Annotated in this window: 87 protein-coding genes (2 of these 87 cut by a window edge); 40 read left to right on the top strand and 47 right to left on the bottom strand. The window is 70.4% G+C overall.

Translation table 11 applies throughout. The features are described from left to right. The 22 genes from HNQ61_RS04595 to HNQ61_RS04490 form a co-directional block, all read left to right on the top strand. Window positions 1–598, top strand: partial view of a Pvc16 family protein gene (locus HNQ61_RS04595; RefSeq protein ID WP_170037866.1) — the end only. 647 nt of this gene lie to the left of the window's left edge; the window shows 598 of its 1245 coding nt (coding positions 648–1245); its start codon lies beyond the left edge, outside the window; its stop codon occupies window positions 596–598. Beyond that, window positions 595–2514, top strand: a complete 1920-nt coding sequence (locus tag HNQ61_RS29145) for an AAA family ATPase (RefSeq protein WP_205761934.1) — start codon at window positions 595–597, stop codon at window positions 2512–2514. Before HNQ61_RS04595 ends, HNQ61_RS29145 begins: the two co-directional genes overlap by 4 nt. Window positions 2515–2740: 226 nt before the next feature. Next, entirely contained in the window at window positions 2741–2992 is a 252-nt protein-coding gene (locus tag HNQ61_RS04585; protein ID WP_170037868.1) for a hypothetical protein, read from the top strand. Continuing rightward, on the top strand, window positions 2992–4098 hold the full coding sequence (locus tag HNQ61_RS04580) for an eCIS core domain-containing protein (RefSeq protein WP_221239651.1): 1107 nt from the start codon (window positions 2992–2994) through the stop codon (window positions 4096–4098). The genes HNQ61_RS04585 and HNQ61_RS04580 overlap by 1 nt, the downstream gene beginning before the upstream one ends. Beyond that, window positions 4092–4877, top strand: a complete 786-nt coding sequence (locus tag HNQ61_RS04575; protein WP_170037872.1) for a TolB family protein — start codon at window positions 4092–4094, stop codon at window positions 4875–4877. The genes HNQ61_RS04580 and HNQ61_RS04575 overlap by 7 nt, the downstream gene beginning before the upstream one ends. Further along, window positions 4874–5320 carry a hypothetical protein gene (locus HNQ61_RS04570; RefSeq protein WP_170037874.1) on the top strand — a complete coding sequence of 149 codons (447 nt, stop codon included), beginning with the start codon at window positions 4874–4876 and terminating at the stop codon, window positions 5318–5320. Before HNQ61_RS04575 ends, HNQ61_RS04570 begins: the two co-directional genes overlap by 4 nt. Before the next feature lie 13 nt (window positions 5321–5333). Beyond that, complete coding sequence (locus tag HNQ61_RS04565; protein WP_205761936.1) at window positions 5334–7532, top strand: eCIS core domain-containing protein; 2199 nt, start codon at window positions 5334–5336, stop codon at window positions 7530–7532. Then, window positions 7529–9184 (top strand): eCIS core domain-containing protein, encoded by a 1656-nt coding sequence (locus HNQ61_RS29140; protein ID WP_170037876.1) that lies wholly within the window; start codon window positions 7529–7531, stop codon window positions 9182–9184. The genes HNQ61_RS04565 and HNQ61_RS29140 overlap by 4 nt, the downstream gene beginning before the upstream one ends. A 189-nt stretch (window positions 9185–9373) precedes the next feature. Continuing rightward, window positions 9374–10042, top strand: a complete 669-nt coding sequence (locus HNQ61_RS04555) for a CIS tube protein (protein WP_170037878.1) — start codon at window positions 9374–9376, stop codon at window positions 10040–10042. A 528-nt stretch (window positions 10043–10570) separates the two neighbouring features. Further along, window positions 10571–10870: a LysM peptidoglycan-binding domain-containing protein gene (locus HNQ61_RS04550; RefSeq protein ID WP_170037880.1), complete on the top strand. Its 300-nt coding sequence runs from the start codon at window positions 10571–10573 to the stop codon at window positions 10868–10870. Window positions 10871–10874: 4 nt separating this feature from the next. Further along, window positions 10875–11996: a phage late control D family protein gene (locus HNQ61_RS04545; protein ID WP_205761938.1), complete on the top strand. Its 1122-nt coding sequence runs from the start codon at window positions 10875–10877 to the stop codon at window positions 11994–11996. Further along, the gene (locus HNQ61_RS04540; RefSeq protein ID WP_170037881.1) at window positions 11993–12556 is read left to right on the top strand and encodes a phage baseplate assembly protein V; all 564 of its coding nucleotides are present in this window, start codon (window positions 11993–11995) and stop codon (window positions 12554–12556) included. Before HNQ61_RS04545 ends, HNQ61_RS04540 begins: the two co-directional genes overlap by 4 nt. Next, window positions 12556–12876, top strand: coding sequence for a hypothetical protein (locus HNQ61_RS04535; protein WP_170037883.1), 321 nt, complete (start codon window positions 12556–12558; stop codon window positions 12874–12876). Before HNQ61_RS04540 ends, HNQ61_RS04535 begins: the two co-directional genes overlap by 1 nt. A 1-nt stretch (window position 12877) precedes the next feature. Continuing rightward, complete coding sequence (locus tag HNQ61_RS04530; RefSeq protein ID WP_170037885.1) at window positions 12878–13240, top strand: GPW/gp25 family protein; 363 nt, start codon at window positions 12878–12880, stop codon at window positions 13238–13240. Next, a complete protein-coding gene (locus HNQ61_RS29475) occupies window positions 13237–16032 on the top strand; it encodes a putative baseplate assembly protein (RefSeq protein ID WP_170037887.1) in 2796 nt (931 codons plus the stop codon). Before HNQ61_RS04530 ends, HNQ61_RS29475 begins: the two co-directional genes overlap by 4 nt. After that, on the top strand, window positions 16029–18851 hold the full coding sequence (locus HNQ61_RS04520) for a putative baseplate assembly protein (RefSeq protein WP_170037889.1): 2823 nt from the start codon (window positions 16029–16031) through the stop codon (window positions 18849–18851). The genes HNQ61_RS29475 and HNQ61_RS04520 overlap by 4 nt, the downstream gene beginning before the upstream one ends. Continuing rightward, window positions 18848–20905 carry a hypothetical protein gene (locus HNQ61_RS04515; protein WP_170037891.1) on the top strand — a complete coding sequence of 686 codons (2058 nt, stop codon included), beginning with the start codon at window positions 18848–18850 and terminating at the stop codon, window positions 20903–20905. The genes HNQ61_RS04520 and HNQ61_RS04515 overlap by 4 nt, the downstream gene beginning before the upstream one ends. Window positions 20906–20963: 58 nt before the next feature. Then, entirely contained in the window at window positions 20964–25493 is a 4530-nt protein-coding gene (locus HNQ61_RS04510) for a DUF6519 domain-containing protein (protein WP_170037893.1), read from the top strand. A gap of 523 nt (window positions 25494–26016) precedes the next feature. Then, window positions 26017–26355: a cupin domain-containing protein gene (locus HNQ61_RS04505; protein WP_170037895.1), complete on the top strand. Its 339-nt coding sequence runs from the start codon at window positions 26017–26019 to the stop codon at window positions 26353–26355. Between the two features lie 825 nt (window positions 26356–27180). Next, window positions 27181–28275 (top strand): HAMP domain-containing sensor histidine kinase, encoded by a 1095-nt coding sequence (locus tag HNQ61_RS04500; RefSeq protein ID WP_170037897.1) that lies wholly within the window; start codon window positions 27181–27183, stop codon window positions 28273–28275. Between the two features lie 99 nt (window positions 28276–28374). Further along, window positions 28375–30345: an ABC transporter ATP-binding protein gene (locus tag HNQ61_RS04495; RefSeq protein ID WP_183685517.1), complete on the top strand. Its 1971-nt coding sequence runs from the start codon at window positions 28375–28377 to the stop codon at window positions 30343–30345. A gap of 131 nt (window positions 30346–30476) precedes the next feature. After that, on the top strand, window positions 30477–31223 hold the full coding sequence (locus HNQ61_RS04490; protein WP_170037899.1) for a UDP-2,3-diacylglucosamine diphosphatase: 747 nt from the start codon (window positions 30477–30479) through the stop codon (window positions 31221–31223). Between the two features lie 667 nt (window positions 31224–31890). Here HNQ61_RS04490 and HNQ61_RS04485 read toward each other — a convergent pair. The 3 genes from HNQ61_RS04485 to HNQ61_RS04475 all read right to left on the bottom strand — a co-directional run bounded on the left by HNQ61_RS04485 (window position 31891) and on the right by HNQ61_RS04475 (window position 34358). Further along, complete coding sequence (locus HNQ61_RS04485; protein WP_170037901.1) at window positions 31891–32376, bottom strand: DUF983 domain-containing protein; 486 nt, start codon at window positions 32374–32376, stop codon at window positions 31891–31893. Window positions 32377–32985: 609 nt separating this feature from the next. Then, window positions 32986–33771, bottom strand: coding sequence for a glutamate racemase (gene murI / locus HNQ61_RS04480; protein ID WP_170037903.1), 786 nt, complete (start codon window positions 33769–33771; stop codon window positions 32986–32988). Beyond that, window positions 33768–34358: a DUF5683 domain-containing protein gene (locus HNQ61_RS04475; RefSeq protein WP_170037905.1), complete on the bottom strand. Its 591-nt coding sequence runs from the start codon at window positions 34356–34358 to the stop codon at window positions 33768–33770. The genes murI and HNQ61_RS04475 overlap by 4 nt, the downstream gene beginning before the upstream one ends. Before the next feature lie 198 nt (window positions 34359–34556). Between HNQ61_RS04475 and HNQ61_RS04470 the strand changes: the two genes are divergently transcribed. From HNQ61_RS04470 to add, 6 genes are all read left to right on the top strand, one after another. Continuing rightward, on the top strand, window positions 34557–35276 hold the full coding sequence (locus HNQ61_RS04470; protein ID WP_170037907.1) for a rhomboid family intramembrane serine protease: 720 nt from the start codon (window positions 34557–34559) through the stop codon (window positions 35274–35276). Window positions 35277–35441: 165 nt separating this feature from the next. Beyond that, complete coding sequence (locus HNQ61_RS04465; protein ID WP_170037909.1) at window positions 35442–36479, top strand: BMP family lipoprotein; 1038 nt, start codon at window positions 35442–35444, stop codon at window positions 36477–36479. Between the two features lie 29 nt (window positions 36480–36508). Beyond that, window positions 36509–38074 carry an ATP-binding cassette domain-containing protein gene (locus HNQ61_RS04460; protein ID WP_170037911.1) on the top strand — a complete coding sequence of 522 codons (1566 nt, stop codon included), beginning with the start codon at window positions 36509–36511 and terminating at the stop codon, window positions 38072–38074. After that, window positions 38071–39174, top strand: coding sequence for an ABC transporter permease subunit (locus HNQ61_RS04455; RefSeq protein WP_205761944.1), 1104 nt, complete (start codon window positions 38071–38073; stop codon window positions 39172–39174). Before HNQ61_RS04460 ends, HNQ61_RS04455 begins: the two co-directional genes overlap by 4 nt. After that, a complete protein-coding gene (locus HNQ61_RS04450) occupies window positions 39174–40055 on the top strand; it encodes an ABC transporter permease (RefSeq protein ID WP_170037913.1) in 882 nt (293 codons plus the stop codon). The genes HNQ61_RS04455 and HNQ61_RS04450 overlap by 1 nt, the downstream gene beginning before the upstream one ends. Before the next feature lie 423 nt (window positions 40056–40478). After that, entirely contained in the window at window positions 40479–41519 is a 1041-nt protein-coding gene (gene add, locus HNQ61_RS04445; RefSeq protein ID WP_170037915.1) for an adenosine deaminase, read from the top strand. Between the two features lie 115 nt (window positions 41520–41634). On the opposite strand, the gene HNQ61_RS04440 is transcribed toward add, so the two are convergent. From HNQ61_RS04440 to HNQ61_RS04425, 4 genes are all read right to left on the bottom strand, one after another. Continuing rightward, on the bottom strand, window positions 41635–42582 hold the full coding sequence (locus tag HNQ61_RS04440; protein ID WP_170037917.1) for an alpha/beta hydrolase family protein: 948 nt from the start codon (window positions 42580–42582) through the stop codon (window positions 41635–41637). Window positions 42583–43229: 647 nt separating this feature from the next. Further along, window positions 43230–43676 (bottom strand): hypothetical protein, encoded by a 447-nt coding sequence (locus HNQ61_RS04435; protein ID WP_170037919.1) that lies wholly within the window; start codon window positions 43674–43676, stop codon window positions 43230–43232. 94 nt (window positions 43677–43770) lie between these two features. Continuing rightward, window positions 43771–44418 carry a uridine kinase gene (gene udk, locus HNQ61_RS04430; RefSeq protein ID WP_170037921.1) on the bottom strand — a complete coding sequence of 216 codons (648 nt, stop codon included), beginning with the start codon at window positions 44416–44418 and terminating at the stop codon, window positions 43771–43773. A 95-nt stretch (window positions 44419–44513) separates the two neighbouring features. Next, window positions 44514–44972: a hypothetical protein gene (locus HNQ61_RS04425; RefSeq protein WP_170037923.1), complete on the bottom strand. Its 459-nt coding sequence runs from the start codon at window positions 44970–44972 to the stop codon at window positions 44514–44516. A gap of 133 nt (window positions 44973–45105) precedes the next feature. Here HNQ61_RS04425 and HNQ61_RS04420 point away from each other — a divergent pair, with 133 nt between their 5' ends. Beyond that, window positions 45106–47094: a M1 family metallopeptidase gene (locus HNQ61_RS04420; protein WP_170037925.1), complete on the top strand. Its 1989-nt coding sequence runs from the start codon at window positions 45106–45108 to the stop codon at window positions 47092–47094. A gap of 159 nt (window positions 47095–47253) precedes the next feature. Here HNQ61_RS04420 and HNQ61_RS04415 read toward each other — a convergent pair whose 3' ends face one another. From HNQ61_RS04415 to HNQ61_RS04390, 6 genes are all read right to left on the bottom strand, one after another. After that, window positions 47254–48132, bottom strand: a complete 879-nt coding sequence (locus tag HNQ61_RS04415) for a hypothetical protein (RefSeq protein ID WP_170037927.1) — start codon at window positions 48130–48132, stop codon at window positions 47254–47256. Between the two features lie 4 nt (window positions 48133–48136). Continuing rightward, window positions 48137–49372, bottom strand: coding sequence for a cysteine desulfurase-like protein (locus HNQ61_RS04410; protein ID WP_170037929.1), 1236 nt, complete (start codon window positions 49370–49372; stop codon window positions 48137–48139). Between the two features lie 88 nt (window positions 49373–49460). Then, complete coding sequence (locus tag HNQ61_RS04405) at window positions 49461–49805, bottom strand: helix-turn-helix domain-containing protein (protein WP_170037931.1); 345 nt, start codon at window positions 49803–49805, stop codon at window positions 49461–49463. A 14-nt stretch (window positions 49806–49819) separates the two neighbouring features. After that, a complete protein-coding gene (locus HNQ61_RS04400) occupies window positions 49820–50194 on the bottom strand; it encodes a type II toxin-antitoxin system RelE/ParE family toxin (RefSeq protein WP_170040391.1) in 375 nt (124 codons plus the stop codon). A gap of 208 nt (window positions 50195–50402) precedes the next feature. Continuing rightward, complete coding sequence (locus HNQ61_RS04395; RefSeq protein ID WP_170037933.1) at window positions 50403–51263, bottom strand: sigma-70 family RNA polymerase sigma factor; 861 nt, start codon at window positions 51261–51263, stop codon at window positions 50403–50405. A 538-nt stretch (window positions 51264–51801) separates the two neighbouring features. Next, the gene (locus tag HNQ61_RS04390) at window positions 51802–53181 is read right to left on the bottom strand and encodes an APC family permease (protein ID WP_170037935.1); all 1380 of its coding nucleotides are present in this window, start codon (window positions 53179–53181) and stop codon (window positions 51802–51804) included. A gap of 733 nt (window positions 53182–53914) precedes the next feature. Between HNQ61_RS04390 and HNQ61_RS04385 the strand changes: the two genes are divergently transcribed. Continuing rightward, window positions 53915–56134 carry a S9 family peptidase gene (locus HNQ61_RS04385; RefSeq protein WP_170037937.1) on the top strand — a complete coding sequence of 740 codons (2220 nt, stop codon included), beginning with the start codon at window positions 53915–53917 and terminating at the stop codon, window positions 56132–56134. Window positions 56135–56557: 423 nt separating this feature from the next. After that, the gene (locus HNQ61_RS04380) at window positions 56558–56992 is read left to right on the top strand and encodes a nuclear transport factor 2 family protein (RefSeq protein WP_170037939.1); all 435 of its coding nucleotides are present in this window, start codon (window positions 56558–56560) and stop codon (window positions 56990–56992) included. Between the two features lie 113 nt (window positions 56993–57105). Here the strand turns inward: HNQ61_RS04380 and HNQ61_RS04375 are convergent, their stop codons facing one another. The 3 genes from HNQ61_RS04375 to HNQ61_RS04365 form a co-directional block, all read right to left on the bottom strand. Next, window positions 57106–58647, bottom strand: a complete 1542-nt coding sequence (locus HNQ61_RS04375) for a mercuric reductase (protein ID WP_170037941.1) — start codon at window positions 58645–58647, stop codon at window positions 57106–57108. 110 nt (window positions 58648–58757) lie between these two features. Further along, the gene (locus tag HNQ61_RS04370) at window positions 58758–60650 is read right to left on the bottom strand and encodes a M1 family metallopeptidase (RefSeq protein WP_170037943.1); all 1893 of its coding nucleotides are present in this window, start codon (window positions 60648–60650) and stop codon (window positions 58758–58760) included. A 176-nt stretch (window positions 60651–60826) separates the two neighbouring features. Next, window positions 60827–61030 (bottom strand): hypothetical protein, encoded by a 204-nt coding sequence (locus HNQ61_RS04365; RefSeq protein ID WP_170037945.1) that lies wholly within the window; start codon window positions 61028–61030, stop codon window positions 60827–60829. Between the two features lie 95 nt (window positions 61031–61125). Between HNQ61_RS04365 and HNQ61_RS29135 the strand changes: the two genes are divergently transcribed. Then, complete coding sequence (locus HNQ61_RS29135; protein ID WP_170037947.1) at window positions 61126–63117, top strand: GYF domain-containing protein; 1992 nt, start codon at window positions 61126–61128, stop codon at window positions 63115–63117. 106 nt (window positions 63118–63223) lie between these two features. On the opposite strand, the gene HNQ61_RS04355 is transcribed toward HNQ61_RS29135, so the two are convergent. From HNQ61_RS04355 to HNQ61_RS04270, 18 genes are all read right to left on the bottom strand, one after another. Next, window positions 63224–64411: a PQQ-binding-like beta-propeller repeat protein gene (locus HNQ61_RS04355; RefSeq protein ID WP_205761949.1), complete on the bottom strand. Its 1188-nt coding sequence runs from the start codon at window positions 64409–64411 to the stop codon at window positions 63224–63226. Continuing rightward, window positions 64408–65580 (bottom strand): outer membrane protein assembly factor BamB family protein, encoded by a 1173-nt coding sequence (locus HNQ61_RS04350; protein WP_183685515.1) that lies wholly within the window; start codon window positions 65578–65580, stop codon window positions 64408–64410. The genes HNQ61_RS04355 and HNQ61_RS04350 overlap by 4 nt, the downstream gene beginning before the upstream one ends. Next, window positions 65577–66728, bottom strand: a complete 1152-nt coding sequence (locus tag HNQ61_RS04345) for an outer membrane protein assembly factor BamB family protein (RefSeq protein ID WP_170037953.1) — start codon at window positions 66726–66728, stop codon at window positions 65577–65579. The genes HNQ61_RS04350 and HNQ61_RS04345 overlap by 4 nt, the downstream gene beginning before the upstream one ends. Beyond that, window positions 66725–68653: a PGAP1-like alpha/beta domain-containing protein gene (locus HNQ61_RS04340; RefSeq protein WP_170037955.1), complete on the bottom strand. Its 1929-nt coding sequence runs from the start codon at window positions 68651–68653 to the stop codon at window positions 66725–66727. The genes HNQ61_RS04345 and HNQ61_RS04340 overlap by 4 nt, the downstream gene beginning before the upstream one ends. A 418-nt stretch (window positions 68654–69071) precedes the next feature. After that, window positions 69072–71018: an Ig-like domain-containing protein gene (locus tag HNQ61_RS04335; protein WP_170037957.1), complete on the bottom strand. Its 1947-nt coding sequence runs from the start codon at window positions 71016–71018 to the stop codon at window positions 69072–69074. Between the two features lie 428 nt (window positions 71019–71446). Next, window positions 71447–73258 (bottom strand): tetratricopeptide repeat protein, encoded by a 1812-nt coding sequence (locus HNQ61_RS04330; RefSeq protein ID WP_170037959.1) that lies wholly within the window; start codon window positions 73256–73258, stop codon window positions 71447–71449. Further along, window positions 73255–75909 (bottom strand): tetratricopeptide repeat protein, encoded by a 2655-nt coding sequence (locus HNQ61_RS04325; protein ID WP_170037961.1) that lies wholly within the window; start codon window positions 75907–75909, stop codon window positions 73255–73257. Before HNQ61_RS04325 ends, HNQ61_RS04330 begins: the two co-directional genes overlap by 4 nt. 324 nt (window positions 75910–76233) lie before the next feature. Then, window positions 76234–77676 (bottom strand): glycosyltransferase family 2 protein, encoded by a 1443-nt coding sequence (locus tag HNQ61_RS04320; protein ID WP_170037963.1) that lies wholly within the window; start codon window positions 77674–77676, stop codon window positions 76234–76236. After that, complete coding sequence (locus HNQ61_RS04315) at window positions 77673–78731, bottom strand: HEAT repeat domain-containing protein (protein ID WP_170037965.1); 1059 nt, start codon at window positions 78729–78731, stop codon at window positions 77673–77675. The genes HNQ61_RS04320 and HNQ61_RS04315 overlap by 4 nt, the downstream gene beginning before the upstream one ends. 3 nt (window positions 78732–78734) lie before the next feature. Next, window positions 78735–81125: a response regulator gene (locus tag HNQ61_RS04310; protein WP_170037967.1), complete on the bottom strand. Its 2391-nt coding sequence runs from the start codon at window positions 81123–81125 to the stop codon at window positions 78735–78737. Window positions 81126–81138: 13 nt separating this feature from the next. Next, on the bottom strand, window positions 81139–81510 hold the full coding sequence (locus HNQ61_RS04305; RefSeq protein ID WP_170037969.1) for a response regulator: 372 nt from the start codon (window positions 81508–81510) through the stop codon (window positions 81139–81141). Then, a complete protein-coding gene (locus HNQ61_RS04300) occupies window positions 81485–84109 on the bottom strand; it encodes an ATP-binding protein (protein ID WP_170037971.1) in 2625 nt (874 codons plus the stop codon). The genes HNQ61_RS04305 and HNQ61_RS04300 overlap by 26 nt, the downstream gene beginning before the upstream one ends. A 177-nt stretch (window positions 84110–84286) precedes the next feature. After that, on the bottom strand, window positions 84287–84877 hold the full coding sequence (locus tag HNQ61_RS04295; protein WP_170037973.1) for a hypothetical protein: 591 nt from the start codon (window positions 84875–84877) through the stop codon (window positions 84287–84289). 107 nt (window positions 84878–84984) lie between these two features. Further along, window positions 84985–85512, bottom strand: coding sequence for an O-acetyl-ADP-ribose deacetylase (locus tag HNQ61_RS04290; protein WP_170037975.1), 528 nt, complete (start codon window positions 85510–85512; stop codon window positions 84985–84987). A gap of 474 nt (window positions 85513–85986) precedes the next feature. Beyond that, the gene (locus tag HNQ61_RS04285; RefSeq protein WP_170037977.1) at window positions 85987–86727 is read right to left on the bottom strand and encodes a cysteine hydrolase family protein; all 741 of its coding nucleotides are present in this window, start codon (window positions 86725–86727) and stop codon (window positions 85987–85989) included. A gap of 508 nt (window positions 86728–87235) precedes the next feature. Then, a complete protein-coding gene (locus HNQ61_RS04280) occupies window positions 87236–88429 on the bottom strand; it encodes a nicotinate phosphoribosyltransferase (RefSeq protein WP_205761952.1) in 1194 nt (397 codons plus the stop codon). A gap of 121 nt (window positions 88430–88550) precedes the next feature. Further along, window positions 88551–89675: an NUDIX domain-containing protein gene (locus tag HNQ61_RS04275; protein ID WP_170037979.1), complete on the bottom strand. Its 1125-nt coding sequence runs from the start codon at window positions 89673–89675 to the stop codon at window positions 88551–88553. A gap of 353 nt (window positions 89676–90028) precedes the next feature. Then, window positions 90029–90883: an SDR family oxidoreductase gene (locus HNQ61_RS04270; protein ID WP_170037981.1), complete on the bottom strand. Its 855-nt coding sequence runs from the start codon at window positions 90881–90883 to the stop codon at window positions 90029–90031. A 95-nt stretch (window positions 90884–90978) separates the two neighbouring features. On the opposite strand from HNQ61_RS04270, the gene HNQ61_RS04265 reads away from it, so the two are divergent. Next, complete coding sequence (locus HNQ61_RS04265; protein ID WP_170037983.1) at window positions 90979–91377, top strand: winged helix-turn-helix transcriptional regulator; 399 nt, start codon at window positions 90979–90981, stop codon at window positions 91375–91377. Here HNQ61_RS04265 and HNQ61_RS04260 read toward each other — a convergent pair. Together HNQ61_RS04260 and HNQ61_RS04255 are read right to left on the bottom strand one after the other, a co-directional pair. After that, window positions 91368–91853 carry a hypothetical protein gene (locus tag HNQ61_RS04260; protein WP_183685513.1) on the bottom strand — a complete coding sequence of 162 codons (486 nt, stop codon included), beginning with the start codon at window positions 91851–91853 and terminating at the stop codon, window positions 91368–91370. The two genes, HNQ61_RS04265 and HNQ61_RS04260, sit on opposite strands and share 10 nt — an antisense overlap. A 34-nt stretch (window positions 91854–91887) precedes the next feature. Beyond that, entirely contained in the window at window positions 91888–92847 is a 960-nt protein-coding gene (locus HNQ61_RS04255) for a hypothetical protein (protein WP_170037987.1), read from the bottom strand. A gap of 199 nt (window positions 92848–93046) precedes the next feature. On the opposite strand from HNQ61_RS04255, the gene HNQ61_RS04250 reads away from it, so the two are divergent. After that, window positions 93047–93430 (top strand): YciI family protein, encoded by a 384-nt coding sequence (locus HNQ61_RS04250; RefSeq protein ID WP_170037989.1) that lies wholly within the window; start codon window positions 93047–93049, stop codon window positions 93428–93430. Between the two features lie 265 nt (window positions 93431–93695). After that, window positions 93696–95231 (top strand): ankyrin repeat domain-containing protein, encoded by a 1536-nt coding sequence (locus HNQ61_RS04245; protein WP_170037990.1) that lies wholly within the window; start codon window positions 93696–93698, stop codon window positions 95229–95231. A 156-nt stretch (window positions 95232–95387) separates the two neighbouring features. Here HNQ61_RS04245 and HNQ61_RS04240 read toward each other — a convergent pair whose 3' ends face one another. From HNQ61_RS04240 to HNQ61_RS04210, 7 genes are all read right to left on the bottom strand, one after another. Then, window positions 95388–97334 (bottom strand): LVIVD repeat-containing protein, encoded by a 1947-nt coding sequence (locus HNQ61_RS04240; protein WP_170037992.1) that lies wholly within the window; start codon window positions 97332–97334, stop codon window positions 95388–95390. A 61-nt stretch (window positions 97335–97395) separates the two neighbouring features. Continuing rightward, on the bottom strand, window positions 97396–98046 hold the full coding sequence (locus HNQ61_RS04235) for a DUF305 domain-containing protein (protein ID WP_170037994.1): 651 nt from the start codon (window positions 98044–98046) through the stop codon (window positions 97396–97398). A 262-nt stretch (window positions 98047–98308) separates the two neighbouring features. Beyond that, window positions 98309–98803, bottom strand: coding sequence for a GNAT family N-acetyltransferase (locus tag HNQ61_RS04230; RefSeq protein ID WP_170037996.1), 495 nt, complete (start codon window positions 98801–98803; stop codon window positions 98309–98311). Window position 98804: 1 nt separating this feature from the next. After that, window positions 98805–100691, bottom strand: coding sequence for a bifunctional homocysteine S-methyltransferase/methylenetetrahydrofolate reductase (locus HNQ61_RS04225; protein ID WP_170037998.1), 1887 nt, complete (start codon window positions 100689–100691; stop codon window positions 98805–98807). Window positions 100692–100721: 30 nt separating this feature from the next. Then, complete coding sequence (locus HNQ61_RS04220; RefSeq protein WP_170038000.1) at window positions 100722–101150, bottom strand: hypothetical protein; 429 nt, start codon at window positions 101148–101150, stop codon at window positions 100722–100724. 992 nt (window positions 101151–102142) lie between these two features. Then, entirely contained in the window at window positions 102143–105607 is a 3465-nt protein-coding gene (gene metH, locus HNQ61_RS04215) for a methionine synthase (protein WP_170038002.1), read from the bottom strand. A gap of 397 nt (window positions 105608–106004) precedes the next feature. Continuing rightward, window positions 106005–107345 (bottom strand): aminopeptidase P N-terminal domain-containing protein, encoded by a 1341-nt coding sequence (locus HNQ61_RS04210; protein WP_170038004.1) that lies wholly within the window; start codon window positions 107343–107345, stop codon window positions 106005–106007. Window positions 107346–107514: 169 nt separating this feature from the next. Between HNQ61_RS04210 and HNQ61_RS04205 the strand changes: the two genes are divergently transcribed. Both HNQ61_RS04205 and HNQ61_RS04200 read left to right on the top strand, forming a co-directional pair. Beyond that, a complete protein-coding gene (locus tag HNQ61_RS04205; protein WP_170038007.1) occupies window positions 107515–107793 on the top strand; it encodes a pinensin family lanthipeptide in 279 nt (92 codons plus the stop codon). 352 nt (window positions 107794–108145) lie between these two features. Then, window positions 108146–108319, top strand: coding sequence for a hypothetical protein (locus HNQ61_RS04200; protein WP_170038009.1), 174 nt, complete (start codon window positions 108146–108148; stop codon window positions 108317–108319). Between the two features lie 136 nt (window positions 108320–108455). On the opposite strand, the gene HNQ61_RS04195 is transcribed toward HNQ61_RS04200, so the two are convergent. After that, window positions 108456–109502 (bottom strand): hypothetical protein, encoded by a 1047-nt coding sequence (locus HNQ61_RS04195; protein ID WP_170038010.1) that lies wholly within the window; start codon window positions 109500–109502, stop codon window positions 108456–108458. Window positions 109503–110340: 838 nt separating this feature from the next. On the opposite strand from HNQ61_RS04195, the gene HNQ61_RS04190 reads away from it, so the two are divergent. Together HNQ61_RS04190 and HNQ61_RS04185 are read left to right on the top strand one after the other, a co-directional pair. After that, window positions 110341–111132, top strand: coding sequence for an SDR family oxidoreductase (locus HNQ61_RS04190; protein ID WP_170038011.1), 792 nt, complete (start codon window positions 110341–110343; stop codon window positions 111130–111132). Between the two features lie 16 nt (window positions 111133–111148). After that, window positions 111149–112114 (top strand): M15 family metallopeptidase domain-containing protein, encoded by a 966-nt coding sequence (locus HNQ61_RS04185; RefSeq protein WP_170038013.1) that lies wholly within the window; start codon window positions 111149–111151, stop codon window positions 112112–112114. Between the two features lie 500 nt (window positions 112115–112614). On the opposite strand, the gene HNQ61_RS04180 is transcribed toward HNQ61_RS04185, so the two are convergent. The 3 genes from HNQ61_RS04180 to HNQ61_RS04170 form a co-directional block, all read right to left on the bottom strand. Next, window positions 112615–113166 (bottom strand): DinB family protein, encoded by a 552-nt coding sequence (locus tag HNQ61_RS04180; RefSeq protein ID WP_170038015.1) that lies wholly within the window; start codon window positions 113164–113166, stop codon window positions 112615–112617. Between the two features lie 86 nt (window positions 113167–113252). Then, a complete protein-coding gene (locus HNQ61_RS04175) occupies window positions 113253–113498 on the bottom strand; it encodes a hypothetical protein (protein WP_170038017.1) in 246 nt (81 codons plus the stop codon). After that, window positions 113495–114574 (bottom strand): heme o synthase, encoded by a 1080-nt coding sequence (locus tag HNQ61_RS04170; RefSeq protein ID WP_205761954.1) that lies wholly within the window; start codon window positions 114572–114574, stop codon window positions 113495–113497. The genes HNQ61_RS04175 and HNQ61_RS04170 overlap by 4 nt, the downstream gene beginning before the upstream one ends. A 215-nt stretch (window positions 114575–114789) precedes the next feature. Here HNQ61_RS04170 and HNQ61_RS04165 point away from each other — a divergent pair, with 215 nt between their 5' ends. After that, window positions 114790–115343: the 5' portion of a COX15/CtaA family protein gene (locus tag HNQ61_RS04165; RefSeq protein ID WP_170038019.1), read on the top strand. The gene runs 412 nt beyond the window's last position; only the first 554 of its 966 coding nucleotides appear in the window; its start codon is at window positions 114790–114792; its stop codon lies beyond the right edge, outside the window.

The following is a 115343-nucleotide window of genomic DNA, read 5'->3' as shown; positions in this document are numbered from 1 at the left end:
CGCGCGTAATCCCATTCTGCCGGACAGCGTGCTCGTCATCACGGGGCAGCGGCTGCGCGGCGACCGCACCCGCGTCCGCATCGCCGGGCAGGAGGTGGAGGCCGCGCACGCCAGGTCGGGCGAGATCCGCGTCCCGCTGTCCAGCCTGCCGCCGGGTACCCTCCGCGCCGGCATCCAGCCGCTGCAGGTGGTGCACGAGCGGATGATGGGCACGCCGCCGCGTCCGCATCGTGGCGGGGAAAGCAACGTCGCGCCGTTCGTTCTGCGCCCCGTGATCGCGCGGACCGCGGAGGATGCGCCCGACGTGAAGGTGCTCCCCGCGGACGGGGACGGGCCGCGGCGTATCCGCGTCCGCGTGACGCCATTCGTTGGCGCGTCCCAACGGGCCGTCCTCCTGCTGAACGGCTCGGCGGACCCGGAAGGGCGCTCCTTTGCCCTTCCCCTCCCCCGCCGCGACGCGGACGGCGACACGCTGGAGTGGCCGGTGGGCGACGTGCCCGCGGGAACGTACCTCGCGCGCGTGCAGGTGGATGGCGCGGAAAGCCCGCTGGAGCGCGGCCCGGGGAACGGGTTCACCGGCCCGGAGGTGACGCTGTGAGCGACTGGACCGCCGCCAACCAGGCGCACCTGATGGCCGCCGTCGCGCGGGTGCAGACGCTGCTGGAGCGGCACCTGTCCGGCGAAGGCAATCCCGTTCCCGCCGCGCCGGAAACGGCGATGGAGCCGCCGCCCGCGCTGGAGCGGCTGTGCGCGGCGTTCGGCCTGTCCGCATTCGAGCGCGACGTGCTGGTGATGTGCGCGGGGATGGAGCTCAGCTCCGGGCTGGCCGCGGCCGTCGCTCTCTCCGGCCGCCCCGCGCCGACCCTGGGGCTGGCGCTGGCGGCCTTGCCCGACGCGTTCTGGAGCGCGCTGGCCCCCGCCGCGCCGCTGCGCTACTGGCGGCTGGTGGAGCTTTCCGCCGCGGATGCGCTGACCACCGCGCCGCTGCGGGTGGACGAGCGGGTGCTGCACTACCTGGCCGGCGTGGGCGGGGTGGATGAACGGCTGATGTCCATCGTGGAGCCAGCCGCCGCGCCCGGTGCCCTGCCCCGCTCGCACCAGGACGCGGCGGATGCCGTGACCCGCGCGTGGAGCGTTCCGGCTCCCCTCCCCGCCCTGCTGTGCCTGTGCGGCGACGAGCGCGCGGGCAAGCGGGCGGTGGCGGCAACCGCGTGCGAGCAGATGGGGCTGCGGCTGCACGTGGCGCGCGCCGCGGACCTCCCCGCCGCCGCCGCGGAGCGCGAGGCGACCGCCCGGCTGTGGGAGCGCGAAGCCGTGCTGGGCGGATGCGCGCTGCTGGTGGAGGTGGAGGACGGCGACGGGCCGGAGGTCGCGCGAGCTCTGGCGGCCTTCGCGGAGCGGGTGCGCGCGCCGCTGCTGGTGTCCGCGCGCGAGCCCGTGCGTACCGCCACACGCACCCCGGTGCGGCTGGATGTGGATCGCCCGCCGCCCGTGGAGCAGCGCGCGCTGTGGCACGACGCGCTGGGCCCCGCCGCGGCCCGCCTGAACGGCGCGCTGGACGGCCTGGTCGCCCAGTTCCACCTGGGCGCGCGGGAGATCCGGCTGGCGGGAGCGCAGGCGCTGGCGGAGGGGGGCGAGTCCGGGCTGGGCGGCCGGCTGTGGGAGGCGTGCCGCGCGCAGGCCCGCCCGCGGCTGGACGACCTGGCGGAGCGCATTCGCGGCGACGCTGGGTGGGACGACCTGGTGCTGCCGGACGACCAGGCCCGCACCCTTCGCGACGTGGTGACGCACGTTCGCCATCGCACCCGCGTGTACGAGCAATGGGGCTTCGGGCGGCCGGGCGCTCGGGGGCTGGGGATCAGCGCGCTGTTCGCCGGGCCCAGCGGCACCGGCAAGACGCTGACGGCGGAGGTGGTGGCCAACGAGCTGGGGCTGGACCTGTACCGCATCGACCTCAGCCAGGTCGTCAGCAAGTACATCGGCGAAACGGAAAAGAACCTGCGCCGCGTGTTCGACGCCGCCGAGGAAGGCGGCGCGGTGCTGCTGTTTGACGAGGCGGACGCGCTGTTCGGCAAGCGCAGCGAGGTAAAGGACTCGCACGACCGCTACGCCAATATCGAAGTCAGTTACCTGCTGCAGCGGATGGAGGCGTACCGCGGGCTGGCGGTGCTGACCACCAACCTCAAGGCATCCATCGACACGGCGTTTCTGCGCCGCATCCGCTTCGTGGTGAACTTTCCCTTTCCCGACGCCGTGCAGCGCGCGGGAATCTGGCGGCGCGCCTTTCCGCCGGCCACGCCCACGGACGGGCTGGATGCGGCGCGGCTGGCGCGGCTGAACGTGGCCGGCGGCAACATCCGCAACATCGCGCTGGGCGCCGCCTTTCTGGCCGCCGGCGCAGACCGTCCCGTGCGGATGGAAGACGTCCTCCGCGCCGCCCGCGGCGAATACGAGAAGCTGGAGCGCGCGATCAACCCGGGCGAGATCGGGGGCTGGGGGAACGGCAGTGCGTGAGTGCGGGGTGCGTGAGTGCGTTAGTGCTGGAGAAGGTGCGTGAGTGCGGGGTGCGTGAGTGCTGTTGTTTCGGGGGAAAGCGCGTCGGGTGATCGGGATGGGCGATGTGCGTCGATGCGGGACTCGGCGTGAGGCGGAGATGCCGGTCGGGCGCTCCAAATCCGCGCACTCACGCACTCACGCACCCCGCACTCACGCACTTCCCTGGCTTTCATCGGAGCGAACCATGACCATCGACCTGCGGCTGGATGAACTCGTTCTGCACGGTGTGGCGGCGCGCGACGGCCAGGCCGTGGGCGAGGCGCTGCGCGCGGAACTCGGGCGGTTGATCGCCGAGCGCGGCCTGCCCGCGTCGCTCACCGGCGACGCGGGAACGCTGCGGCTGGACGGCGCACGGTTCACCGTCACCGAGGGAACGCCGCCGTCGCAGATGGGCGCGGGGATCGCGCGGGCGCTCATGGAAGGCACCCGCCCATGATGAGCGCGATGACCGGGAGCCGTCCCTCTTCCTCCCCCATGCTGCGGCGCTCCGCCACGGGGTCGCGCTGTGCGTGCGGAGGCGCCATCGGCGCGGACGGCATGTGTGACCAGTGCCGCCAGCGCGCACTGCAGCGGCGGGCCGCCGCGGCCGGTCCCGCGACGGCGCCGCCCATCGTCCACGACGTGCTGCGCGGCGCGGGCCGCCCGCTGGACCCGGCGGTGCGCGCCCGCATGGAGCCCAGCTTCGGCCACTCGTTCGCCCGCGTGCGCGTGCACGACGACGCCCGCGCCGCGGAGTCCGCCCGCGCGGTGGACGCGCACGCCTACACGGTGGGCGACCAGATCGTGTTCGGCTCCGGGCGGTTCGCGCCGGAAACGCGACACGGCACGGGGCTGCTTGCGCACGAGCTGGCCCACGTGGTTCAGCAGCGGGGCACGGCGGGCGCGGCGCCGCAGCGGCTGGCGATGGATCACGGCCCCGCGGACGCGTGGGAGGGCGAGGCCGCCCGCGCCGCCGACCGCGTCATGGAAGGGCGCCCGGTGGGGGCGCTTTCCGCGGCGCCCGGCGCCGTGCGCCGCGCCATGATCTGCTCCAAGCGGCTGGAAGCGCCGGTCGCGGGATGGTTCGCCAACCACGCCTACATCGACGACACCGGGCGCAACGACTGCCTGGGCAGCGGCATGCCCGGCAACTACGCCGTCCAGACCCTCACCAGCGGCAACTTCTACACGGGATGCGCCGCCAAGACCAGCACGTCCACCGATCCGCAGAGCTTTACCCCCAACCGCAAGCCGTGCACGCCCAAGCCCGGGGTGACGGACGTGTCGGCCTGCCTGGCCGCGGCGTACGCGGCGTACAACAGCCCCGGCCTGTACTCCAATCCCAACGGGCCCAACAGCAACACCTTTGCGTACACCCTGGCCTCCGCCTGCTGCGCCGACGCCAGCGACAGCGGACTGGGATGGGTGCCGGGATGGGGCAAACCGCCCGCCCCGCCCTGCCCCGCGCCCCGGCCGGAGACGCCCTCGCAGTACATCGGCTACGGCGAAACCGTGGGGCCGGACGGCATCGTGCGCGTGGGGCTGGGAGGCGCCAAGTGGTGATCGCCAGCGGGTACCTGGGATGGAACCCCGCCGAGGTGCGCATCGGCCCTTCCGTGATGGACGCCGATGGCGCGGTGCGGCTGGATCCCGGGCCGGGGATGCACCCCCGCGACTGTGCTCCCGCTGCCAGTGCCGTACTCGTGGCGGCGGAAGGAACGGGGGAGGATGCGCTGCTCCTGCTGCGTGCCCGCGCGCCCGCGCGGACGGTGGCGCGCGGACGCGGCATTCTGGCCGCGGCGGCCGACGCGGCGGGGACGACCGGATGGTACACGGTGGCGCACGGGCTGGACGGGAGCGCGGAGGTGTGGACGGTGGATCTCGACGGCGGAGAGCCGCGCCGGGCGTGGGGCGGCTGCGCGGTGGACAGTCCGCTGGTGTGGATGCCGGACGGACGCGTCGCCTTTCACGGCACGGATGGGTGGATCCGGGTGGCGGGCCCTGGCGAGGGCGAGCCGGTGCGCGTGGCCGCCGGGCGCTCGCCCGCGGCGGACGGAACCGGGCGGCTGGCGTACCTGCGCGGGCGCGCCGTGGTGGTGCGCGGCGCGGACGGCGCCGAGCGCGAATGGCCGCTTCCGCGCACGCTGGGCCGGCCCACGCTGGCGCGCGTCCTCAGCTGGTCGCCCGACGGGCGCGAGGTCAGCTGGGGGCGCACCGCCGGGCTGGTGGGGAAGCGCACCGACTTCTTTCTGCTGGATGTGCAGACCGGCCGCTCGCGCCGGGTGCCGCAGCGGTACCTGGCCGGCCTGCGGCTGATCGCCCCGTCCCCGGAGTGGCGGTGACGCGCGCGCCGGGTGGAGCGCTGGGCGTGCGCTGGGGCACGGACGCGGAGCTCGCCGCGGAGACGCTGGGCCTGGCGGGGCGGCCGTGGCTTGCGTGGCGCGGCGACCCGGCGTTCGAGGTCTGCGACGATGCTGCGGTCCGCGTCGGCGCGTTCGGCGCCCCGGCGCGCCCGCGGGTGATCCGGTGGGGAAAGCGGGTAGCGGGAATGCAGCTGGAGTATCCCGCGTCCGCGTGCGACGACGTGCGGCGCACGGTGGCGGCGACGTGGGGCGTGGACGGGCCGGCGCCGTACCGCCAGTGGCTGCGCGGCCAGGTGGTGCACCTGGGGACCGACGCCACCGGGTGCACGCTCACGCTGTCCGGCGCGCGCTGGGGGCGGGCCTTTGCCGCCGACCAGCTGCGGCAGGGGCTGGGCGGGCTGGCGGCGGGACTTCAACCATGACCGGGAGCGCCAGGTGAGCGAACGCGCCGCCCTTCCCGCGCCGGTTCCGGCCGCGCCGCGCGCACCGGCCGCGGCACCGCCCGCCGTCCACCGGACGCTGCGCACGCCGGGGCAGCCGCTGGACGCCGGGGTGCGCGCGGCGATGGAGCCGCGCTTTGGCCACAGCTTCGCGGACGTGCGGGTGCACGCGGACGGCGACGCGGCCCACTCCGCCGCGCAGGTGGGGGCGCAGGCGTACGCGGTGGGCCCGCACGTGGTGTTCGGAGCGGGCCGGTACGCGCCGCACACGCCGGGCGGACAGCACCTGCTGGCCCATGAACTCGCCCACGTGGTGCAGGCAGGGCCCGGGCCGGCGCCGCTGCGTCCCCGGCTGGAGGTCGGCTCATCCACCGATCCCGCGGAGGTGGAGGCGGAGCGGGCGGCCCGGACGGTGACGGCCGGGGGAGCGGCGCGGGTGGCCGCGGGAGGCGGCGCCCCCGCCCTGCGCCGTTTTGAGGAGCACGAGCACAAGTCGCTGGGCGACACGGCGTACGGCGGCGCCCTGGTCAACGCGGGCGGCGACCAGCCCGGGACGGAGTTTCTGCTGACCTTTGGCGACATGGTGATGCTGAGCGGCGACTACTTCTCCCCCGAGGAACTGTCGGATTTCGCGTCCAGGCCGGGAACCGGGGGAAACGGGCGGGGCACCCGGGACGAGATCGTGTACGCGATGGCGTGGGTCAACGCCAAGAACCCCCATCAGCGTGACGCGCGGTTCGCCGCGGGCGGGCAGTGGGCGTCGTTTCAGGCCGGGGCGGACGTCGTCGCGGCCGTGCAGGAGCGGTACAACCGCCGCGGCGCGGCCAACGACCCCCACTTCGTGTCTCCGGTGGCGGGGGGCGCCGTTCCCCCCGGCACTCCGCCCGCGAGCGCCGGGGGGAACTACCGGGCGCTGCACGAGGCGGCGCTGGAGATGGCGTACGACTCCGGGCGGGCCGGGACGCCCCTGGCCCGGGCGCTGGCGCGGGAGGCCGCGGCGCAGCACTACCTGTCCGACGCGTTCTCGGCGGGGCACCTGCTCACGGCCATCACCTCCATCCGCGCGTACTGGGGGGGGCGGTACCCGCTGTTCTGGTACAACCTGCTGCACAAGATCGGGCTGGACACGGCGACGGCCATGAACGCGCAGAGCGCAGCCATCACCAACGTGCTGAGCGTGTCTTTTCTGTACGGGAGGATCATGGGCGACATCAACGCCATGGCCGCTTCGCTGCCGCCCATCACCCTGGGCGACATGGTCGCGCGCGTGTTCCACGACTGGGACAACGAGCACGGCGTGGACGTGGGCGGCGGGCGCACCGTATTCGGCGACAACCAGCTGGACAACCCGGCCCCGTCCAACGCCACGCGCGGGCTGGCCCAAGCGGCCATGCGGGCGGGCATCACGGACGTGCGGCAGGCGTACACGCTGGGCGCCGCGGGCGGCACGGCGGTGGACCGGCCGGCGCTGTTCGCCGCGGTGCGCTCGGGGACGGGCGCGACGGGAACGCAGTACGCGCCGGAGACCATGATCCTCACGCCGGCCTCCACGCAGCCCGCGCACAACTGGCACGCGGCGGACCTGGAGACGCTGTGGACGCTTCCCATCGTCGCGGGAAGCACCACCACGGTGGGACAGGCGATCTCCGCCGGGCTGGTGCCGGGAGGCGAGATGCGCCGCGCGCTGGACGACCTGGCCCTGCGGTTTCCCACGTCCAGCTTCGGGATGAATCCGCGTGCGGCGTATCTGGGAGGGTTCGTGGGTCCGCTGGTAGCCAACCCGCTCGCCGGCGTGCGCGGCATCATCCACTGGGTCCCCAACTACGGCCTGCACAGCACCGACACGGACGACATCTCCATGGACACGGCCGGGGAGCTGGACACCGTACCCGCGGGATCGCCGTCGCGGCTGGAGGGGATGACGATGCCTGCCCGCGCGGGCTACGTGCGCGAGCTGATCAGCGGCAGCGTGGGGGACGACGAGGAGGCGATGGTGATGCGGATCTTTGAGACCGCACCCCTGGCGGACCGGCGGCGCCTGTACGAGGCGGTGGAGGGGCACCCCTGGACGGGCGACTGGATCGAGGGATGGACGGTGACGGACGACGACCTGTGGGACGCGCTGGATTCCGCCCGGCTCGTCCGCCTGCGGGGGATGATCAACGGCACACCCACCCCGGCGACCGCGCCGTGACGTCCCGCGCTCCCGCCGCGCCCGCGCCCCTGGCACCGGCGCCCGCCTCGCGCCCCGCGGCCGTGCTGCGCCGCTGCGGCTGCGGGCGGTCGTCCGGCGGCGGGGAGTGCGAGTCGTGCCGCAGGCGAAAGGAGTTGCGGCGGAGCGCGTCCGCGATCGGGCCGGCCGTGGCGCCGCCCATCGTCAACGACGTGCTCGGGGCATCGGGGGCGCCGCTGGACGCCGGAGTGCGCGCGGCGATGGAGCCCCGCTTCGGGCACAGCTTCGCGGACGTGCGGGTGCACGCGGATGGCGCGGCGGCGGAGTCGGCGCGGGCGGTGGCGGCGCACGCGTACACGGTGGGGCCGCACATCGCGTTCGGCACGGGGCGGTACGCGCCGGGCACGGCGGCCGGCGACCGGCTGATCGCGCACGAACTGGCGCACGTCGTACAGCAGCGCGGTTCCTCGCCCGCCATCCAGCATCAACTGGAGATCGGCGCGGTGGACGATCCGGCGGAGCGCGAGGCGGAAGCCGCCGCCTACCGGGTGATGGCGGGCTCGGGCGTGGGGGCGGGAGCGCTGACGGCGGCCGGTCCCGCGGTGCGGCGGTTTGCCGGGCCGGGGCTGGACCCCGCGACCATCGCGGCCTTCCGGGCGCAGATCGCCGCGTACCAGGCGCTGGCGGCGGAGGGGGTTCTGCTGGCGGAGGAAACCGCCGTGGTGGCCGGGGCGGTGGCGGAGGCGGAGGTGGCGCTGGCGGCGACCGCGGAACTCGCGGCGGCGGGAGCGACGATGGCCACCGGGGCGAGGGCGGCCACCACCGCCGCCGTGGCGCTCGCGGCGGACGACGTAACCGTGGTGGGCGTGGCGGACGATTGGGCGATTCCGTTCGTCGTCGCGGGCGCGATCGGGATGGGGATCGCGGCGTGGTACCTGGCGCCCTCCGCCGCGGAGATGTCCGCCGCCGTGAGCCGGGCCGTGCAGGCCGTGCAGCGCGCCATGAACCTGATCCGCGAGATCGTGGCGCGGCATCGCAATCCGCCCGTTCCGGTTCCCGTGCCCGCTCCGCCGGTCCCCGTGCCCGTCCCGGCTCCCGTTCCGGTTCCGGTTCCGGTTCCGGTTCCGGTGCCCCGGCCGGCACCGGCGCCCCGCCCGGCGCCCAGACCGCCCGCGCCGCGGCCGGCTCCGCGGCCCCGCCCCGAGCCGGAGACGCAGCCCCGCCCGCGGCCGCCACTGGGTCCGGACGTGGACGTGGACATCGATGACGATGAGGACGAGCGCGGGTGCCAGGTGCGCGTCATCGGGCAGGCGGGCGGCAACAACTGCCACAACGATTTCGCGCGGCGGGTGAGCGGAATGGGACGCGAGGTGCGCGTCACCACGCCGTGGGGGCTCTCGGCGGACTTCGACGGACTGGGCACCGGCCGGCGGCTGTACGAGATCAAGACCGGCTTCGGCTTCGTGCTGAACACGGCTCCCTCCAACGAACTGATCCGCATGGCGGCGCTGAACCGGTTCATCGACCAGGCGTCGCGCCAGCAGATGGTGGCGGACGAGTGCGGATACGAGCTGGAGTGGGTGTTCAACAACCGGCACGTGGCCGAACTGGTGGACGGGCTGATTGAGCCGCGGGTGACGTGGCGCCCGTTCCGCTGCGACATCGACCAGTGACGCGCATCCACAGACCGGCATTGGCCACCGTTGAGGATGATCGTCGGCGTGCGATGACCATCGACAGGGACGCCGATCGGCTTGTGTTGATGATGACCGCTGGCGGGTGATGACCATCGACCAGAACGCTGATCGACCTGTGATCCAGATGCGCTTTTCCTTTTCGCACCCCGCGCCCGCAGCCACGAGATGAGTGCATTTCCCGGATCGCCGCGGTTGATGAAGGGCGCCATCATCGGCGTCGACAAGTTCAACCCGCTCGCGAGCGTGGTGGTGTTCCAGTACAACCCCGACACGCTGACCCGGCGGGTGCAGGCGAACACGGGGCAGCCGGAATCGCCCACGGCGCCGCGCGTGGAGCCCATGCGCTTCAACGGCCCGCCGCGCGAAACCATCTCGCTGACGATGGAGATCGACCTGGCGGACCAGCTGGAGCGGGGCGACGCCATGGCCTCGCTGCTGGGGCTGTATCCCACGCTGTCGTCGCTGGAAATGCTGCTGTATCCCAAGGCGGCGGACATGATTCTGAACTACGCGCTGTCGCAGGCGGGGGTGCTGAGCGTGGTTCCGCACGACGCGCCGCTGACGCTTTTCGTGTGGGGGCTCAAGCGGGTGGTGCCGGTGCGCATCACCAGCCTGAGCATCACGGAGCAGGCGTTCGACCCGGACCTGAACCCGATCCAGGCCAAGGTGGAGCTGAGCATGAGCGTGCTGACCTACCAGGACCTGGGCCTGGTATCCGCGGGCGGGGCGCTGTTCATGGCGCACCAGGTGGCCAAGGAGGTGATGGCCACGATCGGCGGCGTGGGCGCGATCACCGGCGGCGTGTCCGTCGGCGCCTCCTTTTCCATCGGCTGATGGATGGGCGCCCGGGAATCGAGTCACCGTACGCGAGACGGATGCGCGGCGGCGGCATTCTACCGAGCGCACCCGGGCTGTCATCCTGAGCGGAGCGCCGCGCCAGACCCTCAGCGGCACCGGATTGTGGCGCGTAGTCGAAGGATCTTGCCACGGCAGTCCGCCGGGTTACCGGCAGACAGAGCGCGGCACAGACTCGGACAGCGGTGCTCGAGGCGGGCGATGTGGCAAGATCCTTCGACTCGCTGCCGGCATCGGCGTGGCGGAGAGGGCGCCTTGGCCGCTCGCTCAGGATGACAGTCGAGGGGTGCCGTTCGCGGGCAAAACGCGCGACGCGCGTGTTCGGCGGCAACGTGCCGGCCGCGCCGCCGACGACCGGAGGCGGGCCACGCCGAACGGCGGATCATCGCCATCAATCGAAGCGAGACCCGCGACGCACCTGGGCACCTGGCCCTGCGCACTGAGCACTTCGTCTTTTCGCACTGACGCACTCACGCACCCAGCACTCACGCACTTCCCCGCCCTCCCATGTTCGATTCCACATCCCGCTACGCCGCCATCGAAACCCGCGTGCACCAGACCACCGGCCCGGGCGGGGAGCCGCGCGAGGTGCGCCACCTGCGCCGCCGCTTTCTTCCCGCGGAGGAGGGCGAAACGCTGCTGGAGCACGCCGTGACCGAGGGCGACCGGCTGGACAACGTGACCGCGCGCTACCTGGGCGATCCGCTGCAGTTCTGGCGCATCGCCGACGCCAACGCCGTGCTGCGCCCCGACGAGCTCACCGACGAGCCCGGCCGCCGCATCCGCGTAACCTTGCCCCGCCGCTGACGCCGTGCTGACCGGAGAACTGGGCATCCGCCTGATGCTGCTGGTGGGCGACACCGTTCCGCTGCCCGCCTCGGGCGAGCTGGTATCCGCGCTGGAGCAGGTGCAGGTGACCAGCGACGCCGCCGGCGGCGACGGCTTTCAGCTCACCTTCCGCCTGTCGCGCGGGCTGGTGGACTATCCGCTCCTTCTGTCCGGCGCCGTCGACCCGTTCAAGCGCGTGATCGTGGGCGTCATGCTGGGCGCCGTGCCGCAGGTGCTGATCGACGGCATCGTCACGCACCAGCAGCTCACCCCCGGCTCCGGCCCCGGCGAAAGCACCCTTACCGTCACCGGCCGCGACGTGAGCGTGATGATGGACCTGGAAGAAGCCAACGAGGAGTACCCCAACCAGCCCGACTTCGTGATCGCCACCACGGTCATCGGCCGGTACGCGCAGTACGGGCTGGTGCCCATGCCCACTCCCACCGCGGACGTGCCCATCATGCTGCAGCGCGTGCCCCGGCAGGCGGAAACGGACCTGGCCTTTCTGAAGCGGATGGCGGAGCGCAACGGCTACGTCTTTTACGTGGAGCCGGTGACGTTCGGCGTCAACACGGCGTACTGGGGGCCGCAGACGCGCGTGGCCCCGCCGCAGCCCGCGCTCACCACGGGGATGGGCTCGGCGGACAACCTGACGGGCATCCACTTCAGCCAGGACGGACTGGCGCCCGTGGCGGCGTCCGGCGCCTTCGTGGAGCCCATCTCCCGCACGGCCATCCCCATTCCCCAGCTGCCCGCGCTCAAGCTGCCGCCGCTGGCCGCCAAGCCCGTGATGCCGCGCCGCACCCGCATGTCCCGCGGAAGCGGGCAGGAAAGCCCCGCCCGCGCGGCGCTCAGCGTGCTTGCCGCCGCCACCAATGCGCCGGACCCGGTGACGGCGGAGGGCGAGGTCGATACCGCGCGCTACGGCCACGTGCTGCGTGCCCGCGGCATCGTGGGCGTGCGCGGCGTCGGCCTCTCCTACGGGGGGATGTACTACGTGCGCCGCGTGACCCACACGCTGCGCCCCGCGGCCGGCGCGTACACCCAGAGCTTTTCGCTTTCGCGCGAGGGCACGGTCTCGCTGCTTCCCGCGGTGCTGCCGTGAGCGCGCCGTTCTGGGGCAAGTACCGCGGCATCGTGAGCGACGTGAACGATCCGCTGATGATGGGCCGCATCCGCGCCAAGGTGCCCGACGTGCTGGGCGACATCCAGAGCGGATGGGCCATGCCCTGCGCCCCGTTCGGCGGCGACCAGACCGGCTTCTTTTCCATCCCCAAGAGCGGCGCGGGGGTGTGGATCGAGTTCGAGCACGGGGACCCGGACTACCCGGTGTGGGCGGGGTGCTGGTGGGGTTCGATGGCGGAAATGCCGTCCGACATCCTCGCGCCGCCGTACAAGAAGCTGATGATCGTGACGGAGGGCGGCCACAAGGTCACGCTGGACGACACGCCCGGAATCGGCCACCTGACGCTGGAAACCAAGGGCGGGCACAAGGTCAAGCTCGACGACACCCCCGGCGCGGGCGGCATCACGCTGGAGACGTCGACCGGGGCAAAGATCTCCATCACCGCGCAGGGGATTGAGATCGACAACGGACAGGGCGCCTCGCTCAAGATGCAGGGACCGCAGGTGCAGGTGAACAACGGTGCGCTGGAGGTGATCTGATGCCCGGATACCTGCTGCAGGCGGGCGCCCAGGTGATGTGCATGCACGGCGGGCAGGCGCAGGCCACGGCGCCTTTTCCCCGGGTGAAGGTGGGCGGCCAGCCGGTGACGCTGCAGAGCGCGCCGTGGACCATCGCCGCGTGCCCGTTCGTCGCCGGAACCACGCCCATGCCCTGCGTGACCGCGCAGTGGGTGATGGGCGCGATGCGGGTTAAGGCGGGCGGGCAGCCGGTGCTGCTGCAGGACAGCCAGGCGGTGTGCGTGCCCAACGGAACGGGGGTCAACGTGGTGATGGCGCAGCTTCGCGTGAAGGGGATGTGACATGAACCTGGACTATCCGCTGCGCGTGGACGGCCGCGGCCGCACCGCCGGCACCAGCGACGACGACCACGTGCGCGACCTCGTTGAACAGGTGCTGTTCACCGCGCCGGGAGAGCGCGTCAACCGGCCCACCTTCGGCAGCGGGCTGCTGGACCTGGTGTTCGCCCCCGGCGGCGACGCGCTGGCGGCCGCCACCGAGTTCACCGTGCAGGGCGCGCTGCAGCAGTGGCTGGGCGACCTGATCCAGGTGGAGGCGGTGCAGGTGCAGGCGGTTGATGCGGAGCTGCACGTGACGGTGCAGTACGTGATCCGCCGCTCGCAGCAGCGCACCGTCGAGTCCTTTCTGCGGCAGGTGTCGCGGTGAGCGCCGGGGCGTTCCACTGCGGCGACGACCGCCGCCGCGCGCTGGCCCGCAACGCCGGGCTCAACGGCATCGACTTTCTGGAGGTGGATGACCAGCCCGGCCCTGGCGGCGAGCAGCGTCTGCTGCGCGTCGTTCTGCTGGCGGCGCCGTCGCAGCCGCTGGTGGCGGAGAACGTCTCCATCCGCGGCGGCGACCGCGTGCGGGGGATCGAGGTCACCTCCGCCTCCGGGGCGCCGGGTTCCGGCAACCTGCGCGTGGAGGTGGACCAGCGGGGCGACTTCAGCACCTACACGCTGCGGCTGCACGCGCGCGACGGCGGTCCGCTGGCGGGGATGGATCCGCGGCTGTCGGAGGTGGAGTTCAGCTTCAAGGCGCTGTGCCCCACCAACGCGGACTGCGTGGCGCCGGACAGCGGCGCGCCTCCCGCCGGGCCCGAGCCGGAGATCGACTACCTGGCCCGCGACTACGGCAGCTTTCGCCAGCTCATGCTGGACCGCATGTCCCTCGTCCTTCCCGACTGGCGCGAGCGCAATCCCGCGGACCTGGGCGTGGCGCTCGTCGAACTGCTGGCGTACGTGGGCGACCGCCTGAGCTACCAGCAGGACGCCGTGGCCACGGAAGCGTACCTGGGCACCGCGCGCCGCCGCGTGAGCGTGCGCCGCCATGCGCGCCTGCTGGATTACGCGATGCACGACGGCTGCAACGCCCGCGCGTGGGTGCAGGTGGCGCTGCGCCCGGGCGCCCCCGCGGAGGGCCTGCGCCTGTCCCGCGGAACGCCGCTCCTCACCCGTCTGGCGGAGGTGGATGTGGAGGTGCGGCCGGACAGCGCGGACCACGACCAGGCGCTGGCGGGCGGACCGGAAGTGTTCGAGACGCTGCATGACGGGCTGCTCTTTCCCGCCCACAACACGCTCCCGTTCTACACTTGGGGCGCACGCGACTGCCGCCTCCCGGAAGGCGCCACCGCGGCCACCCTGCGCGGCGCCTATCCCGAGTTGAAAGCGGGCGACGTCCTCGTCTTTCAGGAGGTGCGCGGACCGCGGACGGGGGAGCCGGGCGACGCGGACCCGGCGCACCGCCACGCCGTGCGCCTGACTTCGGTGGACGCGGCCGGCTCCGATCCCGGCGTCTGGATGATGCGCATCCACCAGACGGGGCTGCGCATCACCGACCGCGACGGCGTGCCGCTGCGCCACCTGCGTCCGGGCGACGAGTTGGAACTGACGGGCCCGTACGACGGCGAGGCGGAGGGTTCAGCGCGGCGGTGGAGCGTGCGCGCGGCGGACGGGCTCGCCGGATCTCTCGTTGCCGCCGCGGACGCGGTGGAGCGGGTCAATCCGCTCGTCACCGAAGTCACCTGGCACGACGGCGACGCGCTCCCGTTCGACCTGTGCATCTCCGCCACGACGGACGCGGAGCACGGAAGCCGACACGTGCCGGACGTGTCCGTCGCCTTGGGGAACATCGTCCTCGCCGATCACGGAAGGACCGTCGGACTGCGGGTGGAGGACCGGCGTGCGCGCGGCGAGGCGCTGCCGACGGACGCGGAGGCCGCGGCCGCGGGGGTGCGCCTGCTGGACGAGCCGGAGTGGCTGGGCGCGCCGGGACAGGCGGACCGCCGGCTGGCCCCGGTGGACGCGGGCGGCTGCGACTGCGACGAGGAGCCCGCGCCCCCGCCCCGCTTTCGCCCGCGGCTGCAGGCGGGGCCGGTGACGCAGGCCGCGCGCATCCACCGCCCGGCGGGATCGTCCGAGGCGGACGAGCGGCCCTTCTTTGATCCCTCCGCCTCCGCCACCTCGGCCCTGCGGTGGGAGATGCGGCGCGTGCTCCCCGTCATCACCGTGCACGACGCCATGGGCGAGCGGTGGCTGCCGCAGCGCGACCTGCTGGGAAGCGGCCCCTTCTCCCGCGAGTTCGTGGTGGAAACGGAAAACGACGGGCGCTCGTGGCTGCGCTTCGGCGACGACCGCCACGGCCAGCGCCCCTCCCCCGGCGTCGCGCTGCGCGCCGTCTATCGCGTGGGGAACGGTGTGGCCGGCAACGTGGGTGCGGACGCGCTGGCGCACGTGGTGACGCACGATCCCGCCGTGCTGGGGCAGATCCTCCACGTCCGCAATCCGCTTCCCGCCAGCGGCGGCACGGAGCCGGAGACGATGGAGCACGTGCGGCAGACGGCGCCCGCCTCGTTCCGCGACCGCCGCCGCGCGGTGACGGCGGAGGACTACGCCCGCGCGGCGGAGGCGCACCCGGAGGTGCAGCGCGCGCAGGCCACGCTGCGGTGGACGGGAAGCTGGCGGACGGTCTTTCTGACCGTGGACCGCGTGGGCGGCCGCGACGTGGACGCGGGGTTCGAGTCCGCGATGCGCGCCCACCTGGAACCGTTCCGCATGGCCGGGCACGACCTGGAGATCGACGCGCCGCGCTACGTCCCCGTGGAGCTCGACATCCAGGTGTGCGTGGACGGCACCCACTTTCGCGGCGACGTGGAGCGCGACATCCGCGCGGTCATGGGGCGGCGCGTGCTGCCGGACGGCCGCCGCGGCCTCTTTCATCCCGACAACTTCACCTTTGGGCAGAGCGTGTTCCTGAGCCCGCTCTACGCCGCCGTGCAGGCCATTCCCGGCGTGCGCTGGGCGCGCGTGCTCCGCTTCCGGCGTCAGGACGCGCCGGAGACGGAGGCCATGGACACGGGCGAACTGCCGCTGAACCGGCTGGAGGTGGCGCGCATGGACGACGATCCCAATCACCCGGAGCGCGGGTCGCTGCGCCTGCGCATGGAGGGCGGCCGATGAGCGATCACGACGCCGGCTGCGGCTGCTGCGGCGGCACGGGCGCGCAGACCCCGCTGCGCATCCACAACCGCCCGGGGCTCCCCGCCCTGCACTACCGCGTGGGGACGCATTCCACCTTCAGCGCCAGCATGCGCGCGGGGCTTTCCAGCGCCAGCCGCCCCGCGCTCGCCGCCCTGACCGCGCGGGAAAACGACTTCGCCGCGGCGCTGGTGGATGCGTGGGCCACGGTGGGCGACGTGGTCACCTTCTACCAGGAGCGCATCGCCAACGAAAGCTACCTGCGCACGGCGACGGAGCGGCTGTCCGTCATTGAACTGGCGCGCGCGGTGGGATACGAGATGGCACCGGGGGTGGCCGCCAGCACGCACCTGGCCTTTACGCTGGAAGACGTGCCCGGCGCCCCGGCGGAAATCACGCTCACGCCGGGGACGCGCGTGCAGAGCGTGCCCGGCCCCGGCGAGCGGCCGCAGACGTTCGAGACGGTGGAGACGGTGGCCGCGCGCCCGGAGTGGAACGCGCTGCGCCCGCGCATGCGCCGCCCCGGCACGCTGTCCCCGGGCGCCGTGAGCGCGACGCTGGCCGGCGTGGCGACGCGGCTGGTGCCCGGCGACGTGCTCCTCTTCGTCGGCCCCAAGCGCGAGGTGGAGCCCACTCACGACGGGTGGGAGGTGCGGCAGGTCGTCTCGGTGGATGCGGACGCGGCGGCGGGGCGCACCGTGGTGGGATGGACGGCGCCGCTGGACAGGGTGGATGGCGAGTCCACGCGCCTGTTCGTCTTCCGCCAGCGGGCGGCGCTGTTCGGAGCCGGCGCCCCGGACTGGCGGATGATGCCCGCGGAACTGCAGGCGCGCTTTCTGGCGGATGACCGCACGCCGGAGGAAATCCGCCTGCAGACTCCCTTCCGCGGCGGCCCGGAGTGGCCGTTCTTCCATCCCCGCACCTCCGCGGACGGCGGGGTGGAGCTGGACGCCCTTTATCCCACGCTGGTGACGCCGTCGTGGGTGTGGATGCAGGGCGGCGGGCAGGAGGCGCTCTACCGGGCGGATGGGGCGGAGGCCGTCGGCCGCGCGGACTTCGGCATCAGCGCGCGGGTCACGCGGGTGCGGCTGGATCACGACGCGCACCTGGACGGCCCCGCGCCGTCGCTGATCCCCGGCGCCATCCGTCCCGTGAGCGGCGGCACATCGCCCGTCCCCATCGGCGGCGGCGTGGTGGGACCCCGGCTGGACGAGCCGAGGGTGGAGCCCGAGAAGCTGTTTCCGCTGCGCGAAACGGCCGTGCTGATGGGGAGCGAAGAGCTGGCGCTGGCGGAGGAGGAGATCACGGCCCCCATCCAGGGAGCGGAGGTGGAACTCGGCGCGCCGCTGGCCCGGCTGGACCGCACCCGCCGCGTGCTCGTCACGGGCATCGCCCTCCCGTCGCGGAGAATCCTCGGCCCGGACGGCACTAAGCGCTGCCAGGAGCTTTCGGACGGAGAGCCGGCGTGGCAGGGCGAGCGCCCCTTCGGCCGGGACGAGGGGATGACGGGCGAGTTCATGATGGAGGGCCAGCCGGTCTTCGGCGCGGGGGGACGGGCATCGGTGGCCGCCGCGGACGCGCCCGGGATCCCCGACACATCCGGCGAGGAGGCGGGGGAGATCGCGACCGTCCACGACTTCCGCGCGGAGAACGATCCCGCCCATCCCGTGGTCGTCTTTGAGCAGAGACTGCGCAACCGCTACGTCCGCGGCACGGTGCGCATCCACGCCAACGTTCTCCTGGCCACGCACGGGGAGGAGGTGCGCGAGCGCTTGGGCGGCGGCGACGCGGGGCTGGAGTACCAGCGCTTTCTGCTCAAGCAGGCGCCCGTCACCTACGTCCCCCGCCCCACCGCCGCGGGCGCGGAGACGACGCTGGAGGTGCGGGTGAACGGGCTGCTGTGGCGCGAAGTGCCCACGCTGCACGGCCAGGGTCCGCGCGACCGCGTGTACGTCACCCGTCGGCGCGAGGCGGGCGAGACTGTCGTGCAGTTCGGCGACGGACGCTCCGGCGCGCGCCTGCCGACGGGACGGGAGAACGTGGACGCCGTGTACCGCAAGGGGATCGGGCGCGACGGCAACGTGCGCGCGCGGCAGCTTTCGCAGCTGCTCACCCGTCCGCTGGGCGTGCGCGCGGTGGACAACCCGCTCCCCGCGTCCGGCGGGGTGGATCCGGAAACGATGGACGCCGCCCGGGGAAGCGCGCCGCGGACCGTGGTGACGCTGGACCGCGTGGTATCGCTGGCCGACTACCGTGAGTTCGCCCGCAACTACGGCGGCGTGGGGCGCGCGCACGCCGTGTGGAGCTGGCACGGCGGACGGCGCGGTGTGGTGCTCACCATCGCCGGGGCGTCGGGCGAGGTGCCGCCCTCGGACGGCGCCGTGGCCACGGGCCTCGCCGCCGCGCTCGCCGCCGCTGGCGATCCGCACGTTCCCGTGCGCGTGCTGCCGTACACGCCCATCCCCTTTCACCTCACCGCCCTCCTCCGCCGCGACGCGGACCGGCTGGACGACGACGTGCGCGCCGCGGTGGAGGCCGCGCTGCGCGACCGCTTCCGCTTTCAGGCGCGCGAGTTCGGGCAGTCCGTGCACCTGAGCGAGGTCGTCGCCGCGATGCAGGGCGTGCCCGGCGTGCGCGCGGTGGACCTCAACACCCTGCACGCGGCGGATGCGAAGATGCCGCTGCTGAATCACGAGATCGGCGCCTACACCCCGCCCGAGGGCGGCCAGGCCGGCGCCGCCTGCCCCGCCGAACTCCTCACGCTGGCCCTCCGCCCCGGCGACCTGACGGTGACCGCATGACGACCTACGACGCCGACCGCCTGCTCGGCCTGCTCCCGGCCGTCTACCGCATCCGCGACGCGGAGCAGGGCGGCCCCCTGCGCGCGCTGCTGGAGGTGATCGCCGACCAGAACGCGGTGCTGGAGGAAAGCCTGGAGCAGCTGTACGACGACCTGTTCGTGGAGACCGCCGCTCCGTGGGCCCTCCCCTACCTGGGCGACCTGCTGGGGGTGGAGAACGTGCCCGGCGACCCGCTGGACGCCCGCGCCGAGGTGGCCAACACGCTGGCGTGGCGGCGCGGCAAAGGGACGGCGCACGTGCTGGAGCGCATTGCCCGCGACGTGAGCGGCGTTCCGGCGCGCGCGGTGGAGTTCTTTGAGTTGATCGCGGCCACGCAGCACGTGAACCATCCCCGCCCGCGCAACCGCGCCTGGGTGGACGTGCGCGACGCGCTGCGGCTGGAGGCGCTGGGCGGCCCGTTCGAGCGGCTGGAGGGCGCGCCGGACCTGGCGCACACGGCGGACGTGCGCCGCTTCGGCCGTCGCGGGCGCTACAACCTGCACCAGGTGGGCATCTTTCTCTGGCGGATGGGCGCCTACCAGCTCACCCGCTCCCCGGCGGTCAAGTCGCTTCCCGGGCAGACCTTGGGTGAACGGCGGCGGCTGGAGCACCGCTGCTTTCACTTCCATCCGCTGGGGATCGACACGCCGCTGGTCCGCCTTCCCGCGACGGAGGAGGAGCCGGAGCAGCTGGCCGGCCCCGCCAACGTCCCCGGCCGCATCAGCCGCCGCGCGATGCACGCCCGCCCGGGCGAATTCTACGGCGCCGACGCCAGCCTGCGCGTGGAGGTGCTGATGGATGACGGGCCCCGGCTGGTGCCGCTGGACCGCGTCGACGTGTGCGACCTCACCGACTGGCGGCTGCCCCGGAGAGGACGGGTCGCGGTGGATCCGGCGCTGGGCCGGCTGGCCTTCGGGCGCAGGCCGGACGGGCCGCCGCTGGTGAGCTTCTACTACGGCGCCGCGGCGGAGGTCGGCGGCGGCGAATACGCCCGCCCCGCGCCCTCCGGCGACGTGGGCGCGCTGGTCCGCGTCACCGGCGGCGGCGCGCTGGCCGGGGCGCTGGCGGCGGCCGGGGAGGACGGCGTGGTGGAGATCGGCGACAGCGGCCGCTACGACGCGCCCGCCACGCTCGGCGCCTATGGCCGCCGCGTCACCCTCCGCGCGGTGGACGGCGCGCGCCCAACCCTGTGGATCCCCGACCGGATGACGGTCCGCGGCGGGCCGGACGGCGCGGTGACGCTGGACGGGCTGCTGCTGGCCGGCGGTGCCGTGGTGGTGGAGGCGGCGGGCGCGGGGGCGGATGGACTCGGGCGCCTGCGGCTGCGGCACTGCACCCTGGTTCCCGGCCACGCGATGGACGCCGCCGGGGTGCCGGAGCGCCCGGACCTCCCCAGCCTGGTGGTGGAATCCGGGGGGACGGAGGTCACGGTGGAGCACTGCATCCTCGGCCCCGTCCGCGTGCACGCCGGCGCCCGGGTGCAGATGCGGTCGTCCATCGTGGACGCGGGAAGCGAGGGCGCCGTCGCCTACGACGCGGTGGAGGCGGACGCGTGGGGCGCGCCCCTGACCCTGCGCGAGTGCACCGTCATGGGCCGGGTGCGGGCGGAAAGCCTTCCCCTCGTCTCCAACTCCCTGCTGCTGGCGCGGATCGGCGAGCCCGGGCCCGCGGGGTGGGACGGCCCGGTGATGTCGCGCCGCACGCAGGAGGGGTGCGTGCGCTTCAGCTACGTCCCCCCGGGCTCGCGCACGCCCCGCCGCTTTCAGTGCGTCCCCGCGCGCGACGCCGACGACGTGCGCGTCCGTCCATCCCCCATGAGCACCCGCTACGCCGACGCCGCGTACATCGTGCTTCCCCCCGACACCCCATCCGCCATCCGCCGCGGCGCGGACGACGAATCGGAGATGGGCGTGCACCACGACCTTCACCTTCCCCGCCGCGAGGCGCACCTGCGCCAGCGGCTGGGCGAGTACCTGCGCTTCGGGCTGGAGGCGGGCGTTTCGTGGATCCTGTGATCCCGCCCGTCCTCCATCTCCCTGATCCACCCCAACCGGCCACACCCCCGGAGGCACCATGAAGGGCGACTTCAGCCGCCTTACCTTTGATCCCGCGCGCCACTTCAGCGGGGTCCGCATGCAGCAGGGACGCGTTCAGCTGGACGCGGACTGGAACGAGCAGGCCGACATCGCCCGGCACCGGGTGGAGACGGAAACGCTGCACACGCTGGGCGGGTGCGGCGCCCCCCTGCACGACGCAGGCTTCGCTCTGGGCGAGGGATCGGACGGCGACTTCCGCCTTTCCGCCGGCGCGTACTACGTGCACGGCGTGCTGGCCCGTTGCGAGGTCCCCGTGGCCTACCGCGCCCAGCCGGACCGGCCGCGTCCCCCCGCGCTGCCGGCGGGCGACCACCTGGTCTATCTGGACGTGTGGGAGCGCCACCTGACCGCGTTGGAAGCCCCGTCCATCCGAGAAACCGCGCTGGGCGGGCCGGACACCGCAACGCGGACGCGCACCGTCTGGCAGGTGCGCACGGCGGCGCTCCCGGGCGACGGGGCGGACCGGGAGTGCCGATCTACCGGGGCGGAGCAGGCGTTCGCCGCGGCGACGGCCGCCGGCTCGGGGATGCTGCGGGCGCGCGCCCAGGCGGAGGAGCGCGCCTCGGACCCGTGCGTGATCCCGGCCGGCGCGGGATACCGCGGGCTGGAGAACCAGCTGTACCGCGTGGAGATCCACGATGGCGGCGCGGGCGTCCCCGCGCCGGAGGCGGAGGAAGGCATGGCCGTCACCCACGCCGAGCCGCTGCTGGGGACGGTGGCGGTGGACGGCGGGGAGTGGGCCGTGGGCGACGCGGTGGAGCTGTGGAACGCCGCCTCTATCGCCGCGGCGGACGCCCTCCCCGCACCCCCGGCGAACGCGGTGACCGCGCACGTGGCACGGGTGGTGGACAAGACGCTGCACCTGACCACCTCCTTTCCCGCCCTGGCCGGGGCCGGGGGGCTGCGGGTGCGCAGGGTGGGCGCCACGTGGAAGTGGTCGCGCGACAACGGCATCGTCGTGGCCCGCGTGCGCAAGGTGGAGGGGGTGGACGTGTCGCTGGACGCGCTGGGGCTGGACGACGTGCTGGACTTTCGCGCGGGCGACTGGGTGGAGCTGACGGACGCCGCCCGCGAGCTGGAGGGCATCCCCGGCGTGATGGCGCAGATCAAGGCGCCCAACCCCGCGTCGCGCACGCTCACCCTGCTCACCGCGCCGGACTTCACCGTCAACCTGGCCAACGCGCCGCGGCTGCGCCGGTGGGACGGCTTTGCGGCGGTGCGCACCGGGGGCGAGACGGCGGCGTGGATGGGGGTGGAACAGGGGATCCAGGTCGCCTGGGATGGCGGCGGCCTGCACACCGGCGAGTTCTGGCAGATCCCCGCGCGCACCGCCACCGGAGAGCAGCAGTCCGGCACGGTGGAATGGCCGCGGGATGGAAATCTTCCCGCCGCGCGCCGGCCCGCGGGCCCCGTGCACCGCTACGCGCGCCTGGGCATCGTGCGGGTGGGCGAGGACGCGGCCGTCACCCCGCTGACGGACTGCCGCTGCCTGTTCACCCCGCTGACGGAGGTGAACGCGCTGGCGTACGTGAGCGGCACCGGGCAGGAGGCGCTCCCCGACCTCACGGCGGACAAGGAACTCGTGCGCGTCCCCCTTCCGCTCGTGGTGGGGATGGCGAACGGCCAGTGCCGCGCGGGAACGCGCGTCCGCTTCCGCGTCACGGGCGGCGGCGGCACGCTGTCGCCGACGGGTAAGGAGAGCGAAAAAGACGCGATCGAGGTGGAGATGGACGCCGCGGGCCGCGCTTCGGCCTGGTGGTGGCTGCTGTGGAACCGCGGCGAGCCCGCGCTGGACCAGACGGTGGAAGCGGTGCTGCTGGAGGACGATGTGGAAGTGCAGCTCCCCATCGGCTTCACCGCCAGCCTGAGCGTGGCGGCGCGCGTGGCGTACGATCCCGGCACGTGCGAGGGGATGCACGGCCAGATCACGGTGCAGCGGGCGCTCGACCATCTGTCATCCCTCCCCCGCCTCTTTCCGGTCTCCGGGGATGGGCAGGAGTGGATGCCGGCGCAGATCGAGAAGTGGATGCAGCCGCTGCGGGTGCGCGTGGCCAGCAGCTGCGGGCCGCTGGCGGGACGCCTGGTCCGCTTCGCGGTGGTGGACGGCGAGGGGACGTTTGCGGAGGGCGAAGGCAAGGTTCAGGAGGGCGAGGGGGAGATGGAAGCCGCCCCGTCGCACACGGACGTGGTGACGGACGAGGACGGGATCGCGGAGGCGCGGTGGATTCCGGATGGCGCCACGCACCGCCAGCAGGTGAGCGCCACCCTCATCCCCCAGGACAAGACGGAGGTGCGGGAGCATCCGTACGCAACGCGCTTCACCTTCACGCTCGCCACGGCGGACCACGTGGCGTACGTCCCCGGACAGTGCGGCGCGCTGGACGGGTACACCACGGTGCAGGCCGCGCTGGACCGCGTGGTCGCGCTCACCCGGCTGAGCCGGCTTTCGGGGGATGGGCAGGAGGCGGCGGCGGGGCGCACGCCGGAGCCCCTGCGCGTGCTGGTGAGCAGCGACTGCGGCCCCGCGGCCAAGCGCGACAAGGCGGTGCGCTTCACCGTCGTGAGCGGCGCGGGGACGCTGGAGGGCGGCGCCACCGAGGTGACGGTAGGGACGGACGGGGACGGCGTGGCGGAGGTGCTGTGGCAGCCGGACCTGGCCACCCCGTTCCAGGAAGTGGAAGTGGTGCTGGTGGATGACGGGCTCCCCGCCGGAACGCCGGACCGCGTGCGCTTCGGGGCGACGGTGGCACCGGTGCTGGCCGGGGAGGGCGGCCCGTACTCGCTGATCCTGTCCGCGGACGATCCCGGATGGCGCCAGCGGCTGGACACGTACGTGGGCACCTTTCAGAACCTGGACATCTGCTTTCGCGCGGGGCGGTTCGAGTTCGACAAGCCGCTGTACATCGAGGAGAAGGGGCACGTCACCCTGGCCGGCATCGGGCCGCAGTCGGAGCTGGTGTGCGCGGGCGCGGAGACGGTCGTCCTGTTTGCGCAGTGCGATTCCGTGCGCGTCAGTTCGCTTTCCGTGCACGCGGGCCGCGGCGTGCGGGACGAAAGCGGATTGAACGGCGCGCTGCAGTTTCAGGACTGCACGGAGGTGGATGTCACGTCGTGCACGCTGCGGTGCGCGGGGCGGCGCAGAAAGCGGGCGAGCTGCCTGGCTGTCATCGGCGACGTGCGGCCCTACCGCATCGCACGGCCGGTGGTGCGCATCCGCGACTGCCAGGCGTGGATCGGGCACCGGCAGATCGGCTTTCTGCTGCGCGACGTGGACGTGGCGATGGTGCACGACAACGTGCTGCAGGTGGATGAGTATCCCGGCCAGTACCCCGTGACGGACGAGCTGCAGAGGCTGCGCGACGAGTGGCCGGACCGGCTCAAGAGCATGTTGAATCTGGTCGAGCCGCAGCCGTACGACCCGGAGAGCGAGTGGTTCTATCCCGCGGCGCTTCCGCCGGGCTTGGTGCCGAGCCCCCCCAGGCCACGGCTGCCGGACGGCCCGCTCGTCACGCGCGGCGGGCGCATCGGCGGGCTGGCCGGGCGGCTGGCTGACGGGGTCAGGAGCGTGCGCCGCACCCTGACGGGCGGCGCGGAAGGGGGTGCGTACGAAAGCGCGGACGCCGGGCTCGCGCCCAAGGAACTCGCGGCCGGGGAGATCGCGTCCAAAGAGAGCGCGTCCAAGGAAAGCGGTTCCAAGGAGATCGCGTCCAAGGAGATCGCATCCAAGGAGATCGCGTCCAAGGAGATCGCGTCCAAGGAAAGCGTGTCCAAGGAGCGCGTGGCGAGAGAGATCGCGGCAAAGGCGGCCGCGGGGAGGGTGCCCACGCGGGGAGCCACCGGGGAGACCGGGGGCGCGGTGCGGGCGGCGGCGGACCCGGACGAGGTGCAGGAGCGGCCGCTGCCAGTGGAGACCGTGGATCCGGGGGAAGATTACCCGTACCGGTTCGTGGAGTGGTACCGCTGGCTCCACAACGTGGCGGACCAGGGGATCGTGGTCGCCGGCTCCTCGGCGCGGGACGTTCGCGTGACGGGAAACGTGGTGGATGGGGCCCTGCGCGGCATCCACGTCGCGGTGAGCGACGATCGTACGCGGGAGCGCGAGATGGCGGGTTCCGTGCTGATCGCGGACAACGAGATCAGCCTGCGGATGACGCACAGCGTGCGGCACGCGCGCCACGGCATCTTCGTGGGCAACGCGCGCCATGTGCGCGTGCACGACAACCGGGTGATCGTGTACCGGGCGTTCGTGGACATCGAAAATCAGGAAAACGTCGAGGGGATCAAGCTGTTCGGCTACTACGGGCCGCACGTGGTGGTGCGCGACAACACGACGTTCGGCACGGACGTCGGCATCAGCGTGGGCAGCCTGAACAACGCGTCCCAGTACCGCATGTCGCGCCGCTGGGTGGTGTCGGGAAATATGGCGCGCGGCCGCACCGACGTAGAGGTGCGGGGCGACGAACCGTGGACGGTGGTGGACAACGGGAACTGGCTCGAAGAACCTTGACGGCGGCCCGGCACCGGATTACACTTTTCGGTGCTGGAGACAATGGTAAGGGGTGCGGGCGACAAAAATCCTCGCGCTCAGGGTTCGAGACCCCCTTCGGCAACGTAGAAAGCGGCGCGGCACCCTTCGGGGTCCGCGCCGCCTTCTTTTTGCCCCCAGCAGGACTCCCGCGAAGCGAGACAGAAAACAGCAACGGAAATCGGTCGCGGGAACGGCAGAGTATCGGCGGACGAGCAATCCATCCCCCAGTCCTCTTGATCTTTCTCTGCGTCTCCGCGGCTCTGTGTGAGGCCTTTCCTGCTTTTCCGCCGCACCGACGCGCGGCGGTCAGGCGCTCGGCAGGTTCCGGCGGCCTCCTCCGGCTCCACTCGCCTCGAAGGACGTGACCCGGTTCCGTCCGCCTGTCCTTCTTCAAACCCTGCACACGGCACACTCCCTGCGACTCCGCCGCGCCGCATCCATCCGGGGCGGCGCGTTTCGGCCTCCCGGATCAGCCCGAACACGAAACACGGGACGGAAGACGATGGCGGATACGAGCGTGCACAAGGTGAGTTCCTCCTCCGCGCCCAGCGGCGCGAGCGGGCAGAAGTACCTGGCCACCGGCGTGAGCATGGGCATGCGGCTGTGGGAAAACGAGCAGCCCAGCGACGCCAAGCCCACGAGCCGCCGTCCGTACGAGGTTGTGGGATACGTGCTTTCCGGCCGCGCGGAGCTTCATCTGGAAGGCCAGAAGGTCATTCTGGAGCCCGGAGATTCGTGGACGGTGCCCAAGGATGCCGAGCACACCTACCGCATCCTGGAATCGTTCACCGCCGTGGAGGCCACGCATCCGCCCGCGAGCGTGCACGGGCGCGACGAGTAAGGCCAGCGGCCCTTTCGCGGGGAACGCAGCGATGGCGGAGGTGCGCGGACGACGGCGTACCTCCGCCATCTCCGTTTGTCATCCCGGGATGATGTTGGGGCTATGATGATCCCGCCGAGCTGTGGATGGATGTGAATGCCTGGTCCCAAAGCGCGTGCCCGGCGCGGCGAGAGCGAATAAATCCGCCGCTCCAGAAGCGGTAAGCCCCGACTCGTGGCCGCTGACGCGTCCACGATCGGGGCTTCAACAGCATGCGGGTCAACGTCGGTGTGCGTTGCGTAGTTGGCTCGGCGGAAGGTAGATCCTTCGTCGGCGCCACGGTTCGGCGTGGATGCCGGTTCCGGCCGGCGCCTCCTCAGGATGGGATGGGGGCTGGACATGGTGTTGGTGGCCGGACCAGGCCACGCTCGCGGCCCCTCGCGCACCGTTCCACGCCGCGCCAACAATGCACGGCGATGCACACCAGAGCCGTGGAACCAGTCCGCGGAGGCGGACTTCGTGTGCTTCGAGGCGCGGTTTCAACCGCCGGACGAATGCCCGCCGGATCGATGCTTCCGGGCGACGCCGCCGGACGGAGGCGCGCATCCCGCACCGAACTATGCGCGTGCACCAGACTGGGGTGTGCTCCCTCTCCCACATCTGTTCGTGGGAGAGGGTCGTCGTGCGCAGCACGCGGGGTGAGGGCCACTGCCCGCCGCCGCGCACCGAATCCATCGCCCGAGTTGAACGGCTCCCCACGATCCCGAAACACCCGCACCCGTGCCGCCCCGCGCGGACGGATGTAGCTTGTCCGCGGTTCCCAGATCCCCGCCGCCCGCCGCCCGCATGACCCCTGACCGCGATCCCGATCCGCCGCCCGAGCCCGAAACCCGCGTTCCGCGCGTGGTGCGGGCCCTGCTGCGCGTTCCGCTCTTCTACAAGATCCTCATCGCCAACGCCGCGCTGGTGCTGGTGGGAACGATCTTCGGCAGCATGGTCACGTCCCGCTACGTACGCGCCCACCCCGCCGCTAGCACGCAGGAACTGGTCAGCTCGCTCGCGGTGGCCGGCATCTGCGCCACCGTGCTGGTGAACGCGCTGATCCTCAAGCTGGCGCTGGAGCCGCTGGACGCACTGGAGCGCACCGCCGCCCGCGTGCAGGGCGGCAGCCTGGACGCCCGCGTCCCCTACTCCGCCGTCGCCGACCGCGAGCTGGACCGGCTGACCCACACCTTCAACGGCATGCTCGACGCGGCCGAAACGTCGCGCGAGCGGCTGCGCGAGGTGGCCTCACGCGCGCTCACGGCGGCCGAAGAGGAGCGCAAGCGCATCGCCCGCGAACTGCACGACGAGACGGCGCAGCTGCTGGCCGCGCTCCTCATCCGCATCCGCGTGGTGCGCAACGCTGGCGATCCCCACGCCGTCGCCACGCTGCTGGAAGACATGCGGCGCGAGATCGGCCAGGCGCTGGAGGGCGTGCGCCGCTTTGCCCGCGGCCTTCGCCCCCCCGCGCTGGACGAACTGGGGCTGGTACCCGCCATCGAATCGCACCTGCGCTCCCTGCGTGAAATCAGCCCCGTCCACATCACGCTGGACGCGGAGCTGGCGCGCGACGAGCGGCTGGCGCCCGAGGCGGAACTCGCCGTGTACCGCATCGTTCAGGAAGCGCTCAGCAACATGCTGCGCCACTCCGCCGCCACCCACGCCGCCGTGGCCGTGCGCCGCGAAGCCGGCCGGCTGGTGGTGACGGTGGATGACGACGGGCGCGGATTCTCCGTGGCTGACACCATGGCCGCCGGAACCGGGCTGGGGCTGTTCGGGATGTCGGAGCGCGCGGCGTACCTGGGCGGCCGCGTGGAGGTGCGCAGCGAGCCCGGCGCCGGCACCCGCGTGCGCGCGGAGATTCCGGCGCCGGATGCCCCGCCGCGCGTCCCCGGTTGACCAATTCATGCGGGTTCTGTCCGGAACCGGCGTCCACCTTCTTCAACCGGACACTCAGGCGGTTCCTGATCCGGGAGCAGATGATTAGATTTGCCGGTCATGAGCAACAATGCCCCCCCCGCGACTACGTCGCCAGACACGGCGCAAAATGAGCGGAGCCGCATTCAGGCCCCTCCGGCGCCCACCATCACCCCGCCCGAGCGGCTGAGCTTCTGGCAGAAGCTGCAGGGCGGCGACCTGCGCTACCTGGTGCCGCGGCTCAAGCCGCACAGCGGAAAGCTGTCCATCGCCGCCGCCATGCTGCTGGCCAGCACGGCCATGAGCCTGGTGTTTCCCACCGTGGTGGGGCGCATCATGGACACGGCGTTCGGCGCGGGCGGGCGGCAGCAGCTGGACCGCACCGTCCTGTTCCTGCTCGCCCTGTTCAGCGTGCAGGCGGTGATGACGTTCTGCCAGGCGTACCTGCTCAGCGCCAGCGGCGAGCGCATCATCGCGCGGCTGCGCGAAGACCTGTTCGCGCACCTGCTGCGGCTGCCTCCCGCCTTTTTCGCGGACCGCCGCACCGGCGAGCTCACCAGCCGCCTGGGCACGGACGTGAGCATGCTGCAGGGCGTGCTGACCATGAACGCGCTGGAGCTGCTCAAGCAGACGCTGCTGCTGATCGGCGCGCTGGTGATGCTTACCGTCACCCACGTCTACCTCACCGGCATCACGCTGCTTCTGGTTCCCATCGTGGTGGGAACGGCCATCTTCTTTGGCGAGCGGCTCAAGAAGGCGTCGCAGGGGGTGATGGACGAGGTGGCCGAGGCCAGCGCCATCGCCGAAGAGTCGTTTTCGCAGATCCGCGTGGTGCAGAGCTTCGTGGGCGAGCCGCACGAGCAGGCGCGCTACGGCGCACGCATCACCGCGGCGGTGTCCGTGGCGCTGCGGCGGGCGGTGACGCGCGGCTTCTTCTACAGCGTCATCGGCTTCGTGAGCATGAGCGCGTCGGTGCTGGTGCTGTGGGTGGGCGGGCGGATGGTGCTGGCCGGCACGCTCACGGTGGGCACGCTCTTCTCGTTCCTGCTCTACTCGGCGATGGCGGCCAACTCCGTGGGCGCGCTGGGCGCGCTGTGGAGCGCGTACCAGGAATCCATGGGCGCCGCCGCGCGCGTGTTTCAGCTGCTGCGCTCGGTTCCCCGGCTGCGCGACGCCGACAACGCGGTGACGCTGGCGGAGCCGATTACCGGCGCGGTGGAGTTCAGCGACGTGTGGTTCCGCTACGAGCCGGCGGACGACCTTCCCAAGCTGGACGGGCCTCCCCTTCCCGGCCAGGGACGCGCCCGCTCGCCGGCCGCGACGCCGGCGGCGGTGCCGGACTGGACGCTGCGCGGCATCTCGTTCCGCATCAACCCGGGCGAAACCGTCGCGCTCGTCGGCCCCTCCGGCGCGGGCAAGACGACCATCGCCGCGCTCATCCCGCGCTTCTGGGACGTGCAGAAGGGCGCCGTTTCCATCGAAGGAACCGACGTGCGGGAGCTGCGCCTGGCGCAGATCCGCGACGCCATCGGGCTGGTGCCGCAGGAAACGCTGCTGTTCAGCGGCTCGGTGCGCGACAACATCAGCTACGCGCGGCCGGACGCCACGGAAGAGCAGATCCTGGCCGCCGCCCGCGCCGCGCACGCGCACGAGTTCGTGCGGCTGCTGCCGGAGGGCTACGACACGCGCGTGGGCGAGCGCGGCGTAAAGCTCAGCGGCGGGCAGCGGCAGCGCATCGCCCTGGCGCGCGCCATCCTCAAGGACCCCGCGGTGCTGATTCTGGACGAGGCGACGAGCAGCCTGGACACGGAAAGCGAAGCGCTGATCGAGGATGCGCTCAACACGCTGCTGCAGAACCGCACCACGCTCATCATCGCCCACCGCCTCTCCACCGTGCGCCGCGCCAACCGCATTCTGGTGCTGGAGAACGGCGGCATCGCCGAAACGGGAACGCACAACGAGCTGATCGCGGCGGGCGGGCTGTATGCGCGGCTGTACGCGCACCAGTTCCGCGACCGCGAAGAAGCCGCGGAATCGCTGATGACCGTCTGACCGGTCGAGGTTCATCGATCCAGAGCCCGCCTCCATTCCCGATCCCGGGATGGAGGCGGGCTTTGGCTTTCGGGGGATGACGGGCGGCGCGTTCCTTGTCTGCCCCGCGGCGGCCGGATAGCTTGGCGGCCATGGAAACCAAGCCTGTCTACGTCGTCTCCGACATCCACCTGGGCGCGGTGCCGCCGGCCACGGAACGGGCGTTCCGCGGCTTTCTGGACCACGCCGCGGTTCACGCGTCGTCGCTGCTCATCAACGGAGACCTGTTCGACTTCTGGTTCGAGTACCGCCACGTGATTCTGGCGGAGCACTACCGCGTGGTCGCCAAGCTCAAGGACGTGGTGGAGGCGGGGGTGCCGGTGTCGTTCGTGGGCGGCAACCACGACGCGTGGGCCGGGCCGTTTCTGCGGGACGAGGTGGGGATTACGCTGTACGACGGGCCGGTGGAGATGGACCTGGGCGGCCGCCGCACGCTGGTGGCGCACGGGGACGGCGTGGGGCGGGGCGACCTCAAGTATCGCGCGCTCAAGCGCATGATCCGCAACCCGGTCACCGTAGGCGCGTTCCGGGCGCTGCACCCGGACTGGGGGCGGCGCATCGCCGGGCTGGCGTCCACCACGGAGCACAAGGCGGACACGGGCGATCAGGCGGCGCGGGGGCGGGCGGCATTCATCGAGTCGTGGGCGATGGAGCAGCTTCGCGCGCGGCCGGAGATCGACCTGGTGCTGGCGGGGCATGCGCACGTGGCGCAGCGGACGGAGGTGGCGCCGGGGCGGTGGTACGTGAACTCGGGGGATTGGCTGCGGACGTTCGACTACGTCGTGCTGCCCCCCGGCGGCGGCGCCCCGGAGCCGCGCGCCTGGCCCCCCGCTGCCTGAAATCGAACGCGCCGTCGACCTGATCGACGGCGCGTTTTTCTGTTGATGACCATCACCGGCCATCCCCTCCAGAAAAGCCCCCCACCTGTCATTCTGAAGGATGCGCGCCACACTGTCCGCCGCCGCATACTCCGGCGCCGACTGAGGAATCCCGCGCCACACCTCGCCGCGAACGCCAGACCGTGCCTGACCCGAACTCGGCCAGCGGCGCGAGCATGTGCGATGTGCTCCCAACCACTTGCAGTACCTCAACCTGTCATCCTGAGCGAAGCGCCGCGCCGGTGTGTCCGCCGCTCCGCACTCTGGCGCGAAGTCGAAGGATCTTGCCACGGCAGACTCGGAGCGCGCGGCAGGCAGGAAACGGATCAGACTCGAACCACGGTGCTCGACGCCGGCGATGTGGCAAGATCCTTCGACTCGCTGCAGTCAACGGTGCCGCGAAAGGTACGGCATCGCCGCTCGCTCAGGATGACAAATGAGAAGCGTCTCCTCATCGCGAGCAGCCGCGGAGGACGCCAACGCCGTCCAATCAAATGAGGAGTGGAGTGCGGACGTACTCCGCCGCGCGTCCTCATCTTCGCGGACCACGCCAGAACGACAGAAAAGCGCCGCCGATCCGGACCCGGATCGGCGGCGCTTTCGACGCAGGCAGACGGCGGTGCGACCGTCAGCGGTCGCGGAAGTTGCGATGGGTGTTGTGCGGCTGCGTGCGGTGCCACGCCATTTCATCCGCCGTCACCGGCCGGATCCAGATGTCCGCCGCGAGCCAGATGCTGTTGGAGAACGGAAAGAACGCGAACGGCGCGATCGCCATCAGCACCAGCGCGGCGGTGGCCAGCACCGTCCACGGAATCGCGCCCCAGAACACGACCATCGTCCCCACGATCGCGATCGCCAGAAGCCCTTCGCTGAGCGCGATGTTGAACATCATGGCGCCCAGAAAGAAGTCTTCCTCGCCGCGTTCTGTGCGCAGCCCGCACGACGGGCAGACGCGCGCCAGCTTCATCCACGACGGGCCGCGCAGCGAGCCCTGTCCGCAGTGCGGGCACCGGAGCCGCAGCGCGCGCGTGACGAGCTTCATCCCCCGCCCCGGCTCGACGGGATCCGTTCCCGGCGTCGTCTGAGGCGCCGCTGGTTCGATCGTGCTCGTCATCATCGTCTCCGTCCAGACCGTTTACTCCGCATGTAACCCGCCCTCGTGCAACAATATACCGCGCTCCATCCCCGTGCGGAGTCCGGAAAACCCCTACCTGCGCGGCAGGCGAACTCCACGATGATCCCAGCGCGCGGTGCCATCCGCCCACGCTCTTTCCAATGAAGATCAACAAAGGTTCGGGGGATTGATGGGGCGAAGCGTCCGTCGCGAGATCAAGAGTATAGTGCCGCGCGAAGTCTGGTGAGCGAATAAATCCGCCGCTCAAACAGCGGTAAGCCCCGACTCATGGCCGCTGTCGCGTCCACGATCGAGGCTTCAACCGCATTGCAGTCCGCGAAGGCGGACTTCGTGCCTTTCGAGGCGCGGTTTCAACCGCCGGACGAGAGCGCGCCACGCACTCAGAACATCCGCCACACCGATCTGGGGTGTGCGCCCTCTCCCACGTCTGTTTGTGGGAGAGGGTCGTCGTGCGCAGCACGCGCGGTGAGGGCCCCCCCGGCAGCGTGCCGCCCACCATCCATCATCAACCATCCATCATCCCAAAACAAAAACCCCGGACGGCACGCGCGCCGTCCGGGGTTCCCCTCCATCTACCGAAGACGCGCGTCAGATGTCCGCGCGCTCCACCCGCACCGGCTCGCCCCACAGCCGCTCCACCACCGGCGCGGCCTCCGCCGGGTCGCCCGTAGTGACGATGCGAACGGGGCCGGGGCCGCCCTCCGCCAGCGCGCCCGCCTCGCGCAGAATCTGCCCCGTGCGCCGCGCGATGGCCTCGCCGCTGTCCACCAGCAGCACGTCCGGCCCCAGCGCCGCCTGGATCGCGTCGCGCACGAACACGTAGTGCGTGCACCCGAGCACGACGGTGTCCACCCCCGCCGCGCGCAGCGGCGCGACCAGTTCCGCCATCCGCTCGTCCAGCCGCGGCCCGTGCACCACGCCACCCTCGATCAGGTCCACCAGCCCAGGGCACGGCTGGCGCAGAATCTCCACGCCGTGGCCGTGCGCATCCACCAGGCGCTGCAGGCGCGCCGAGCCGCAGGTGCGCGTGGTGGCCATCACCCCCACGCGGCCGTTGCGTGACTGGCGCACGGCGGGCTTCAGCGCCGGCTCCAGCCCGATCACCGGAATGCGCAGCTCCTCGCGCAGCTGCTCCAGCGCCGCGCCGGACGCCGTGTTGCACGCCACCACGAACACCTTGGCCCCCTGCGCCTGCATCCACCGCCCGATGGCCAGCGAACGCGCGCGCACCTCCTCCTCGGAGCGGTCGCCGTAGGGCACGTACGCGGTGTCCGCCACGTACAGCAGCGGCTCGGCCGGGAGCGCCGCGCGGATCTCGCGGGCCACGCTCAGCCCGCCGATCCCGGAATCAAAGACGCCGACCGGCGCGTTCATCGCGGCAGCGGCACCGTGGCCCGCAGTTCGGTGGCGCCGCCGGGACGCGGAATCGCGTTCACGTGCACGTCAAAGTCCTGCAGGTGCGCGGCCACAAAGGCGTCCGCGCCGGAAAAGAAGAGCCAGAAGATGGAAAGCGTGATCCAGTCCTCGCGCTGGTTCTCGCGGCTGCGCACCAGCCCCGTCTTGGCGTCGGGGGCAATCTGCCCCGTGCGCCGCAGCAGGCTCTGCTGCTCGCGCGCCTCGCGCAGCTTCTGATGCGCGGTCAGCCACATCCACAGGCTTCCCGCCTCAAGCGTGAAGTACACCCCGCCCCGCCCCGGCGCGCCCAGCTCCGACTGCCCCCACCCCGGCAGCACCAGCGAGTGCAGAAACGCGCGCCCCGGCGCGACACGGAAGTTCTCGGTGGTGTCGGGTGCCGCGCGGCGCACGGAGCCGCTGTCGCGCACGGTCAGCGGGCGCACGGAATCCGGCGTCTGCGCGGCGGCGGGCGCGGCAAGGGCGCCCAGCGCGGCGAGCACCGGGATGAGCAGAACAAAGCGGCGCAGCGCGCCGGCGGCGGAGTCCGGAAGCGGACGGATCGGCATGGATGATGTCAGTCGGATTCGTGCGCCGCGCCACGTGCAAGCGGCGGTCCCGGCGGCGCGGCGGGCAAAGTAGCGCCCGCCCCGCGCCGCAGTCCAGCGTACACGCGGCCCGGCACGGGGTTCGCCCGCGGCGCCCGCGCGGGTTACAATCGTTCCGCGCCGCGAGCGCGGTTCATCCACCAGCCGTACGAGAACAACGTGTTTCCCATCAACGACGAGAACCCCACCGAGCTGCGGCCCTGGATGACGGTGCTCATCCTGCTGGCCAACGTGGCCGCCTGGCTCGTTCTTCAGGGCGGCGGAGAGATGGCGCGGCTGGAGGCCTCGGTGGCGGTGTTCGGGGCGCAGCCCTGCGAAATCACGGCCACCTGCCGCGTGGTGGGGCTGGGCTGGGAGGCGATCTTCACCTCCATCTTCATGCACGGCAGCTGGATGCACCTGATCGGCAACATGCTGTTCCTGTGGGTGTTCGGAAACAACATCGAAGACAGCATGGGGCACTTCCGCTTTCTGGTCTTCTACCTGGTGTGCGGCGTGGCGGCGGCGCTGGCGCAGATCTTCTTCGCTCCGGCCAGCCAGATCCCCATGGTGGGCGCGAGCGGCGCCATCAGCGGCATCATGGGGGCATACATCCTCCTGTACCCGCGCGCCCGGGTGCGCACGTACCTGCCCCCCATCTTCGTCTTTCACCTGCGGGCCTTCTGGTTTCTGCTGTACTGGTTCGTCATGCAGCTGCTTTCCGGCTTTCTTTCGCTGGGGATGACGGAGGACGAGGGCGGCGTGGCGGTGTGGGCGCACGTGGGCGGATTCGTGGCGGGGCTGCTGCTGATCCGCGTGTTCGACCGGCCGCGGCTGGTGCAGGCCAAGCGCGACGGCGTGCACCTGTCACACGACGAGGTGGCGGACCTGCGCTGGTAGGCGATAGAATGCGCGCCCGCCGCCGCCCCGGAACATCCTGGCGGAACAAGTGTCTGCTCCCGGCCCTCCGCGCCCCGCGCGGGCAGCCGAAACTCCCGCAAACCCTGAGGCGGGCGGGGCCGCGCGTTCTTGACGCGCGCTCCCCGTTCCCCGATTCTTACCGCCATGCGTAAGCTTCTGATTGCCATCGGCGTGCTCCTGGCGGCGCACGCCGCCCTGCTTTTCGTCCGTCCGTCCGGCGCCGACACCGGAACCGTGGGCGAAGGCCTGCGCGTGGGCGTCGTGTTTGACGTGGGCGGGCGGGGCGACAAGTCGTTCAACGACGGCGCCTACCTGGGCGCCGAGCGCGCCGCGCGCGAGCTGGGCGCGCAGATCCGCTTCGTGGAGCCGGGCGAGGGCTCGGACCGCGAGGCCGGGCTGCGCCTGCTGGCCGCACAGGGAATGGACCTGGTCATCGGGGTGGGCTTCATCTTCACGGATGACCTGAACGGGCTGGCCACCGAGTATCCCAACACCCGCTTCGCCGGCGTCGACTTCTCCCTCAAGACGGACGAGGCGGGGAACGTGGTGCCGCCCCCCGCCAACCTGGCCGCCCTCAAGTTCCGCGAGGAGCAGGGCTCCTTTCTGGTCGGCGCGCTGGCCGCGCTGACGAGCAAGACGAAGCGCGTCGGTTTCGTGGGGGGGATGGACATCCCGCTGATTCACAAGTTCGAGGTCGGCTTCCGCACCGGCGTGCTGCACGTGTGCCCGGACTGCCGGGTGACCGCGCAGTACGCGGGCGTCACCCCCGAGGCATTCCGCAACCCCGGCCGCGGCAAGGAGCTGGCGCTCAGCCAGTACAACAGCGGCGTAGACGTGATCTTTCACGCCAGCGGCAGCACGGGGCTGGGTGTGTTCGAGGCGGCGCGCGCGACGGGCAAGCTGGCCATCGGCGTGGACGCCGACCAGTATCCGGAAGCGCCGGGCTACGTGCTCACCAGCATGGTCAAGGGCGTCGACAACGCGGTGTTCGACATCATCAAGCGCGCGCGGGACAACACCTTTCACGGCGGCGTGTTCGAGTTCGGCCTCAAGGAAGGCGGCGTACGCTACGTGTATGACGAAAACAACCGCCGGCTGATTCCCGACCCTGTCCGCGCGCGCCTGGAGCAGCTGCGCGACGAGGTGATCGCCGGCCGCATCAGCGTGCCCTCCACGCGCTGACACGCTCTTCCCTCTTTTCCGAGAACTCCGTGGCATCCAACACCCCTGCCGTCTCCGCCGCGGCGGTGCGCATTACCGGGATCGACAAGGCGTTCGGTCCGGTGCGCGCCAACCGCGGCGCGAGCCTGGAGGTGGGCGCCGGCGAGATCCACGCCCTGGTGGGCGAAAACGGCGCCGGCAAATCCACCCTCATGCGCATCCTGAGCGGGATGTTCACCCCCGACGCGGGCACCGTGGAGGTGAACGGCCGCGACGTGACGGGCTGGTCCACCGCGCAGGCCATCGACGCCGGCGTGGGGATGGTGCACCAGCACTTCATGCTGGTTCCCACGCTCACCGTGGCGGAGAACGTGGTGCTGGGCACCGAGCCCAAGCGTGGCCTGCAGCTGGACCGCGAGCGCGCCCGCCGCGAAGTGCGCGAGCTGAGCGAGCGCACCGGGCTGCGCGTGGACGTGGACCGGCTCGTGAGCGCGCTCTCCGTGGGCGAGGCGCAGCGGGTGGAGATCCTGAAGGCGCTGTTCCGCGGCGCGCGGGTGCTGATCCTGGACGAGCCGACGGCCGTCCTGTCCCCGCCGGAGGTGGTGGAGCTGTGGACGGTGCTGCGCGGCCTGCGCGCGGAGGGCGCCACGCTCATTCTCATCACCCACCGGCTGAACGAGGTGATGGAGGTGAGCGACGCCATCACCGTGATGCGCGCGGGGACGACCGTCGGCTGGCTGAAGACGTCGGAAACCACGCCGGAGGGGATCGCCCGGGCGATGGTGGGCCGCGACGTGGCGCTGGCGCTCGCGCTGACGGGGGAAAGCACGCCCCCGCCCCGCAACGTGTCCACGACGGGCGCGCCGGCGCTCGCCGTGCGCGACCTGGTGGTGGCCGCGCCGGGCCGCCCGCGCGCGGTGGACGGCGTCTCCTTTCAGTTGATGCCGGGAGAGATCCTGGGGATCGCCGGCGTGGAGGGGAACGGGCAGACGGAGCTGATCGAGGCGATCGCCGGGCTGGAGCCGGTGGTGTCCGGCGCCATCGTCCTCGGATCGACGGACATCACGCGCAGCACCGTGCGCGAGCGCGGCGACGCGGGCCTGTCGCACGTGCCCGAGGACCGGCACCGCCGCGGACTGCTGCTGGACTACTCGGTGGCCGAAAACCTGGTCCTGGGCCAGCAGCACCGCTTTTCGCGCGGGATGGCGCTGGACCGCGCGCGCATCGAGCAGAACGCGGTGGAGCAGGTGCGCACGTACGACATCCGCCCCACGGACGCGTCGCTCCCCGCCCGCGCGCTCTCCGGCGGCAACCAGCAGAAGGTGGTGATCGCGCGGGAGATGATGCGCGACTTTACCGTGCTGCTGGCGTCGCAGCCCACGCGCGGCGTGGACGTGGGCGCGGTGGAGCAGATCCATGACCGCATCCGCGAGGCGCGCGACGCGGGGAAGGCCGTGCTGCTGGTGAGCGCCGAGCTGGAGGAGGTGCTGGCGCTGGCGGACCGCGTAGCGGTGATGTTTGCGGGACGGTTCGCGGCGGTGCTGCCGCGCGCCGAAGCGACGGAAGAGGTACTTGGGCCCTACATGACGGGCGCCAACCGCGAGGAGGCCGCGTGACGACGAGCACCGAAGCGCCCCCGCGCGCCGCGCCGCCGGGGCCGCCCGCCGGCCCGCCGCGCTGGCGCACCCAGCTTGAGGAAGCCCTGTTGCCGCCGCTGGTGGCCATTCTGGCCGCCATGGTGGTGGGCGACCTGCTGATTCTGTCCATGGGCCAGTCCCCGGCGTCCGTATACGGAATGCTGCTGGAAGGGACGTGGGGCAACGCCTACGGCTTCGGCCAGGTGCTGTTCAAGGCCACCACGCTGACCTTTACGGGCCTGGCGGTGGCGCTCGCGCTGCGTGCGGGGATGTTCAACGTGGGCGCCGAGGGACAGCTGGCGGCCGGCGGCTTCGTGGCCGCGCTGACGGGATGGCTGCTGCCCGCGGGGACGCCGTGGGTAATCGCGGTGCCGCTCTGCATCATCGGGGCGGCGGTGGGCGGCGGCGTGGTGGGCGCGGTGCCCGGCACGCTCAAGGCCCGCTTCGGCGCGCACGAGGTCATCGTCACCATCATGACCAACTTCATCGTGCTGGCGCTGCTGAACTACGTGGTGGCCGCGCACCTGAACGTGCCGGAGACGCTGCACACGCCGGAGATCAACGGCGGCGCCATTCCCCGCTTCCGTGGGCCGTTCACCGGCTCGGCGGCCAACGCGTCGCTGTTCCTTGGACTGGCGGCGGCGGGCGCGGTGTGGTGGTACCTGTTCCGCACCCGCCGCGGGTACGAGCTGCGCGCCGTGGGATTGCAGCCGGACGCGGCGGAGTACGCCGGCATCCGCGTGGGCGGCGTGTGGGTGCGCGCCATGACGGTAAGCGGAATGCTGGCCGGGCTGGGCGGCGTGAACTACGTGCTGGGCTACAAGCACTACTACGAGGACGGCTTCGCGGGCGGCGCCGGCTTCCTGGGGATCGCGGTGGCGCTCGTCGGGCGGAATGATCCGCTGGGCGTGGTGCTGGCCGCGCTCTTCTTCGCCACGCTGTCGCAGGGTGGCTTGGCCATCAACGCCGTGGTTCCCAAGCAGATGGTGGAGGTCATGCAGGGCGTGGTGATTCTGGCCGTGGCCGTCTCGGTCCCCGAGGTGCGGCGCCTTCTTCGCCAGCAGCGGAGGGCCGGCTGATGGTGGTTCTCGCCTTCATTCTGCAGACGATCCGCATCGCCATTCCCTATCTGTTCGCCGCCAGCGGCGGGATGATCGCGGAGCGCGCGGGCGTCGTTTCGCTCACGCTGGAGGGCTTCATGCTTTCCGGCGCGTTCACGGCCACGCTGGGCGCCTACTACAGCGGAAACCCGTGGATCGGCCTGCTGTGCGGCATCCTGGGCGGGCTGCTGATGGGGCTGGTGCACGCCGTGGCCTGCATCCGCTACAAGGCGGACCAGATCGTGGTGGGAATGGCCATCAACCTGCTGGTGGTGGGACTGACGCGCTTCTTCCTCCACATGGCGTTCGACAGCAGCAGCAACTCGCCGCGCGTGCCGGGGTTCGGCGGCGAGGGGGCCAGTACGGGGCTGGCCGCGCTGGCCAGCAACCCGCTGGTGTGGATCGGGCTGCTGCTGGTGCCGGCCATGGCGTGGCTGATGTTCCGCACGGCGTTCGGCCTGCGGGTGCGCGCGGTGGGCGAGCATCCGCTGGCGGCGGCTTCGGTGGGCGTGCCGGTGTCGCGGGTGCGCTACACGGCGGTGGCGATTTCGGGGATGCTGGCGGCGCTGGGCGGGGTGTACCTGGCGCTGGACCAGCACCAGTTCACGGACCAGATGACGGCGGGCCGCGGCTTCATCGCGCTGGCGGCGGTCATCTTCGGCCGCTGGCACCCGGTGCGCGCGGCCATCGCCTGCCTGCTGTTCGCCGCGGCGGAAACGCTGCAGATCCAGCTGCAGGCCTTTGAGATCGTCCCCAGCCAGTTCGTGGCGATCATCCCGTACGTTCTGACAATCGTGGCGCTGGCCGGCGTCATCGGCCGCTCCGTCTCCCCCGCGGCGCTGGGCAAGGCTGAGGACTGAGGACGGACGATCATCATCGAAGGAAAGCCGCGGCTCCCCATCGGGAGCCGCGGCTTTTCTCATTGGCGTGGCGGACCCGACGAAGTTCGTGCCTGCGCGAACCTTCCTGGATTCGCGTGAGGAGTACCATCAGCGCCGATGGACCCCCATCCGCCGCGGCGGCTGGGAGCCGTCCCCCGCCCCGCTGTTCCGCGACCTCCGCGAACCCCCGCGGCCTCCGCGTGAGATGCAGTTTCCCGCGTAACGGACCCGCGAAAACCGTCGCCCCGGGTAGCGCGAGAGCCAGGGACGGCCTAGAATGCTCCACCGGGACCCGCGGCGTTCGCACGCCGTCGTGGACACGGGTGGCGCGCCAGCGGGCGCGTCACCCGTTCGCGTACCCGGACCGGACTTTCCTGCCCCGATCCAACGACGAGAGCACCCATGCAAGTGACCCGCGAACTCCTGCATCGCCTGCCCAAGGCGGAGCTGCACGTGCACCTGGACGGCTCGCTGCGGCCGGAAACCATGCTGGAACTGGCGGCGGAATACGGCAAGCCCATGCCGGCCTCCGACGCCGAGACGCTGCGCGACTACATGCACGTCAAGGACGCGCGCAATCTGGTGGAATACCTGGAGCGCTTCGACATCACGCTCAGCATCATGCAGCAGGACGCGGCGCTGGAGCGGATTGCGTACGAACTGGCGGCGGACCTGGCGGCGGAAAACGTGCGCTACGCCGAAATCCGCTACTCGCCCATCCTCAACAGCCGCGAGGGCCTTCCGCTCACGGCGGTGGTAGATGCGCCGCTGCGGGGCTTGGCGCGCGCGGAGGCGGAGTTCGGCATTCAGACGCGGGTCATCATCTGCGGCATCCGCAACATGGAACCCGCCACCTCGCGCGACCTGGCGGACCTTACGGTGGCGTACAAGGACCACGGTGTGGTGGCGTTCGACCTTGCCGGCGCGGAGTACAACTATCCCGCCAAGAAGCACAAGGACGCGTTTTACACCGTCATCAACAAGAACATGGCGGCCACCATCCACGCCGGCGAGGCGTACGGGCCGGAGAGCATCCACCAGGCGCTGCACTTCTGCAAGGCCAACCGCATCGGCCACGGCACGCGCCTGTACGAGGATCCGGACCTGATGCGGTACGTGAACGACTTCCGCATCCCCATCGAGATCTGCCTGACCAGCAACGTGCAGACGCGCGCGGTACCCAGCTTTGAGGAGCACCCGCTGCGGCAGTACTACGACGCGGGCCTGGTGCTGAGCCTGAACACCGACAACCGGCTCATGAGCGCCACCACGGTCACGGAGGAATACTGGCGCGCGCACCAGTACCTGGGCTTTACCTGGGATGAACTGGTGGACATCGCGCTGATGGGCTTCGAGAGCTCGTTCCTGCACCGCCCGGCCAAGCTGGAGATGATCCGCAAGGTCAAGGAAGAGATCGCCGCGATCGAGGCCTCCGCCGCCTGATCCACGGTGTACGGTTGATGACGGAAAAGGCCGGCTCCCGCGCGGGAGCCGGCCTTTTTTCATCTCGCGGAATGCCTCCGTTACCCTCGTGCGGTGCGAGGTCGCGCTCCGATGCTCATCCGCCTGCGGGTGGAACGGGCGTTTCCGCGGCGGCCTCGGCGCGCTCCTCGGGTGTGGGCGCGGCGGTGCCGATGCGCTCGTGCAGCCACTGGTAGCGATCCACCCGCGCCTGCCTGGGGAGCGCGTGGCCGCTGTCGTACCACCGCACGGTGTGCGAAGGGCCCGCCGCGCGGTGCAGCGCCCGGGCGAGGAACGGCTTCACGGCCTGGTCGTTCCGCCCGTTCTGGAACAGGATGGTGCCCGGCCGCACCCGGCTAATGTAGCGGAGTCCCTCCACGGGCCGCACCGCCGCCGCCCACCGGTTCCAGACATCGTCCGGAATCTGCATCTGCGGATCGCGCTCGCCGTTCTCCGCCGTAAAGTGATGCGCCATCCCGCCATCGGGCACCAAGAGCACGTACGTGGCGGGACGGGGATCCACCGCCGCGTACATCGTCCCCACGGCGCCGCCGTAGCTGCCGCCCACGAACGCGATGCGCGCGGGGTCCACGTCCGCCCGCGCCAGCAGCACGTCCACCGCGCGCTGAAGATCGACGACAAGCTGCACCTGGTCCGCGCTGTCCGCGGGGGTGAAGGTGAGCGGCGGGTCGCCGCGGCGGGCGAACGGCGCGTCGATGGCCAGCACCACCGCGTCGTGCCGCGCCAGCCCGCGCGAGTGCGCGTCGATTGACCGCGCGCTTCCCGGGGCGCCGTGCAGGTTCACGATCGCCGCCCGCCGCCCCGCGCCGGCCGGAACGTACAGCAGCCCGGTCACGCGTCCGCCGCGCGGGCTGTCGAAGCTGACGGCGTGCACCTCCATCTCGCCCTCCCTCGTCTCCAGCGAATCGCGCAGGTTCAGCGGCGCGTTCCAGTCGTACGCGAACGTGCCCGCGGCGATCGCGTCGGGAACAGGCGCCTGTGCGCATGCCGGGCTCCCCGCGGCGCATGCGGCCGTGAAGGTCATCAGAGAAGCACGAGCGAGCCTGCTGTTCATCATCATGGGCCGTGAGTTTGATCAGGTTGGATGGACGGGGGATTGTCGACAACCGCAAACTTCGACGCACGAGGGAGGAAAACGGTTGGACGCGAATGGATGAAGGAACGATTAGCGGAAGCGGATGATCCCTTTCTCCGCGAGACCGAGCGTGCGTGTCGCGAAGTTGGCTGGCGGACAGTAGATCCTTCGGTCGCGCAGGAATCGGCCTGACGGAGAGCCGGCGCACGCTCCCTCAGGATGGCGCCTCACGGCGCGAAGCCGTGCTAATGCCTGCATTTACGCCCACGGGCGTCATCCTGAGGAGGCGCCGGCAGATGCGTCTGCCGCGCCAAGTCCTGGCGCCGACGAAGGATCTACTCTCCCCGCGAGAACGGGCGTGCGTGTCGCGACGTTGGCTCGGCGGATGGTAGATCCTTCGGTCGCGCTTGACTCGGCGTGATGGAAAGTCCGGCACACGCTCCCTCAGGATGACAAGATATTGCACTTCATCAGGTTAGCGCCCCGAACACGGCATCCTTAACAAGAACGATCAACGTCGATGGCGGAAACAGCGAGGGCCGGCTCCCGTGAGAGAGCCGGCCCTGATGTCGTCCGCGGATCGCGGCGGAGATGGACTACTGGATTTCCTCGGTCGGGTGCCGCGGGATGACGATCTCCTGTTCGTTGGACAGGATGTCGTCCCGGGTGCCGCGGCGCTGGTCCGGGCCGGCGGAGCCCACCTGGAACTTCTGCATCCGCCGGCGCAGGTAGTAGCGCTGGCCCCACGGATCCAGCGCCTGCTCCTTGCGCTTGGGAAACATGCGGTGCAGCACCGCGCGCAGCTCCCGGTCCTGCGGCGCGTGGCCGGTAACGCGCACCTCGACGGCCAGGTAGCGCGCCAGGCTGTTCACGCGGTCGCGCGTCATCACCCGGTGCACCGGCGTGGTCAGCGGCCGCACGAACGGCTCGGCGCGCGCCCGCAGCGGCGGCGCGATCAGCACCAGCAGCGCCACGGCGATCACCACCTTGGCAATGAGACCCGCCAGACCGACGGGCGAAAAGATGACGCGCGGAGCTTTCATGACGGCGGGAAGACGGCGGGTGCAGCGGTGGCGGGAAACAGACGCCGGAAATCTGATCACGATCCCCGGATCGCGCAATCCCGCCGCGCGCCGTTCACGCCGGGGGCTGCACCTCCATGCGAGCCTTTTCCGCCAGCCGCTCGCGGATGCGCGCCGCCACCACGTCGATCCCCGCGCGGTTCTGCCCGCCGCGGGGAATGATGACGTCCGCGTAGCGCTTGGTGGGCTCCACGAACTCGAAGTGCATGGGCCGCACCGTGGTAAGGTACTGCTCGATCACCGAATCCAGCGTGCGCCCGCGGTCCTCGATGTCGCGCCGCATGCGCCGGATGAAGCGCACGTCCGCATCCGTATCCACAAAGATGCGCAGGTCGAACATCTCGCGCAGGCGGGGCTCGGCAAAGAGCAGAATGCCATCCACCAGGATCACGTCGCGCGGCACGGTGCGGATCTTTTCCGGAGCGCGCGTGTGGCGCGAAAAGTCGTAGACGGGCTTCTCGATCTCCCGCCCGTCCATCAGCTCCGTCAGGTGATGGATCAGCAGTTCGTTGTCCAGCGAGTCGGGATGGTCGAAGTTGACCCCGGCGCGCTCTTCCAGCGACAGGTGAAGCAGGTCCTTGTAGTACGAGTCGTGGTCCAGGAACACGGCCGCGTCCAGGTGCAGCGAATCGTAGATGCGGCGCGCCACCGTGGTCTTGCCCGACCCGGTTCCGCCCGCAATGCCGATGAGGAACGGCTTCATCTTTTCTGTCCGGTTGAGTCCATCCCGCCCGCCTGCGCCGCGGCCCTCCCCACGCAGGTGGAAGAGGGCCGTTGATTCCAAACATCCCCAGAACGCTACTGCGCCAGCACCTTGACCGCGAACCGGCACAGCTCCGCGCGGCAGTCCGACATGATGACGGACAGCGGATGCGCGCCGTTTTCCGTGGCGGTAAAGCGCAGCACGGGAACGTCGTCGTCGCTTACGTCCTCGTCCAGCACCTCGGCGCCGTCCGGCGCGTTCACCCGCAGGTCCAGGTCCTGGCACTCGCCGTCGCACACGCCCACCACCATGTAGCGGGCCCCGGCGCGCAGCGTGGCGTCCACCACCACCGACCCGCCGCTGGGGAGCATCCCCGTCATGGAGCGCACGTCAAAGACGCGCGGTTCCGCGCGGTAGCCGGCCTGCGACGCCCCGCGCGACGCAGTGCCCAGAAGCCGGGCGATCTCGTCGCGCGGCGAAGCCTGCGCGCGTGCGTCGCGGGGCGTGATCAGCGCCGCCGCGAGCGCGGCGGCGGCAACGACGGAACTGCGCATGGCCTGAGGCTGCGGGTGTGGCGTTGGGAGCCCCCAACCTAACCCGCCCCGCGGCGGCCCGGCAAGCGAGCGGTTGCGGCGCGTGCGGGGCGGGCTCTAGCTTGCCGCCACACTCAAACCGGAGGAATTGCCGATGTCGCGTTGGACCCCGGCGCTCATGGCGGCGATCGCGCTCGCGGGGTGCGCCTCGCAGCCGCCCGCGAGCGGCCCCGCGCCCAGGATGGCCGACAGCCTGGAGCGGCCCATTCCCTACCCCGTCACGCCGCCGGCCGGGTACCAGCGCGCCGTCCGCACCGGCACGCGCACCGCCACGGGCGCTCCCGGCGCGCGCTACTGGAGCAACCGCGCCGACTACGTCATCCGCGCCCGCGTCATCCCCGCGGACAAGCGGCTGGAAGGCTCGCAGACCATCACCTACACCAACAACTCGCCAGACACGCTGCGCTCGCTGCAGGTGGAGCTGACGATGAACCACCACGCCCCCGGCGTGGTTCGCAACGAGCCGGCGGAAGTCACCGGCGGCGTCAACATCACGCGGGTGACCGTGGGCGGGCAGCCGGTGGCCGCGGCGGGCGGACAGGGCGGCGCGCAGGGCGCGCGCTACGCCGTGACGGGTACGCGGATGGTCATCGTCCCCGCCGCGCCGGTGCTTCCGGGCGCCACCACGCGGCTGGAGATGGAGTGGAATTTCCGCATTCCCAAGGAGGGCGGCGGCGGCCGCATGGGGTGGGACGAGGACAACCTCCTCTTTCTGGCCTACTTCTATCCCACCATGGTGGTGTACGACGACGTGGTGGGATGGCAGCCGGACCCGTTCCGCGGCACGGCGGAGTTCTACCAGGACTTCGGCAGCTACGACCTGACGGTGGAAGCGCCGCCGCAGTGGGTGGTGATGGGCACCGGCGCGCTGCAGAACCCGCAGGAAGCGCTGGCCCCCGCCGTGCTGGCCCGCTACCGCGCGGGAATCGAGAGCGACAGCGTGGTGCACGTCCTGACGGGCGCGGACTTCGGGCGCGCCACGACGGCCGGGCGCGGCGGCATGGTCACCTGGCGCTTTCGCGCGGACAGCGTGCGCGACGCGGCGTTCAGCGTCACCCGCCAGTCCAACTGGGACGCCACCCGCACCCCGGTGGGCGACCGCAACGGCGACGGGCGGCCGGAGTACACCGCCATCCACGCCTTCTGGCGGCAGAGCGCCCCGCGCTGGGCCGGCGCCGCGCGCGACGCCGCGCAGTCCATCCGCTTCCTCAGCGGCTACACGGGCGTGTCGTATCCCTGGCCGCACATGACGTCGGTGGAGGGCGAGGGCATCATCGGCGGCGGGATGGAGTATCCCATGATGACGCTGATCAGCGGATACAACCAGGCCAGCGACACGGCGCTGTACAGCGTGATCGCGCACGAGCTCGCCCACATGTGGGTGCCCATGATCGTGAGCGTGGACGAGCGGCGGTACGGGTGGATGGATGAGGGGATGACCACCTTTCACGAAGCCCAGGCGCGCCGCGACACCTTTCCCGGCAGCAACCCGGAGCTGGAAGACCGCGCCGGATACCTGAGCCTGGCCCGCGCGGGCGGCGAGGGCGAAGTGATGCGGCGCACCGACTTCCAGTACACGGGGGCCGCTGGCGGTGTGGCGTCGTACAGCAAGCCCGCCACCAACTTCGCCACGCTGCGCGGGCTGCTGGGCGAGCAGACCTTCAACCGCGCGTGGACGACGTTCCTCGACCGGTGGAAGTGGAAGCACCCGTATCCGTGGGACTTCTTCAACACCTTCAACGAGGTGTCGGGCGAGAACCTGGACTGGTTCTGGCGCAGCTGGTTCTACGAAACGTGGACGCTGGACCAGGCCGTCCAGAGCGTGACGCAGGGCCCTGGCGGCACCACCATCGTCATCGCGGACCGCGGCGATGCCCCCCTGCCCGCCCGCGTTACGCTGACGTTCGAGAACGGGCAGACGCAGACGCTGGAGGTGCCGGTGGAGGAGTGGCTGTCCGGCCGCCGCACCGCCACCCTGACGCTGCCCACGACGTCCACCTCCCCGGTGATCCGCGTGGAGATCGACGCCGAGAACGTGTTTCCCGACATCGACCGCACCAACAACGTCTGGACCCGCGGCTGATCGTCCTTTGGGTAGATGAAAAAAGGCGCCGCTCCGAGCTTCGGAGCGGCGCCTTTCTGTTTCCGTGATGATGATGATCGCCCCAGCGGATTCCGCGCACCCCGCAGCGAATCCCCCCGCGACCTCCGCGAACCCCCGCGACCTCCGCGTGATGGCCGTTCAGCGGAGTTGCAGCACGAGCGACCTCAGCCACCCCTCACGCATCTCCGGCCGCGCGGCCAGCCCCGCGGCGAACCGCTTCCGCTCTTCAGGCGTGCGCGCCGTCTCATAGATGCGCACGGCGCGGCGCAGTGCATACAGCGCTTCCGTGTCGTGGCTGGGCCGCAGAGCGTCCTGAGCCCCCCAGCGAAACACCATGTGCGACGCCGTAGTCTTGGCCTGCGAATCACCCAGATGCGTCCACATCCAGAACGGAACCGACACGCCCCGCAACGCGCTCCGCGGATACTCCGCCGCCCATGGCACCCGCTGAAACCAGCGCCACGCGTTGGGGCTGTTCCGCCCCGCGGCGGTGATGCCCACCCACCGCAGCCGGCGGCGCACCGCGGCGGGATCCACGCGGACCTCACGCGCCCACGCCACCAGCAGATCGGAAAGCGCGCCGAACGTGCGCCCGGACGCGACCAGGTCCACAAAGGCGATGGGCCGCGGAGCCCGCGCGATCTCCTCCGGATGCAGCGACAGCGCCGTGAAATGCTCCCGCAGCGCCTCCTTTGCCGCCGCGGAGGCGTAATCCATCGATGTACGATCCAGCGACAGGCTGAGCAGGTCGATGCGCTCCGCCCACGCCGTTTCCGCCAGCGCGCCGCTCAGGTAATCGAACAGATCCTCGGGAGAACGGCCGACGAACAGCAGCCGCGCATCTCCCGCCCGCGCCACCGTCCGCACGACCAGGCTCCGCAACTCGGGAAAGTGCGATTCGAACGGCTCGTCCGCCATGTAGGCCGGCGTGGCGGGCTCCCGGTCCAGCAGGCGCCCCAGCTGCTCGCGCCGCGCCACGTTCCACCGGAACGGCACCACGCCCTGCGGAGCGCCCATCGGGTCAGCTCGCGGCCAGGGCGCGGACGCCTTCCACCAGCCGGTCCACGTCCTCGTCCGTCGTGTACGGCGCCACGCCCGCGCGGATCAGCCCGCCGCAGTCGGAAAGGCCCAGCACGTCGCACACGGTGGTCGCGTAGAAGTCGCCGTTCCACACGAACACGCCCTGCTGCCCCAGCGTGCGCGCCGCCTGGTCCGGCGACACGCCGTCGATCACGAAGCCGGCGGTCGGCGTGCGCATGCCGTCCGCGGCCGGCCCGTGGATGTGCACCCCCGGAATGGCGCTCAGCCCCGCGTACAGCCGGGCGAACCGCGCCGTCTCGTGCTCTTCGATGGCGGCATACGCGGCTTCGAGCGACGCGCGCAGGTCCGCGCCGGCGGACGGGGCCAGGCTGGCGATCCACTCCACCGCTGCGGCCGTCCCGGCCATGCCCTCGTGGTTGGACGTCCCTGTCTCCCACCGATCCGGGGCGGCGTTGCTGGCGGGCGGCACCTTGTACGGCGTAAGCCCTTCCAGGTGCTCGCCGCGTCCCCACAGGATGCCCATGTGCGGACCGAAGAACTTGTAGGCGGAGCAGGCCAGGAAGTCGCACCCGATCGCCTGCACGTCGGGCAGGCGGTGCGGCGCGTAGTGCACCGCGTCCACGAACGACAGCGCGCCGGCGTCCCGCGCCGCCGCGCACACCCGCGCCACGTCGTTCACCGTGCCGATCGCGTTGGACGCCGCGCCGACCGCCACCAGCCGCGTGCGCGGGGACAGCAGCCCGGCGAGCGCGTCGTAGTCCAGCGTGTACGTGCGCTCGCTGAAAGGCAGGACGTGCACCGTCATCCCGCGGTCCTCCGCCAGCAGCCGCCACGGCGCCACGTTGGCCTGGTGGTCCAGCTGGCTTACGATGATCTCGTCGCCCTCGCCCCACCCACGGCCCAGCGCGCGCGACAGGGCAAAGGTGAGCGTGGTCATGTTCTGCCCGAACACGATCTCCCGCGGCGAACCCGCGTTGACGAACGCGGCCATCGCCTCGCGCGCGCGGGTGATGACCGCGTCGGTTTCCTCGCTGGTGGCAAAGAAGCCGTGCGTGTTGGCGTTGTGCATCAGCAGGTAGTCGCGCACGGCGTCGCCCACCTGCCGGGGCACCTGGCTGCCGCCCGGCCCGTCAAAGAAGGCGATGGGGCGGCCGCCCACCCGCCGCTCAAAGACGGGAAAGTCGGCGCGGACGCGGGCGGCGAACGAATCGGACATCGGAATCACGCGGGCTGCGGGTGATGGACGGCGGCGTGGCGCCGCGCTCGGCGAGCAAGCTACGCCGCCGCCGCCGCGCCCGAAACCGTCATCCCGCCGCGGACTCCGCCTCTTCCGCGCCCGCGTCCAGGTCGGCGAACTGGTTCAGCCGCACGTCGCCGTCGCGAAAGCGCGCCAGCAGCACGAGTTCGCCGCCCATCGCCTCGATGTAGCGGCGCAGAGTGCTCAGGTAAAGATCGGTGCGGCGCTCCATCTTGCTCACGCTGGCCTGCGAGGTCCCCAGCGAAATCGCCAGCTCTTCCTGCGTCATGCGGCGCGCCTGACGCATCTCGTGCAGCGGCAGTTCCGCCAGCATCCGCGCCGTCAGAGCGGCGGAGCGCGCGCGGCTCTCGGGACTCATTGCTTCTTCAAGAATGCGGAACGGCTTGGCCATGATCGACACTCCGGTCAGGGTTGCCGGGCGGCATCGGCCGCACGGATCGAGAAGAGGTGCTGGTCGTAGAGCGCGTCAGCGACGGGAAGAAAGCGGTCGTACCAGCGCCCGTCGCCCGTCTTGTCACCGCCGATGAGCAGGATGGCGATGCGCCGCGGATCAAAGGCGTACAGAACCCGGTACGGCCGCCCGCGGTGCTGCACCCGCAGTTCGCGCATGTGGCTGTATCGCGAGCCGTACACGCCGCTGCTGTGCGGAAACGGCAGGTGCGGACCGCGCTGCATCAACAGCCCAACCGAACCGCTCACCGCCTCCCTCTCGCTTTTGGACAGGCCGTCCCACCACGCGTCGTAAACATCGGTGTACTCCACCTCGAACTCCGCCATCATAACCTCCACTGCATATTCCGTCAAGGGCATGCACCCGCACCCGGCCGGAGTGCCGGGAGGGGCGAATGCGGGGGCGAAAGACGCGTTGGAGGCCAGGGCGGGTGTGATCTGCTCGGCTGAGGCGAAAAAAGAGAGGGGGAGCGACGCTGTGCGTCGCTCCCCCTCTCTTTCGGGAGATGTTCGGACCGGCGTGGCCGGTCCGGCGGTCTCATGTCAGGGCCCAGAAGCCTTCCAGGGCCGCGCCGTCCGGGCTTTCGCGAAGCTTTTCGAAAGCGCGGTTGCGGATCTGGCGGATGCGTTCGCGGGTCACGCCCAGCATGGAGCCGATCTCCTCCAGCGTGCGCTCTTCGCCCTCGTCCAGGCCGTAGTACAGGTACAGAATCTTGCGCTCGCGCTCGGTCAGGTACTTCTCGAACATCTTTTCCAGGAACTCGCGGCGGGCCTGCGATTCCACCTCTTCCTCGATCTGCTCGCTCTCGCTGCCGGCGAAACGCTCGCCAAAGCTGGCGGAGTCGCGGTCGCCGCGGTCAAGCGGGGCGTCGAGCGAGAGTTCACTGGCAGCCACGCGGCGCAGGGCCCGGATGGTGTCCACCGGCTCGCCCATGTCGGCCGCGATCTCTTCGTCGGTCGGCGAGCGGCCCATCTGCTGGGTCAGCGCCGTTTCCACGCGCGAGAGGCGGACCAGATTGGAGTTCTGGTTGAGCGGAATGCGCACGGAGCGCGTCTGCTCGGCCAGCGCCTGCAGCACCGTCTGGCGGATCCACCACACGGCGTAGGAGATGAACTTTACGCCCTTGTCCGGATCGAACTTCTTGACCGCCTTGAGCAGTCCCTCGTTGCCGATGCACACCAGTTCGGCGAGGCCAAGGCCGCGGCCCTGGTACTTCTTCACGTACGAGATCACGAAACGAAGGTTGGCCGTCACCAGACGCTCGGCGGCCTGCTTGTCTCCGGCGCGCGCCCGATGGGCCAGGGCGCGTTCCACGGCGGGATCGTCGATCAGCGGATACTTCTCAACGTCCTGCAGGTACTGGTCGAACGAATCCAGGGCCCGTGAGCTCAAGAACATGTCGGCTCGTCCTATGGTAAAATGACGAGAGCAGCAAGCCTCGGTGGTGTGCGAGGCCCGCCGCTCTCAATTCACGCGCGGAGCGTTTTTGGATTGGTCCGGGAAAGCTGTCATAACCGGCTAATGTAGACGGCTTGGCGTACAAAGTCAAACCTTTCCCGCGAAACCGGAGTACCGCGCGGATGCTTGGCTCTGATAGCCGTCAACGGCGAATAAGTTCCCCGGATGTGGCCCGGAAAGGCGCGTCCGAGCGGCCGCAAGATGCGCGCCGTGTGTTCAGTTCTCGGACGCGAACACTGGACAAACCTTGGCGTTCATCCGGCTCATACAGGACCCCGATTCACCGGCCGCGCCGTAAGCTTCGCCCAGCACAGAGCTTGTACTTACCTCCCGTCCCGGCGAGCAGTTATCATCCCCTGCCGGCCGGCCCGCCTCCGCGGCGCCTCGTTTCCGAATGACGGTGATCGGCGGATGACGAAGAAGCCCGGACCGGCGCTCCGGTCCGGGCTTCTGACGCTAGGCTGCGGCAGAGTGTCCGTCAGGCCGCGGCAGAGCGTCCCTTTACCGCGCGCCACAGGTAGTAGGCGGGAATGCCCAGCAGGATGATGCCGAAGCTGAAGAAGTTGCTGCGCGCACCGCTGTTCCACGCCGCGTTGCCCAGCATGCCCACCGCGGCGGCCAGAAAGATGAAGGGGACCACGGGGTAGCCCCAAGTGCGGTACGGCCGCTCGGCGTTGGGCAGGCGGCGGCGCAGCACGTACACGCCCGCCACGGCCAGCGCGTAAAAGGGCCAGATGCCGAGCACGAAGGCGTCCGCCAGATCCTGAAAGCTGCGCAGCAGGACGTACGACACGCCCAGTCCCGCGGCCAGCAGGATGGCCGCGTACGGCGTGCGCCACGTGGGATGCACCGCCGCGATCGGGCGAAAGAAGTTTCCGTCTTCCGCCATCGCGTAAAAGATGCGCGGGCCCGTCATCATCGCGCCGTTGAGGGCGCCGAAGGTGGAGAGCATCACCATGACCGCCACCACGCCCGCGCCCCCGCCGCCGAACACCTTCTGCGCCGCGTCGGACGCCACCAGCTTGGAGGCGGCCATCTCATCCATCGACAGCAGAAAGAGATAGGCGGCGTTGATGGCCAGGTAGATGGCCGCCACGGCCAGCACCCCGCCGATGATGGCGCGCGGCATGGTGCGGGACGGATCCTTGACCTCGCCGGCGATGAAGGTGAGGTCCGCCCATCCGTCGTACGCCCACATCACGGACACGAGCGCCAGCCCGAAGCCCACCCACGACGCGGGCTGAAAGCTCAGCGGCCCCGCCAGAGCGCCCGTCGATCCGCTTCCCATCACGAAAGCGAACAGGGCCAGGCCCAGGATGGCGCCCACCTTGGCGACCGTGCTCAGGTTCTGCACGATGCCGCCCCAGTTCACGGATCGGACGTTTGCCGCCGCGAGCAGCACGATGGCGCCCGCCGCCACCCACTTCACGTATCCCTCGGAAAATCCGAAGAGGCGGGCCGAGTATTCGGCGAAGATGACCGCGATGGCACCCAGCGCGGAGGGGCGGATGACCATCAGTTCCGTCCATCCGAACAGAAAGGCGGGGAGCGGCCCGTACGCCTCGCGCAGGAAGACGTAGATGCCGCCGGAGCGCGGGTACATGGCCGCGAGTTCGGCGATGGTCAGCGCGCCGACGAGGGCGATCAGCGCGCCGACGATCCACACGAGCGAGAAGGCGCCCAGCGTCTGCACCCGTTCCGCGGTGCCGCTGGGGACGCGAAAGATGCCGCTGCCGATGGTGGAGCCCACCAGGACGGCGGCGGCGGTCCACACGCCCAGCCGGCGCGGCAGGCGGTCGGGCGCGGCGTCCGGCCGGTGGTTGGCGGCGACGGCGTCAGGAGATTCGGTGGGTCGCATGAACCGGGATGTGGCGCGGGAGGCGGCTCTGGGAGCGCTGATTCGGGTTGGCTGGCAACATACGACGGGCGGGGAGAGACAGGAAGTGCGAAGGGAAGTGCGTGAGTGCGGGGTGCTGGGTGCGTTAGTGCGAAAGACGGGGAGTACGAAAGTACGAAAGTACGAGAGTGCCAGGTGCGGTGCGTGATTCGCGGCGAAGACGCGCTTGGCGGAGCTCGGCGCGGCGGCGGGCAGCCCTCACCCCCCAGCCCCCTCTCCCGCAAGCGGGCGAGGGGGAGCCGTTCGGCGCGGGCGCCCATCTCGGCTCACATCCGCAGTTCCTCTGCAGTTGAAGCCCCGAACGTGGACGCGACCGCGGCCATGTGTCGGGGGTTCCCGCTGTCCGAGCTGCGGATTCATTCGCTCAACACCGCGAGGCCCCGCAACGAAATCCGCTTCCCGCACCGAGGCTGCCGCCCCGACAACCCTCCCCCAGTCCGTTTTGGGGGAGGGTGGGCCGGTGGTGCCGGCCCGGGTGGGGGCCGCCCTGGACTCCGCCACCCGCCTCCGGTCCCGTCCCCCCCGGTTCTTCTCGCACTCACGCACCCAGCACCCCGCACTCACGCACTTCCCCATCCCCTCCCTCCCCGGAACCCCGCTGGCGAAATCCCGTATCAATCCCCACTTTGCCGATGCCCGTCGCGGGCGCGTGAATGCCGCGGCCCGGCGTGAATCCGTCATCCGATCCCGATCCATGACCAACACGTTCGCACCCCGCCGCGCGGTGCTCGGACTGGCGCTGGCGCTCGCCGCCGCGCCGCACGCCGGCGCCGCGCAGCAGACCACGGCGGCGCAGGACCCGTCGCGGCTTTCCATCGAGCGCATCTTTGCCTCCAGCGACTTCCGCCTGCAGTCCCTGCCCGCCGTGCAGTGGATGAAGGACGGCCAGCGCTTCACCTTCGTCGGCCCCGACGGCGACCTGATGGTGGAAAACGCCGCCACCGGCCAGCGCTCTGTGCTGATCGCCAAGTCGCTGCTCGTCCCCGCCGGCGGGCAGGCCATCGACATCGAAGACTACAGCTGGTCCGGCAACGAGCGCCGGCTGCTCATCTACACCAACTCGCAGCCGGTCTGGCGCTCCAACACCAAGGGCCAGTACTACGTCTGGGATCTGGACGCCCAGCGCCTGACGCCCGCCTCGCGCGCGCCGGGGTGGCAGCAGTTCGCCAAGCTGTCGCCCGACGGCACCCGCGTGGGCTTCGTGCGCGACAACGACATCTACGTCACCGACCTCGCCAGCGGCGCCGAAACGCGGCTTACGCGCGACGGCAGCGAAACCATCATCAACGGCACCTTTGACTGGGTGTACGAAGAAGAGCTGGGGCTGCAGGACGGCTGGCGGTGGAGCCCGGACGGGCGGCGCATCGCCTACTGGCGCATCAACCAGGAGCCGGTGCGCACCTTCTACATGGTGCAGGAAACGGACAGCCTGTACTCGCAGCCGGTGGGCCTGCGCTATCCCAAGGCCGGCGCGGCCAACCCCATCGCGCGCATCGGCGTGGCGGACGTGGCCACGGGGCAGACGCGGTGGATGGAAACCGGCGCCGACAGCAGCGTGTACCTGGCCCGGATGGAGTGGGCCGCCTCGTCCGACGAGGTGATGATCCAGCGGCTGAACCGCCACCAGAACCGGCTGGACGTGATGCTGGCCAGCGCCGGCACCGGCGCGGTCCGCACGCTGTTCACGGAGACGGACAGCGCCTGGGTGGACGTGGGCGAGGACTTCCGCTGGCTCAACAACGGCCGGCAGTTTCTGTGGAGCAGCGAGCGCGACGGGTACAACCACCTGTACGTGTACAACCGCGACGGCTCGCTCGCCCGGCGCCTTACGCGCGGCGACTGGGAAGCCACCGGCGTGCTGGGCGTGGACGAGCGCAACGGCTTTGTCTACTTCGGTGGCACGGAGGAAGGGCCCGAGGAGCGGCAGGTGTACCGCACGCGCCTGGACGGCCGCGGAACCGTGCAGCAGGTGAGCCGCGACGAGGGAACGCACGTGGCCGCGCTCAGCCCGGCCGGCACCTACTGGCTGGACTTCTACTCGAGGGCCGGCGTGCCGCCCGTCATCTCGCTGCGCCGCCCGGACGGCGCCATGGTCCGCACGCTGGCGGACAACGCGCAGGCGCGGCAGGCGCTGGAGCGGCTGGCGGTGCGCAAGCCGGAGTTCTTTCAGTTCCGCACGGATGACGGCGTGCAGCTGAACGGGTGGATGATCAAGCCGGCGGACTTTGATCCGTCCAGGAAGTATCCCGTGCTGATGTACGTATACGGCGGCCCGGGCTCGCAGACGGTGACGGACGCGTGGGGGGGCGGGCGCTACCTGTGGCACCAGATGCTGGCGCAGCAGGGCTACATCGTGGTGAGCGTGGACAACCGCGGCACCGGCGCGCGCGGCCGCGACTTCAAGAAGGTGACGTACGAGAACCTGGGCACCAACGAGGCGCAGGACCAGATTTCCGCCGCGCGCTGGCTGGCGTCGCAGTCGTACGTGGATCCGGCGCGCATCGGACTGTGGGGGTGGAGCTACGGCGGATACATGACGTCGTTCACGCTCATGCAGCCGGGCTCGCCCTTCCGCGCGGGCGTGGCGGTGGCGCCGGTGGCGGACTGGGGACTGTACGACAGCATCTACACCGAGCGCTTCATGCGCACGCCGCAGGAAAATCCGGAAGGGTACCGCCGCAGTTCGCCGGTGGCCAACGCGGCAAACCTGCGCGGCCGCTTTCTGCTGATTCACGGCACGGGCGACGACAACGTGCACTTTCAGAACAGCGTGCGGCTGGCGAACGCGCTGCAGGGGGCGGGCAAGCAGTTCCAGTTCATGGCGTACCCCAACCGTACGCACAGCATCTCCGGCGGGCGCACCAGCGTGCACCTGTACACGATGATGACCGACTGGATTCTGCAGAACCTGTAGTCTCCCGCCTCGGCTTTTGCCCCGATGGATCGAAAGAGCCCCGCGCCATCACCGATGGCGCGGGGCTCTTTTCATTGGGCGGAGCTCACCCCGGCGGAGACCGGGGCGACTGAAGTCGCGGCAACCACGGCGCAAAGTCCGCCTTCGCGGACTGCGGCGGCAAGTCCGGTGCGCAGTCGCCAGCCGCGGCGGGCCGGATCGTCCGGAGTGTGGTTCGAGCCCTGTACCCGGTTGCAGCCCTGACCGCCCGCGCCAGCCCGTCCGCGGGCGAACGGCACTGGTGTGTGCCCCCTCTCCCACATCTGTTCGTGGGAGAGTGTCGTCGCGCGCAGCGCGCGGGTGAGGGCTCCTTGCGACGGCATTCATCCTGCCGCATCCTGACTGCAGATCGTCTTCCCCCTGCCTCTTTCAGACCAAATCCTCATGCTCCGCATCATCCCCGCCCTGCTCACGCTCGCGCTCGTGATGGCCGCCTGTGCCGCGCCGGGCCCGGCCGTCTCCCCCGCCCCGACGGGCCCGGTCTCGGAAGCCGAGCGCGTCGTGCAGGCGCAGGTGGACGCGTACAACCGTCACGACATCGACGCCTTTGTCGCCACGTACGCGCCCGATGTCGTCCTCTACCGCCACCCGGACCAGGTGATGATGCGCGGGACGGACGCGATGCGCACGCTGTACGGCCAGATGTTCACGAATGCACCGGCGCTCAACGTCCGCATCGCCAACCGCATCGTGCAGGGCGACTTCGTGATCGACCACGAGGTGGTGACCGGCGCGCCCGGCGCGGAGGGCGAGATGCTCGCGACTGCCGTCTATGAGGTAAAGGCGGGGCGGATTCAGAACGTCTGGTTCATCCACTGACGCAGCGACGCGGATCACCCCTGGCCGGAAAGGGTGATCCGCGTCGACTCGATCTGGATCTCGCGTGGATAAAAGGCGGCCCGGCGATCGATGCACCGGGCCGCCTTTTCACGTCAGCGCAGCAGGCGCAGGGCCAGACCAAGCGCGGTCTTGGCCGTAGGCGTCAGCTTGGCGCGGCGCCACTGGTCAGCGGCCTTGCGAATGGCCTCCGCCGTCGTGGGATACGGGTAGATGACGTCGCCCAGCTTGCCCAGCCCGATCTCCGCCGTCATCGCCTGCGTGATCTGGCTGATGAGGTCGCCCGCGCGCTCCGCTACGATCGTGGCGCCCAGGATCGTATCGGATCCCGCCTTCAGGTGCACGCGGACGAATCCTTCCGTCCTGCCATCCAGCCGGGCGCGGTCCACGTCCGCCATCTCCACCGTGATGGTCTGCACCTCGTCGCCAGCCTCCTCCACCTCCGCCGCGGTGATGCCCACGTGCGCCACCTCCGGCGAGGTGTACGTGGCCCACGGAATCACCAGGCTGCTCGCCCTGCCGCGCCCGCGAAAGAGCGCGTTGCGCACCACCATCCGCGCGGACGCATCGGCCATGTGCGTGAACTTGTACTTCGACGCGACGTCGCCGATGGCGTAGATGCGCGGGTTGGACGTACGCATCCGGTCATCGACCGTAATGCCGTGTTCGTCCGCTTCCACCGCGGCCTGCTCCAGCCCCAGCCCTTCCACGTTCGGCGCGCGGCCGGTGGCGACGAGCACGTGCGTGGCGTCAATCGTCCGCCCCGCCCCGCCGTGCGTAACGCGCAGCGAGGCCGATCCCGCGCGGCCGGACACGGAATCGACGCGCGCCCCGGTCAGCACCTCGACCCCGTCCCGCTTCAGGGCTTCCGCGACGATGCGGGCCGCGTCGGGATCGTCGTTCTTGAGCAGGCGGTCGCCGGTTTCGATGATCGTCACGCGGCCGCCCAGCCGCGCCACCGCCTGCGCCATCTCGCACCCGATGGGCCCGCCGCCCAGGATGGCCAGGTGCCCGGGCCGCTCCGTCAGCGAGTAGAAGGTCTGGTTCGTCAAATACCCGGAATCCGCCAGCCCCGGGACTTCCGGAACCGCCGCACGCCCTCCGGTGGCGATGACCGCGCGCAGGAACTTGAGCCGCGCACCGCCGACCTCCACCGCGTCGTCCGCCACGAATCGCGCGTCGCCCAGGTAGACGTCCACGCCGAGGTCGTCCTGGAACCGCTTGGCGCCATCCACCGGACTGAGATCCGCGCGGATGCGGCGCATGCGCTCCATCGCCGCGCGGAACGCCTCGCCCTCGTCGGACAATGACGCATCTCCATCGACCGGGGCGTCTTGCGTCCAGGCGGCGTGCGATGCGCGGGCCGCGGCGATCATCGCCTTGGACGGGACGCAGCCCACGTTCAGGCAGTCGCCTCCCATCAGTTCCCGCTCGACCAGGGCCACGCGCGCCCCCACCCCCGCGGCGATGGCGGCCGTGACGAGCCCCGCCGTCCCCGCGCCGATCACGACAAGCTGGTAGCCGTCCCGCGGCGGCACCGGGTCCTTCCAGGCCGGGGGATGGACGGTCTCCAGGAGCCGCCGGTTGTGCGCATCCAGCGGCTGCACCGCGGCAAAGGTCGTGGGATCGTGCGCCATGCGTGTCCTCAAAGGCGAAAACGGAAACGGGGGAAGAGCGCCGCGGCTCCTCCCCCGTTGTGTTGTACCGAACCGGAACGCGCCCGGCAAGCGGGCGCGTCCGCCGGGACTTACCGGCCCCAGACGTTGTTGGTGCGGTTGGTGTCGGGAAGGCGGTTGTCGGGGTCGATCTCCGCGCGCGTCACCTGCGCGGGAACGCCCACCGTGTACGTATACGCCGGCCCGTTGAACCACACCTGCTCCGGGATGCGCACGTCGCGCGTTTCGCCGTTGGACAGCGTAAGCCGCAGCCGCACCGGCATCACCACGCCGCCGCGGTTGCCCAGCCGCACCGCCGCGGTGAATCCGCCGTTGCCCGCCGTGCTCGTCACGCCATCCACCGACTGGTCCAGCGTGCCGCTGGTGAAGAACCATCCGCGCCAGAACCAGTCCAGCTTGCGGCCGGAAACGTCTTCCATCGTCCGGAAGAAGTCCGTGGGCTGCGGATGCCGGAAGGCCCAGCGGCGCGCGTACTCCTTGAACGCGCGGTCGAACGTTTCCTCGCCCAGCACCTCGTCGCGCAGCATGTGCAGCGCCAGCGCGGGCTTGCGGTACGCGGCGATGCCCAGCTGCGTGCGCGGAATGCGGTCCGGCGGCAGCATGAGGATGGGATCGTTGCCGGCGCGCTGAAACGTCTCGTACTGCTGGCGGTACGCGGCCTTGCTGTCCATGCCCGGATAGCGCAGGTCGTTTGCCCAGGTGTCGATGAAGGTGTTGAAGCCCTCATCCATCCAGGCGTACATGCGCTCGTTGTTCTGCACGATCATGGGAAACCAGTTGTGCCCGTGCTCGTGCGCGATGGTGCTGAACACGCTCTGCTCGCTGCCGCCCGCGTGCACCATGACGAACATGGGGTACTCCATGCCGCCTACCGGCCCCGCCACGCTGGTGGCCTGCGGATACGGATACGGGTACCAGCGCGAGAACTCGCGGATGCTGAAGCACGTCATGTCGGCCGCGGTGGTCCACGCGGTGGCGTCCGGCTGGTACAGCGAGTGGCACTGCACGCCGTTCCACGATTCCGAATCCCACCGGAAGCGCGGCGACGCGGCCCAGGCGAAGTCGATGACGTTGCGCGCCCGGAAGCGCCAGGTGCTGGTTCCCGTGCGGCGCGGGCTAGCGGCCGCCGTGCCCGCCTCTTCCGCGGTGATGATGGCCACCTGCGCCGTATCGCGCGCGGCGCGGGCCAGGCGCGACACCTGCGCGGAGGTCAGCACCTCGCCCGGGTTCTGCAGCGTGCCCGTGGCGCCCACGGTGAAGCCCGCGGGAACGGTGATGGACACGTCGTAGTCGCCGATTTCGCGGTAGAACTCGCCCTGGCCGATGTACGGCAGCGTGTTCCATCCGCTCACGTCGTCGTACACGGCCATGCGCGGGTGCCACTGGGCGATCTGGTACAGGTCGCCCTGGCGCGCCATGCGGTCGCTGCCATACTCGGGGATGATGAACGACCACGCCATCGACATCTCCACCGACTCGCCGGGCGCCAGCGGGCGCGGCAGGTCCAGCCGCATCATGGTTCCGTCGATGTGCGGCGTCACCGGCCGCCCGCTCACGCTCACCTCGCGCATGTTCATCCCGCCGCCGAAGCTGCGGGCGCCCCACCGGCTGTCGGCGGGGTTGATGAACGAGCCGACGCTGTTTTCGGCGTACAGGTTCTGGTCCACCTGCATCCACACGAAGCGCAGCGTATCCGGCGAGTTGTTGCGGTAGCGCACCGTCTGGCTGCCGCTGATGGTTTCGGCGGCGGTGTCCAGTTGCGCGGTGATGCGGTAGTCGGCGCGCTGCTGCCAGTACGCCTGCCCCGGCATGCCGGAGGCCGAGCGGAACTGGTTGGGCGCGGCCAGGGAAAGCGGCCGGAAGATGGAGGTGTCGCCGCCGGCTTCGGGCGCGTTCTGCGCCGCGAGCGGAAGCGCCGCGACGGCCGCGGCAAGCACCGCGGCCCGTGAGAGAGTGCGCATCATCTGCGATGTGGGGGGTTGATCGTACGCTCTGCCGGCCCGCGGCCGCTGCCGGCCGTGGGCGGATCCAGAGATGCTGCAGCAATCGCGCCCGCCCGCGACAGCGGAGAGCACGCCATCCATCATCCGCCACGACCGATGATCTTCGCTGGCCGGCGCCGCGTGCCGGCAACCGCTGGTCAGCCGCCCGCGCCGTCGTCCGGCGTGGACCGCGGGGCCAGTCCCAGGCGCGCTCGCAGCAGTTCCAGATCGCCCGTCAATTCCCGCTGAATGCGGTCGGCTACCTGCTCCGCCAACAGACGGCGGCGCTCTGCTTCCGCCACGGACGGATCGGTATCCGCCGCCGGTTCGCGGGTCTCCGGTTCGATGAAAATGTCTTTCACGGCCTCGCGTTTGTGGTTCCGGCCCGGCTTTCGCTCGGGAGCCGGTCGTTGTTGCGATCCAGGGTGCGTCCGTCCCGGGTAGCAGCCCGCGGATAATGATGATCTTCGCGGATGAGCGGATCAGGTGCTTGCGTGCCGGGCCCCGCGCCGCTCACATGGTGGACGGTGATCGCGGGGCGGCTTTCAGCTGTCAGTTCCACATCGACTTCGGGTGCAGCATGGGACCGTTACCGGAAGGCAGGGTCTGGTTCTACTGGCACGACGGCGCGCCATCCGGCCCGGCGACGCTCGACGAACTGGTGGGGCTGCTGCGGCGCAGGATTCTGCCGCCGGATACGCCGATCCGGCATCCGGGAATGGCGGATTATCAGCCCGCGCGAGTGGCATTGGAGCCGTTGCGGGGCAAGTACCGTCCCGCGGCGCCTTCCGGCCCCGCCGCCCCGCCATCGCCCGCGCCCGCGAACGTTCCTCCCGCGGCCGCGCCCGCCGCGCCAGCTGCGCCTCCGCGCCCTGCGCCAGCCGATGCTCCGGCGGAGCCCAGGACTGCGCCGGCTGCCGCGCTTACCGACGCGCGCCCGCTCCGTCCATCGGAGGCAGCGCAGGGAGCATCCGCGGCGCCGCCTGCCGCACCCGTGCCGGCCGTAGCCCGCGATCCCGCCTTCCCTGCTCCGCCGTCCGTGGACAAGGCCGGATACCGGAATCCGCAGACTGCGCCGGTTGCAGAGAACGACTCATCTCGTTCGGAGAGGCCGACTTCCGCTCCGCCGGCCGTCGCCGTACCGGACGACGTACCGGCACCGCGCGTCACCCCGGATCAACTCGCGGACGCAGCGGGTCCCGCCGTGCGAGCCGAGCGCGTCACGCGGTTCGAACCGATAGACACGACCGAGCGCGTCCCGTCCGCCCGGGGACTGGTGGATCACGCGCCCGTCGTTCCCGCCGCCGGCGTCCCCACGTACGAGCCGGTCCGGGATGCGCACGGCGACCTCCGCGCCGAGTACGTGGAGCCCATCGAGACCGTCGCGCACCCGAAGCCGGGGGATCACGGGGAAGCCATCGCGCCCGCCGCAACGGATCACATCGATCCGGATCACAGCCGGCACGGCGAGATCAACCCGCACCCCGAGAATGAGGCCGCGCGCGAGCGCCCGGCCGATTCCGACTGGGTCGCGACCGTCGCACCCGCCACGAGCGCGACGCACGTGTCCACCGTCGAGCCGGCAGTGCCCGCTCGCCATGTGTTCGCCGCGGGCTCCGTCCCGGCCGCGAACCAGGGGGTGGCTGTCGAGGACGCGGGCGAACTGCCAACGTCGCAGGCGGACGATCTGGACGTGGAGGTGGTTTCCGGTCAGTCGAGCCCCGCGCCTGTCGCGAGGCCGAAAAGCAAGGCGGGATGGTACGTGCTCGCCGCGCTGATCATCATCGGGGGGCTGGGATGGCTGGCGTACCCGTACGCGGGCGGCCTTCTGGCGCGCGCCGGGGTGACGCAGCCCGACAAGCCGGCCCCGGCCGTCCCCGCCCCGGTCGCCGCGCGGCCCTCCGGCGCGGACGTCACCATTCTGCTGCCGCACAACATCAGCATGCAGGTGCCGAACGACTGGATCACGGTCAACGATGACGGACGTTCCGACGGAGACAAGGCCAAGGCCGCCGCCCCGCCGCAGGACACCATCGACGCGCGCCGCGACACCGTCTACGCCGCCAACCGGTACGATGAGAAGAGCGAGCCCATCGGCATCCTGAACGCGGGCTTCTATCCGGAAGAGGTGACGCAGAAAGAGGTTGCCGACGCATCCGACGCCGACATCAGCGCGCTCGACAAGCTGCTGCGCGGCCGGATCGAGAAATCCACCAACGGAACGCTGATCGGCTGGACGGGCACGCAGCGCACGACGCTGAACGGGCTCACCGCGCTGGTGAGCGAGTACCGCCGCCAGTCCGGCGCGACCGTGTTCCGGGTGCGGCTGGTGCGTGTGTTCGACGCGGCGCAATCCTTTACCGTCGCCGTCGCCTACCGGGAAGACCGGGCCGACGTGCTGAAGCCCGTCACCGACCGGATCATCGCGCGTATCGCCCGAACTCCGTAAGCGCGCCATTCCGCGGCAAACGCAAACGCGCCCTCCCGACCGGATCGGGAGGGCGCGTTTGCATGCGGCTTCAACACACAGTCAACCGATGTTTCCGTTCACCGGCTCACGGAAGATCGCAGGAGACAGCGTATACGGCGTCGGTGGCCACGAAGTAGACGCGGTTTCCCCACGTGTGCAGGCGCGAGACCAGATGGATGCCCTTCAGCCCGGCGGCCTCATCAAGGAACAGCGTTGCCAGGATGCGGCCATCCGCCCTGCTGGCCATGTACACCCCCTGTACGCCCGCGAACACCTTGTCCCCGCAGACCGCGGAGGACGAAGCACTGCCTTCCACGCTGGTCTGCCAGATGGCGCGGCCGGTTTCCGGGTCCAGCGCGTAGAGAAACGTATCGTTCGACGCGAGGTAGGCGATCCCGTCCACGATCTCGAACGCGTCCGACGCGCCGGACCGGTCCAGCGGCCCGATGCGGCGCCACACCTCCAGCCCCGTAAACCGGTCCACCCCGATCATCGCGCCGCCGTTCAGGTCATTCATCAGAAGCATGCGGCCGGCGACCGCGTGGTTTCCAAGGTCGTGCGGCTCGTTCTCCCGCTCGTTCACGTAGCGCCAGAGCACACGCCCCGTGTTCCGGTCCAGCGCCACCATCCACCCCCGCTTGCGGCCCCCGCTCTGGTTCAGTTCCTGGATGACGGCGGCGTACACCGTGTCTCCGTGCGTCACGATCCCGATTACGCTTTCGCGGTAGTCGCCGTCCGGGACGACGGCGTCCGCGGACCACAGAGTTCGTCCCGTCGCCACGTCCAGAGCCAGAACACGGCGCGTATCGGTGCCCACGTACACCGCCCGCTCGTCGGCCGCGATCTCTGTCCGGGCGAGCGAGTCGACCGCGGATCGCCAGAGTTCGGCTCCGCTCCGGGCGTCGTACGCCCGGACGGAAACCGAGGCGACAAACACCCTTCCGGAGACAGCGACCAGGTTCAGCGCGCGGTACGCGGATTCCGGCACGTTCCAGAGGAGCGCTCCGGAGTCCGTATCGTACGCGGAGATTCCCCGGTACAGGGTGTAGAACGCGTGCTCATCGACGGCGAGATCTTCGCGGCCCGTGTTGATGAGCGTCACCGGTGTCCGCCAGACCACCGCGATGGTTCCGCCGGGCTTCTCCGGCTCGGTGGGAGTCGCGTCCGGAATGCACCCGGCCTGCGCGCAGAGCACAAGGCCGAGCCACAGCCGCCACGCGGCGAACAAAGGCTTGGGCCGTCGGCCGGCAACCGGCAGCACTCTGGTGATCAATCGCACGAGACGGCGTACACGGCGTCATTCCCCACGAAGTAGACGCGGCTGCCCTGTGAATGCAGGCGCGATGTGATGTAGCTGCTTCCGAGTGATCCCTGCGCATCCAGGAACAGCGTCGCGAGAATGCGGCCGTCCGCCCTGCTGGCCATGTGCAGCCCGCGGGCGCCCGCGAACACCTTGTCCCCGCAGACGGCGGATGACGAGGCGCTCGCGTCCACGCTCGTCCGCCAGATGATCCGGCCGGTTTCTGGATCCAGGGCATACAGAAAAGTGTCGTTGGATGCGACGTACGCAATCCCATCCACGACCTTGAAGGTGTCCCACGCCCCCAGCCGGTCCAGCGGCCCGACCCGGCGCCACACCTCCCGCCCCGTAAACCGGTCCACCCCGATCATCGCCCCGCCGTTCAGGTCGTTGATCAGCAGCATGCGGCCGGCGACCGCGTGGTTTCCGGCATCATGGGGTTCGTTCACCCGCTCGTTGAGATAACGCCAGAGCACACGACCCGTGTTCCGATCCAGCGCCATCATCCAGCCCCGCTTCAATCCCCCGCTCTGGTTCAGGTACTCCAGCACCGAAGCGTAAACCGTGTCCCCGTGAGTGATGATGGCGTCGACGCTCGCGTAGTACGGGCCGCTGGCGAGAACCTCCTCTGACCAGAGCATCCGGCCCGTGGCCACATCGTACGCAATGACCCTGCGGGAGTCTGTCCCTACGTAGAACGCGCGATCATCCACGGCGGCTTCCACGCGGCCGAGCGAGTCGGGCGTAACTCGCCACAACTCGGCGCCGGTCCGGGCGTCCAGCGCAAAGATTTCGCTCGCTGGCACGAAGACCCGGCCGGCCGCGACGACGAGGTTCAGAGGCCTGCCAGCCGGGCGAGCGGTTCGCCACAGCAGCGCACCCGTGTTCAGATCGTACGCAGAAACGCCGCTGATCAGTGTGTAGAACGCGTGGTCATCGATGGCGAGATCCTCACGGCCCGAGTTGCCGTCCGTCATCGGCGTGCGCCATACGACACTGATGGTCTCGTCCGAGGCGACGGGCTCCGTTGAATCACCCGGTACACAACCCGGCAGAAGGCAGATCAACAAACCCGTGCAAACAGGCTTGAGCCGTTGGCACATCCAGAGCGAAGTCCGATGAGCAAACGGGATTTTGCTCACTTGCAGGTCACAGCATACACAGCATCGTTGCCCACGAAGTAAACTCGATTCCCGCGAGCCTGCAGCCGGGAGATCACGTAGCTGGAACCCACGGATCCATTTTCATCCAGAAACAACGTGGCAAGCACATGCCCATCTGACCTGCGCACCATGTGGAGACCAAACGCATCGGCGAACACCTTGTCGCCGCAAACGGCGGACGACGAAGCGCTCGCGTCAATCCCGGTCTGCCAGATGGTCCTGCCGCTTTCCGGATCAACTGAGTACAGATGGGTATCGTTGGAGGCCACGTAGCCAACCCCGTCCACCACCTTGAAGCTGTCCCACGCCCCCCTGCGGTCGCGTGGTCCTGTCTTGCGCCAGACTTCCTGCCCCGTGAACCGGTCCAGGCCGATCATCGCGCCCCCGTTCAGGTCATTCATCAGCAGCATGCGGCCGGCAACCGCGTGCCCGCCCACATCATGGGGCTCGTTGAGCCTTTCGTTGACGTATCGCCAGAGCACGCGACCCGTATTGCGGTCCAGCGCCACCATCCACCCACGCTTTGCGCCACCGCTCTGGTTCAATTCCTGGATGATGGCGGCGTACACGGTATCCCCATGCGCGACAATGCCGATTACGCTTTCGCGGTACGCGCCGTCGGCAAGGACCTCCGCGGACCAGAGCGGCCGGCCCGTGGACACGTCCAACGCCACGACCCGGCGGGTATCCGTTCCCACGTAGACCGCCCGATCGTCGGCCGTCGTCTCCGTCCGGGCAAGCGAGTCGACAGCGGTCCGCCACAACGCAGTCCCGGTCCGGGCATCAATCGCCTGAACGTCGGTCGAGGAAACAAACAGACGCCCGCTGGAAACGACAAGGTTCAGCGCCCGATGTCTGGATTCTGGAACGTTCCAGAGCAGTGCGCCACTGTTCAGATCGTATGCGGTAACACCATTGACCAGCGTGTAGAACGCATGGTCGTCAATGGCGAGATCCTCGCGGCCCGAACCGCTGGCCGTGATCGGCGTACGCCAGACAACCTCGATTTTGTCCCGCGGCTCCGCGGGCGCCGTCGTTCCGTCAGGTGCGCACGCGACGGCATTGATCGCCAGAACAAGGAGCGTCCAAGGCGGTCTGAAGCAGCGAGGCAGGATATACCGCTTCATGGGTGATGCCGGATGCCGAAGGTTCTGGAATCTTCAAGAGTTCTTACGACTTCGATCCGTACAAGGTCACTCGTGGTGGTTCCTGTATGGGAATCGCCGTTCGGGATGAGCTGATTCTGCCGCGCACGGGGATAGTACTGGCCGGTGTCGTGGATGAACCCGTCGCTCTTGTGGTTGCCGGGCGCGGTGAGCTTGTTCCAGGTGGCATCGAAGCCGTTCAGGGCGCGCGCCTCCGCCGCCGCCGGGATGGCGTGCCACGGCCGGTACAGAAACCTGGAAGTGTGCCGCATGTCATCGTAGCGCTTCTGGGCACGGCGCGCGACTTCGGCCTCGCACGCGCTGCGCGGCAGGCACTCGCCCGTGAGCAGAATGCGCCATGCGACCCAGCGCTTGGGCGTGTGCGTCTGGATCCCGACGTTCACGAACGTTTCGCTGAAACCGTTCAGGTTCCGCAGAAACGCGCTGTTGGGCATGTCATCCACAACGTACGGATTGTAGTCCATGATGCCCAGGGTGGCCGCGCCAATGACAGCGGGACTCAGAAGCAGGCTCGCAACGGCCAGGTTGTGGGCCACCAGTGCACCCTGATTGGGGCTGTCGAGGGTGATGACGCCCTTTACCAGCCCCGGCTGGTTCACCTGCGCCCACTGCGCCAGCGACCGCGTGACTAGCCCGCCGTTGCTGTGCCCGATGAGAACCATGTCCCGCATCCCCGGCGCCACCGCGGCCCGCAGTTCGTCGCGCTGCTGGGTGATGCGCCGCCGCCAGTCGATGCTGGGCGACTGCATGCGCTCCCACGAGACCGCGCAGGCAAGCCACGACCGCATCTGAAAGAACGAGCCGCCGTCGCTCTTGATTCCATGCTGATACAGCAGGTGCGCGCCCCCGGGCACCGGAAGGCACTCCGTCGCGGGCGGCGGAGGCGGAGGAGGAGGATCGTCCGGCGGGCATTCCTGGCCCACCACACAGTTGTCTCCGGGCGTTTCGCCGATGGAACGCAGACGCACATCGTCCACCGTGCCCATCCCGCCACGCCGCGTGCGGCGCTCCGCGTCGCGCCGGGGGTTCCGGTGCAGGCGCACGACGCGGATCTGGTTCACCTGCCGCTCCGTCTTGCGCACCCCGCGCTCCTCGTCCCACTCGGAAACCAGCTCCGTGCGTTCCAGCAGATACGATCCGCCCTGCCGGCGCCACGTCCGGACAAACGATCCCCGCGTGCCCAGCATCGCGGCCCCGCGCGCCGTCCGCGGCCCGAACACGTCGGGCGTGAGCTCGTTCACCACCTCGATCCGGTCGCCGGCGGCGCGACGGGCGCGGGCGCGAGGCCCGGCGGTGGGGGCCAGCGCGGTGGCGTCCGCGGTGAGGACGGAAACGGTGTCCAGCGCCTCGGCGTCCAGCACCACGCCGTCCGTGATCTGCGCGTATGAAGGAACGATCCCCCGCGCGCTCTGGACGGTGCCGTGGTCCGTCTGCAGCAGCGCGCCGTCCGGGCCGTAGCTGGAGATGACGTTCTCCACGGAACGGGTGCGCCGGCTGAGGTTCACCGCGCGCTCCATGGGATCGTACAGCGGCGTGGTCTCCTGCAGGACCTGGATGGCGCGCCCGAGCGCATCATATCCCGCCTCCACGCGCTGCGTTTCCGTCTCGTGCGCCACCGTCCACGTCGTCATGGACGCACCGGTGAGCGGGTCGATGACGGGCGTGGTGGTCTGGTACGTGGTGCTCCCCTCCTGCACCACGTCCAGCAGGTAGTGCGTGTCCCCCGGCACGATCTCCGGATCGGGAGACCAGGCGAGCGTCCCGGACGGGTCCGCCGCGGGGCTGGCGATGGGCGCGCCGGTGGAGCGGTCCGCGCAGCCGCCGGCCGCGGCGATGAGTCCCAGCACCGCAGTTCCGAGAATCCGCGCGACAGTTCGTGCTTTCATCCGGCTCCGCGGGATGATGATCTGCGAGGAGGGAGCACCCGTCCGGCGGGCGGCAGACGCATGGTAATCGCGGACCTCCACACGAGCAAGAAAATTCTCGAAAGGATCGTCATATATCGGCAGAAACGAGCGGTCCGAGCGCAGCCCTCCACTCCGTCCGCTAAGCATTCATGCGGATCTCAGCAGGTTTGCACCCGCTTTCTGGTGCGGCGGGTACGATCGTCACCAGTTCGGGAAACGTCCGGCCAGCGTTGCGAGCAATCCACTTGCTTCCGCCACGAGGCCGTTCGCACGAACGTTCTCCGGCGCGCAGCATGGAGGATGAGGAACGAAAACGGGCGGGCGATCGTGGAGATCGCCCGCCCGTTTTCCCATCGGACCCTACCGCCGGCCTTGCGTGGAGGCCGGCGGTCCCGCGTCAGGGCCGGAACTCGAACTGCTGGAACGTCGATTCAAACACGCCGCCCCACTGCGCGATCTGCTGCGCCGTGTGCGTGGCGCGGTTGCCCGCCGCGTCTTCCACCGAGACGGACACCAGGTTCCAAGGGCCGCTCCCGGCGCGCCACGGCATCAGGCACAGCCAATCGGCCGCCCGAGGCAGCGCGCCGTCCGTGGACGTCAGGTTGCAGCTCTGCGTGACGCCTCCCGGCCCGCGGAAGGTGGCCTGGGCGGCGCGGACGCCGGAGATGTAGTCGATGATCCCGAACTGAATGTAGTAGCGGTCCGCGTAGCGCGTGCCCTGGTGCGGCCACACGTTGCGAACATCCGGCGCCTGTACGTCCGTTCCCGTGCCCAGCACGCTGAACGCGCGTCCCGCGGTGCCCATCCGGTCCAGGTCCGCGCTGCTGTACGCCACGGTCTGCCCGTTTTTGGTCACCGTCACGCGGTCCACGCGCCACAGGCCCGGGTCCGCTCCCCGGGACAGGTAGACCTGGCAGCGGAACTCGTCGCGGAACCAGTTTTCCGCGTCCACGTTGCCGCACTCCTCCACGTGCCCCCTGGGACTGCGGACGCGCATGGTCATGGTGGTGACGTCGCGCTCCGAGGCATGAATCCAGAAGTTGAGCGTCACGTCCCGGCTCGACACGTCGATGTAGCCGCCCGTGGAACTCACCCGGTTCTGGATCAGCGGAATGGTGACGGGAGCCGGAACGACGCGCACCCTGGCAGAGGCGGTGAGCGTGCCCACCGTCGCGGTCACGTAGGTGGTGCCGGTTCCCGCTCCCGTCACCGTACCCGCCGCATCCACCGACGCCACCACGCGCGCCCCGGACGTCCACACCGGCGTCTGCCCCGTCACCACGTTCCCCGCCGCATCGCGCACTACCGCGGTGAGCGTTCCGGTCGATCCGAGCGCAAGCACCAGCGAGTCGGGCGAAATGCGCAGCGTGGACGGGCCGGACCGCACCCGCACCGTGGCGGAGGCGGAGAGAGCGCCCAGCCGGGCGGTGATGATCACCGTCCCCGCCGTGAGCGCACGCACGCGCCCCGTGGAGTCCACCACAGCCACCGCCGCGTTGGACGAGGTCCACACGATGACTTGGTTGGGGATCTCGGCGCCCGCCGCGTCGCGCAGCGTGGCCGTGAAGGCGCCGGTGGTGCCCGCCTGCAGCACCAGCGAGTCTGGCGCGATGCGCAGCACCGCGCCGCGAGCCGGGCCGCTCGCCGTGGCCGTGAAGACCACGGGATCGGCGCCGGGCGCGCGGGCGGTGAGCGTGTGCGCGCCCGCCTTGGGGCCGAGCGTCCACCGGACGATGGCGTAGCCCCCGGCGTTGGTCGGCGTGACGGGGATGTCCACCCGGCCGCCGCCGGTGACCGTCCACGTCACGGGCAGGGCGCTCACGGGGATGGTGTCCCGCAGGGCGCGCAGCTGGATGGGCTGAATGAGCACCGTTCCCGCGGCGGAGGTCTGCCCGTCGCCGCCCGCCTTCACCAGCGTGATGCCGGCGGGCTTGCGAGCGTTGGCGGTCACCAGAACGGTGCCGCCGTTGCCCGACACGCGCAGCGTCTGCTCGCCCATCGCCGAGCTCAGCGTCCAGTACGCCCGCGCGTAGCCGGCGGCGTCGGTGCGCGTCTGCCGCGGATCTGCCGAAGCATCGCCGCCTGCGAGAAAGTTGATGACGCCGTTGGCGACCGGCCGCCCGCGCGTGTCCGTCACCTGGATGACGATGGGCTGCGGCAGCACCTGCCCCGGCGCGCCGGCCTGGCCGTTTCCGCTGACAAGGGTGAGGCGCTGGCCGTTCTGGCTGGAGTATACGGCCCCGTCCGGCGCCGCGATGCCCGACGGCGCGTCGGACGAACAGCCGGCGAACAGCGGAAGCAGGCAGACCGCATACAGCAGCGTGCGTAAGCGTGGAGCGCGCATGGGAACGTCCCGGGGCAGGAAGATGCCGCACTCCACACGAGGATTGTGGTACGCGGTCCAGTAGCAGACATGGGGGTGGCGGGCAACCAACATGCCACGTTCCGGGGCGGAGACACGCGGGAATACTGGAGATTTCCGCATTCGTGGCGGATGAGGAACGGCCTGTTCCGCTCCGCGGCGGCAGCGGCTCGCCAAGTGAACTCCCCCGGCGCGCAAGCTCCCCTCCACCAGTCGTTTACATCGTCTTCCATCCCGGCGCGATGATCGCCGATCCGCCTCGCGGCGGCCGGACGGCGCGATCCAAGGGCGGAAACAGAGCGCAAGCGGATTGTCACCCGGCCGCCCCGCGGAGGACCGTGCGCAACGCACTCCGCGCCGCGCGTCCCGGAGGATGCGCGGCGCGGAAAAAGACCTTCATCCGCCAAGGCCTAGAACGTCCAGGCGCCGGCGAGGCTCACGGAGCGATAGCGGTAATTGCCCGCGTCGCCCGCCGAAAGCTGCGACAGGCCGGTGTTGGCGAAATTGCCGGAAAGCACCACCCGCCGGCCGGGGACGAAGACGTAGGCGATGCTCCCCGCCCCGCGCACCGAGCCGCTGGGGTCGCCGTCGCTGCGCACCTTCTGCAGCCCCGGCGCCACCTCGGCGTTCAGCGACCAGTGCCGCGTCTCGCGCAGCCACCGCGCCGTCATCTCCGCCAGGCCGTAGAAGTCCGGATCGAAGTAGCCGTCCGTGAGGTCGCGGCGGAAGCCGAAGGCGCGCACGCCCAGCCCGAGCGTGATCGGGCGCGACAGCCGCCGCGCGACCGCAAGGCTGCCGTTCCACCGCTCGTTGCTCTCGTCCGATTCGCGGCTGGTGAAGCGCGCGCCCCCCGCCCCGCCCGACACCGTCCACCCCTGCGCTGGCGACCAGCTGCTGTACGCGGAAAGCTCGTCCACGTACACCTCGTTTTCGATGAGCACCGCGGTGGCGTCTAGGGGATAGCGGCCCACGTTCAGTCCGCCGGTCACCGCGTAGCGCGCCGGCGTGCCCAGCGAGGCACGCAGCGTGGGGATGATATTCTCCGCGTTGTCCAGGTCGCTGGCGCCCACGGTGCCGGACAGGCTCCACCCCGGCTCCAACTGCGTCCACAGCGTCAGCGCGCCGCCGACGGTGCGGGTGTCGATGTAGAATCCTTCCCCGACGTTATCCTCGCCGACCTCGCTCTGCCGCGTGTAGGCGTCCGCCCGCAGTTCCACGCTGGCCACCGGGCGATACGCCGCGGTCGCCGAGGTGGTCATGATGCGGTTGTCATCCGAATCTGTCTCGTACACCTGCGCGGCGCTCACCCGCGGGGCGATGGGCATGCGCGCCCACCGCAGCGCCTCGCGCGCGTCGCGGTCCGTGGGGGCGATGCGCACGGCGCGCTCCGCCGCAGCCAGCGCCGGCCCGTCGCGCCCCTGCCAGCGCAGCGTCTGCGAAAGGCCCACCCACGCGGACGCATCGTTCGCGTTGCGGGCGAGGACCTGCCGCCAGCGGTCCTCCGCCAGCACCAGCTTGCCGCGCCACGCCGCCGTGCGCGCCAGCCCGCGCAGCGCCTCGGCCTCATCCGGGGCGATGCGGAGCACGTTCTGGTAGACGACCTCCGCCGAATCCAGCCGCGCCGCCCAGGAAAGGACCTGCGCCAGCCCCAGCAGCGTGGGCACGTCGCGCGGATTGCGCTGGAGAAGCGAATCGTACGCGGCCTCCGCGGCGCGGAAGCGGGAGGCCCACGCCAGGACCCGCGCCTGGTCCAGCCCCACGGAGCGGTCCTCCGGCGTGATCTCGGCGATGCGGCCGTACGTGGACAGCGCCTCGTCGTAGTCCCCCGCCCAGGAAAAGAACTGCGCCCTCGCCTGCAGCGCGGGCAGGTAGCCCGGCTCCGCCGCCAGCAGCGGCTCCAGCGCCGCGGCTCCCGCGGAGGGATCGCCGCGCCAAGCGAGCACGCGCGCCCGGTCGATCTGGATGTCGCGGTTGCCCGGCTCCAGCCGCAGCGCACGGTCGAACAAGGCCATCGCCTCGTCGTAGCGCTCCGCCCAGGCGCGCAGCAGGCCCACGCGGTGCAGCGCGCGCACGTCCGTGCTGTCCGCGGCCAGCCGCGCCTCGTACAGCGGCTGCGCGGCGCGGGTGTCGCCGGCGGCCCAGGCGCGGTCCGCCTCGTCCTGCGCGCGGGCGGGGACGGCGCACACCAGCAGCGCCGCCGCGAGAAGGAGGGCGCGCTTCATCGTCCGCCTCCCGCCTCCCCGGCCGGACGCAGGGTGCGGAACACCTCACGCATGGCGCCATAGACCGGACGCTCGCGGGCGCGCCACTTCGGCTCTTCCCACGTGGGCCAGGCAAAGAGCGCCACGTCCGCCGCGCGCCCCGAGGCCGGCCACTGCCGCCACGCCGAGCCTTCCCGCGCGGCGGCGACGATGCGCACACCATCCACCGTGGTGGTGCCGAAGTCGCCCGGCACCTGTCCCTCGGGGTCCTGCAGCACGCGGCGCTCGCTGGGGTCCGTCACGTTCAGCAGCCCCCAGGGAATGCGCACCTCCAGCACGCCGTTCGCCTCGTCCCGCTCCCACAGCCCGTCCGGCAGCGCGCCGCGGCGCAGCAGGCCGCGGTCGTAGCCCAGCGCGGGAAACTCGGTTCCGTCGCGCGCAAAGCGGCGGCGGTTGGGCACCACGCGCAGCGAATCGTACACGCCGTCCTCGTTGGCCTGGCTGATGAACGGCCGGTTGAACCGCATCTGCCAGCGTCCCGTAAAGAAGCCCGGGAGCGGCGATTCGATGTTCGGCCCGGCGCTGGGCTGCCCCGCGATCCCTTCGCGGCGCTCCACGCGGAACGGGTTGGACGACGGGTCCGCCATCACCCGCACCTCATTCCCCGTGGCGCTGACGACGAACTCCACGCCCACGGGAAGCCGGTTTCCGACACGGCCGGGAAAGCGGAAGTCGCCCGCGGCCGGCTTCAGCATGTCCAGCCCCACGAACAGCTCCGGCGGCAGGCGCCCGCCGTCGCCCTCAAACCGCAGCCACAGGTACGCTTCGTCCGAGGCGGCGCGCAGCGTGCCGCCCTGCCCCGTGTACAGCGGGCGGATGTTGCGCCATCCCGCAGCGCGCGCCGCCAGCGTGGCGCCGGGCACCACCTCGCCCGGGTCCATGGCGTACATCCCGTAGTGCTGCTCCGCGTCCAGCCGGTTGAACCACAGGCGGTTGCGCTCCAGCGGGATCTCGAACTCGATGGCGATCCAGTTCTTCTTGAACCACTCGTCGATCCAGGCGAAGATCATCCCCCCCGCCATTCCCGCCTCGGCGATCTCTCGCGTGAGCCGGGCGTCGATCTCCGCCATCTGCTGCTCCGTCACCCCGCCGTGGTGAAAGCCCTGCGGCTGGAAGTGCGCGTTGCCGATGCTGGTGGGCACGCCGTACTCGGAAATGACGACGGGCAGGTGCGTGTGGTGCCGCTTCAGTTCCGTCAGGTAGCCGAAGTAGTTGGAGCGCCCCTCCGGCGACCGCGCCTGGTTGTAGCCGGGGTCCAGCACCAGGAAGTCCGGGTAGTACGGATACGCGTGGTAGCTGGCGAAGTAGCCGGCGGGGAGCGCCGCCGTGGGCGTCACCAGGTTGGCGTCCAGCCCGGTGGCGTCGTTGTCGTACTCCAGCGGCCGGCTTTCCACCCGCTCGCCCAGCCGCTCGCGGATGGCGATCTCCTCCGCCACGGTCGATTCGGTCGGGTGCGTGAGCGGGTCCAGCGTGGGCCAGTTGGTGTAGGCCACGGGCCGCTGCGCGTGGTACGTGTCCGTCTCGTACGCGACGATGTACTCGCTGGCCTTGCCCAGCCACGCGTCCATCGGCGTGCCGCCCTCCACGTTCAGAAAGCGGCCGCGGTAGCCGCGCAGTTCGGGGTGCAGTTCGTTGAAGGCGACGACGGAAAACGGCTCCCACTCGCGCCCGATGATGTACGCCAGCACCCAGGGCGACACGTCCGCCGTGTAGTAGCCGGAGGCGTGGCCCGGGCGCGCGGGGACGTCCGCGCGGCCGTGCAGCAGGTCCACGACGTAGCGCATTTCCTGAAAGAACTCGCCCTCCCACTCCCGGTTGGCGAAGTCGTCTTCCGGCGGAAGCTCCGCCCACACGCCGTGCACCAGCCAGAGCGGCGCGTCCGGGTGCGCCAGATTCCACGCGCGCAGGGCGGAGTAGAAGTGGGGCGGATGGATGGTGTACGCGCGGATGCTGTTGGCGCCCATCGCCGCCATCTGCTGGATCCACTGCACGTAGACGGCGGAATCCGGAAACTCGCTGGGATGCTTGCCGGGGAGCGCCGCGCCCAGGTTTACGCCCTTGAGATAGAAGGGCTGCCACCCGCGCGCCGTACGCACCTCGAAGTGGTCGCCACGCGCCCGCGAGGGATACACGAGCGTGTCCGGGCGGACGAGCGGCGCACGCACGGGGCGCGCGGCGGGCGCCGGGCCCAGCCGGGCCAGAAAGTCGCGCGCGTCCGCGTTGGACGGATCGATCCGCTGCGCGCGCGTAAAGGCGGTGCGCGACGTCTCCTGGTCACCCAGCCGCCAGGCAGACAGGCCCAGCCCCACGAGCGCGTCCACGTTGTCCGGCGACTCCGCCACGACGCCCTGGAACAGGCGCCGCGCCTCGTCCGCCGCGTTCTCGCGCAGGGCGGCGTAGCCCAGGCCGGTGCGGGCGCCCACGTGCGCGGGGCACACCCGCAGCGCCGCGGTAAACTCGCGCCGCGCCGCCGCCGCGTCGCCCGCGCGGTACGCCGTCCATCCCGCCTCGGCGCGCGGATTTCCCGCCGCCGGGCACTCCTGCGCGTGCGCGGGCAGCGCCAGAAAGACGGCCGCCAGCGCGGCTGCCGCATGCAGTCGAATGCTCTTCATTCCGTTATCCGTGCTCCAATTCATTCTCCACCACCACCTGTCATCCGGCGGAAACACTTGCATCATCGGCGCCAACGTCCAAGGTACGTTTCATCCCGCCGCGCCAGATCCATCCGCCGTGCGTGCTCCGGCTCCGCTTCACGGAGGGAGAACCTCACGCAGAGCAGCAGAGACGCAGAGAAAAAACAAAGATAGAAATCACACAGAGTTAACAGAGTCAACAGAGTACAGAATCTTTTTACTGTTGACTCTGTTGACTCTGTGCGATGCTCCTTTTTGTTGTTCTTTCTCTGCTGCTCTGCTGCTCTGCGTGATGCCCTGCCGTTACGGAGCCGGCTTCACGGGCGGCAGCGGCGTGGTGCCGAAGCCGCGGCGCTCCATGGAGCCCCAGCTCTTGCTCCCCCGCAGGTACTTCCAGATTCCCCGCAGCCGCCACCACACGGTCATCTGCCGGTAGCCCAGGTTTTCCACCATCGCCCATCCCACCAGCAGCATGCGGTCGCGAAAGCCCTCGTAGCGGTGAAAGGACGCTTCTTCCATCACCAGCGTCATCACCGTGAGCACCGCGCCCAGTCCGTAGGCCGCCAGAAAGAAGAGGATGGCGAAGGGCACGTTGATGGCGCCCAGCGTGAGCCCGGCCACCAGCCCCAGCAGCCCCACCGCCTCCACGATGGGCGCCAGCAGCTCCACCAGGACAAAGTAGGGAAAGACGATGAGCCCCATCGCCCCGTAGCGCGGGTTGAACATCACGCCCCGATGCCGCCACAGGACGTCCGCCAGCCCGCGGTGCCAGCGGTCGCGCTGCCGCCCCAGGACCGCCGCGGTTTCCGGCGCCTCCGTCCACGCGACGGGATCGGGGACAAAGGCGATCTGGTGCGGTCCCTTGCGCTCGTAGCCGATGCGGCGCAGCCGAAGCGCCAGTTCCATGTCCTCGCCCACCGTGGCGTGCTCGTAACCCCCCGCCGCCAGCATGGCATCGCGGCTGAACAGCCCGAAGGCGCCGGAGATGATCAGGTTGCCCCCCAGCCGGTTCCATCCCAAGCGCCCGAAGAGGAAAGCCCGCAGGTACTCCACCACCTGGCAGCCAGGAAGCAGCCGCCGGGGGGCGCGCGCGTGGCTCACCCGCCCCGCCTCCACCGTGGATCCGTTGGCGATGCGGATCGTCCCCCCCGCGGCCACCACGTCGCGCCGCTCCAGGAACGGGCGCACCATTCGCTGCAGCGAATCCGGCTCGATGAGCGTGTCGGCGTCGATGGCGCACACCAGCTCGCTCGTGGTCAGGTTCAGCCCCGCGTTCAGCGCGTCCGCCTTGCCGCCGTTGCGCTTGTCGACGACGATCAGGTTGGGGTGCAGGCGCGACCGGTAGAGGCCGATCACCTCCTGCGAGGGAATCCGCTTCTGGTAGATGGGGTGGATGGGCGCCAGGTCGAAGGTGTCCTGCAGCACCTCCATGGTGGCGTCCTTGCTGCCGTCGTTGACGACCACCACCTGCAGGTTGGGATAGTACAGCGCCAGCAGCCCGCGCACGCTTTCGGAGATGGTGGCCGCCTCGTTGTACGCCGGCGCCAGCATGCTGATCGACGGCGCCACGCGGGAGCCCATCAGCCGCCAGCGGGCACGTCCGCGGGTCAGAAGGACGTACTCGCGCATCTCGTACCCGGCGCTGATCAGCAGCAGCAGGTACCAGCCGTTCACGAAGGCAAAGTAGATCAGGATGACCCACTCCAGCCGCACCAGCACCAGCGACGTAATCTCGTACCAGGTCATCCCCACCGTTCCCGTTCCGCCGAAGAAGCCGGCAGGTCCAGCACCTGGCGGGCGATGTCCGCGGCGAACGGATCTTCATCCGAAAGGCCGCGCCGAAGATACAGAAGGCCCGGGCTGCCCAGGCTGCGCAGCGCCAGCGCGCTCTGGCTGCGGACGGACCAGGCGCGGTCCCGCAGCAGCGCGGCGATGACCGGGGCGGAGGGCCAGTGCCCCAGCCGTCCCAGCGCGGCGGCCGCGGCGGCGCGCACCTCGGCGTCGCCGTCGTGCACCAGGCGCTGCAGCACGCCCACCGCCTCCTCACCGCCGATGGAGCCCGCCAGCGCCGCCGCACGCGCCCGCACCGCGGGGAGCGGGTCCTCGCACAGCCGCAGCGCCGCTGGGCCGAAGCGCGGGTCCGCCAGCCCCGTGGCCACCTCCAGCGCGCCCTCCGCCGCCACGCCGTCGTGATCCGCCAGGTAGCGCGCCAGCGGGGTGATGGCCCCCTCCCCGGCGCGGAGAAGCGCGTCGCGCACCACGAAGCTGCCGTAGCGGTCCGTGGCGGGCAGGAGCGAAACCAGGCGGTCCACCCGCTCCGGCGTGGGGTGCGTTCCCGCCCACTCCACCGCTTCGGCGCGCACGGCGGGGTGCGGGTCTTCCATCAGCCCGGGGACCAGTTCGCCCCCGCCGCCGATCCCCGCCAGCAGCCGCACGCCGTGCAGCCGGTCGCGCCAGTCCTTGCTGGCGGCCATCCGCCGCGCGGCGTCCACCAGCCCGATCTGCTCCGCGAGCATGGCCAACTGCGCCCGCGACTGCCCCGTGAGGTTGGGCGCCAGCTCCGTCAGCAGGCGGATCTGCAGCCGCACGGGGATGGCCCCGATGGCCGCGTTCCCCGCCTTGCTCGTCCGTCCCGAGCGCACCACGTCCAGCAGCGCGCGGCGGGCCTGCTCCATCCGCACCGTCCAGTTCCGTTCCCGGCGCTGCCCCAGCCACGCGTGGCCGAACAGGATCACCAGCGAAAGCACCAGGATGATCCCTTCCGCCAGCAGGGCGAACTCCACCCAGTCGATCGGCGCCATGGTCTACGCCCGCAGTGCGCGCCGGATGCGCTGAAGCAGCACCGGGACGCTGAAGGGCTTGCTCACGTGGTCCCACGCGCCCAGTTCCAGCGCGCGCACCACCTCGGCCTCGTGCGTGCGCACGGTGAGCATGATGACGCGCGTGCGGTCCAGCAGGCGCGCCTCCGCCAGCCGGCGCAGCACGCCGTGGCCGTCCAGCCCGGGAAGGTCCACGTCCAGCAGCACGGCGCGGGCGCGCAGCTCCGGGTTGTCCCCGGTCAGCATGGCCGCCGCCCGCTCGCCGCTGGCCACCCACTCGTGCCGGTAGCCGCGCGTTTCCAGCGCGTGCTGCAGCAGCCGCGCGATCGCCGGATCGTCTTCCACCACCAGCACGTCCACCGCGCGCGGACCTTCGCCGTGCTCCGGCCGCCACCCGGACGGCACGATGCGGTCGCGCCCCGCGGACTTGGCCTGGTACATGGCCGCGTCCGCCGCGCGGTACAGCGTGGGCAGGTCGCGCCCGTCGGAGGGAAAGTCCGCCACCCCGCCGCTCATGGTGATGGAGAACGATTCCCCCCCCGCGTGAAAGCGCTCTTCGCGCAGCACCTCCAGCGCCTCGGCCAGCCGCTGCACCCCGTCCGCCCGGTCCATTCCGTACATTCCCACCACGAACTCCTCGCCCCCCCAGCGCGCCACCACGTCCTCGGAGCGGAAGCGCTTCTGCAACAGACGGCCCACGCGTGCCAGGACCTCGTCGCCGGCGGCGTGGCCGCGCTGGTCGTTGACGGCCTTGAACAGGTCCAGGTCCACCACCCCCAGCGCGAACGGCTCGTCCTGCGCGGCCGCCAGGCGAAGGAGGCGCTCCAGCACTTCCTCCGATCCGCGGCGGTTGGCCACCCCGGTCAGCGGATCGGTTTCCGCCATGCTGCGCTGCAGGCGCACGCGCTCCAGCCGGTTGCGGATGCGCGCGGCCAGTTCCGGCCCCACGAACGGCTTGGCCACGAAGTCGTCCGCGCCGGCGGCGAACACGCGCGCCACGGTGTCCGCGTCCGTCCGCGACGTGAGAAAGACGATGGGGACGGACTGCCAGCGCGGGTCGTTGCGCAGCACGCGGCACAGCTCCAGCCCGCTCACGGCCGGCATGTCCACGTCCAGCAGCACCAGGTCCGGCGAGGCGGATTCCAGCGCCTCCCAGAAGCCCAGCGGGTCCTGCAGCGTGCGCACCTCCGCCTCGGGGGAGAGCACGTGGCGCACGCCTTCCAGGATGGACGGATCGTCATCCACCGCCAGCACCGTTTCGCGCTCCCGCGCCCGGCGCAGCAGCGGCTCCACCGCGTCCACCACGCGCGCGGGCGGCTGCGGCTTGCGCAGGAACCCGCGTCCGCCGTGGCGCGCCACCTCCACCCGGTCGGCGAAGTCGTCGCTCCCGGTGAGGACGATGGTGGGTACGGAGGGCTCCTGCTCGCTGAGCGCGCGCAGCAGGTTGAGCGTGCCGTCCGAGGGGGGCAGCCCCAGCACGGCGGCGTCGGGGCGGCGCGGCAGGCAGGCCTGCGCCTCCGCCGCGCCGTGGGCGACCAGCGTGCGCATCCCCCGGCCGGACGCTTCCATGGCCAGCCGCTCCGCCATTTCCCGGTCCTCGTCCACGATCAGCAGCAGCGGCCCGCGCGCCTCCTCCGGGGAAGCTCCCGCGCGAGGGTCCTCCATACCGCCCGGCGTCGCGGGCTCCGCCATCAGTTCGCGGCGGATGGAAACGGCCAGGTCCGCCAGCCGCAGCGCGTCCGCCTGGCCCAGCACGCCGGGGCCGGCCAGGAGCGTCTCCGCCTCGCGCGACAGCCGCGACGCCTCGCCAAAGCCGAAGGTGCCCACCGATCCGGCCAGCTTGTGCGCTTCCCGCTCCGCCGCGCGGCGGGTCTCGGCGTCCAGACGCCCTTCCAGCAGCCCCATGGCCGCTTCTTCCAGCGAATCCACCCGGCGCAGCACCGGCTCGCGAAAGCGCTGCCACACCCCGGCGACGGCTGCGCCCAGCGACCCGCGCGGCGAGCCGCTGGTGGTGGGCGGCGCCGCGGCCACGCCCAGGAGGGCGGCGGCCTCGCGGGCCAGCGCCTCACGGTCCAGCGGATGGTACAGGATGCGCGCGGGGCGCAGCCGCGACAGCGCCTCCGCCAGCGGCGCGGGGGGCGCGCCGGGCGGCAGCAGCACCAGCAGCGGCGGCGGCTCCGGCCCGCGCGTGAGCGTGGTGACCAGGAGGTCGTCCAGCAGCGCGGCATCCACCGCCAGCAGCGTGGGCCGGTCGTGCGCCAGCGCCTCCGCCGTTTCGGCGGAGGTGGCGGCGGTCTGCACGGACGCGCCGGAAAGGCGGCGCGCCAGCCAGCCGGGAACGTCCGGCGGGAGACCGGCGGCAAGAAGGTACGTCATCGGGGAATGCGGCTCACCATCCGAGGACCGCGGCCACCTGGTCCGCCAGCGTCATGGGATCGAACGGCTTGTTGAGCACTCCCGACACGCCCAGGTCGTCAAAGCGGCGCCGGTCGGCCTGCTGCACCTTGGCGGTCAGCAGAATGATGGGGATGTCCGCCGTTTCCGGATCCGCGCGCAGGGCGCGGACCGTGTCGGGGCCGTCCATCTCCGGCATCATCACGTCCAGCAGAATGGCCTCGGGGCGCAGCTCGCGCGCCTTGCGGATCCCCTCCGCCCCGGAGCCCGCGGCGTGAACCTCCCACCCCGCGGTCATTTCCAGCGACAGCTGCGCCACCTCGCGGATGTCGTCCTCGTCGTCAACCAGCAGTATGGTGTGGCTCATCGGTTTCCTCGGCGCGCCCCACGGGGGCGATCTGGTTCAGCAGGGTCACCACGCGGCGCTCGAACTCTTCCGGCGCCACGCGGCCCTTGGTCACGAACTCGGTGCGGCCCAGGCGAAGGCGGCCGCGTTCCTCCTCATCCAGCTCGCGCGCGGAGTAGACGACGAGGGGTACGCCCCGGCCACCCTGGTCGCGCAGCCGCTCCACCACCCAGAAGCCGTCGCCGTGCGGCAGCCCCAGGTCCAGCACGATCATGTCGGGCGGCTGGGTGCGGCTGAGCGACACCGCCTCCACCCCGGTGGACGCGTGCATCGCCTCGATGCCGTGCCGGCCGAACATCTCCACCAGCACGCCGGCCAGGTCGGCGTCGTCCTCCACCAGCAGCACCCGGCGGGGACGCGCCCGCCGCGCCACGGCTTCCTCCAGTGCATGAAGCAGCCCGCTGTCCTCAAACGGCTTCTCCACCCACCCCGCCACCTCGGCGTGCTCGCGCACCCGCGGCATGGGCTTGAGCGCGCTCAGAATGACCACGGGAATGTCGGCCGTTTCCGGCCGCGAGCGCAGCGCCCGCAGCGTTTCGGAGCCGTTCATTCCCGGCATCATCATGTCCAGCAGGATGGCGCGGGGGCGCACCCGCGCCGCCTCGCGTACCGCCGCGTCGCCGTCCGTCACCCCCGTAGTACGATAGCCCCACCCGTGTAGGATCTCCCGCACCGACGCCAGAAAGGCGGGATCGTCGTCGCACACCAGAATCAGCGGCCCTTCGCCCTGGTCCTCGGGCTCCGCGGCCTGAACCGGCGCGGGCTCCGGCGCGGGAAGGGGGGCGGGGATCCCGGGCGTCTGCGTGGGAAGGGTGAACAGGAAGGTGCTTCCCTTTCCCATCTCGCTTTCCACCCAGATGCGCCCGCCGTGCTGCTGAACGATGCTGCGGCAGATGGCCAAGCCCAGCCCGGTGCCGCCCTTTTCGCGCGCGTCGGACGAGTCCACCTGCTGAAAGCGCTCGAAGATGGCGTCCAGCCGGTCTTCGGGAATCCCGCGCCCCTGGTCCACCACGCGGAACAGCACCTCGCCCTCGCGCGCCTCGGTGGTGACGGTGACCTCGCCGCCGGGGGGGGAAAACTTGACCGCGTTGCTCAGCAGGTTGGTCAGCACCTGCAGGATGCGGTCGGGGTCCGCGGCCAGCGGCAGCCGCTCGGCCCAGGCGAACAGGCGGATGCCGGCGCGCTCGGCCATGGCGGCCATGACCTCCACCGCCTGGTGGGCCAGCTCCGCCGCGTCCGTGGAGCGCACCTCCATGGTCACGCGCCCGGACTCGATGCGCTCGATGTCCAGGATGTCGTTGATGAGGCGCACCAGCCGGTCGGTGTTCTGCACGGCGATGTCCAGCATGCGCCGCCCCTTTTCCGGCACCTCTCCCAGCTTGCCCGCCGCCAGCAGCCCCAGCGACCCGCGGATGGAGGTGAGCGGGGTGCGCAGTTCGTGGCTGACGATGGAAACGAACTCGTCCTTCATCCGCTCCACCTCGCGGCGCTCCGTCACGTCGCGAAAGGTGATGACGGCGCCCGTCAGCATCTCGCCCTCCTTCATGGGCGTGCACTCGTACTCCACGGGGAACGACGAGCCGTCCGTGCGACGGAACTGCGACGCCGTCACCGTCCGGGCCACGCCCGCGCTCAGCGTGGCGCGGATGGGATTCACCCCGCCCCCGGCGCTCCCCCCGCCCAGCCCCAGCACCGCCTCGAAGGGGCGGCCGATGGCGTCATGCGTCGCCATCCCCAGCATGCGGCAGGCGGCGGGGTTCATGAACATGGAGTAGCCGTGCGGATCGATCCCGTAGATCCCCTCCGCGGCCGCCTCCAGGATCAGCTCGTTCTGCCGGCTGATGCGGGCCAGCGCGTCGCGGGCAATGGCCCGCTCCGCCACCTCGGCCTGCAGCGTCTCGTTCATCTCCACCAGGCGGCGGCTGCGGCCCAGCAGGGTGGCGGTGGCGACCACGGCCAGCCCTACCCCCAGCAGCGATCCCAGCGCCAGAAGGCGGCGCGCCCGCCGCTGCAGGACGGCCGCGCGCTCCGTCCGCGTGCGCAGCAGCAGCGACTCGTGCCCGGCTACGTCCTGCAGGGTGGCGCGCACTCCGGCCACCGTTTCCAGGCGGCGCGCCGTGGCCACGGAATCTCCTCCCGCGGGATAGATGACCCCCGGCGGGCGGTCCAGAATCCCGGACGCGATCTGCATTCCCATCCACGCACGGAACAGGCTGTCGGCCCGGTCCAGGCGGTGGTCCTGGGCGGAGTTGTCGCGCACCAGGGCGCGAGCGCCCTGCAGGTGCTGGCCGAAGGTGTCGCGGCCGGTGCGCCACTGCCCCACCAGCGCCGGATTGCCGGACAGGGCGTATCCGCGGAAGCCGGATTCCATGCCGGAGATGGCGGACTGCATTCCGTCCACCTCCAGCAGCACCTTGTAGGTGTGGACGCTCCACGCGCTCGCTTCCGACATGCGGCTGAACGTGTAGTGCGCCAGGGTGCCCACGCCCAGCAGGACCGCGATCAGCAGAACGAAGGCGGTGAGCAGCCGGCGGGTAGCGGTGTCGATGGCTCGAGTCACGACGGTGTGTCCGGGACGGGAAACGGGTTCCCCGCGAAAGGTTCGGCAAGGCTGATGCGGCCCGAAGCAACCTCCGCGCCGGGGCCGCGGGCGTCCGGGCCCGAACGGGCCAGAACGCGCATCGGCGCCGCCCCAATCTGAGGGACGGCGCCGATGGTGGAAAGTAGTCCGGGCGGGTCAGTCTTCGGCTTCGCCGCCGCCGGCGGACGCCGCCTGGGTGCGCCCCTCCACGAAGGCCACGCCCTCGGGGGTGATGGCGTACTGCTTCCGGGCCTGGCGAGTGGTGCCCATCTTCTTTTTCTGCACCATCAGCGCGGGGCGGCCGCGCAGGTTGCTTTCAATGGCGCGGGTGATGTTGGGAACGGGGATTCCCGCGCGCTTGAGTTCGGCGTTGATGGACTGGCTGGTGACCGTCTTGTCGGGCTTGCCGCGCGAAAGTGCAAAGGCGCCCAGAAGCGCGCGCTCCGCCATGGTTTCCGGCTGCCACTGCTCCAGCAGCGCGCCCATGCTCATGCCGGCGCGGGGGCCGCGGCGCACGCCCAGGCCGCTTCCCTTGGGGCGTCCGGGGCGGCGGCGGGCGGGCTCTTCGCCCTGGGACTCGGCTTCGCCCTGCGGCGCGGCGGCGCGGGGGCGCAGCATGCCTCCGCCCCGGCCAAAGGCGCGCTCCAGCAGCAGGTCGCGGGCGCGCTCCTTGAGAACCGGGTCGTAGCTGGAAATGGCGGAGTTGATCTCGTCGAGCAGTTCTTTGACCTGTCGGAGGTCTTCCATCGGTCTCTCCTGGGGACGGACCGCCGGCACGGGGGCGGGGTGAAAAGACGCCGTGCGGCGTGTTCCTGGGCGGGGTGTGGATCGCAATGTTGCCGATACGGCATCATTTAAACGCGTTCTTGCACCGCCGTCAAGTATTCCGTGTACGCCTCATGACCAAAGCACACCAGCATGACGCGCTCGGGAAGGGTGCCGGAGGAGAGGAAGTCCGCCACGGAAGCGGCGGCGATGCGGGCCGCGCGGGGGATGGGAAAGCGGTACACGCCGGTGCTGATGGCGGGAATGGCGATGGTATGCAACTCCTTGCCGCGTGCAATGATGAGCGATTCGCGATAGCAGCTTTCCAGCAGTGAATCTTCGCCATGATCACCGCCCTGCCATACCGGCCCCACGGTATGGATCACCCACCGCGCGGGAAGGCGGTATCCGCGGGTGATCTTGGCCTGCCCCACGCGGCACCCGTGCAGCATGCGGCACTCGGCGACCAGCTCCGGGCCGGCCGCGCGGTGAATGGCGCCGTCCACGCCGCCGCCGCCCAGCAGCGAGGTGTTGGCCGCGTTGACGATGGCATCCACGTCCAGCTTGGTGATATCAGCCTGAACGACTTCGATGCGGTCACGGAGCGCGAGCGTCATGTGCGGATGCTGGGTTGATGGTTGATGCGAACGGGCGGACGGGCGGACGGCGCGGTGGATTACGGAGGGTGCCGCTCGGCGGAGAGAGGACACCATCCCCGGCCCTTCCCCCAAAAACCCTGGGGGAAGGGAGACCTCAGCGCGCGGACGGAGTGCGGCGCGGGCCGCCGGCTCTGGCCCGGCGGTTGAAACCGCGCCTCGAAACACACGATGTTCGCCTCCGCAGACTGCGCCTGCGGTGTTGTCCTGGTCCGGCCGCAGTTGAAGCCCCGAACGGCGCCTGTGGGCGTCGTGTCGGGGGTTCCCGCTGTTCGAGCGGCGGATTCATTCGCTCGACGATCTCCGCCCGCGCCGGCACTCCGCTCTGCGCCTCAAACCATCCGCCACCCAACCCTTCCCCAGTCTTTTTTGGGGGAGGGTGGGCCGGTGGTGCCGGCCCGGGTGGGGGCCGGCCTGGACTCCGCCGCCTCGCGCTCAGCCCTTCTGCGGCGTCTGCGCGGCGCGGAGGTCCAGGCCGCGCGTGGTGATCAGGGCGGCGCCGTCGTTCATCCACCGGGCCAGCGCTTCGGCTTCGGGCTCCAGGCCCAGGCCCCACGTGGCGTCGGTGACGAGCGTCACCGGTTGCCCGCGCTCCAGAAACCCCTCGAGCGCGCCCTTTACGCACACGTCGCGCGCCACGCCGATCATCACCACGTCCAGCGCGCCGAAATGATCCCGCAGGGCATGCAGCAGCGGATCCGTGGCGGCATTGCCCTCAAAGACGCTGAACACCTTTTTGTGGATGAAGATCGGCCGCTTCTCGCTCACCGCCGTGCGCACGACGGATTCCGCATCGTCCGCGGTGGCGTCTCTCGCAAGGACGACGGGGTTCTCGGGACGGATTTCGGGGATGATCTGCGCCCCCTCCCGCTCATCCGCGTCGTCGGAGAGGCCCATGCAGTGCGGCGGATAGGTGCCCCTGGTGGCGTCGGGGCTCTGCGGATCGATCTCCGCGTCACCATAGGCGTGCCAGTCGCCGGTGTAGACGAGGACGTCGCAGTTGGCGCGCATCCACTCGACCGTGTGGACGAGCGCGGGCACGATCTGCTGCGCGCCAGGGTCGCGCCCGTCATCGAACAGGTCGTGCACGTACAGCCGCCCGCCGCGATCGGCCGGCAGCATGAAGTCGTTCTGCGCATCCACGATCCACCCGATGCGCCCTGTATTCGCCGTCATGGGATCTCCCCGGTCAATTCGGTTGATCAGTCCGGACGCACCAGTCCGGAGTCACACGCGCCGCGTCTTTTGGCCCCTCCCCCGCCCCCTGTGGCCGGAGAGAACTGCGACTCGAGCCGTTCTGGCCGGCATTGGCGCGGCCGCAGGCTCCCCCCTCCCCCCGGCCCCCTCGCCCCGCAAGCGGGGGAGGGGGAGACCTCAGCGCGGAGGCGACGCTCGGCACCGCTCCCCAAATCCGGCGCGGTTGAAGCCTCGAACGGGGCGCGAATAGCGCCGTGTCGAGGGTTCCCGCTGTTTGAGCGGCGGATTCATTCGCTCCAGACACTCGCCGCCGCGCTCAACTTCGCCCGGTAACACCGAGTTCTCCCCCCGCCCCAACCCTCCCCCAGTCTTTTTTGGGGGAGGGTGGGCCGGTGGTGCCGGCCCGGGTGGGGGCCGCCCGCGAACGCCGCCCATCGCACCCGATCATCCGCCGCTGGATGCGACCCTCGACCCGGCGGTCGGGCAACTACCAGCGCACCCGCACCATCCGCGGGTTCTCGCGATACGTGCGCCCCACCTTGCCCTCCGCCTTTCCATCCACCTTCACCAGGTCCGCGGTAAAGTCGAACTCGGTCAGCAGGCCGGACTCGCCGCGGCTGTGGCCCAGCAGGCTGCTGCCGACGCCGTAGGCGGAAACCGGTACGCCTTCCTTTTCAAACGAGTTGATCTTGTCCGGCGTAAACCCGCCGCTCACCACAATGCCCACGTAGCCGAAGCCCTCCGCGTCCAGCGCCGCGCGCAGCTTGTGCACGAGGTAGGCGTTCACGCCGGTCAGCTTGGCGCGGCCCCACACCTCGGGGTCGCCGATCAGCGACGAATCGATCAGCCGCTCGCTGGTATCCACCCGCACGCCCGTCAGCACGTTGTCGCCGAACTCCTCGCGAACGGCGCGCGCCACGGCCAGCGAGGTTCCGATGGCGTCGTTCTGGTAATCCACCAGCGACATCACCTGCACCTGCGGCTCCTCGTCGCGCAGGTAGCGGGCGAACGCGAGCGTGGCGGCAACCGTGTCTCCGCCGAACGCCGCGATCATGGCGTGCGGCATGGTGCCCACGCCCTGCGCGCCCCACCACGCCCCCGCCGCGTCGCTCGACACGCTCTCCGCCCCACCCACCACGGCCGCGTAGCCGTCCGGCGTCTGCACGCGCCAGTCGTCGTGCCGCGGGGCCATGAAGATGATGGGCTTTCCGCCGGCCGCGCTCACCACCCGCCGCGTATTGCTGGCCACCAGCGAGCGCCTCGCAAGTACGCCCAGCAGCGGCGTTTCCAGGTGCGCGAATCCGCCGTACCGCCCGGTGACGTGCATCACCGGCTCCCAGTCGTCTTCCCCGCCCTGGTTGATCTCGTCGCCTTCCAGCAGCGTGTCGATCTCCAGTTCGTTGAAGTCGTACCCCGGCGCCAGCTGCGTCTGCAGCAGCCGCAGCGCCTCGTACACGCCGGCCAGCACGCCCTTGCGCTTGGCGAACACCTGCATGGTGATGACGGGATCGCGCCCCGCGTGGCGCAGCGTGTTGGCCGTGCGCACGAAGTAGCGGTCCGAAAGCCATCCGCCCGCGATGCGCGGATCAAACTGAAAGACCTCGGCGCCGAACTGGCGCAGGCCGTCCTGCAGCGACTGCGAGCGGTCCGCGGCGGCGGAGGGCGTTGTGGTAAAGGACATCGGATCCCGGTCAGTGTGAGGAAGCGCCGGCAAGCTCCTGCCCGGCACTGACGTTCTCGTAACGAGAATAATATACTTCGGCCGCTGCGTCAACCCGGCACGGGCGACTGGCGCCGACGGATCACCGGCCTTCCGCGAGCGGCAGCCACGGAAAGCGGATGGAGTTTTCCAGCCGCGCGCGGGTGGATTCCGGAAGGAACTGGTAGATCTCCGGCGCCACGCCCGGCCCGCGTCCCTCGCGCTGGCGCGTGCGGCCGGTCTTGCCCACGAGCCGCGGCGCGCGCGTTTCGCCGGTGCCCTGCTGCGCGACGGCGCGGCGGAAGTTGGCGCGGTGCAGCGGCCGCCCGGCGATGGCCTCGCACGCCGCCTGAAGCTCGTCCAGCGTCAGTTCGGGGCCGGTGAGCGCCATCAGCGCGGCGGGCAGGTACTTGATCTTGCCGCGCAGCCGCCCCAGCGCGTCGGCCAGGATGTGGCGGTGGTCGAACGCCATTTCCCGCCCCAGGCGCGCATCTCCCTCGCGCGGCTCGCTGCGGCCCCACAGGTCGCGGCGCGACTCGGGGACCAGGCCGGATTCCATCAGCAGGGCGAAGCGCTCGGCGGTGCGCTCCTCGTTCCATTCGTCGCGGCCGAACGCGTCGGCCACCTGGCCCGCGCGGCCGGAAGAACCCTTCGCGGCCCACGCGTCCAGCGCCTCGGAGGCGTGCAGCGCGGCGGTGCGGCCCTCGCGCACGTCCTCCCACGGCAGGTGCGAGTACACGTCCACCCAGCGCGCGTCGCTGGCGTCATCCGCGTGGGCCGGCGCGTCGCCCTCCGCGCGCCGGACGAGCATCAGGTACGCGTTCGTCGTCACGCGCGCGCCGCGGGCGATCCACTGGCCCGTCTTTTCGTCGCGGTAGCCGGCGAACTGGCGCGGATCGCGGCCGTTGCGGCTGTAGCTGGCCAGCGCCTCCACGAACTCCGGAGCGGCGACGCCGGTTTCCTCGCGCAGTTCGCGGATGGCCGTCTGCAGCGAATCCTCGTCGTCCATCCACTCCATGAAGCCGCCGGGCCACGCGTCCAGCCCCGCGAACGGGTCCTTGCCGCGCACCACGAGCAGCGCCTGCAGCGAGCACTCGCCGCCGTTCCACGCCAGCGCGAGCGCAACCGCGTCGCCGGTAACGCCATGCGGCGGATAATCGCCCGCGTTGTAGCGGACGGCCCAGTCGGGAACGGGCTCGGGGATGCTGACGGGGGTTGTGGCGCTCACGGTTGTCCTCCCAGGTGCACGGGTCCGGCAGTGAACGTTCTCATTGCGAGAATCAAGCCGGAAGTGCAGCGTCCGCGCAAGGGGAGGCGGATGACACTCGTTCCCCGCCACCCAGTGTTCTTCGCGCGGCGTATCGATCACGTGGATCATCCACCTCGATTGGCGGGAACGGTTCGGATCGCGTGGATGCTGATCATCCACGCGTGCGGTCATGATTGAGCGGATGCTGATCATCCCCCGCTCAGGTGTTGAGGGCCGGTGGATGGATTGCGGTGGGCGTGCAGGACGAACGGAGGGCGCGGCGCCACACGGCGCCGCGCCCTCCGTCGATGTCCATCGTTGATCGAACGATGTTACGCAGCCTGCTTGAGCGCGTCCGCGACGCTCGTGGCGAGCGGAGTCGTGGGCCGGCCGATGAGCGTGGAGAGCTGGCGCGAGTCATCGAACAGCGCTCCCTGCGAGGCCGCGACATCAAACCCGGCGATCGCCTGCGCCACCGGCTGAGAGAGCCCGTGGCCCGCAAGCGCGGCGGCGTACTCGGCTTCCGGCAGGTTGTTGTACGAGATGGTCTTGCCCGTCTGCCGCGAGATCTCGGCGGCCAGATCGCTGAGGGTCCACGCCGCGTCGCCGGCAAGCTCGTACGTCTTTCCCTCATGCCCGGATCCCGTCACCGCCGCGACGGCGGCGTCCGCGTAATCCGCGCGCGCCGCGGACGAGATGCGCCCCTCGCCCGCGCTGCCGACGACCGCGCCCGTCGCCACCGCCCCGCCGATGGAGGCGGCGTAGTTCTCCGTATACCATCCGTTGCGCAGAATGGTGTACGGAATGCCCGACGCCTTGACCGCGGCTTCCGTGGCCAGGTGCTCGGCGGCCAGGCTCAGCGTGGACGTATCTGCATGCAGCAGCGACGTGTAGACGATGCGCTTCACTCCCGCCACCCGGGCCGCCTGGATGACGTTGGCGTGCTGCTCCGCGCGCTTGCCCAGTTCGCTCCCGGAGATGAGCAGCAGCGTATCGACGCCTTCGAGCGCCGGCCGAAGCGTGCCGGGCTGGTCGTAATCCGCCGCGCGGACCGTGACCCCAAGGTCGGCCGCCTTTTCCGGCGACCGCGCCAGCGCGATGATTTCGCCCGCGCTTCCCTGCTCCTTCAGCCTGTTGATGACGAGGCGGCCCAGATGGCCCGTGGCGCCCGTGATTCCGATGCTCATATTCAGACTCCCCGTGTTTTTCGTGAGCAGAACTTCGACGGGGAGAAGGTACCACCCTTCACTAACGATTCGTAAGTACGTACATTAATGTAAGTATGAAAAACACTGAATCCGAATCCGTGGGCGGCCCCGTGCCGCTGTCCGAGCGCCTGCAGCGCGGCGACCTGATGGCCGAGTGCCCGTCGCGCGAGGTGCTCAAGCACGTCACCAGCCGGTGGGGCGTGCTGGTGCTGCTGGCGCTGCAGGGCGGCACGCACCGCTTCAGCGAACTGCGCCGGCGCATCAGCGGCGTGAGCGAACGGATGCTCGCGCAGACCCTGCAGTGGCTGGAGGGCGACGGGCTGGTGAAGCGCGTGGCGTACGAGGTGGTGCCGCCGCACGTGGAGTACAGCCTCACCCCGCTGGGCCGCGAAGCCGCCGAAAAAGTCCGCGCCCTCGCCGACTGGATCGAAACCAGTCTCCCCGCCATCTCCGAGAATTGGAATCAGCGCTGACTGCTCTCCCGAGCGCCATCGCGAGCAGCGGACTCATCTGCTTGGGCGAGGATCACTTGCCCAGAAGAACCGAGGACGAAAAAGGTCAGCGAGGCCAGCGCAAAATAGAACAATTGGGTAATGATCAAGGCAAACCCTGGTTTCGTCGAGTCAAGAACTTGGTACAGGATCAGGAGTGATGGGACCAGTCCCATTACGAGTACGAGCGCGGTAATGAGTGTTGCTTTTTCCGGCGAGTTGCGCCTCCGCGTAGCGGAGAATCCCGCGATTAATTTTGTTACGGTCTGGCCAAATAAGACCGCACTGGCAAATGACCAGTCAGCAACGCTTAGAACGGGTCCGAGTCCAGTTCCTTTCCGAAGATGAAATCCTAGAATGACTATGAATGGCATCAGTACAAAGAGGTACTCTGTGCTGAGGCTTATCAGGCTCTTGCTGATCAGAGCATCACGTCTAGCGGCCGTCAGCTTCTCCAATGACGAAGTAGTCATAGGGCACACCTTTTAAAAGTTATCCAGCAAGTGGAAGTGCCCCCTGAAGATCGGACAGACCCGGAAGCACGCGAAGTACTTTCGTGACGTAGTAGTGCTCCGCGACCGTCGTCCCGTTTTCCCCTTTGTGAATCTCAATCACGGTTTCAGCCCGAAGCCCATCACCAGGGGCAAGCGGAACCGATCCAGACTGAAATTGATTCAACCAGTCACCATCCAAAATCTTTGCATCAACTACTCGGTCATCATAACGCACCTCCCACATGGATGCACCTAGATAGTCGGGCTTCTTTACGACGAGACTCAAAACCGCCTTGTTGGTGCTGACCGCGCGCGTAAGGAGCCGTTGTGACTCATCGGATGAAAGGCGAAACCGCGGATTCAGCGACACCGACTCTCCTGCCGATGAAACCGAGGCGGTATCGCCCGGGCCGAGTTCAGCCGCAGCTGCCCCGAATTCTCTGAGATCTTTGTAGAGGTTGGGCATGGGTACTGGCCCAGACTGCAGCAGAGTAGCTCCGCTGTCGTTCGCGATCTCCACAAGGTTGCGTTGAAGCGTGACAGCTTCTTCTTCAGTCGAGATGGTCTCCCGATCCTCAATGAAGCTCAAAACCGCAATGACCGCCCGCCTGAGGTACCTCGCCGTCGGGAGTTCCCATCCTGTTGACAGGCCGGTATCATCACCCAAGACGTCAAGAGTCGTTTTGATCCACGTGACCAGTGATCCGGCCTCGATATCCTGAAGAAGTACGACAGGCTGGATGCTTACCGCTACTGATTTCGCGAGATCGTCTTCAAGATGGCGGATTGCTTCGATGGTCCGGGACATCGCGCGAAACACGCGCGCGGGGTCAGGAGAATCACGAACATAGTCAATCCGCACCCGGATTAGAATTTCCCGGCTTTCCAGCGTTGCCAGTATATCAGTCATTTGGTTGAAGAAGAGGCTTTGGAAAGAGATACGCTGCGGCGGGTACATCGTACCTCAAGCTATGCAGAATGGAGTGCGTGTGCAAACCATTGATGCATCTGGTACTTCGGCACATCTTCCAGCCTCTTGACGGACCGTTCAGCCCCCAGAACATACTCACGTTCGCAGAGCCTCGTCGCACACACAACTTTTGAGTAGTATGTGCGCTCGATGACTCCACGATCCGTCCACCCGGCAATCATCTCCGATGCGTTTTACGATTCTGTTTAAGAACGACCAGGACTCGGAGGTGGATGTGCCTCCGTGCATGGACCTGGATGAGATGGGCCGCTTTCTGGACCAGTTGGGCCGCGACGGCGTGCTGGTGGGCTACGAGGGGCTGTACCCCAGCTCCCACGGCGCGCGCCTGCACCTGAAGGGCGGCAAAGCCAGCGTGGTCGACGGGCCGTTCGCCGAGGCCAAGGAGCTCATCGCCGGCTTCGCGCTGGTGAACGTGGCGTCCAAGCACGAAGCCATCGACCTCGCCGAGCAGTTCCTGCGCATCGCCGGGCAGGGCGCGGCCGAGGTGCGCCAGGCCTTTGAATCCGCCGTCTCCGCCAGTTCCCCCACCGAGACTACCGCGACCGTGTAGCGCGCGCGGCGAACAGCCACTCCATCCCGCGGGAGAGCAGCGGCGATCGCGGGTCGTGCACCGGCATCACCCGTCCCCGGGTTCCGGAGTCCGGGACGGGGACTTGGCGCCGGGCGCACGCCGCCGTATCATCCTTCCCGGCGTTGCGGAACGCCTCCGGTCCGCGGGAAGGGCTGCGCCCATCCGACAGGCAGTGCACGGAGCACGTGACCCCTTCTTCGGGCCGGGTGCGCGGACGACGGCCGCTACCGAAGGAGGCTGTTGCATGCCCGATCCCGGACGTTCCCTCCCGCCCCACCCTTCCCCCGAACAGCAGCGCAAGCAGGCCAAGGAGCTCCTGCGCGACCTTCGCGCCGGAAGCCCGGCCGCGCTCGCGCGCTTTCGCCGCCACCTTCCCGACAAGCCGCGCCTGACCCTGGCCGACGCGCAGTTCGTGCTGGCGCGCGAGCACGGCTTCGCGAACTGGGCCGCGCTAAATTCCCACGTCGAGCAGGCGGATGGCGAGGTCACACCCGCCATGCTGGCTGCGGTGCACCGCGCCTTTGCCTCGCGCGACGCCGGCGCCATCCGCACCGCGCTGCTGCGGAACCCCGCCGCGCGCGGCCGCATCAACGCGCCCGTCTTTCCGTTCAACGCGCCCGCGCTCGTCCACTTCGCGGGCACGGGCGACGTTGCCGTGGTGGATGCGCTGCTGGACGCGGGCGCGGATCCCGACCGGCGCAGCGAGTGGTGGGCGGGTGGATTCCATCCCCTGCACGTCGCCACGGGCGAAGTCGCCGACCGGCTGCTGCGGGCCGGCGCCACGCCCGATGCGTGCGCGGCCGCCAACCTGGACCGCCCCGACCTGCTCGCCCGCATGCTGGACACCGATCCCGCGCGCGTGCACGAGCGCGGCGGCGACGGGCAGACGCCGCTGCACTTTGCCCGGTCGACGGAGGTCGCCGACCTGCTCCTCTCGCGCGGCGCCGACATCGACGCGCGCGACGTGGACCACCGCGCCACCCCCGCGCAGTGGATGCTCGACCGAACGCGGGGCGCCGCCCGCTACGACCTGGCCCGGCACCTGGTGTCGCGCGGGGCCTCGGCGGATGTCTTTCTGGCGGCCGCGCTGGGGATGGCGGATGCGCTCCGGACGATGCTGGAGAACGATCCCTCGCTCCTGGACCTGCGCACCGGCCGCGGGGAGTATGGCGCGATCCCGCCCTCCAGCGCCCACATCTACCAGTGGACGATCGGCGCCGGCCGCTCCCCGCTCCAGACGGCCGCGCAGTTCGGGCAGGAGGAGGCGCTGGCGGCCATGCGCCCGTTCGCCAGCCCGCGCCAGCGCTTCGTGGCCGCCTGTGCCGCCGCCCGGGCAGATGAGGCGCGGCAGCTTCTGCGGGAGCACCCCACGCTCGTCGCGGAACTGGCGCCGGACGAGCGGCGCGCCCTTCCCGACGCGGCCTGGGCCGCGGACGTCCCCATCGTCGAACTGATGCTGGAACTGGGATTCGATCCCGCCACGCCGGGGCAGGATGGCGGCACCGCCCTGCACTGCGCCGCGTGGGTGGGCTCCCTGGGCGCAACGCGGGCGGTGCTCCGCGATCCCCGCGGCCGTGCCCTCATCGCCGCGCGCGATCCATCCCACGGATCCACCCCGCTGGGCTGGTGCGTGCATGGCGCGATGAACTCCGGCCACCCGGCGGACGACTATCCCGCCATCGCGCGTGCGCTCCTGGAAGCCGGCGCCCGCCCGGACCCCGGGTGGGAGGCCGCGCCCGCGCCCGTCCGCGACGTGATCCGCGACTTCGCCGCGGCGTGACCGAGCGCTGAACGCCGTCCGTCCGCGGCACGGACCCGCCGGAATACAGCAGCCCTCCGATGGAAATCCATCGGAGGGCTGCTGTGTTTCATCCCGCGGTCCGGTCCGGAGGGCGGCCCCGGAACGAGCCGGGTCCGCCATCGGCCGAAAACGATCTTACCGGCGGGCCAGATCGCGCACGGTGCCGGCCAGCATGCGCACCTTGGCGGCATGCGCGCCGGTCGCCTGGCCGTCCAGCTGGGTGGCCAGCGTGGTCAGCGCGGTGCGGCGGGCCGCGCCCGACGCGCGCTCCGCGTTCGCCAGCGCCTGGCGCACCGAGGTGACGCGGGCCGCGGGCATGCCGTTGCCGCGCTCCAGCTGGTCCACGTACGCGCGCGCCACCACGAAGCTGGGCGCCCAGGTGTACTGCGGCTGGCCCTGCGGATTCAGGTACTCCATCCGCACCGTCTTGGCCGCATCGATCTCGTTCTGCGTCAGCATGGCGCCGGGCGTGAGCTCCAGCACGTCCAGGCCGCGGCCGATCTCGGAGCTGACGATCACGCCGTTGTACCAGTACGCCGACCACGATCCGCCGAAGCTGGAGCCGTCCTCGGCCATGGGGCCGCGGTCGAAGTACGCGATCTCAGTGGGCTTGGCCGGGTCCGTCCAGTCAAACACCGACAGGCCGCCCTGGTACCACGCCTGCACCATCACGTCGCGCCCCGGAATGGGGATCAGGTTGCCGTTGTGCGCCACGCAGTTTTCGCCGGCGCCCTGCGGCGCGGGGAGCTTGTAGTAGCTCTGGAAGCGCAGGTCGCGGCGGTTGTTGATGGTGAAGATCGCGTCCGCGCCCCACTCCGGACGGTCGGTGGCGCGGCACTTGGCCTGTCCGCCGCCGCCCCACTCGTCGCTGAACAGCACCTTGCTGCCGTCGTTGCTGAACGTGGCCGAGTGCCAGTACGAGAAGTTGCTGTCCGCCGCCGCCGCAATGCGCACCGGCGCCTCGGGGTTGGTGATGTCCAGCAGGAAGCCGTAGCCCTCGCAGGCGCCGCCGGCCAGGTTCACCGCCGGATACACCGTGATGTCGTGGCACTGCGTGGGGCCCGTGCGGTCCTCGCTGAACATCTTGTCCACGATGCCCTGCAGCGAGCCGCGCAGCGCGGCGCTGTCGGCCGCGTTGGCGGCCGTGCGGCCGTTGGTCTTCGCGATGCTGTCCAGCAGCGGGCGGATGATCTGGTTGGGCGCCACGCGCTCCAGCCCGAACACGTTCACCGTGTACGCGCCGCGGGCGCGGGCGGCCGCCGCGGTCTGCGCGGCGCGGGCCACGTCTTCCGGCGCTTCGCGGTGCGACGGGGGCGCCGGCAGGTCGTTGAAGATGCGCGGCGAGCTTACGATGGCCGCGCGCTCCGGGTGCGCCACCGGCACCTTGATGACCTCAATGCGGAACAGCGACGAGTTGGGATTTTCTTCCGGGCTGGCGCCCACGCAGCCGGCAAGCTCGCTGGGCGAGCGCACGCCGGCCGAACCGGAGATGTAGATGTAGATGTTCTCGGGGTCACCCGCCGGGGCCACCACCGTGTGCGTGTGCGAGCCGCGGCAGGTCTGCACGTTGCCCACATTGCGCGGCCTGGTGACGTCGCTGATGTCAAAGATGCGCACGCCGCGCAGGCGGTCGGTGCTCACCGTGTCCTGCACGCCCTGCGTTCCGCAGTCCAGGCGGCCGGACAGGCCCTCGCCGGAGATGAAGAGCAGGTTCTTGTAGACCGAAACGTCGCTCTGCGAGGCCGGGCACACGAAGGCGTTGGCAATCACCGGGCGGGTGGGATTGCTGATGTCCCAGATCTGCCAGCCGCCGTAGTTGCCCTGGATGGCGTACTTGCCGCTGAACGCCAGGTCCGAGTTGGTGTTCTCGTTGAACGGCGCGGGCGACGGCGTGGTGCTGAGCAGGCGCATGCTGCTGATGGCCTGCGCCGCGTCGTACCGGCCGGCCCGCAGGCCCACGCGCGGGTCGGTGCTGGTGCCCTGCGCCGCCGCGGCGGACGACACGCCCAGCGCAAGCGACAGCGCCGCGAAGGCGGCGGCGGAACGCGCCCGGAGAGGGCGCGGATGGAACGTTCGTTTCATGGATGCTTCCTGGGATGGGTGACGGGTGTGGGGCATGCGTTCGGTCTGGGGGTGGGAAGGGTCAGGGCGCCGTGGCGCCGAAGAGGATGCCGGCGAGCATCCGCTGCATCCGGTTGATTTCGGTGGTCTGGTCGACGTTGACGTCGGACGCGAACTTGAAGACGGTTTCGTCCTGCCCGGCGCCCCAGGTGCTGAACAGCTCGCGCACCATGCTCACCGCGCCGCGGTGGTGCTGGATCATGGAGTTCAGGAACATCTCGTCGAACTCGCTTCCGCGCGCCTGGCGCAGTTCCGCCATCTGCTCCGGCGTCAGCATGCCGGCCATCAGCGTGCCGTGGCCCTCGTGGCCGGCGCCGTGGTCCATTCCCGCCATCCCGCCGTGCATGGGATCGGGGACGGGCTGGCGGCGCGCGGCCAGCCAGCGCTGCATGGTGGCGATCTCGTCTTCCTGGCTGGCCTTGATGCGCTCCGCCAGCCGCAGCACGCCGGGGCTGGCCCCGTTCGTGGGCGCCAGCACCGCCATCTCGATGGCCTGCGCGTGGTGGCCGATCATCATGGTCATGAAGCGCGCGTCGGCCGGGGTCCACCGGGCGGAGTCCGTGGGGGCGGCGGCGGCCATGCCGGAATGCACGTGCGTGCCCTGCGCGGCGGCGGGCGAGGCCGCCACCAGCGCCAGGAGCGCCGCGCCGGTCCAGTTCGGAATCATCTTCATGCGGATTGCCTTCTGCGTTGCACCGGGCGTGCGGGAGCGCCGCACGCCAGAAATACGCGCTCAGCCGTACACGATAGAGCCTTGCCGCCGCCCGCGCCACGGGTGTGTGCGTTGCCCGGCGGATCCACGAGAACGAAGGCGCGGGCGAGAAGTTTCACGCAATGCACAAGTGTTGGCGGGAGTGGATTGGATCAACAGAAAGCCAGCCCGGGAACACCCGGACTGGCTCTTGTTTTTCCACCACCCACAACGCTGATCGCCGTCACCCCACGCCGTCATCCGTCCGCGGCCGGCCGTCGTCCCCGAAGCCCTCGTCATCATCCCCGAAAGTGAAGAACGTCACGGGTGACGGCACGCCACCCACGGCGCGGTAGAAGTGCAGCGCGTGCTCGTCCTCGTCCTCCGCGGGGACGAAGAGAACGCGGATGCCGGCCGCGGCGGCCTGATCGCGCAGTTCCATCATCAACCGCCGCCCCACGCCGCGCCGCTGCACGTCCTCGCGCACGGCCAGGTCGTAGATGAAGATTTCGGATGATTCGGATCGCGTCATCCGCAGCGTGTGCGCCGTCATTCCCCCGACGATCCGCCCGCTGTCGAACGCCGCCATCGCCCAGAAGCGGTCATCCTCCAGCAGCAGCTGAAGATAGACATCGCCGAGCGGCTCGCCGGGAGTCTCGAACACTTCCTCCATCAGGGCGAACAGCGCCCGCGCGGCCTCCTCGTCGCCGGAGCGGAGGCGGCGGACGCGGACCTCCACCTCAGGCCGGGATGGCTTCGGGCATCACCACGCCCGACCAGCCGGGGATGGCCTCGAACACGCGCAGCGCCAGCGGCACCTTGCCGAACGGGGCGCTCACCTGCACTCCCTGGATCATGGGCATGGCGGCGGCCAGCATCTCGCGGGCGATCGCCGTCCCCTCATCCGTCCCCGCTTCTTTGCCGATGGCGCTGGCCACGCGCATGCGCTCCATCACCTCCTCAGGGACGACGACGCCGGGGACCTCGTTGGCCAGGAACTCGGCGTTGCGCGCGCTTACCAGCGGCCAGATCCCCGCGATGATGGGGATCTTGAGCCCGTCCCTGTCGATGCGCTCCACGAACTTTTCCAGCTGCCGCAGATCGAACACCGGCTGCGTGATGGCGTACTCCGCCCCCGCTTCCACCTTCCAGTAGAAGCGCCGCATCTCGTGCTCGAAGTCCTCCGCGCCCGGATTGACCCCGACGCCCACGACGAAGCTGGTCGGTTCGCCCAGCGCGTTGCCACCCGGGTCCAGGCCGCGGTTCAGGCGCGAAACGAGGTTGGTCAACCCGATGGCGTCAATGTCGAACACGGCGGTCGCGTCCGGATACGGCCCCATCTTGGGCGGGTCGCCGGTGATGAGCAGCATGTTGCGCAGACCGAGCGCCTGCGCGCCCAGCAGGTCGCTCAGCATGCCGAGCAGGTTGCGGTCGCGGCAGCAGTAGTGCACCACGGCCTCCATCCCCACCCGCTGCTGCAGGAGGATGGCCGTGGCCAGCGCGCCCATGCGCGACTGCGCGCGGGGGCCGTCCGGCACGTTCACGCCATCCACCCCCGCCGCCTTCAGCAGACGGACGCCCTCCAGCATGGGCTCGGGATTGGAGCCGCGCGGCGGCACGATCTCCACCGTGGTCAGGAACTCGCCCGCGGCCAGCTTGCGCCCCCAATTGCTGCGCTCCGCCAGCGGCACCGGCTCCTTGGCGGTGGCGCTTTCCTCCGAGTGCGCCACGGTGATGCGCGGCTCCGCGTCCGGCGCCAGCATGCGCACCGCGCCCGCCATGGCGGCCACGTGCTCCGGCGTCGTCCCGCAGCACCCGCCGATGAAGCGCACGCCCTTGCGGATGAGGCGCGCCGCGTAGCTCGCCATGTACTCCGGCGACGCCATGTACATCGTGCGCCCGTCCACCTCGCGCGGCAGCCCCGCGTTGGGCTGCATGCTGATGGGCCGCTCCGTGGCGCCCACGATGCGTTCCGCCGCGTTCAGCATGGTGTTGGGACCGACGGAGCAGTTGAGGCCCACGACCTCCGCGCCCCACTCGCCCAGCCGCTCGGCGAGGAGCGCCACGTCGCTGCCGAACGCCGTCGTGCCGTCCTCACGGATCACCATCTGCGCCACGATGGGCAGGTCCGACGCGTCGCGGACGCCCAGGATGGCCTGGTGGATCTCCTCCAGGTCGGCGAACGTTTCCAGGACGAACAGATCGACGCCGCCGTCGGCCAGCGCGGCCGCCTGCTCGCGAAAGAAGCCGCGGGCCTCCTCGCGGGCGGTGGGGCCGTATGGCTCGATGCGCACCCCCAGCGGCCCCATGGCGCCGGCCACGTACACGCGCTCCCCCGCCGCGGCGCGCGCGATTCCCGCGGCGGCGGCGTTGATCTCGTACAGCTGCCCGTCCAGCCCGTGGCGCGCCAGCTTGGGGCGGTTGGCGCCGTAGGTGTTGGTTTCCAGGATCTCCGCGCCGGCCTTTACGTACGCGCGATGGATGTCGCGCACCAGGTCCGGCTGGGTGAGAGAGAGCTCGTCGTAGCAGCGGTTGATGTAGACGCCGCGGGAGTACAGCATGGTCCCCATCGCGCCGTCAAAGAGATGGGGCCGTCCGTCCGCCAGCAGCTGTCGAAAGTCACGCATCGGTTGTGTCCTGAGGGGAACGCCCGGGGATCAGCCCGGGGCGCCCTGATAGATCAGCGGGCGCTTGTTGGTGACCGGAACGATCCACAGGACGCGTCCGGTGCGGTCCAGCCCGATTTCGGTGTCGCCGTCGCCGGTGATGCAGCCCGCGCCTTCGGGATAAACCCAGCGGGCGGCGGTGGCGGGGCGCAGAACGGCGAGCGTTTCGTCGATGACGGGGCGCGGCGTGCCAGCCTCGAAGCGGGTGGAAAGGTGCGCGAGCGAGCTGGCGTCGCACCGGTTGGCGGGATCGCCCAGCAGGCGCATGACCTCGGTGGTGTCGTCGCCGATGCTGACCTGCGCGGCGGCCTTTTCCTGCTTGCGCCCGCCGTTGAAGAGCAGTCCGGCCAGCACGACCAGCAGACCTACCCCTACGATGGCGGCGCTCACCATGCGCGATTTGCGCTTGTGCGAGCGCATGGCGTTTTCCACCCGATCGTCGTAACTGGTAGCGATGGCGACCTCCTGCGGCTGAGCCCCTGCGGGGCGTGGGAACCGATGCGTACGGAAAAACGGGAGCCGGTGTGCAGGTTTCCTGCCGGAAGGGCGAGTGCGTGAGTGCGGGGTGCGTGAGTGCGATGGTGTTCACCGCGTTCCGCCGCCCCCACTCGCGGCGCCTGCTCCCATTCTGCTACACCGGTCCGCCCCCGCAGTGCGGTCCGCGGGTCCGGTTCCGCTCGCGCATGTGCTTCTTCTCGTCACCAGAAGAGAGAAGCGACAGGAAGTCGTTTGCTTCGGCCGAGCCAGGCGCGGCGGCGGGCAGCCCTCACCCCCCGGCCCCCTCTCCCGCAAGCGGGAGAGGGGGAGACCTCAGCGCGGGGGCGGAGATCGGCCCGGGTCGCCGGCGTCAACGCGGCCGGAAGCGTGAGACAGATCGAAGTCCGTGCGCTTCAGCCGAGCCAGGCGCGGCGGCGGGCAGCCCTCACCCCCCGGCCCCCTCTCCCGCAAGCGGGAGAGGGGGAGACCTGAGCGCGGGAGCGGAGATCGGCCCGGGTCGCCAGCCTGGAGGCCCCTCCCCCGGCCCCTCCCCGTGCAAACAGCCGCACGGAGAGGGGAGAACAGCGGCGTCGCCGCCACACCAGTCCGCGAAGGCGGACTTCGTGTTTTTCGAGGCGCGGTTTCAACCGCCGAACGGACCTCCGCCCCGCGCCGACGTCGCCTGCCGCCGCGCCGATCTGGTGTGTGCTCCCTCTCCCACATCCGTTCGTGGGAGAGGGTCGTCGTGCGCAGCACGCGGGGTGAGGGCCACAGCCTGCCGCCCCACGAGACCCCGCTACCCGAGCGAGCTACTCACTCTCGTACTCTCGTACTCTCGTACTCTCGTACTCTCGTACTCTCGTACTCTCGTACTCTCGTACTTCATCCCTCGCACTCACGCACTAACGCACCCCGCACTCACGCACTTCCCTTCCTCACGTCGCGAAGTACTTCGCCGCCGGATGGTGCACCACCAGCGCCGCCGTCGACTGCTCCGGGTCCAATTGGTACCCGGCCGTCAGCCCCACGCCGATCGCCTGCTTGATGGGCATCACGTTGAACAGCACCTCATGCTGCTCCACGTCCGGACACGCAGGGTACCCCCACGAGTACCGCAGCCCGCGCGGCTCCTCGATCCCCAGCTCCTTGCGGATGCGCCGGTTGATGAACTCCGCCGCGCCCTCCGCCGTCTGCACGCTGAACCCGTGCAGGAAGTACCCTTCCGAGTAGTCGCCGCCCTTGGTGCGCCGGTCGATGAACTCCGCCGCCTTGTCGCCGCTGGTCACCACCTGCAGCGGCAGCACGTCCTGCGGTCCGTCCGCGCCCAGCGGGCGGAAGTAGTCCGCCAGGCACAGCTGCTCGCGGTCTTCCTGCCGCGGAAAGCTGAAGCGGCCGATCTCCTTTTTGCGGTCCGACGGATCGAACACCACCACGTCGTCGCCGTCGCGCCCGGCCGGGAAGTAGCCGTAGATGCCCCGCGGCCGCAGCCACGCCTGCGTGCGCGCCTCGCGGGTGTAGCGCGCCAGCCGCGGCTCAAAGTCCTCGCGGACGATGCGGTCCCACTCCTCGCCCTTGAGGTTGCGGGCGCCCCACTGCATGCGGTACAGCGTGTTGCGGTCAATGCACTCCACGACCTCGTCCACGGGGATGTGGTCCAGCACCTTCCATCCCCAGAACGGCGGCGTGGGAACTTCCGCCAGCGGCACGGCCGGGTTTTCACGCGATCCCGGACGCATTCCCTTGGCGGACGCCTTGCGCGCCTCGTACTCCGCCGTGCGCCGCAGCATCTCCTCGTTGTGCCGCTCGATGAACTGCGCCCCGTCGTCCGCCATCAGGGCGTCCATGGTCGACAGTCCCTCGAACGCGTCCTTGCAGTAGAACATCCCCGCGGCGTACGGCTCGGTCTCGCTGATCATCGCCGCGCCGCGCACGAAGCTGGGATTGATCGCCGCGCCGCCCACGAGGATCGGGTACTTGAGCCCGCGCCGGTGAAGCTCCTGCGCGCACAGCGGCATCTGCTTGGACGTGCTGACGAGGAGCGCGCTCAGACCGATGGCGTCGGCGCCCACTTCCTCCGCCTTTTCCAGGATGGTGTTCACCGGCACCTGCTTGCCCAGGTCGAACACCGTGTAGCCGTTGTTGGTCAGGATGGTGTTCACCAGCGACTTGCCGATGTCGTGCACGTCGCCGTACACGGTCGCCAGCACCACCTTGCCCTTGGTCTGCCCCTCGGCCTTTTCCAGGTACAGCTCCAGCCGCGCCACGGCCTTCTTCATCACCTCGGCGCTCTGGAGCACGAAGGGGAGGATCAGTTCGCCGGCGCCGAACTTGTCGCCCACTTCCTTCATCGCGGGGAGCAGCACCTCGTTCAGCACGGGGACGGCGCCCAGCTTCTCCACGGCGCGGTCGATCCAGTCCTCCACCCCTTCCTTCTTGCGGTGCAGGATCTTCCAGTGCAGCGCCTCTTCCGGCGTCATCGTCGCCGTGGGATCGACGGAGGTGTTCTCCGCCTCGCCCGAACGGCCCTCGTAGTGCGCGATGAACTCGGCCAGCGGGTCCTTTTCCGCCGTGCGGCGGTCAAAGATCAGGTCGTCCGCCAGCTGCCGCTCTTCTTCCGGAATCTCGAAGTAGGGCGTGACGTGCGACGGGTTGATGATCCCCGTATCCAGCCCCGCGTTCACGCAGTGGTACAGAAACACGGAGTTCAGCACCGTGCGCGCGGCGGGCGACAGACCGAAGCTGACGTTGCTCACGCCCAGCGTGGTGAGCACGCCCGGCAGCTCGCGCTTGATGGCGCGGATGCCCTCGATCGTTTCCGCCGCGGAATTGCGGAATTCCTCGTCGCCCGTCGCCAGCGTAAAGGTCAGCGCGTCAAAGATCAGCGCGTCCGGCTGCAGCCCGTACTCGTGAATGGCGATGTCGTGGATCTTGCGCGCGGCCTGCAGCTTGGTGTCGGCCGTCTTGCACATCCCGCCCAGGTCGCGGTCGATGGTCAGCGCGATCACCGCCGCGCCGTGCGCCGCAACGAGGGGGAGCACGCTGTCGATGCGCTCGCGCCCGTTCTCCAGGTTGATGGAGTTCACCACGGCGCGCCCCGGCGACTGCTCCAGCGCAACGCGGATTACGTCGGCCTCGGTGCTGTCGATGCAGAGCGGCGCTTCCACGCCCTGCGACAGCAGCTTGACCACGCTGCGCATCTGGTCGCCCTCGTCCTGCCGCTCGGTGAGCGCCACGCAGACGTCCAGCACGTGCGCGCCGTTTTCCGTCTGCTCGCGCGCCACTTCCAGCACGCCGTCGTAGTCGTCGGCCAGCAGCAGCCGCTTCACCTTGCGGCTCCCCTGCGAGTTGACGCGCTCGCCGATCATCGTGGGCGCGGGGATCTGGATCAGATCGGTCGCGCGGATGCCGCTGCTCAGGCGGGGCACATACTCCACGTTGCGCGGCTTCAGCTCCACCGTGGACAGGCGGCCGACGAGTTCGCGGATGTGCTCCGGCGTGGTGCCGCAGCATCCACCGACGACGCGCACGCCGTGCTCGCGGACAAATTCCTCCAGCTGGTCGGCGAACGGAACGGATTCCAGCGGATAGACCGCGCAGCCGCCCTCGTTGTGCGGAATGCCCGCGTTGGGAATGCAACTGATGGGAAGCCGCGAGTTCTCGCCCAGGAAGCGGATGGCCTGCCGCATGTGCTCGGGCCCGGTGCTGCAGTTGAGGCCGATGACGTCAGCGCGCAGCGACTCCAGCGTCACCATCGCCGCGCCGATGTCCGTCCCCAGCAGCATGCGGCCCGACGTATCGAGCGTCACCTGCACCTGCAGCGCGACAGGGCGACCCGAAGCCACGATGGCCTCACGGCAGCCGAACACGGCCGCCTTCACCTCAAGGATGTCCTGCGACGTCTCGATCAGCAGCACGTCGGCGCCGCCCTCGATGAGCGCGGCCGCCTGCTCGGCGAACACGGGCACCAGCTCGCCGAAGGTGATGTTGCCCAGCGTGGGGTCCGACGCGGAGGGCAGAAAGCCCGACGGGCCGATGCTGCCGGCCACGAAGCGCGGCTTGCCGTCTTCCGCCGCGAAGCGGTCGGCGATGCCGCGGGCCAGGCTGGCGGCGGCCACGTTGATCTCGCGGACGCGGTCCTGCAGCGCGTACTCGCGCAGCGTCAGGCGGTTGGAGCGGAAGGTGTCCGTCTCCAGCACGTCGGCGCCGGCGGCCATGAACGACGCGTGAATTTCGCCGATGACGTCGGGGCGGGTGATGACCAGGTAGTCGTTGCACCCTTCCAGCGCGCCGCCGCCAAAGTCGTCCGCCGTAAGGTCGTACCGCTGCACGCTGGTGCCCATGGCCCCGTCGAAGACGAGGACGCGTTCATCCAGTGCGGCAAGGTAGGGCGAGCGTTCCATCGGTACCGTTCCGTGCATGTATGCAAAAAATCCCCGCGACTCAAAACGAGAGTGCAGGGATACGCAGGCGGCCACAGGCCAGACCATCCCGACTCTTTAGCGTTTTTTATCGAGGTCGCAAGCGGTCGCGCAAATCATCCTCGGCACGCGGGTGCGTGCAGCGTCCAATGTACCATCATCCCGCGATCGCGCAAGTGCATGCGCAGTCTGGCTGCTCCCTGTACACGCCTGTCCGGCGGCGGTTCGCGTGCGTTCCCCTGCCCCGCTCCGGCGAAGGCTTCTACCCCGGTTCACGCGGAGGGCGCGGAGGTCGCGGAGGTCGCGGGGGGGGGGAACAGAGACGGCGGGAGATGATCATCATCATCCCCCGCCGTTCCTATTCCCTATTCCCCATTCCCTATTCCCTGTCCCCTCCGCAGACCGCCTCCACCTCGTCCGCCGCCACGGGCACCCCGCGCGTAATCACCTCGCAGCCATCCCCGGTGATGATCACGTTGTCCTCCAGGCGGATTCCGATGCCGCGCAGCTCCTCCGCCACGTCTTCCGCGTCCGCGGGGATGTACAGGCCGGGCTCCACCGTGAGCACCATCCCGGGCTGCAAAGGAACGGGCGTGCCATCGCGCTCGCGGTACGGACCCGCGTCGTGCACGTCCAGCCCCAGGTAGTGCGCGGTGTTGTGCATGAAGAAGCGCTTGAACGCCTCGGACTCGATCAGGTCGTCCACGGTGCCCTCCAGCAGGCCCAGATCGATCATCCCCTGCACCAGCACGGCCCGCGCGGCCTCGTGAATGCCGGTGATGGGCGCGCCCGGACGCGCCGCCGCGATCCCCGCGTCCAGCGCCGCATGCACGATGTCGTACACGCGGCGCTGCGGCGCGGTGAACCGGCCGCTGGCGGGAAACACACGGGTGATGTCGCCGCAGTAGAAGCCCGCGTCCGCACCCGCGTCCATCAGCACCAGGTCGCCTTCGCCGATGCGCCGCTCGTTGGTCACGTAGTGCAGCACCGTCGCGTTCGCGCCCGATCCCACGATGCTGGGGTACGCGGTGCCGGAATCGGCGGATGCGGCGCGAAAGGTCCCGTCCAGCAGCGCCTCCAGTTCCCACTCGCCCACGCCCGCGCGGCCGGCGCGCATGGCGGCCAGGTGCCCCCGCGCGGAAAGCGCCGCCGCTTCGCGGATGCGCTCCAGCTCACCGGGCTCCTTGATCACGCGCATGCGGTCCAGCACGCTGGCGGGATCGCGGATGTCCCACGGCCCCTTGCCCGTGCGATGGCGCGTTCCGCGAAAACCGGTCAGCAGCCGGATCAGCTTCGCGTCCATCTCGCTTCCATCCGCCGAGAGCGCGTACCAAAGCGCGTCCGCGGGTTCGATCAGGTCGCGCAGATGGTTGTCCAACTCCTCAACGGGATACGCCTTGTCGGCGCCGAACCGTTCCAGCGCGCCCTCCACGCCGGCGCGCACGCCGGTCCACGTTTCGCGCTCACGGTCGCGCGGCCGCACGAAGAGGGTAAACCGGTGCTCCGGATCGAACGGGGTGAGCACGGCCACGGCGCCCGGCTCCAGAAAGCCCGTCAGATAGAAGAAGTCGCTGTTCTGGCGATAGCGGACGTCGGTGTCGCGCGACTTGACCAGCTCCGGCGCGGCGGCGATCACGGCCACGCCCTTGCCGATTGAATCCAGGAACCGCTCGCGGCGGGCGCGGAACGGATCGGCGGCGGACAAATCAGTTTCGGTCATCGATGATCCATCGAGAGCTGCGAGCGGGACGGCGTCGCGGGGCCTGAGGATAGACACCGCGCCACCCCCGCGCAACGTGGCGCGCCCGTCGTTGCGGCCTCAATCATTCATGCATATGATGGCGGGAACAGAATTACCCCGTCTTCTCCAACGCACGCAGGAGCCCGCCATGAAGAAGCTCGCGCTTTCCCTGGAACACCTCACGGTCGAATCGTTCGCCACCTCCGAGTCCGACGCGATCCGCGGCACCGCGCTCGGCCACATGTACGTGACGCCGACGGAAGACACCGCCGGAATCCCCTGTACGGGCGAGTCGTGCCGCGGGCTGTGCAGCCAGCAGATCTGCCCGGCGGAGCCCATCGTTGGCGTGAATGGATTGCAAGCGCTGATGATCGGGCAGAGCGGCGCGACGCCCTGCTTCAGCAACGAAACCTGCAACTGCGCCTGACGCAGCCGGCGGATCGGCGGCCGCACGCTCGCGGCCGCCGATCCGTTCTCCTCCCCAACCAGTGCTCCGCCCGCCCCTCCTGCGGCGCTCGACCCACTCTCCCGACCATCCGAATCCGCCATCTCGCGCACTCCGCGACGAGGGAAGACGCCAGCGTGCACACCGTACTCTTTGCGCCGGCGAACTCTCCGCGGGTTGCCATCCGACATAATTTGTGCGAAATTGATTGCACGAACGCCGCCCGCCAGCCGAACGCGGCCTGCCGTGGATGTACTTGCCTCCACACGGCTTGCGGCGATTTGATCCGGCTCGCGCCGAGCGAGCCCCGAACGCGTAAATTGGAGAATTTTCCATGAAGAAGATGAAGCTGCAGATCGACGATCTGGCCATCGAGACGTTCCAGACCGCCACCGTCGACACCGACAAGCCGGGCACCGTCATCGCCCATGCCACCAAGAACCAGTTTACCTGCAATCCCGCGGTGGGCACCTGTTTCGGGTACACCTGCATCGACGCCTGCTTCTAGTCGGCGGGCGGAGCAGAACGCTCCGCGGATGACCAGAACGGCCCGGGCGCACTGCGCGCCCGGGCCGTTTCTTTGCTTCCCGCCACGGTCCGGAGAACTGTGCGATGATCAGGCCGCTGCGCCCGTGGACGGTGATTCAGGCGGGATGCGGAGAGCGATCAATGCGCAGGCAGTCGGGAACGGTGTGGTCCGCCAGCGCGCCCGCGGCGAGGGTTTCCGCCGCGCGTCCCGCGGCGCCGGGCAGGGTGCGGCAGAGCCTGACGGTGTCGCGGACCACCGACTGCCACAGCAGCGGCCGGGGGCCATCCACCACGCCCAGAAAAGGCCCAGCCTTCTGCAGCGCGGCCGCGGGGTCGTCCCCGTGCAGCGCCTGCCTGGCCGTGAGCCACGCGCGCGCGTACGAAAACGGATACGGATCGGCGGGATGGCGGGCGCGCTGCTCGCGGTGGAGAAGGTCGAGCGCGGCGGTCTCCACCTCCGGATGCTCCGCCAGCAGCACCGCGAACTCGGTGACGATCTCGTTCAGCATCAGCATCGCCATCCGGCGATTCACCTCCGCCCCGGCGCGCGCGTATGGCGCAAAAGGCCACGCCGCGGTGTTTCCCTCCAGGTAATCCCACAGCCGGCAGACGGTCTGCACCACGTCCCATGGATCGCCGCCGAGCCGGGCTTCCACGCGGACGATCAGGTGCGCCAGGTGCAGGCGGCGCGCCTCCGCTCCCCGGAACCCGTGCTCATCCCACAGCGCGTTGCTGCTGGCGATCGCCTCGTCCAGATCCCGCCGCGCCCCCGCCAGATCTCCTTGGCGGTAGCGCACATACGCGGCCGCCGAACTGTACAGCGACTCCGCCAGCAGGCGCGCGCTCGGCGTGAGATCCGCGCCGTCAAGCAGGCGCCGCGCCTCCCCGATCCGCTCCGCCGCCTTCGCCTGATCGCCGCCGCGGGAGGCGCGCAGCCCGTCTTCGCGCGAGATGGAAACGGCGCCGAACGCCTCCGCGTCCGCCGGCGAGAGCATCGCGTTCACCATTTCCGACACGTCGGGCACGTCGGCGAACGAGGTGTGTCCCAGCCCGCCCGCGTTCGCGACCACAGCCCCCCGGCGAAACTGCTCCACCATTTCCGCCACAACCTCATCCAAGCCGGCGGAAACAGCGTGCGGAGGATCGGATGAAAGCTCGTTCATCGGAGCGGCGCGGCGAAAGGGAGAGAACAGGCGGAGGGGTGCAGGCGATCACACGAGTGCTGGCCGAATCTGTATGGATCTGCCCGGCGGGTCAATCGGATACTTCGGAAACTTTGCGGGAACCGTCAATCTCTTCACACGTCTCGCTCCGCCATCCCAGGGGGCATCTCTCAAAGATGACATGTTGTTGCGGGGACGCTACTTACCACGCCAGCCATGTCATCCTGAGGGAGCGCGGGCCGGCCTCTCCATCCGCCGAGTCATGCGCGACCGAAGGATCAACCATCCGCCGCGCCAACGTCGCGACACCCACGCCCGTTCTCGCGGGGAAAGTAGATCCTTCGTCGGCGCCAAGGTTCGGCGGGACGGCGGCAGCGTCCGGCGCCTCCTCAGGATGACATGTTGTTGCAGGAAGGCCAGTTACCACGCGCAGCCATGTCATCCTGAGGGAGCGTGCGCCGGCCACTCCGTCCCGCCAAGGTCATGCGCGACCGAAGGATCTACCATCCGTCGAGCCAACGCTGCGACAGGCACGCCCGTTCTCGCGGAGAAAACAGATCCTTCGGCGGCGCCAAGGTTCGGTGGGTCGGCGGCAGTGTCCGGCGCCTCCTCAGACTGCCAGACCGGTCGATCGCGGCGCGACGAGTGAGCCGGCACGTGCGCGGCGGAAGGAACGGGCGGCTCTCCATTGACGGATGATCGAGGATCGTAGAAGTTTCGATCCTGATCCCGTAGCAGACGCACGAATGATCTTCGGCCCACGATTGATTCGTGCGGGGGCGCGGCGCCATATTGCGCGCCGGGCAGGAACGATCCATCGCACAAGCGCAGGCACCGCATGGAACTGGGGCTCAAGGACCGCGTCGCCATCGTCGCGGGCGGCAGCATGGGGCTGGGCCGCGCCGTGGCGCGCGAGCTCGCGCGGGAAAAGGCGCGCGTCATCATCACCGCACGCAACGAGGCGCGGCTGCAGAAGGCCGCGGAAGAGCTGAGGCGGGAAACGGGCGGCCAGGTGTTCGCCATCCGCGCCGACATGACGCGCCCGGACGACATCCACGCGCTGGTGGAAAAGACCGCCGAACGGTGGGGCGGCGTGGACATCGCGCTGGCCAACGCAGGCGGCCCGCCGGGGACGCGCTACGAAAGCACCAGCGCCGAGCAGGTAGAACGCGCCATGGAGCTCAACCTCATGAGCACCGTGCGCCTGGCGCAGGAGGTGACGCCCTTCATGAAGCAGCGGCGCTGGGGCCGCTTCATCGCGCTCACCTCCGTCTCCGTCAAGCAGCCGCTGCCCGGCCTCATCCTCTCCAACACCGCGCGCGCCGCCGTCGTGGGATGGGTAAAGACGATGGCGACGGAGCTGGCGCCGTTCGGCGTGACGTGCAACGTGGTGGCGCCCGGGTACATGCTCACCGGCCGCGTAGAAGACCTGGCCGCGGAACGGGCGGAAAACGAGCAGCGCCGCCCCGACGAGGTGCTGGCCGAGATGAGCGCCCGCATCCCCATCGGCCGCATGGGCCAGCCGGAAGAGCTGGCCGCGCTGGTCGCCTTTCTGGCCTCGGACCGCGCTTCGTACATCACCGGCACGACCATTCAGGTGGACGGCGGGTTCGTCCAGGGACTGCTCTGATCCTTTCCCGACTGACATGCGCTTCACCGCACCTCTGCTGATTGCCGCAGCCGCCCTGGCCGCGTCTTCCGCCGCCGCCCAGGCGCCCCCGCCAGCCGGGCTCCGTCCGCCGACCTCGTGGGCGGACTGTGGCTTGACGGAGCTGGACGGACTGCGCCGCAACCCGAGCGCCGCCGAGCTGCGGTGCCGCTTTGCCGCGCGCGGGCCGGGCAAGTTCGGCCTGCTCTCATACCTGGACGTCCCCGTGTACCGGCCCGCCACGCCCTTGCCGGGAACGCACACGGTGGGCATCCCCGGCATGCCGCATCCCGCGCCGGGAGAAAGCTTTGAGCAGTGGGAGTGGCGCGTGCTGCGATCCTCGTTCGGCCCGGAGGCGCGCCGCGTTCACAACGACCTGATGCAGCTGGACCCCGTCTTCATGTCCATGATCCGCCGCTTCGAGCGCGAACTGGCGCAGGCCGGCGTGCGCGCGCGGCGGCGGGAGACGTACCGGGCGGCGGAGCGGCAGGCCTTTCTGTTTCAGCAGGGGCGGTCGCGGCCGGGCGGGTTCGTCACCAGCACGCTGACGTCGTGGCACTGCCGCGTGGACCGGCTGGGGCGCCCGGCGGCACGCGCGGCGGACTACGATGTGGCGCCCTCGCAGCTGGCGCGCTTTCACGACATCGCCAAGCGCATCGGGATGGAGGGATACGGGGCGGACAGCAACGATCCCGGCCACGTGTACCTTCCCGATACGGATGCCGCAACGGGCACCGAAGTCGCGGCGTTGCGCACCCTCGCGCGCGTGCAGCACGTGACGCTGGCGACGGGGCGGCCGGAGGGCGAGTGGCAGGCACCGGGCGCGCTGGCGCGGTGGAGGCAGCGCACGCTGGACTTCATCCGCAATCCCGTCCCCGTTTATCCTGCCCCCTACGATCCCGCGCTCCCCATCCGCACGCTGATGCTGCCGCTGGTCACGGACGGCGACGTGATTGTCCGCTGATTTGTCTCGGTCAGGATGAGAAAAAAGGAGGAGCGAGAACCGGGTTCTCGCTCCTCTTCTTTTGCACGGTGCGCTGGCCGGGAGGCCCCGCCCCCGGCCCCTCCCCGTGCAAACTGCCGCACGGAGAGGGGAGAACTGCAACTCAGCTTGGTCCCGGATGGTGCTGCGCGGTCGGAAAGGCCCCCTCTCCCCGGCCCTCTCCCCCGCTCCGCGGGAGAAAGGGAGACCTCAGCACGGAGGCAGTCTCCGGTTCGTTCAGGCTGGATCTTGCCCGGGGAAAGCTTCACGGCAGGCCTTCGTCTCCATGGGTTGGCGCGGCGGTTTGTGCTGAGCGCGGAGACCGGCTTGCTGTGCGATGCCATCCTAACGTTTTCCTCCGTGACCTCCGTGCATCCTCCGTGACCTCCGTGTGAAACGGCAGTTCCAAAGCAGGAGACGCGAAAAACCCCGCCCGGTGCACACCGAGGCGGGGTTTCTTCCATCCAGCATCGCGATCGGAATCAGCGCCGCGCGAGCGAGGCAATCTGCCGCGTGTGGTGCTCCAGGTGCACGGCGGCGAGACGCACGCCGCGGTTCCAGTCGATCACCCCGAAGAACGGATGCGTCAGCCCCGGCCTGCCGGACGCGCGCGCCACGGACAGTTCGTGCTCAAAGCGCTCGCCCAGCGCGCGGAGATCCGCCAGCGCGGCCGTGCGCGAGGGCAGGTTTTCCGCCACGGGGCGCACCTCGCGCGGCGCGGGGGCCGCCTTGGGGAATGTGCGATGGAAAAGCATGTGCGGCAGCATCAGCGTCCGCAGCACCCCCCGGCGGAACGGCGTGAGCTTCATCCGCATCCCCACGCCCTCCGTCATCTCGGTGATGAAGACGCGGTACACCATGGCCAGGTGCTCGGTAATCTGCGCGGGCGACCACTTGCCCGGCGCCCACGGCTGCGTCCACGCGGCGTCGGAAACGGTCTGGCCGGCGTCAAGGTACGCGGCGAGCGCGACCTGGTGCTCTTCCAGCGCGGCGGACCAGCGGGCGTCGGCGCGGGGCGCGGTGGCGGTGGCCATCGGCGGATGAGTGCGGGGTGAGGGGATGAGGTGCAACCGGGCCGGGGGACGGCCCGTCCATCAACGGAAGGAAAGCGGGGCGGGTTTCAGCCGCCCAGCCACGCGCGGATGCGGATGGGCGACTCGGTGAACTTCCACCCGGCCTTTTCCCACGCGTCGATGCGCCGCAGCACGTCGGCCGCGTCCTGCGTCTGCTCGCGTCCGCCCTGCTCCGCGCCTGACCACTCGCGGGTGGCTACGCGCCCCTCCGCGTCCGGGCGAAAGCAGAGAAGCACGAACCGCTCGCGCCCGTCCGGGCTGGCGGCCTGAAAGCCGATGTTGTCGCCGCTCACGGCCGCTCCCCGGGAAGGGTGACGGCCACCGGGGACGAGCGCACGAACACCACGCCGGGCGAGGGCTCGCCACGCGAAACCAGCCCGTCCACCGCCATCGCCGCGAACAGCAGCGCAAGGTACAGCAGCGAGTTGCGGTACAGCGTCCACGCCGGGCGGACGAAATCCGCCGCGCGCATCACCCGCACCACGTCGCGCAGGAACCACGCGCCCAGCACCGCGGCCGACACGCCGTACACCGCGCCCAGTCCGCCGTACGTCACCGGGCCCAGGGTAATGGGGATGAGGATGAGCGTGTACAGCAGCATCTGCTTCATCGTCTCGCGCTCGCCCCACACGTTCGGCGCCATGGGAATGCCCACGCGGCCGTAGTCCTTCTGCTTCACCAGCGCCAGGGCCCAGAAGTGCGGCGGCGTCCAGAAGAAGACGATGAGGAACATGTAGACGGCGGTCAGCGAGATCTGCCCCGTGGCGGCCGCCCAGCCCACCAGCGGCGGAAACGCGCCCGCCGCGCCGCCGACCACGATGTTCTGCGGCGAGGTGCGCTTGAGCCAGCGGGTGTAGATGAAGACGTAGTACAGCAGCCCGGACATCGCCAGAACGCCGCTGAGCAGGTTCACGAACAGCGCGAACACGGCAAACGCGGCGGCCCCCAGCGTGATCCCGAACGCCAGCACGTGCGCCGGCGACATGCGGCCGCTGGGGATGGGGCGCAGCTTCGTCCGCGGCATGTGCGCGTCGATGTCGCGATCGATGAACATGTTGATCGCGTTGGCGCCGCCCGCCATCAGGTAGCCGCCCAGCATGGTCCACATGACCGACGACCACGACGGCATGCGGCCCAGCGCAATGAGCATGGGCGCCACCGTGGTCACCAGCAGCAGGCTGATGATGCGCGGCTTGGTGAGCGTCACGTAGTCGCGCAGGCGCTGCGCGACGCCGCCGGAGCCCGTGCGCGCGGCGGCGATGCCCGCGCGCTGCGTGGCGGTGGTCATCTCCCCGTCCGTGCCGCCCTGGGTGCCCGCGGCGCGGGCGAGCGGGGCGTCGGGGGGGAATGTGGCGATCGCGTCGGACATCAAGCTCGCTTCGGTTCCGGGTCAGAGTGGCCCAAATATACGCGCCGCAGGCAGAAGCGCCACCCTCGGCCGCGCGCCGCGCGGAGCTTTCCCGACCCGGCGGAGGGAGATTGCCCCACGCGGCCAACCCGGTCGCGCCCAAGCACTTGCGCCCCGCCGTCCCCGGTGCTTACCGTGTGCGCCGAAATCCACGTCCGCCGCGCGCCCGTTTCCGCATGACCGCAGACCTTTCCGCCCGCAGGGGCTTTGCCCGGTATACCTGGCTGGTGCTGGCCTACACCGTGGCCGTGGTGCTGTGGGGCGCGGTGGTGCGCGCCACCGGCTCCGGCGCGGGATGCGGCAGCCACTGGCCCGCCTGCAACGGGCAGGTGGTGCTGCGCGCGCCGTCGCTGGAAACGCTCATCGAATTCACCCATCGCGCCACCAGCGGCATTCTGGGGCCCATGGTGATCGCCATGGTGTGGATGGCCTGGCGGCGCTTTCCCAAGGGCCATCCGGCACGCGCCGGCGCGGTTGCGTCCCTCATCCTGACGCTGACGGAAGGCGCGGTCGGCGCGGCGCTGGTGAAGCTGGAGCTGGTGGCGCACAACGCCTCCGTCTGGCGCGCCGCGGCCATGGCCGTGCACCTGACCAACACCTTTCTGCTGCTGGGCGCGCTGGCGCTGACGGGGTGGTGGGCCAGCGGCCGGCCGGCGGTGCGGCTGCGCGGGCAGGGCGCGGCGGGCGCGCTGATGATTTCCGCCGTCGTGCTCACGATTCTGGTCGGTGC

Origin of the sequence: Longimicrobium terrae (assembly GCF_014202995.1) — a bacterium.
GTDB lineage: Bacteria > Gemmatimonadota > Gemmatimonadetes > Longimicrobiales > Longimicrobiaceae > Longimicrobium > Longimicrobium terrae.
The sequence above is the reverse complement of the archived record's forward strand: the minus strand, read 5'-3'. Positions and strand labels throughout refer to the sequence as shown.

What these genes read in the sequence shown, in the direction of transcription:
- HNQ61_RS04585 (WP_170037868.1), top strand. Translation starts at nt 2,741, where the DNA reads ATGACCATCGACCTGCGGCTGGATGAACTCGTTCTGCACGGTGTGGCG.
- HNQ61_RS04580 (WP_221239651.1), top strand. Translation starts at nt 2,992, where the DNA reads ATGAGCGCGATGACCGGGAGCCGTCCCTCTTCCTCCCCCATGCTGCGG.
- HNQ61_RS04555 (WP_170037878.1), top strand. Translation starts at nt 9,374, where the DNA reads ATGAGTGCATTTCCCGGATCGCCGCGGTTGATGAAGGGCGCCATCATC.
- HNQ61_RS04550 (WP_170037880.1), top strand. Translation starts at nt 10,571, where the DNA reads ATGTTCGATTCCACATCCCGCTACGCCGCCATCGAAACCCGCGTGCAC.
- HNQ61_RS04535 (WP_170037883.1), top strand. Translation starts at nt 12,556, where the DNA reads ATGCCCGGATACCTGCTGCAGGCGGGCGCCCAGGTGATGTGCATGCAC.
- HNQ61_RS04530 (WP_170037885.1), top strand. Translation starts at nt 12,878, where the DNA reads ATGAACCTGGACTATCCGCTGCGCGTGGACGGCCGCGGCCGCACCGCC.
- HNQ61_RS04520 (WP_170037889.1), top strand. Translation starts at nt 16,029, where the DNA reads ATGAGCGATCACGACGCCGGCTGCGGCTGCTGCGGCGGCACGGGCGCG.
- HNQ61_RS04515 (WP_170037891.1), top strand. Translation starts at nt 18,848, where the DNA reads ATGACGACCTACGACGCCGACCGCCTGCTCGGCCTGCTCCCGGCCGTC.
- HNQ61_RS04510 (WP_170037893.1), top strand. Translation starts at nt 20,964, where the DNA reads ATGAAGGGCGACTTCAGCCGCCTTACCTTTGATCCCGCGCGCCACTTC.
- HNQ61_RS04505 (WP_170037895.1), top strand. Translation starts at nt 26,017, where the DNA reads ATGGCGGATACGAGCGTGCACAAGGTGAGTTCCTCCTCCGCGCCCAGC.
- HNQ61_RS04500 (WP_170037897.1), top strand. Translation starts at nt 27,181, where the DNA reads ATGACCCCTGACCGCGATCCCGATCCGCCGCCCGAGCCCGAAACCCGC.
- HNQ61_RS04495 (WP_183685517.1), top strand. Translation starts at nt 28,375, where the DNA reads ATGAGCAACAATGCCCCCCCCGCGACTACGTCGCCAGACACGGCGCAA.
- HNQ61_RS04490 (WP_170037899.1), top strand. Translation starts at nt 30,477, where the DNA reads ATGGAAACCAAGCCTGTCTACGTCGTCTCCGACATCCACCTGGGCGCG.
- HNQ61_RS04485 (WP_170037901.1), bottom strand. Translation starts at nt 32,376, where the DNA reads ATGACGAGCACGATCGAACCAGCGGCGCCTCAGACGACGCCGGGAACG.
- murI (WP_170037903.1), bottom strand. Translation starts at nt 33,771, where the DNA reads ATGAACGCGCCGGTCGGCGTCTTTGATTCCGGGATCGGCGGGCTGAGC.
- HNQ61_RS04475 (WP_170037905.1), bottom strand. Translation starts at nt 34,358, where the DNA reads ATGCCGATCCGTCCGCTTCCGGACTCCGCCGCCGGCGCGCTGCGCCGC.
- HNQ61_RS04465 (WP_170037909.1), top strand. Translation starts at nt 35,442, where the DNA reads ATGCGTAAGCTTCTGATTGCCATCGGCGTGCTCCTGGCGGCGCACGCC.
- HNQ61_RS04450 (WP_170037913.1), top strand. Translation starts at nt 39,174, where the DNA reads ATGGTGGTTCTCGCCTTCATTCTGCAGACGATCCGCATCGCCATTCCC.
- add (WP_170037915.1), top strand. Translation starts at nt 40,479, where the DNA reads ATGCAAGTGACCCGCGAACTCCTGCATCGCCTGCCCAAGGCGGAGCTG.
- HNQ61_RS04440 (WP_170037917.1), bottom strand. Translation starts at nt 42,582, where the DNA reads ATGACCTTCACGGCCGCATGCGCCGCGGGGAGCCCGGCATGCGCACAG.
- HNQ61_RS04435 (WP_170037919.1), bottom strand. Translation starts at nt 43,676, where the DNA reads ATGAAAGCTCCGCGCGTCATCTTTTCGCCCGTCGGTCTGGCGGGTCTC.
- udk (WP_170037921.1), bottom strand. Translation starts at nt 44,418, where the DNA reads ATGAAGCCGTTCCTCATCGGCATTGCGGGCGGAACCGGGTCGGGCAAG.
- HNQ61_RS04425 (WP_170037923.1), bottom strand. Translation starts at nt 44,972, where the DNA reads ATGCGCAGTTCCGTCGTTGCCGCCGCCGCGCTCGCGGCGGCGCTGATC.
- HNQ61_RS04420 (WP_170037925.1), top strand. Translation starts at nt 45,106, where the DNA reads ATGTCGCGTTGGACCCCGGCGCTCATGGCGGCGATCGCGCTCGCGGGG.
- HNQ61_RS04415 (WP_170037927.1), bottom strand. Translation starts at nt 48,132, where the DNA reads ATGGGCGCTCCGCAGGGCGTGGTGCCGTTCCGGTGGAACGTGGCGCGG.
- HNQ61_RS04410 (WP_170037929.1), bottom strand. Translation starts at nt 49,372, where the DNA reads ATGTCCGATTCGTTCGCCGCCCGCGTCCGCGCCGACTTTCCCGTCTTT.
- HNQ61_RS04405 (WP_170037931.1), bottom strand. Translation starts at nt 49,805, where the DNA reads ATGGCCAAGCCGTTCCGCATTCTTGAAGAAGCAATGAGTCCCGAGAGC.
- HNQ61_RS04400 (WP_170040391.1), bottom strand. Translation starts at nt 50,194, where the DNA reads ATGATGGCGGAGTTCGAGGTGGAGTACACCGATGTTTACGACGCGTGG.
- HNQ61_RS04395 (WP_170037933.1), bottom strand. Translation starts at nt 51,263, where the DNA reads ATGTTCTTGAGCTCACGGGCCCTGGATTCGTTCGACCAGTACCTGCAG.
- HNQ61_RS04390 (WP_170037935.1), bottom strand. Translation starts at nt 53,181, where the DNA reads ATGCGACCCACCGAATCTCCTGACGCCGTCGCCGCCAACCACCGGCCG.
- HNQ61_RS04385 (WP_170037937.1), top strand. Translation starts at nt 53,915, where the DNA reads ATGACCAACACGTTCGCACCCCGCCGCGCGGTGCTCGGACTGGCGCTG.
- HNQ61_RS04380 (WP_170037939.1), top strand. Translation starts at nt 56,558, where the DNA reads ATGCTCCGCATCATCCCCGCCCTGCTCACGCTCGCGCTCGTGATGGCC.
- HNQ61_RS04375 (WP_170037941.1), bottom strand. Translation starts at nt 58,647, where the DNA reads ATGGCGCACGATCCCACGACCTTTGCCGCGGTGCAGCCGCTGGATGCG.
- HNQ61_RS04370 (WP_170037943.1), bottom strand. Translation starts at nt 60,650, where the DNA reads ATGATGCGCACTCTCTCACGGGCCGCGGTGCTTGCCGCGGCCGTCGCG.
- HNQ61_RS29135 (WP_170037947.1), top strand. Translation starts at nt 61,126, where the DNA reads ATGATGATCTTCGCGGATGAGCGGATCAGGTGCTTGCGTGCCGGGCCC.
- HNQ61_RS04345 (WP_170037953.1), bottom strand. Translation starts at nt 66,728, where the DNA reads ATGAAGCGGTATATCCTGCCTCGCTGCTTCAGACCGCCTTGGACGCTC.
- HNQ61_RS04340 (WP_170037955.1), bottom strand. Translation starts at nt 68,653, where the DNA reads ATGAAAGCACGAACTGTCGCGCGGATTCTCGGAACTGCGGTGCTGGGA.
- HNQ61_RS04335 (WP_170037957.1), bottom strand. Translation starts at nt 71,018, where the DNA reads ATGCGCGCTCCACGCTTACGCACGCTGCTGTATGCGGTCTGCCTGCTT.
- HNQ61_RS04330 (WP_170037959.1), bottom strand. Translation starts at nt 73,258, where the DNA reads ATGAAGCGCGCCCTCCTTCTCGCGGCGGCGCTGCTGGTGTGCGCCGTC.
- HNQ61_RS04325 (WP_170037961.1), bottom strand. Translation starts at nt 75,909, where the DNA reads ATGAAGAGCATTCGACTGCATGCGGCAGCCGCGCTGGCGGCCGTCTTT.
- HNQ61_RS04320 (WP_170037963.1), bottom strand. Translation starts at nt 77,676, where the DNA reads ATGACCTGGTACGAGATTACGTCGCTGGTGCTGGTGCGGCTGGAGTGG.
- HNQ61_RS04315 (WP_170037965.1), bottom strand. Translation starts at nt 78,731, where the DNA reads ATGGCGCCGATCGACTGGGTGGAGTTCGCCCTGCTGGCGGAAGGGATC.
- HNQ61_RS04310 (WP_170037967.1), bottom strand. Translation starts at nt 81,125, where the DNA reads ATGACGTACCTTCTTGCCGCCGGTCTCCCGCCGGACGTTCCCGGCTGG.
- HNQ61_RS04305 (WP_170037969.1), bottom strand. Translation starts at nt 81,510, where the DNA reads ATGAGCCACACCATACTGCTGGTTGACGACGAGGACGACATCCGCGAG.
- HNQ61_RS04295 (WP_170037973.1), bottom strand. Translation starts at nt 84,877, where the DNA reads ATGGAAGACCTCCGACAGGTCAAAGAACTGCTCGACGAGATCAACTCC.
- HNQ61_RS04290 (WP_170037975.1), bottom strand. Translation starts at nt 85,512, where the DNA reads ATGACGCTCGCGCTCCGTGACCGCATCGAAGTCGTTCAGGCTGATATC.
- HNQ61_RS04285 (WP_170037977.1), bottom strand. Translation starts at nt 86,727, where the DNA reads ATGACGGCGAATACAGGGCGCATCGGGTGGATCGTGGATGCGCAGAAC.
- HNQ61_RS04280 (WP_205761952.1), bottom strand. Translation starts at nt 88,429, where the DNA reads ATGTCCTTTACCACAACGCCCTCCGCCGCCGCGGACCGCTCGCAGTCG.
- HNQ61_RS04270 (WP_170037981.1), bottom strand. Translation starts at nt 90,883, where the DNA reads ATGAGCATCGGAATCACGGGCGCCACGGGCCATCTGGGCCGCCTCGTC.
- HNQ61_RS04265 (WP_170037983.1), top strand. Translation starts at nt 90,979, where the DNA reads ATGAAAAACACTGAATCCGAATCCGTGGGCGGCCCCGTGCCGCTGTCC.
- HNQ61_RS04255 (WP_170037987.1), bottom strand. Translation starts at nt 92,847, where the DNA reads ATGTACCCGCCGCAGCGTATCTCTTTCCAAAGCCTCTTCTTCAACCAA.
- HNQ61_RS04250 (WP_170037989.1), top strand. Translation starts at nt 93,047, where the DNA reads ATGCGTTTTACGATTCTGTTTAAGAACGACCAGGACTCGGAGGTGGAT.
- HNQ61_RS04245 (WP_170037990.1), top strand. Translation starts at nt 93,696, where the DNA reads ATGCCCGATCCCGGACGTTCCCTCCCGCCCCACCCTTCCCCCGAACAG.
- HNQ61_RS04240 (WP_170037992.1), bottom strand. Translation starts at nt 97,334, where the DNA reads ATGAAACGAACGTTCCATCCGCGCCCTCTCCGGGCGCGTTCCGCCGCC.
- HNQ61_RS04235 (WP_170037994.1), bottom strand. Translation starts at nt 98,046, where the DNA reads ATGAAGATGATTCCGAACTGGACCGGCGCGGCGCTCCTGGCGCTGGTG.
- HNQ61_RS04225 (WP_170037998.1), bottom strand. Translation starts at nt 100,691, where the DNA reads ATGCGTGACTTTCGACAGCTGCTGGCGGACGGACGGCCCCATCTCTTT.
- HNQ61_RS04220 (WP_170038000.1), bottom strand. Translation starts at nt 101,150, where the DNA reads ATGCGCTCGCACAAGCGCAAATCGCGCATGGTGAGCGCCGCCATCGTA.
- metH (WP_170038002.1), bottom strand. Translation starts at nt 105,607, where the DNA reads ATGGAACGCTCGCCCTACCTTGCCGCACTGGATGAACGCGTCCTCGTC.
- HNQ61_RS04210 (WP_170038004.1), bottom strand. Translation starts at nt 107,345, where the DNA reads ATGACCGAAACTGATTTGTCCGCCGCCGATCCGTTCCGCGCCCGCCGC.
- HNQ61_RS04205 (WP_170038007.1), top strand. Translation starts at nt 107,515, where the DNA reads ATGAAGAAGCTCGCGCTTTCCCTGGAACACCTCACGGTCGAATCGTTC.
- HNQ61_RS04200 (WP_170038009.1), top strand. Translation starts at nt 108,146, where the DNA reads ATGAAGAAGATGAAGCTGCAGATCGACGATCTGGCCATCGAGACGTTC.
- HNQ61_RS04195 (WP_170038010.1), bottom strand. Translation starts at nt 109,502, where the DNA reads ATGAACGAGCTTTCATCCGATCCTCCGCACGCTGTTTCCGCCGGCTTG.
- HNQ61_RS04190 (WP_170038011.1), top strand. Translation starts at nt 110,341, where the DNA reads ATGGAACTGGGGCTCAAGGACCGCGTCGCCATCGTCGCGGGCGGCAGC.
- HNQ61_RS04185 (WP_170038013.1), top strand. Translation starts at nt 111,149, where the DNA reads ATGCGCTTCACCGCACCTCTGCTGATTGCCGCAGCCGCCCTGGCCGCG.
- HNQ61_RS04180 (WP_170038015.1), bottom strand. Translation starts at nt 113,166, where the DNA reads ATGGCCACCGCCACCGCGCCCCGCGCCGACGCCCGCTGGTCCGCCGCG.
- HNQ61_RS04170 (WP_205761954.1), bottom strand. Translation starts at nt 114,574, where the DNA reads ATGTCCGACGCGATCGCCACATTCCCCCCCGACGCCCCGCTCGCCCGC.